The sequence below is a fragment of the Fulvivirga sediminis genome, from assembly GCF_016757215.1.
In the GTDB taxonomy this organism is placed as follows: domain Bacteria; phylum Bacteroidota; class Bacteroidia; order Cytophagales; family Cyclobacteriaceae; genus Fulvivirga; species Fulvivirga sediminis.
The window spans coordinates 288,357-382,785 of sequence record NZ_JAESIY010000007.1 but is presented as its reverse complement, the minus strand read 5'-3'; the positions used below and the strand labels follow the sequence as shown (position 1 = coordinate 382,785).

Genomic DNA, 94,429 nt, shown 5'->3' with positions numbered 1-94,429 from the left:
CGCTGATAGTTCTATTTTACTATATTTATAGAAAATTAGAGCTATCAGGCTCTACTCTACGTCGTCATGGCTTAAAAACAGAGGATATGGCATGGAATAAAGCAATTTTAACAACAACGGGGGATAAAAATCTGATTGATGATTTGATCCCTGACGTAATGTTTAAAAGCAAAGAAGGACTTCACTTTGATGAAGCAATATCTGGTATGATCGACCAAAACTTGACTGTTGGTTATCATGATAGCAAGATAATTATTAATGACGTACTTGGAAGATTCATCTATAAAGATCAGTTTCCTAAGGAAATTTCTTTAAAGAATAAGGAGTGTAAAATTTTCTGGATTTCCGAAGACTGTATCTATCGACAATACCAAAATGGACAATTGACAAAAGAGATAAGAGGAATTGAAGAAACAAAAAAAGAATTAGTAACACTTGACATTAAACCGATTGATCAATGGGGAGAGACAATGATACTTCAGCTAATGGACTATGAAGTCTTTGGAGTAAAACGAGAACAGCATGGTTTCATATTGTGGGATATTCCGTTTGACTTATACCAATTTGATTAAAATCACGAACGCCCAATAGAGTAAACAGCTCTGGCTCAAATTGAGCCAGAGTGCGCCTCTCACACCACCGTAAGTACCGGTCTCTATCCCTCCCTTCAGGCTGGCTCATCAATAAAAATGTCTACCAGACATTTTCGTAACGTTCAGCCCCAGTTCATTGAATCTCGGGNCCCTCCCTTCAGGCTGGCTCATCAATAAAAATGTCTACCAGACATTTTCGTAACGTTCAGCCCCAGTTCATTGAATCTCGGGTTGTAGTTTCCTTCTGTCTGCTTAAGAATAGGCTATACCGGCTCAAAGAACAGTATTCCTAATCGAATTAGGACACGATTCAATGTTTAGTCCTTCATTATCTGGAGAGACCTCCTTGTTTTCAAGGCTCGTTACCAATAACTACTATGACCTCTGCTGACTTCTTCCCTCATTCTCGATGGCGGAAGACCTCCCCAGGTAAGGGCATATTCCTTCTCCCAATATCCACCGGATCTACTGCATAGGTGCTGAGTGGATAACCACTTTTGGACGTCAGTATGATGTGCTACCTCATCCGACTCATGCAGCCTCAGTATCCAGTTTATTCACTGTTGTGTTTATTTTATAAAGGTGTTCATGATACGCTTCGCTTGATTCTGTTCTTTGGAAACGGGATTTGCAGTCTCGCTTCCTTCGGTACCTGCCTCACGACAAACCACCTTGCGACTTGCTAATGTTTCGGGACACGACTCCCGCGCATAAGGGACTTTCACCCTCTGGAATAATTTGGTGTCTTCGATACCTGATGCCCATGCTGGGCACAATCGAGTAGGATGCCCTAATCCTTTTACAGATTAGGGAGATCCTCTCACACCACCGTACTTACCGGTCTGGTATACGGCGGTTCGTTAGGCATACTGTAATCGCTCTTTACACCAATTAACAGCTTTGTCCTAATTTAAGATAAGGCTATAACTGCTCAAAGACAGTCATTCCTTATCGAATTTCAGACTACTTAACGTTCAGTCCTTCCCTATTTCTGTGAGACCTGTGCTTTTATCCTTTCGGTGGCACCTCTATACGTAATGCGGGTGATAGTGCTGATATGAAAGTAATTACATTTAATAAACTAAAAGCTAAACGGAAAGTGAAGTGCCTTGAAATCCCGCACTACGCATAGTCGAGACCGTTAGCGGTAATATAGGAAACTAATTCAAATTATGAATTTGAACACAAAAAACGTAGATGTGAACACATTCCAAATTTAAAAACTATTGAAATTTGTATAACAAAAATAAAAATGATACAAATAATGAAAATAGTTTTAACAGGCTCATTAGGCCATATTAGTAAACCTTTGGCATCTCAATTGGTTAAAGAAGGACATATTGTAACAGTAATTAGCAGTTCCGAAGAAAGAAAAAAAGAGATTGCAAAATTAGGAGCCGAACCTGCAATAGGAAAAGTTGAAGATAGAGATTTTTTAATTAAAGTGTTTGAAAATCAAGATGCAGCCTATTGCATGCTACCGCCTTTCGACTTTTTTGGCGATAAAAATCTTGACTATAAAAAAGAAGCCCTGAATATTGCCAGCAATTATGCTTTTGCAATTCAAAAATCAGGAATAAAAAAAGTAGTACACCTGAGCAGTGTAGGAGCAGAAAAATCAGCAGGAACTGGACTTTTGGTGTTCCATAACATTGTTGAAAGTGTTTTAAGAAATCTTCCTGATGATATTTCTATAACGCATATTCGTCCCGTATCTTTTTACTATAATCTATATGCCTTTTCAGATATGATAAAAGGGAATGGATTTTTAAAAGGGTTCATTGGTAAACTATTTTATTTACGTCATTACGGTATCAAAGGATTGCTTAAAGGTTATTCAGGAATAATCCTTTCTAATTACGGTGCAAAGGATAAGATTGCTTGGGTTTCAACAATTGATATTGCCCAAACAATTTCAGAAGAATTAATATCAAAAGATCAAGAAAGAAAAGTAAGATATGTGACAAGTGAAGAGCTGACTTGTCAAGAAGTAGCTTCCATTATTGGAAATAGAATTGGTAAACCCTATTTAAAATGGGTGCTAATCAGTAACAAACAAATGACAAGTGCAATAGAGCAGATTGGGGCTTCTAAAGAAATCGCAAAAGAATTAACAGAAATGAATATTACAATTCATAATGGAAGCTTATTTGAACATTACAATAAAAATAAGCCTAAACTAGGCGAAATAAAGATGACAGATTTTGCAAAAGAATTTGCTTTAAATTTTTAAAATGTATGAGACACATCTTTATAATGATATTGATTTTTATCATGACAAATAATTCTTTAGGACAAAATAGGGCGAATAAAATTACTGGAACTTGGTATAGCAATACTAAAAAAGGGAAAGTTTTAATCTACAAAACGGGCAGCCAATATTATGGTAAACTTATCGAGTTGGAAAAATTCAAAGATGCTGATGGAAATGAATTATTAGATACCAATAATCCTGATGAGACAAAACGTAAACGCCCGTTAATTGGAATTGTATTTTTAACCGATTTAAAATATGACGAAAGAAAAGACAGATGGAAAGGGCGACTATATGATTATGACGGTTCAAGCGGAAATACCTATGATTCTTATATCACTTTAAAAGATGATGATATTCTAAATATTCGCGGATTTTGGGGTTTATCTTGGTTTGGTTTAAACAAGGGATTAAAATTGACAAGGATTGAATAGTTAAGTGAAAACAGATCAAAATGAATCCATACAGAATTAAATCCATAAAAGATTACCATCATATTCTTGGAATTAATCCACCTGAACATCCTTTAATAAGTGTAGTTTCATTAGAAAAAATACAACCCTATACAAGTGAAGAAAAGGTGAATGTCATCTTTGATTTCTATATGATTTCGCTAAAAAAAGTAGCCAAAGGAAATGTGAAATATACTTACGGTCAACAGCAATATGATTTTGATGATGGTATTTTATTTTATTTGTCACCAGGCCAATTATTTAGCTTTCAAGCAGAGAAAGGTTTTAAAAGTAGTGGGTTCATGTTACTTATTCATCCGGATTTTCTTTGGGGAACACCCTTAGCAAAGAATATAAAAACATATGAATTTTTCAATTACGCGGTAAATGAAGCACTTTTTATTTCAGAAAAAGAGGAGAATATTTTAACCATCTTCATTAAAAATATAGAACAGGAATATCATTCAAATATTGATAAATTTAGCGAAGGAATTATCATATCCCAAATAGAATCATTACTCAATTATTCAGATAGGTTTTATCAAAGACAGTTTCTAACTCGAAAAATTACCAATTATCATATCCTAAATAAATTGGAAGAACTACTCGATGATTATTTCAATAATCCTAATTTGATAAGTAGCGGGATTCCGAGTGTTCAATACGTAGCAAATCAACTAAACATATCACCAAATTATTTAAGTGGTATACTTAAAACGCTTACGGGACAAAACACACAACAACACATCCATAATAAATTAATACTGATAGCGAAAGAAAAATTATCGACAACCGAACTAACCGTTAGTGAAATAGCTTTCGAATTAGGTTTTGAGTATTCACAGTCATTTAGTAAATTATTTAAATCAAAAACAAATCAATCGCCATTAGAATTTAGGCAATCTTTCAATTGACTTAATGATTTCATTAAGAATAATACTACCGCTAAATAACTAAGTCTTCGTGTGGCTCATCGAGCCCAACATGAAGACAGTGTTGAACGAACCGTGGCACTGTCTATAGGGATTAGTCATTATTGAGATATGATATTGGAGCCCTACTTATTGAGATTAAGGGCTGTGGCTTTGGATCAGAGGCTGTCTTTAAGCATGTAAAGCCTCTTGAGAAGTACCTATGAGTTAAAATTTCGTTTTTTAAAGTCCGTTTTATTGGATTTTAGGCATAGGATTTCCATTGCACCAGATTTGTGCATAAAAAAGTCGCTAACTAAATTCTGGTAGGCAGATGTTCTTAGGAGGTCCTCTGTTATCAAAGCGCATGATGGTAATGAGTTTACCTTTTTCACAATGAGGACAAACCCCTTTTTTGTAGGCTCCCCCACTGATCATTGCTTAAGCGCAGCGACCCTACCACCTACCATGAACAAGAGCATGTGCTCGGAATAATATACGTGGATGGCTTTAGCTATTAAGCAAAGGCAGTATTTCAAGCATATCATTGAATAAGGATAATGAAATAATTTGAGCGGGTGTACGACAAGTTGGCTGTTTATTTAAAATAAGTGCTCATGGCTGTATGGAGCTCCAAAAGATTTTCATATTTTGAAAGCTTATAGTTTCTGTGACTCATATAGTTGCACGCAGAGACTTACAATAATTAGAAATAGACTTACCAACCGCAAAACTACCCTACATGCGACAAATCATTATTGCAGCTTGTTTATGTTCATCCATTTGTTCATTCCTACAAGCGCAACCTGCACCAAACCTTCCTGAGATTGATCTGGAAGAGGCTGGATTTAATAGAGATTCTTTGGACAATCTCTATACGAGTATTGAAAACTTTGAAAACAAAGATTTCAGAGGTTTAGTGGTGATCAAAGATAATCAAATAGCGGTTGAGTGGTATTTTAATGCCTTTTGGCGTAATCACATTCATGATATCAGGTCTGCAGGTAAGAGTATTACCTCCTTGCTGTTAGGTGTGGCCATGAAAGATGGATTGGTTAAAAGCTTAGATCAGGATGTTTACTCATTTTTTCCAAAAGAGAAATATCCCGATATGCATGAGGATTATAAGAAAATCAAAATCAGCCATTTGCTGGATATGAGCTCAGGGTTGAATGCAGATACTGATAATGCAGATGCCCCTGGTAGTGCTGGTCAATGGATAGGAAGGGATGAATGGGTTCAATATATACTAAGTATTCCTACTATTGAAGAACCAGGTGTAGCCTGGGTTTATGCAGATATCAATGCAGCCATCATAGGAGCAATAATAGAGGAAAAAGCAGGAATGAGTCTGAGAGATTATGCCAAGGAAAAAGTTTTTGATCCTTTAGGTATTAAAGAATTTTATTGGTTCACCAACGCAGCTAATCAAACCGTAGCTGCTGGAAATTTATACCTGTCCACTTTGGATTTTGCTAAACTGGGTATGTTAGTAGTGAACGGTGGGCGATGTGGTGAAGAGCAAATAATTCAACAAGATTATCTAAAAAGGTTGTTAACTCACAAGGCTTTTGATTTGAAAGATTATTGGTTCTTGACTGATTATTATGGAATGCTTTGGTATAAGGCTGAAAGGGTGTATCATGGTAAAAAATACGAATATCTGTTCGCTTCAGGAAATGGAGGGAATCATCTGGTAGTAGTTCCAAAAGAAAGCATAGTAATAGCATTGACCTCTAGTGCTTATGGCCAAGGATATCCACATAGAAGGGCTTATACGATTCTCGGTAAGGTGCTGAGTGCACTGAAATAGTAGCAGGAGTGTCAGTGTGATAATTAGCCCAATGTAACCCCGGCTCTTTATGTAAAAAGCCACTGGTCGTAGGTTAAGCGTAGCGGTCCTGCGACCTACCATAAGCAAGAGCATTCGCTCGGAATAAAATAAGTTAATGGCTGATGCGAAAAGGCACAGGGAGTATTGCATGAATACAAGTTTGTGCTTAAAAAAAGTAATTTGAGCAGATGCTACGCCCTGTTGGGGTTATAGTTGTTAAAGTGATCAACTTTAGATCTTTGTTTTGAAATCTGAATATATAGTTATGTATTGAATACTTATTGTAATTTTAGATTTTATAATTTCAATAAGAATATTATCATTTATATGAGGCTGCACATAATAGTTGCTCTTGTTTTGGTGCTGTCTTCCTGTCTCAGGACTTTGTCTGATAAAGAGTTAATGGAAGGATATCAGAATCATTCGAGCTTGGGAGAGTGGGAGCAAGCATATAAGTACGTGAAGGAAGGCCTAAGACGTAATCCTAATGATTCTTCTTTATATTTTAGTCTGGCTCTATGTTTAAATCGAATAGACTCTGTAGGGAATTCTGAAGAGGTTTTGGAGGTTTTAGATGTATATTTAGAGCGTTATAAGGCTTCTATTTTAGGACGGTTGCTGAAGCATTCGGTTCTAATTAATAAAGGAGAGTTTGAAGAGGTAATAAAGGATGTTGAACTCTTGGAAAAATACTACGGAATATCCTCCTATACCCTTCAAATGAAAGCTAATGCTTACTTCTTGAATAGGGATTGGATTATGAAAAAGCAGCCTTTGATTATGAAGAAGCATCATTATACCCATCTCGAAAAGATAGATTTGAAGCATTGATTTATTATAAAATCTATTCAACTTATTTTTTAGGAAATAAAAAGTCAGCCTTCTGGCAAGCGGGCTTTTTAGAAAATTATGGTATCAAGAGGGATACAGTTTTAATGAAAGCCATTTCTGAAGAAAAACTTGATATCAAAGATTATGAAGGTGTACCTCTTTTTTCTATAGACATAGAAGAAATCAGAAAAGAAATTCAGATACAGTTACAATTAGAATATAGCATGGTTTACATCCCCGCTTATTCAAAAGAGTTATACTATGAGCCTCGGCATAAAGTCGATGATTTGGCAGGTTTGGATAAAAGTATCGAATTACTAAACTTAAGCTCCGCTAATATAACGGAACTTCCTGATGACATACTAGGGTTTACAAATCTGCGAGCACTTGATTTATCCAGAAATAAAATTACTGATTTTGATAAATTATTTAAGCTACTTAGTCACCTACCTAGTCTGGAATATTTAGAATTAGATTTATCAAATTTGAAGTATATTCCGCCTTCACTTTATAATTGATTTAGATGATCTTCCTAAAACAGAAAACGCTCTCATTTGAACAGGCGCATTATGATCCCGTGGCAATGATGGAGGTAAGTTTAATAAGAAGGAAACCGTTTTCTCCAGATTTGCAGATTCATGATGAAATTTTAGACTCTAAAAAAAGGTGGGTAGGAAAAGTAGATAAGAAAAGAGGGAGTTTTTCGGTTAAAGCAATTACAAATGGCAGCTGGGGAAGCCATGCATCAGTGGTTAAAGTGATTGGCATTGTGGAGCAGGAGGGAGCTAAACAAATAACCATCAGGCTGGTGTCCTCTTCCATGTTTATGCTCAGTTCACTTTTAGTTGCCCTTGTATTATATTTTTTTGTAGCGGAAATGACTAATGCTATCTATGGAGTAATGGTCGTATTATTATCCGTTGCTGTTAATGGGTTGCGTTTGTATAATGATCTTAAAAAGACGGAGCAACAGTTAGAAATGTTTATTAATGAATTAGAGTACACTCAACAATAGAGTGTACTTCTTATATGGAATTTAACTTTGGTTTTAAGCCTTTATCTATTCAACTAAAAGACCACTGAGATATTTCAGCTGTACTTCTGCTTGTTTAGCCGCAAACGCAGCATTCTGATATCTGATTTCAGCATTAATTAAGTTGATTTGTGATTCCCTCAGCTCTAGTGCATTAGAAAGACCTATGTTGTAGCGCTCTTGTGCTATGTCATTATTTTCTTTAGCTACGTCCAGGTTTTCCTCTTCCAATGATAGCAGGTCAAGGTTGTTCTGGTAGTTAATAAAAGTAGTCTTTACAGTGGTTTGAAAGTCTAAAAGCTGATTTTGATATTCCAGCTTAGAGTTTTCATGTTGAATTTTCGCATTTTGCGTTTTTCTCCACACATTAAGGCCATTAAAAAGAGTCCAGGAAGCGGTTATTCCATAATTTACATCGTTAGAGTTTCCGTTGAGAGCGAAGCCAGACGGTGTTTCGAAGCTGGAATGCGTATAACCGGCAAAAAGGTCTACCTGAGGATATAAATCTCCTTTGGCTAGCTTTTCATTATACAAGGCGATAGCTTGATTTCTCTTCAGCGTAAGTAACTGTCTGTTTTGACCCTCCAGGTTGTCTAGCAATAAAGGAAGTTGTAATGACCTGTCATTAGCAAGCTTGTAATTAAGCGTGAAATCGATGGTGTCATTATCTACCGCCATCAAACGAAGTAATTCAAATTTTCTTACAGCCAATAGCTCTCTTTGCTGTACTAATGATGATTTATCTGTATTTAAATCTACTTGAGCCTGTAAAAATTCGAGTTTTGAAGCTTTTCCCAGGTCATACTTATCGTGAGCGATCTGTAGTCTTTCTTCAGAGAGCCCCACGTTACTGGTAAACGACTGTAGCCTTTCTTTTTCTTGAGCAGCAGAATAATAAGCTGAGGTAATGTCATAAATTAACATTTCAATGCTAGCTAGCAAGCTTTCGTCACTCTGCCTATTGAGTTCTGCCAGCTGATCATAGCTGGTAAACATTTTAAGACCATCAAAAACCGTCCAGTTAAGAGTGGCTCCATAAGATTGTCTTCGGCTTTGTACATTATCACCAGAGTTGATATCACCGGTAACACGTTGTTGTTCAAACCATTGATTTCCGTAAGACCTTTGATAATCGGCTGTTACTGTTGGCAGAAAACCAGCATTACCCCAGGTGTAGTTATTGTCGGCGATTTCTGATTCATTACGCGCTATTTTAATGGAGTAATTATTATCCAGAGCGATTTTTATGGCGTCTTCCAGAGTAAGCAAATTATTCTGTGTGTCCTGTGCCTGTGTTAAAAATGATGTGCTAAACATCATTAGTATAACTATATACAACTGTTTCATACTCTCGCTAATCGTTTCTGCTTGCTGGTGATGTAAGTGTAAATCGCAGGGATTACAAATAGGGTGAGTAGGGTAGCGAAGACCATACCTCCAATAACTGCAATACCCATAGAAACCCTGCTTTCTGACCCTGCCCCTAAGGCTAGAGCTATAGGAAGTATACCAAGAATAGTAGATAAACTGGTCATGAGAATAGGCCTAAAGCGAGCCTTGGCGGCGCCTATGATGGACTCTTGCATAGACATATCCTGAGCCTTCCTTTGATTAGCAAATTCTACTATCAGAATACCATTTTTGGTTACCAACCCTATAAGCATAATGATACCAATTTGACTAAAAATATTAAGAGATTGATCAAATAACCATAATGAGCCTAATGCACCAGCTAGGGCAAGGGGTACGGTGAACATGATGATCAATGGGTCTCTAAAGCTCTCAAACTGAGCTGAAAGCACCAGGTAAATCAAAATAAGAGCGAAACCAAAAGCGAAATATAAGTTGCTGGCACTCTCTTGGTATTCTAAAGAGCTACCGGATAGAGATGTGCTGTAAGAGCTATCAAGAATTTCATCAGCTATTCGGTTCATCTCCTCAATACCTGCACCTAAGCTATAACCGGGAGCTAAACTGGCCGAGAAAGTAGCTGAAGCAAAGCGGTTGTATCTGTATAATTGTGGAGGAGTGCTCTGCTCTGTAAGTGTAACCAGGTTATCCATTTGTATAAGCTGCCCATCATCACTTTTCACATAAATAGATTTAAGATCCAAAGGATCGTTTCTATTGTCTCTTTCTACCTGACCTATGATTTGATACTGCTTACCATCTTTTACAAAATAGCCAAATCTCTGCCCACTGAGTGAGAGCTGTAAGGTTTGCGCTATGTTACGTACAGAAACGCCCATATCTCTGGCTTTGTCTCTATCTATAGTTACATTAAGCTCTGGTTTGTTAAACTTAAGATCTAAGTCAATAAAATCGAATACTTCACTTTGCTGAGCTCTTTCTTGAAATGCCGGGAGAACTTTCTTCAGTTGTTCTACGGTATTAGCCTGAACCACGTATTGTACGGGTAAGCCACCTCTGCTATCTCCGATGGTCTGAGGCTGAGAGATGAAAGCTCTTGCTCTGGTGTTTTTAGCTATTTCTGGTTTTAAAGCATTCACAATTTCTGTTTGGCTTCTTTTCCTTTCAGCGGCATCATTAAGGTTTACGATAAGAAAAGCACTGTTAACCGCAGAGCTTCCCCAGCCGGGGGAGGTGATAGAGATAATAGACTCTGATTCTGGCATCTCTTTCTGAGATAACTCTACCATCTGGTCTACATAAAAATCCATATACTCAAAAGTAGCTCCTTCAGGGCCCGTGGCCATAATTCTAAAGGTACCTCTGTCTTCCATGGGAGCCAACTCCTGCGGGAGCACCTTAATGCATAGGTAAATGCCAGCTGCAGAAGCCAGAATGATGATAAAAGCTATCCATCTGGCTTTCATAAAATACTCTAAAGCATTTCCATATTTATTATTTAACCACACGAAAAACGGCTCTGTTTTGTTATAAATCCAGTTATGCTTTTCTCTTTTCTTAAGCATTTTAGAAGAAAGCATAGGGGTGAGCGTAAGGGCTACAAAGCTGGAAATTACCACTGAGCCAGCCACTACCAGACCAAACTCTCTAAAGAGCCTCCCTGTGATTCCTTGTAGGAAAATGATAGGAAAAAATACGGCTGTAAGGGCCACTGTGGTAGCGATTACCGCGAAGAATATTTCATTTGTTCCTTCTTTACCGGCTTCCTGTGGTGTTTTTCCTTGTTCTATTTTGCTGTAAATATTCTCTAAAACTACAATAGCATCATCTACTACCAGCCCAATCGAAAGCACTATACCTAGCAGGGTAAGCACATTAATAGAAAAATCAAACAGGTACATCAAAAAGAAAGTACCAATAAGACTAATAGGCACCGTAACCACTGGAATGAAGGTGGTTCTCCAGTCTCTCAGAAACATGAAGATGATCAAAACCACTAGTATGAAGGCCATATAAATGGTTTCCTGTACTTCGTTAATAGACTCCTCAATGTATTCTGTATTATCAAAACGGACACCCACTTCAATATCTTCAGGTAGGTTACGCTTAATCTCTTCCAATCGTTTATAAAATGCTTCGGCAATACTCAGGTTATTGGTACCTGGTTGAGGCACTATGGCTGTCATTACCATAGGTATACCGTTATTCTTAAGGATGGTACGATCATTTTCTGGGTAGAATTCGGCTCGTCCTACATCTCTGAACCTGATTAGGCCAAACTCATCGTTTCTTATGATCAGGTCGTCGTATTGCTCAGGAAGGTTTAGTCTTCCTAAAGTTCTAATAGTCAGCTCAGTAGAGTTTCCTTCAATACGTCCGGAAGGGAGTTCCAGATTTTGAGCCTCCACGGCATTATATACGTCTAACGGAGTTATATCATAGGCTGCCAGCTTATCAGGGTCCATCCATAGTCGCATAGAATATTTTCGCTCTCCCCATACACGAACTTCACTTACTCCATCAATGGTTTGAAAGTTCTCTTTAAAGGTGTTCTGAGCAATCTCGGATATCTCCAGCAGATTTCTCTTTTTGCTGAAAATCCTCAGAGCAATAATAGGAGAGGAGTTGGCATCTGCCTTAGAAACAATGGGAGGGTCTGCGTCTTCTGGCAGGTTCCTGATGGCACGAGATACTTTGTCTCTCACATCATTAGCGGCAGCTTCCAGGTCAGTATCCAAACTAAACTCTACTCTTATAGAACTACGTCCTTCGGTGGAAGTAGAGCTTAGGGTCTTTATACCCTCTATACCGTTGATTGATTCTTCTAAAGGCTCTGTAATTTGAGTTTCTATCACATCAGAGTTAGCACCAGAATAGCTGGTGGAAACTGATATAATGGGCGGGTCTACACTAGGGTATTCTCTAACTCCTAAAAAATTGAAACCTACTAAGCCAAATAAAATAATAGTAATTGACATTACTATGGCTAAAACTGGTCTATCTACACTTATGCTGGCTAAACTCATGGTTGGCTGTTGATTTGAATATTAACCGGTAATCCTTGTTTTAGCTGTAAAGCGCCAGAGGTCAAAACCGTGTCTCCGGCTGATAGGCCTTCTGTAACCTGTACTTTATCGGCAGTTCTTATTCCTGTTTGCACGTTTCTAGCTTCAGCTACACCATTTTTATATATGAATACCTTCTTCCCGTTGAGCTCTGGAATAACGGCTTCCGTAGGAATCATTAATGCACTTTCGTAAGTAGATAAGGTAAGATTAATTTTAGCAAACTGACCAGGGAGGAGCTTGTTTTCATCATTTGAGCATAAAGCTCTTATTCTTAAACTTCTGGTCTTAGGGTCTATTCTTGGCTCTATAGCGTAAATTTCGCCATTAAAAGTTTCTTCATAAGAATCTGTGCTAAAGCTGATCTTGTCGCCTGCAGATACTTCAGAAATGTATTTGCCAGGCACAGAGAAATCTATTTTAATAGGATCAATGCTGTATAGATTAGAAATACGATCTCCTGGGTTGAGGGAGCTACCCACACTTATTTCTCTCAGGCCTATTATACCTGAAAAAGGGGCTCTTATATGATGCTTGTTTAGCTGGGCTTCTCTTACTTTTATGTCAGCCATGGTGGTGTTTAAAGTGGTCATGGCTGTTTCGTATTCTTCTTTACTAATGGCCTCTTTAGCTAAAAGCTTCTGCTGCCTATCGGTAATATCTTCATTAAGTTTTCTGGTGAATTTTAGCTTTTCTATTTCTGCTAAAATTTCATCATCATTAATGGTAAGTAAAAGTTGGCCTTTTTTTACCTTTTGGCCTTCTTTAAAATGAATACTCTCTACAATTCCGGAAACTTCGGCTTTCAGCTCAATAGATTCGTTGGCTAACAGAGAGCCTGTGGACCTGAGGGTATTATTGAGCGCTCCTTTTTGGAGTACCAAAGCTGAAACAGGCAGCTTTTTATTAGTCTTGTCTGACTGATTTTCAGTAGCGGGGGCTTCATTTTCATTATTGCTAAAAAATCTTGGGTAAAAAATAAAACCCAATGCAGCTAAAATAATGACAGCGATAAGTATTTTTTTGACGGTAGCGTTCATACAACTATAAACTATTTATTTTACAAATAAAGTAGGAAAGCCAAAGAATACCTTTACCGCTTGTAAAAATTATAGGATTTAAAATGTATGGTTAAGTGATCTTTTGAAAGTCCTTTTGCATTATGACCTTCTTCGTGAGAATATTGAGATTCCTACTCTTCATTTCGTTATCTTAGGTATGATGTACCACTAAGGGACTTGAGGATAGCCTGCTTTTGAACCCTATTCCACCGAACGACGGTACAGCAAGATTCCGATGTGGCTAAAAAACAACTGGTTATTACGAATGCAACTAAGCGTAATGAAGCAATCTTGAGCTTTCTTCCACTGTCCGGGGTAGCTTGCTTTTCATAGTTCTGAGATTACTTCGTCATATCTTCCTCATAATTACGAGGTAGGGTAGATGTTGCTCCCGCCGAGTCAGCCTCAGCTTGTCGAAGGGTAGACGGTCAGAATTAATTCATTATAACATGCTTACGTTGGGAAAGGGAAACAGGTTGTTCGGAAGGTTTAATTTATTAATACTCCCTGTTTCAGTTAATTTATAGTAATACCAACAATAAAAAGAAGATGATACGCATGATAAAACCGGGGCCAAAACCTAAAAAGGAAGATGGTACACCTGATAGAAGGAGAAGGGTAAATCCGGAAACTAAGCCTAAACATCCGGATTTGAAGCCTCATAAACATGAACCTGGAGATTGAGATTATTATGAAAACTATAGTTTGGATAATTTCACTTGTAGGTGCCTCTGCAGGAGGTTTGTTCTTGTATTCTGGTCTTGAAAGTGCAAAAAGTGGCGCCTCAGAAAGCTAGTGTAGCTGCAATTGCTGTGTACATTACTATCATACCATATTGTTTTGCCCGATCTATTTCAGCCCTTAATACTCAAGAAAATAGAGATGCGGAAATTCTTCATGAATTGAAGAATATAAGCGCCAGGATTTCTCCTTTAACTGATGAAGAGAAGGCGAGGGTATTTGATGGGGTGAAGTAGTTTGGAGCATTATTAAAATAGATCTTAATTTTACATTTTAATCTCCTGCTATGTTAAAAGATGTTCTTACTCATAATCTAGATGTTATTTTTTGCGGTACGGCTAAAGGTACAGCCTCATTTAAGAAAGGGTTTTATTATGCAGGCCCCGGTAACAAATTTTACGATATACTATACCAGGCAGGATTTACTAACCGCAAGTTAGAACCTAAGGACTGTTTTCAGATTAATCAATACAAGATAGGTTTAACCGATTTGGTGCATACCCAATATGGAAATGACAATGAGGTTTCTGATGATAGTTATGAGGTGGATAATTTCATTGATAAAATTTTAGCCTATCAACCTAAATATGTGGCCTTTAATAGTAAGAAAGGAGCCTCATTTGTTCTTGGCTATGGAGGATTTACTAAGCATGTGAAGTATGGTTTGCAAGAGAAAACTATAGGGGAGTCCAAAATGTTCGTGCTGCCTTCAACATCTGGCAGTGCCAGAAGGTACTGGGATGAAGAGTATTGGTTTCAATTGAAGCAACTTATTATAGATAAGTGAAATGGCCATTTTTTGGAGATGTCATTAGTGTTACTTCAATAAATTATACCCTCCGGAAACCAAATCGCCTCGTTAGGAAACAAAAGTTCGTAATCTTCTCATTCGTAGGTTAATTGATTAAAAATAAACATCAATAAAGCCTATGGAATTCCCAACATTAACCCCGAAATGGAAAAGTAACGGTAAGCCTCAGACTGCTACAGGCAGTCGACAACATTCTTTACATGAAGGGGAGGAGATCTTTAAACTTATCTCATCTAAAATAGAGTCAGCTAGCAAAAGTATGTATGTGGCGGCCTCTTGGTTTACTGATCTTGATTTGTTTGATGCTCTGGAAAGAAGAGCTCAGCAAAACCCGCAATTAGTGATCAAAATAGTGTTAGATAACAATCAGAGTAATTATTATCTCCCCTTTAAAAAGCTGGTTGATATTGGTGCCGTTGTAAGAATGAAAAAGGTTAAATCATCTTACGGCAGTATGCATAGTAAATATTGCATAATAGATGAGGCCAGCCTTATTTCAGGCTCATATAACTGGAGTAAAAATGCCAGAAATAATAACGAAGAGAATATTATTTATACGGAAGATCCTCAGTTAGTTGCTCAGTACTCAGATAAGTTTAATCAGCTTTTGGAGAGTTCAGAAGATTTTGATCCGGATAACATCAATAAGGTTGAAGATGATCATCCGGAAACCTCATCTGAAACTAATGATATAGATAAAAATATTCAGGATTATGAGGCCTTATTAGACAAGCTTATTTATGCACAAGTACATAGTTATGATGATTTGGAGCTTAGAGCCATGGGTAAAGAGCGTTGCCTTAACTGTTCTGGTTTTGCAGGTAATGTGCCTCAGGAGTTAGATAATGTTTATACTCATTTTCTGCGGGATATAAAGGTCTCTAATGAGAAAAAGGAGCTTATTAAGTCCAGTTTGTTTGAGCAGTTAGAAAGGTCTAAGGGTACGCTTGATCTCAAATCTCAAAATGAAATAGCGCTACTGGAAAAAGAAACTCGCTTGGCAAATGAGCAAATAGATAGAGAGATGACTGTTACTAAAAGTGAACTGGTAATAGTGGAAACAGAAATAGAAAACTTAACTCAGGGAGGTAAGTCTAAATTTACTGATGAAATAGAGGCTTATAATGGGAAAATAGATGAGCTGAAGCGCAATAGTTTTAGACCTAAAATTGCTTGGTATTCTTTTATTCCTAACGTACTATTTCTCATTCTTGTAGTGGCCTATTGTATTATATTCTATTCTTCAGCGGCTTATATTCTTATTTTTTCTCAGGAGGATGCCCGTGCCGAAAGGTTAACCGGAGGCACAATAACAGATCCTGAAATATTTGATGGAGATGCCATAGTAAAGTCACTGGAAAGAGGTTGGGTGAGCGCCGCCTTTATATTGTTAGTTCCTGTTTTTATTATGGGGCTAATCTTTGTGCTCAATAAGATCGAAAATAAATGGGGACGTTATTCTTTGTTAGTACTCATGATGATTTTTGTAGATGGTTTTACTGCATATAAAGTAGCCGAATCCATTTATAATATTGAGTACTTGAAGGGAGATCGTTCTGAGCCATGGGAAATGGGGATGGTTTGGGTGAATAGCAATTTTTATTTGGTATTTGTTTTCGGACTGTTAGCATTACTCACTTTTGAATTTCTGCTAGGTCACTTTATAAAGGTTTTAGATGATAGGAATAAGGATATTCAATATCTAAAAAGCATGAAGGAAATTGAAGCCTCAAATAACAAAATAGTAGAGTTAAAAGAGCAGCTGGCGCAGGTAAATAGTGAGATTAATGATAGAAAGGCCGTTATCACTAATTACAAAGAAGACCTCTTGCAGCATGATAAGGCCAAGCAAAGCAAAGAGGCTGAGAAGGAACGGTTACAGCATAATATTACTGAGCAATGCAACTATCAGAAGTCTGTTTTTGAGAACGTTACTCATATAAGCATCACACGCATTGAAAATGAGAACTTTACTTTTTCTACCGTTTATATGCTGGAGAGGATAGCCATCTTTATGGGGGGCTGGACAGATGCACTTTTTGATCAGTTTTCAGTACACATAGCTGAAAGAAAATCCATAGAAGCCGATGCTCAGGTGATGCAATGGAGAACTCAAAATCTTAAGTCAGCCAATAATCAGTAAAATAATGAGAAAGCTATTTATTATAAGCATAGTACCGTTTCTTATTCAGTGCTCAGCAGCATCTATTGACACAGAGAAGGAAAAACCAATAATGCTATATGGTAATAATGTAGTGGTATTATCTGATTTGAGTAACCGGGTGATGAAGCCGAAAAGCGTGGCTGATACCACTATTATTTTTAATGTACTGAATGATTTAAAGCCATTGATTAAACGTTCTATGGAGCGAAATACCAGTGATTGTTTTAAATTTTATTCTGTTAATCAATATAGTATTGACAGGATAAAGAACCCTTCAATTGATTTTAAGTTCGATCTGGATATGTCAGGGTTTGAAAACCGGGAGAAAGACCGATCTGATTATCTGTTTGAAAGAACAGAAGGTAGAACTTATAGGAAAGATCTCGATAAAGTAAAATTATCTATTCAGGCAGTTTATGAATATAACCAGGGCAGTAAGTTGCTGCCTGCTGATCTCTGGTATTATCTGGATAAGGAGTTTGACAATACTGTAATTGATACTACTCATTTGGAGAAAATGGATCGGGCTCATATTTATGTGAAAAAGAAGCTTAATAAAATCATTTTGCTTACTGATGGCTACATAGAAGCCGGTAGATATGGCAATGATAAGACCATGGTAGATAAACAAAATCCTAACCGCACTAAATTTCTTAGCTCTAGTTTAATAGCAAGGTTCAGGCGGGAGTTTAACCGATCTGATTATCCTAGCATGGAGCAATTTTTTGAGGAATCAGGTTACGGACTTATTCCATTAGATAATGAGCTGCTCAGTGAAGTGGAATTATTGGTGCTTGAAATGGATGATAGAAGCATAGTTAATGGAGTAACCACAGTCTCACCTACAGATAGGGAAGTTATAATGCTTTTCTGGAAAAAGTGGCTTACTGAGTCTGGAGTAAAGCCAGAAAACCTGCATATGTATTCTACTTTCAAAGATCAGAAGGAGATGAAACAGGTAGTAGATGACTTTTTAGGAATTTAATACTGGAGAACTGTGGGCTTCGGAAACGGAAACAGGGTGCAGGGAAATAAAGGTTGAATACAACGATTATAATGAGGTTTTAGGTTAAATCAAAATTATCATACTATGGATATTTCATTGACTTCTTTTATAGACTTTGTGTTGAAGTCTGGTAGTCCTAAAATGACTTGTGCAAAACAAATAAAAAATCAAATTGCCGAAGTTTATGATCCAATTAAGGATTATTATAAACGTTTTAGAGATGCAATTCAAGAACTTCACAAACATAGAAGGCCGAAAAACGACATATCAGAAATAATTGGAGAGTTGCCATCCTCTAAATTGGAAAATTATAAGAAGATGGAAGCTGGGTATAAAAAATTCATGGGGAATAAAAAGATATCTTGGTTTCCCCCAGAGAGAGAAAATTGGTTCCACGGGAATCTTAATATACCTATTAACCCTGAAGTCGGTTTAGAGTGGAACGGAGAAAAATATTTAGTTAAGTTATACTTAAAATCTGCTAAACCTTCCTAGGATAAGATATCCTGTATTTTGGCATTGATGAGAATTACTATTCCTGAATCAGATTATTCTTTAGCTGTGTTAGATGTTAGAAATAGTAAGCTTTTTCTTTATGAAGAGAATATGTTACAACTACTGCCATTAGTGGAGGGAGAGGCAGAGTCTTTAGAGTTTATACTGGGCAAGATATAATTAAATATTAAGGTATCTAATTTTTTGCATTATTTATAAAATATTATATAATTAGATGTATGGCAAATTGTTATCAATGTGGCAACAGTGGAGCCAATTACAGAAGAACCGTTAATACAGGATATTCTGTGGGTGGGTGGTATGGAAGACGATCGGGAGGTGCCTCTTCAAGGGCATACTATGGCTTAAGAACAGTGTGTGAAGAATGTGCCGCACATGAAGATCTAAAATCATTAAAGCGAAGAGTACGGTTATATTTTATAATAGCCTTTATTCAATTGTTTTTCTTACTGAGATAAAATGAAAAATTACTATGACATTCTGGGATTAGATACTTCCGCTAGTCAGGAAGAAATAAAAAATGCCTATCGAAAGTTGTCATTAAAATTTCATCCTGATAAAAATTATAACGACTCCTTTTATGCCAGTATGTTCAAACAAGTGCATGAGGCTTATACTACTTTAGGAGATCTTACCAAGAGGGCCATTTATGATGAAAACCTCAAGCAGCAATCCGCAAAGAGGTTAAACTTTTCAAAGAATGCACCAGATTCACCCAAATATCCGGTGCCAAAGGGTAAACGAAAAAAAAGGGACGTTTGGAAGCCCGTACGCAGATGGAGATATATAAAAAGGGGATTTCTCTGTGCTAATATTTTGATGGCGTTTCTGTTATTTATTTCTTCTGACATTATCTCCAATAATCATCGTCAGGGCGTAGTAATAGCCAGAAAGGGAGTAAATGTAAGAGAAAGTCCAGCGTCTAATGCCCAGATATTAGTAACAATACCTAATAATAAAAAGGTGTTTATTATTGATGATCAAGGCCCTGAAGACTTTGTGTTAGGCCAACAAGGTCACTGGAAAAGGATTAAATATAAGAGTTATAAAGGGTGGGTATGGGGCGAGCTTATAGAAACTGATGAAAGAGAAAAGGAAACAGCTTCACCTTAAGTGTAATCTTAAGGTGAAGTACAGCTAAATTTTATTCTTGATTATTGGATATCATATAATCTGTTTTTTCCTGTGTTTTCCAGCGAGATACACCTCCATGATGAGAGCAGGCACCACGGCCTGTAGCACTGCTGGAGCTTCCATCTCTGCAAACTGCTCCTACTCGATAAGTATATAGATTTTTATGACAAGTGCCTTCGTTAATGTATTCGCGGGAAACATAGACAGTGCTACCTCGAAACTCAATTTTCACCCAATCTGTTGTGAGGCTATCAGCCACAAGGGTAACGTTATCACAATAAGAGAGCTCCCCAATAATTTCTGATTGCAAACCTTCATCACTTCTTAAATTGAGTGTTTTAGTGTTTACATAGTAACTTTGGGCAGACAATGATTCGGCAAGAATCATAAAAATAGACAAGGCAAATAATTTAATGGTTGTTTTCATTGATTAAATTAGGTTATAGTTTGAAATAGGATTAGTTCAATTGCACTTACAGCCAGTACCCACTATCCATTGACAGCATGGTCCGCCACATTCGCTCTTGGTTTTTCCTGAGCAGCCACAGTTAGCAGTATCAGGGCAGCTGGTAGAGCCACCTTCTGAGCGTAGATGTTCGCATGCCTTACGGTCATTATCTGCATCAAGGTTTTTGAGACATTCAGGGTTAGCATCAAATGCGGCTTGTGCTTGTTCTTGGGTGGTGTAATTGTCACAATTGCTATAAGGGCAAATGGGACTTGTTTCTGTGCTGCAGCTGCCTAATATGGCAAGCAGGGTTATTAAGTGAAGTGCGATTACTTTTTTCATTCTTTTTTTATGACAAGTAATAAGAATGATGTCTTAATCTATAATCACATTTCCCTTTGGCCAGATTGGGTTTCCCAATGAGGCCTATTGGTTTTCGGCCATCACTAATTGAGTTTCTTTTACAATAGCCACTATCTCTATACTCACATTTATGCCATGGTTAAAGTCTGGGTTATTTATGGCTAGATACATGGTAGTATTAATGAATTCTTTCACCTCTACTGTTCCTGATTTATAATTGACTCTTGAGCCAACGGGATAGCATGAAGAAGGCGGGTTTACCACATTCCAACACTATAGCAGAAATCTTTAAGTAAATTTCATGTGTTGAAATATGGAAAACCCTTATGATTGTAGAACTTAATTACAGCTTAATACTGTCCTGAAGATTGGGTGTTGATCCCACAATAATCAGATTCGGGTGGTTGATTAATCATGTTTAGGGCGAAAGATAGGCCTTGTGCATAATTTAAGTATTTAGTGATTTCGAGAAGTAAATTGAAGTTTTCCAGCCTCTGCTTAATTTTATCTTTATCTCTTGTAGCACTGAAAGTATAGTACCACTTTACTTCGTTCTCTGGTATAGTAAAGGGTATAAAAACTTTTGATTTCCCATTTTTGAAAGCGGCATTTGATTCACTGTTGATTTAGAAAGCCTGTGGTGATTGCCCCGTAACAGCATTATAGTATTCTTTTGAGACTACTTTAGTATTGAGCTGAACACTTTTCTTAGAGCTCTGTACACGCGTCACTTTCATTTTCCTATTTCTTTTAAATGAGTGACTGGTTGCGAAGCTTATTCCGTATATCCCTTTTTTATTAATATTGATTTTTTGATTGAGGTCCTGAAAATCATCTTTTGAAAACAGTATGTTATCATACGGATATGAAAAGACTTTGGTGGAGTTAGAGCCGTTTTTATTGGCTACTAGAATTAATGTAGTACTATCCTGACTGAAGCCTAGGTGATAATTCAGTACCAGAGCTAGAAGTAATATTCGAAATCTCATCATCTTATTTTTAAGTTAAAAGGAGAAGAAAAATTCTCTTTAGTATTTGTGGCAATCAGGACAACAGGTTTTACAACCATCAACCTTGGAGTATTCTTTTAAGGCTTTTTCAATGGCCGATTGACAATTGGAAAAGCGCCCTAAAAATGTTTTGTGAGATTTAGGTAAGTACTTGCAACTTTCTGTGTGCACTTCATAATCATTGTGAGGATTGGTGTCTGTGTGTTTATTTACCCAATAATTTTTCATAGTATTTCAATTTATGATTGCTTATTCAGGTAAATAGGATGAAATATTGAATACTGACTAATTTTATTTCCCAATCACTTATTGTACTTTCCGAACAAGTAAAAATGAACATACATTGAGTTATGATTGCACAGAATTACTTGTTGGAAAATACGTTTTTGCAACTAATACTTAAAATTGTGATGCTTAAGTTAAGGATTATAGCGCCTTAATGAGTTTGGCTCTTGTATGTTCTATCTGATTAACAATATGCCTGATTCCTTCTTGATTAATGCCTGAAGTGAAAAATATGATTTTAGTACTGGCAGAGCTCACTGTTATGCTATGCTTTCTTGAATTAAGGTAAATAACAAGAGTTAGCAGCGCTACAAAAAATAATGGAATGCTTGCATCGGCATATTGCCCCATGGCGGCAATTCCTCCTGCACCACCACATAAAATAGCTATCAGTAAGTAGACAGGTTTGCTTTCGTATCCCACTTCAATTCCGCTGATTTGATCAAGCATGAGAGAAGTGATTTTTTTTCTATATTGATATCGGATTCTGTGCGTAGTCAGAATCAGATTACTAGATTCTGATCTGGTTACTATATTTTCAAAATTCCATAATTCCATCGTTCAAGTTCAGTTGAGTTAATACACATTTTACAAATAGTTCTCTTGCTTTTGGGGAGGGTATGGACTTGCAGCAATCCTGAATAGCTCGGATTATTTTTTCCCTTCTAATAGTGGAGTCTACCGCTTGTATTTTACTAATCAGGTAGTTTACTTCCCAGGGAGTAGAGCATGAAAAATACATATAGTCCTTTTCTTTCTTTTGATTATAGTCGAGCCAATCCATCAGAATATCATCCATATTCATTCTTAATGTTTATTGTAAACCTAAGGCTTGGATCTATTGCGCAGAATTTATTTTTCCCAACGAGGATGATTAGTTTCCCAATGCGTCGTTTTTAATCTACACCGGAGAAAACCCATTGTCCGTTTTCCTTCTTAAATACATAGGTTTCATGTCGCTCCATACCAGACAAGCTGGTCTGTCTTTTCTTTATCCAATTAGTATACTTTGAGTAGGAGAGGTGCACTGAAAGGTATCTGATGTGATGATCATAGTCTACATTAACGGTATAAGTATGCTCATCTCTTTGATAGTGGCTCACTATGGTGTATTCTATTGGAGTTTTATTAATAAATCTGTATTCCAGGTCTATGGCAGGAAGTTTCAAATTATTGTTAATTATAAACATATCTGCAGTGGAGAAACCATATTTATCATAGGGAGCCAAGGCTTCTAAATTTAGCTCTAAGGCAGGCTCTACATATTTTTTGTAATTGAAATTATGGTATCCGGTAGTAAAGTAATATTCATTACGATACTGTGCTTTTAAACTCATGTAGTATTCGTAGTAATAAGTGATGTCAGATATCTGAGCCGTTTTTCCTTTTTTGGTATTTATAGTAGTTTGGTGGTCATTATTGATTTTTGCTTCCTGTAATTTAATCCGTTTTTCAATGGTTGATGCTATTACATCTTCAGGTGGCAGGTCAATATTGAGGTGATAATAAATAAACGAGGCTAATGTCATGAGTACTAAGGGAATGCTGATAGTAAGACTTCTTTGCTGAATGTTTTTCTGAGCAATACTAAACGTACTGGGAGAAGTGCCTTTGGCGTCATTAATGGTTTTAACTATTATTCTCACTACATGATCTACCCCTTCGCTGCTGGGTATGCCGTAATTATTAGCTAGGGTAGCATCAAATTCTTTGACTTCATCTTCAGATACACCATGCCAAATGGGAAGCAGTTTCCTCACTTGGTTTTCCTTTGACCAGAGGACATTATATTCTCTTCTTGGCCAAGATTTGGAGAAATAATTATGACTTAGTATGAGTACCGCATGCCGGGATTTGCTCAGTCCATCTTTTATAGTTTCATTAACACCATGGCCCATAGACAGTTGATGCCCTGCATACCAAACACGAATGCCTGATTCTTTAAGTTTATGCACCAATTCGGTGACAATACTTATTTTGTCTTCGATGGCATAAGAAATGAAGACGTCATATTCATATGTATCTGTTGTCATAGCCTATTATTTGATAGGCGTAGTTAGCTTATAGGCTCTTTTTGATCAATTTTTATTTCCGTGTGGCCCTGTTTGGTTTCCGAACCATTTATTTAACTACATTAATACGGTTAATTACCATTTCTCTGTATTGGCTGCTCATTTGTACGCTGTGTTGTGTACCCAAATTGATCATGTTGCCATTTATGCCTGTTATTTGATTAATATTTATGACATAACTGCGCGAAACTTTGACAAAATCATCGCTTTCAAATTGATCGAAAACGGTTTTTAAGCTGTTGGAAAGGATATATTTTTTGTTCTCAGTAATGATATAACTATATGCTCGGTTAGCTTCTAAGTATAAGATGTCATTATAGTTGATCATAACTGCCGATTGATTATCAGTGCGAACGAGAATACGATCAGTAAGTCTGGATTGACTATTTGAATTTTTATGGGTGGCATTATAAAATGCCAATTCTAAAGTGCGCAGCAGATCCCCCTCTTTAAAAGGTTTAGAGAGGTAACTAACGGGTCTGGTGGTTTTTGCTCTATCTACAGTTTCCTGATCAGTATGGTCTGAGAGGTAAATTACAGGGATTTGATATTTATTTTGAATGATATCAGCGGTTTCAATACCATCTAGATCACCTGCTAAATGAATATCCATTAAAATTAAATCAGGTTCTTCATTTTGTAGTACAAGTAGTGCTTGCTCTCCAGAATCTACAGTGTCGAGCACTATAAACTGATGATCTTCCAGCTTCATTTTTAAATCTTCAGCTATCAAAAGTTCATCTTCAACGATAAGTATTTTTATTCTTTCCATAAGGGGGTAAATTGAGGGTTAAAGTAAAAGATGTTTTGTTATTAGTTTCCCAGCAGATGCTGGCTTTTAGTTGTCTGCCTAAGGTCCTGATGATGTTTAAGCCCATTGAGTTTTTGGAGATACTTTCTGATTGAAAACCAGGACCGTTATCTGATATATTTAAAGTGAGTAGCGCATTTTCTTCACTTATTACAACTTCAAGGTATGGTTTACTTGAAACGGGGAAGGCATATTTTAATGAATTGCTCACTAACTCATTCACAATTAGACCCAGAGGAATGACCTTGTCTACATCTAGGTTGAGGGGTTCTATGCTTGTTTTAATAGTAGCATTGTCATTATTGTACCCATAGCTTGCCGCTAATTCATCAACTAAATCAGTAATATATTCATTTATATTCACTAACCTACTGCCTGTTTTTCTATACAGTTTTTGATGAATAATGGCCATAGCATTTACTCTGTTTTCTCCACTTTTTACGGCTTCAAGAGCATTTTCATCTCTAATGGCTCTTGATTGTAAACTAAATATACTAGATAAAAGCTGAAGATTATTCTTTACTCTATGGTGAAGTTCTTGCATAAGGGTTTCTACTGCGTGTTTGGCTGCTTTTTCCTTATTCCACCTTGTATAAATTAGTAAACCTATTATCAATAGAAGGAATGCAATTAACACCAAAGTGAAAATCCAGATTTGACGTATTTCAAGTTGGGCTTCTTGTACCTTTTGCTTTTCTTCCAGTAATGCTATCTCCCTAATTTTCTTTTCCGTTTCATATTTGATTTGCATCTCTATCAGAGACTCAATCTTTTCCTGATTGAGTAAACTATCTTTTACCGCCATTAAGCTTTTAGATATTGAAAGGGCCTCTGACTGAAGGTTCATAGCTTCATAAGCTAATATGAGGTTTTCTAAATTATCTTTTAACTCTTCTAGAAGTTTAAGATTCTTTAATTCTTCATTGGCTTGTAGTAAATACTTAAGGCCTATTTTGGGCATGTTGTTAAGCACATATAGCCGCCCCAGATTATTCAATGTAATAGAGGTGCCAGTTTTATCATTCGCTTCTTTTCTCCAGTGCAATGCCTGAGTAAGGTAGTGATGCGCCGAATCATAATTGTCAATTTCCAGATATAGTGATCCTAAATTATTCATAGCTACTCCCAAACCGAGATAATCATTAGTATGTCTCTTTATTTCCAATGATTTTTTGTAATAAACTAAGGTGCTGTCATATAGCCCTATTTTTTTAAATAGAATGCCTAAATTATTATAGGTCGCTGATATTTGACGAGGTATATTTAATGATTTCCGTAGCTTCAAGGCCAGATGGTGATAATTTAATGCCTTATCATAGTCACCTTGTTTTGAATATATGGAAGCTATGGTATTATAACATGATGCTAAATTTCTTAAGTCATTAGTCTGTTCAAAAAAAAGGGTTGCTTCTAGTAGATTTTCTAAAGCTCTATCATATACGCCTAATTCATTATAAACTTTACCCAAATTGGCACTCATGAGGGCCAGGTTAATAGTATCTTTTATCTGTAGGTATATTTCTTTGGCTTTTTGATAATAAAACATACTGCTGTCAATTTGAGAGGAGTAATGAGCAGTACCCAAATTGGAGTAAATGAAGGCCTTTTGATCAGGAATATCTTTTAGTTCTGAGTGAACAGCTAAGTACAGATATACTTTGGCACTATCATATTTTCTTAGAAGGTTATAGTTGTAAGCTATCTGGTTATACCAGTAGCTTTTAACTACAGGAGATGATTGCACAGAGTCCTTATATTGCAATAATAAGCTATGGTTATTGCTTTGTGCAAAAAGTGTATTGCTCACTAAAAGCAAGAAGAAAAGCCAACGTATCATCACCAGAAATCTATAATAAATATCTTATTAATAAAAGAAAAAGCCACCCAATATCAATGGGTGGCTTTCTAAATCTACACTATTAATAGGGAATCGATTGGCGTCACATTATTACTTGAAGGCGGCGGTGGCGGTGGTACAACAATAGGATCATCTTCTTCTTCATCACCTCCTCCTCTTAAAGGATTAACGCTTTCTTCATTACAAGCAAATATCAACGAACTGAACAGCAGGGCTGTGAGGGAAAAATATCTAAACTTTTTCATTTTTTTTAAATTCAATTTTGAGTAATGGGCTGCGGTGGACGGAAAGGACACAGTGATTCCGTACTCAAGACTAGGCCTAGTCAGAGGATTGAATTCAATGACGATTTCCGTTGAATGCAGCCGTTTAAACTGTGGGAGGTGGCCCTGCAAACTGAGAACTGTGAGGATAGTATTCCCACGTTCAATCCTGCTACAGCCTCAGTAGCAGGGCCGGTGAAGCAGCTTCGCGAAAACTGCCTCGGTGTGATTAATCAATCATTACAATACAAAGATGAGAAAATGAAAAGGGGTATTTTACTTTTGCTTTACATGTGATTATGTGTGGAATACTTTTATATATGTGCGTTTTTTGTTTATTTGAATGATGCCTAAAAAATTCACCGTAAAGCATTTAAATATGCTTTTGTCTGATTTATCAGCCAAGTATAATGTTCAGGTAGATCGCTACGGACTTGGTGTTATCGCCGATAATACTCAACTGACGCAGACATATTTGTACGAGCGTATTTATCAAAAATGTAAAAAGGCGGATGAGGATGTACTACTGAATTTAAAGCCTGGTTACATTGATTCGCTAGCAGAAAACTTGGGATTCAATAACTTTGATCATTTCGTATCCAGTAAATCTCCAGACATTCATGAGTCTTTACTGGCTATGGAAGGTAAATATTATTCTTATTTAAGAATGAATAATAAGCAGCAGGGGTATATTCTCCAGTCGCCAGTGGAAATAAGTCATCATATTATAGAAAAAAAAATGATCTTTTTACTAAAGGGGCCTAAAAGACAATATACAGGAGAGTTATCCTTTGCAGAAGGAGCTATGACAGCACTAATTCGTGGAGATGGAGGTAAAATGTTTTTTCACATTTATAAATTAGGCAAGACTACGGCTCCTGATGTTATTCAAGGTACTTTTGCCGGTACGTCTATGGGAAATGATCCTATTGCGGGTAGATGTGTACTCGTAAAACAGTCAGGAGATAACGAGTTGATCAATGAAAAGTTTAGCATCACCGATCTCAATAACTCTTCTGAGGAGAATTATAAAGCTCTCGCTAGATATTTTAAGGATTTTGAAGACAATAATGTAAGTATAAACCATCCTACTAGTTATAGCATTGAGGACTTGCATTAGTTGATCAGTAGCTGACTGAAGTATTCAAATAACTGGTTATTTCGAACGCATCTAAGCGTAATGAAGCAGTCTCGAACTTGCTTCTTCTACGTGGGACAATCTTGTTTCCACAACCCCGAAATTACTTAGTCATATATTCCTGCTATAACCAGATTTGGGAGGACGTCATTTCAGCCGAGTCAGCCTGAGCTCGTCGAAGGGTAGACGGTCAGGGCTGATCCATTATCTGGTAAAATATATCTGCTTTTAAATACTTTTTCACCTCACGACGGTACAGCAAGATTCCGATGTGGCTAAAAACAACTGGTTAATGCGAATGCAACTAAGTGTAGTTAAGCAATCTCGGACTTGCTTCTCCTTCCAACCTAGCTTGCTTTCCATAGCTTCTAGATTACTTAACCTATACCTACCTTACATTATACTTAATATTATAATCTACGCCTGTGAAACCGACATTTGCTTTTCTTTGACAAAGATTTCCCATTCTGCAAACTCTTCTTCTTTCATCACCCTTGGCATTTTTACTTGTCCGCCTTTTTTCTTTTTGGACTCTGACCATGCGTGAAAAATTTCAGGAGCGATTACTTCTACTTGCACCCCTGTCAGGGCTTTACTTCGGGCTACACCATAGTTTTTGTTTCTATTCTTTAGTTCTTCATCTATAGCCTGGGCCAAGCTTTCTGTGTCTTGTTTATGATCGGATCCTAAATACCATTTATGAATATAATCTCCATTCTCTCTTATTGCTGCTACCGTAAATTCCTGGATGGTCATGTTATATTTGTCTTCAATAGCACTAATAGCAGTATTCATTTTATCTACAGACAATTGCGATCCAACCACATTAAGGAAGTGTTTGGTGCGTCCTGTTATTACTATTTCCTGTTTGCTTTTATCTGTAAATTTAATCGTGTCTCCTATCAGGTATCTCCAAGTGCCGGCTACGGTAGATATTACCAGTGCATAGTCTTTATCTTCTTCGGCTTCATCTAGTGTTACTATGGGCGCATCAGTTTTTACCTCTCCGGTCTCATCCAGGTATTGAGGCTCGAAGGGTACAAATTCGAAATAAATTCCATTTCCTGTTACCAGACGCATATCCATGCTGTGGGACTGTGGCCTGGTTTGTAAGGCTATGAAACCTTCTGATGCCAGATAAGTGTCTATATAAATCATAGGTTTACCCATGAGCAGATCAAAGTTCTTTCGGTAAGGTTCAAAAGCTACACCTCCAGAGGTATATGCAGCCAGGTTAGGCCATATTTCGTGGATGTTATTTAGATTATTGTGCTCTATTACTTTTTTAAGCATCAGCTCTATCCATGAGGGTATTCCAGATATGGCCCCAATATCCCAATTACTAGCATTTTCGGCAATTTTTTGTACTCTTTCATCCCAATCTTCAATCTTAGATATCTGATCCCCAGGTTTGTAATAGCCTTTGAACCAAAAAGGAATGTTACTGGCACTGATGCCGCTGATTTCACCTTCTTCAAATTCACCGTTTTTCGTGAGATCGGTGCTGCTGCCCAGCATCATAATTTCCTTTTCATAAAATTCTGCAGGCATATCAAAATGAGGCATGCTGGTAATCTGTAAAATGGCCGCTTTTCTGATCGATTCCAGCATTTCATCAGTTACGGGTATGCGCTTACTATGGCTGCCAGTAGTTCCAGAGCTGAGGGCCAGGTAGTTGGGCTTTCCAGGCCAGGTAATGTTTTCCTCACCCTCCTGTATTTTATGCCACCATTCGCTCTGTATCTTATTATAATTATGAAGAGGAACACGCTCAGCAAAAGCTTTTTCCATATTGTTACTGGCCAAAATCTCTTCAAAATGATAATGCTTACCGAAGGCAGTATCTTTGGCTGTTTCTAACAATTTTTTAAGTGTTTGGTGCTGTGCCTCAGCATCAGGATAGTCATTAGTGAACTTATCTCTTATGTCAATTGCTGTTTTTATCAGATTTCCTAGTACGGCCATAGGTGTATATAAATGTAATTTTATAAAAAAGCATAGCTAAAATGATGCCTTTGTGTCTATACGCTTATGGGCAAAAATGAAGATGCCTTTAGGAGGGCGATGGTATAATAATTCCCCAAAATGTGGTTATTTTGCAACTTTTAATAATAGGAAGGTAAATATGAAGATAGCGGTAATTGGTGGTGGGGCAGCAGGCTTTTTTGCGGCCATTTCTTGTAAGCAGCATCATGCTGAAGCAGATGTTACTATTTATGAAAAGACTACCAAGTTGCTTTCTAAAGTGAAGGTTTCAGGAGGCGGCAGATGTAATGTTACTCATGCTTGTAATAATCATGTGGCGCTATCAAAATATTATCCCAGAGGGGAGAAGTTTTTAAAAAAGGCCTTTAGCCAGTTTGCGGTAGATGATACTATTAATTGGTTTGAAAGCCGAGGCGTGAGCTTAAAAACAGAGGCCGACAATCGCATGTTTCCTGTTACGGATGATTCACAGACTATTGTTGATTGCTTGCTTTCAGAAGCCAGAAGGCTAGGGGTGAAGATAAATTTGAAATGTGGAGTAAATGATGTTGAAAGAACAGGAGCTTCCTTTCAGTTACACACAGAAAGCGCTACCCAGGAAGTAGACAAAGTGATTGTAACCATAGGTGGAGCAACTAAGCCATCTATGCTTTCATGGATAGAGAAACTGGGGCACAGTATAGAGACACCTGTTCCGTCATTATTTACCTTTAATATGCCAGCAGACCCTATCCGAGAGCTGATGGGGCTTGCTGTAGAGCGGGCTACAGTGAAAGTGCAGGCAACCAAGCTCAAATCTGAAGGGCCTTTGCTTATTACACATTGGGGTATGAGTGGCCCGGCAGTGCTTAAGCTTTCAGCTTTTGGAGCCAGATTGTTGGCTGATCTTAATTATGATTTTAAGATTCAAGTCAATTGGGTGAATGAAACTGACGTAAATGTGAGAGAAATGCTAGCCGGTTTTCAACAGGCTCATACTAAAAAGAAAATGCTCAATGGGCATCCTTTTGTGCTTCCTGCAAGACTTTGGGAGTTTCTGATCAATAAAATAGGTCTTAGAATTGATATTCTTTGGGGAGAATTAGGGAACAAGGGCATCAATAAGTTAGTGAATGTGTTGATTAATGACATTTTTGAGGTGAAAGGTAAAACCACCTTCAAAGAGGAGTTTGTAACCTGTGGTGGGGTTAGCTTGACGGATATAGATGTGAAAACCATGCAAAGTCGTGTAGTTGAAGGGCTTTATTTTGCAGGTGAGGTTATGGGTATTGACGGAGTAACCGGAGGCTTTAATTTTCAGGCAGCATGGACTACCGGCTTTATTGCGGGCAAGCTTGGCTAAAAGTGCGCCATAGATCTTATCTTTGAGGTCATAGATAAGTACTATCTGATCTTATTGCCTATAGATGGTGCTTGTTATAGTTTTACAGAAAAAATATATATAATGATAGCAATAGTTTCTCCAGCTAAAACTTTAGATTTCGAAACCCCTTATTCTACCAAAAAGACTTTACCAAGATTTCAAAAAGAAGCGCTCGAGCTTATTGATGTGCTTAAGCAAAAGTCAGAACAGGATATTGAGAAGTTGATGAGCATTAGTGAAAAACTAGCTACTTTAAATGTTGAGCGGTATCACAACTTTACTCAGAAAAAGGATCCAAAACATGCCAAGCCAGCAATGCTTGCTTTTCAGGGAGATGTTTATCAAGGATTAGAAGCGGCTTCTTTTAATGAGAATGAAATAGATTTTGCTCAGGATCATTTCCGAATTTTATCGGGCCTTTATGGTCTTTTACGTCCTTTGGATTTGATACAGCCTTATCGATTAGAAATGGGGACCAGTTTGAAAGTAGGAGAGGCGAATAACCTATATGAGTTTTGGGGTGATACCATATCAAAAACTTTAAATAAAGACCTTAAAGATCAGGGGGATGATATTCTTATCAACCTGGCTTCTCAAGAGTATTTTAAGTCAGTGAATTTAAAGGCTTTTAATGGGAAAGTAATTGATGTTGAATTTAAAGATTTTAAAAACGATAAGTATAAAATTATTTCTTTCTATGCTAAAAAAGCCCGTGGAATGATGGCCAAATACATGATTAAAAATTCCATTGCTACTGTAGAAGAACTCAAAGGTTTTGATTACGATGGCTATTGGTATGATGAAAAAGATTCTACAGAAAATCTATTAGCTTTTAAGCGGAAATAATTCTACATATACTGATTGTTATTATAGCGATGTACACGATATAATAATATAGCTAGAGCGGATATAAGAAAGATATATGTCCAGTTGCCCATTTCATAACCCACATGTAATATTCCCCATAATAAGGTGAGAATAAGTGGGAAGGGTATAAATAACTTGAGCATATATCTTTCTTTTTAGGTTTTGGTTATTGGGGTTTTTTAAATTCTAAAGATTAAACGTTATCGTTATCTCCTTCAAAAAAGTCTTCTACATCCTGAGCGGCTTTTTCTACACCTGCTTTAGCTTCATTAAATCCTTTTTGAATGTCTGCTTTGGTGTTCTCCCAGTTTTCTTCAGAAGTGTTTTCTACTTCTTCTAATTCCTCGTTAAGCTCTTTTCTTTTATCTTTTAGGTTAGCTATAAGTTCATCATATTGTTTTTCTGCATCATCGCTTAATTCATCAGCTTGTTCTTTTTTCTTAGCTGTAAAACGGTCAATTTTTGCATCTATTTTTTCCAATTCACTTTTTATGTTTGCCTTTAGCTCATCTCTTTCTCTTTTAAAATCTTCTACAGTGATTTGATCATCGTTGTCCGCTTCAGTAGTTTTCTGAGCATCACACGCCACCATAGCGGTTGATAAAATAGCTGCGAATAGTAAATTAAATAGTTTCATGGTTATTCATATTTGGTTTTAGTTCTTGTTTACCTTAGAAAAAGGTGTGCCATCTTAAAAAAGCTATAATTTGAATATTATAAGGTTTTATAGAAATTATGGTGTGGTATTTTATACACGGTAGTTGATATTTATCCACCAGTAACTACACTATTTTTTCTGCTGGGCTTCTAAAAATCTCCCAAATTGATTAATTTATGTTAATGCCGATTGGCATATTATTTTCTCTATTCACACATATAAGAAAATCAATATCTCTATGGAAAAAGGTAAAATCATGTTAGGCGTTTTATTAGGTGCAGGGGTAGGTGTACTCGCCGGTATTCTCTTCGCACCCAGAAAGGGAAAAGATACATTAAAACTTATTGAAGATTCTATTGATAAGAACCTAGATGAGTTTTTTAACCATTCAGAAAAGGTTAAAGAGAAAACAGAAAAAAAGCTTGATGAGGTAGTTCACTAATTGCCTTTTTCAAAAATTCACAAAGGCCCGTTTTAAACAAACGAGGCCTTTTTTAATTATATAGCAAACTCACTGATATGAAATCACTTAAATGGTCTACAGCTCTTTTGTTTTTAGCCTTTTTACTACCGGGCTGTGAAGTAATAGGAGGAATATTCAAAGCCGGTTTTTGGACAGGTATTATTGTTGTTTTTTTAATTGTCGCAATAATAATATGGCTTGTTGTTAAGTTTCGTCGCTAAAAATAGAGTCAATCCACTTTCTGGTGGCTAATGCCAGCATTTCTATAGACTCGTCTACATTAATATTACTTTTCTTTAAGTAAGCGAATGAGTGGTCTGCGCCGTCAAAATATTTGACAGTAGATAATGATAACGGCTTTGTGACCTCATTTAAAAGTTCAGGAGTAGCCAGCTTATCTCTTGTTCCTTGTAGAAAGAACATAGGAGACTTCACTTCTTTCAGGTGATCAGCACGATCAGTAGACGGTTTACCCGGCGCGTGAAGAGGGAAACCATAAAAAACAAGACCTTTGATATAGTCTGGCTGCCATTCTGATAATAACTGAGAAGTCATTCTCCCTCCGAAAGATTTTCCAGCTGCAAATAGAGGGGTGTTGGGAAAATCCTGATGTACAGCTTTGATGATCTCTTCAATGGTTTTAGTTGCTTTTTTAGGTCGATCAGGCATTTTTTTTCCGGCTTCCATATAGGGAAACTGGTATCGCAGCGTGGAGATTCCTTGTTCTTGTAGCTTCACCGCCAAGAGTTTCATGAAAGGATGATACATTCCGGCACCAGCGCCATGGCCTATCACCATTTGAGCTATAGCATCTTTAGCATATAGCCATTGTCCACTTACAGAACCTATATCATCTGATATATAAAATGTGGTAGTAGTTTTAGTCATATTGAATGTTATCTGCTTCAAAGGTAGCATAACTGATAGAATAAAAGCAGCTTTTTAGACTAAGCTAAAATGGTAATGAAACCAATCATTTAATACCACTAAATAATTATTTAAAATTTTAGATAAAATGAGCTGCCTTCCGGAGTACTCATTGCTTCAATATTACCTTTATGAGCCCTCATTATTTGCCGGGAAAGGCTCAGGCCTATGCCGGACCCCTCTTTTTTAGTGGTAAAAAAAGGAATGAAAATATTGTCTAGCTCTTCTTGAGGAATTCCTGGTCCATTATCGTTGATCTGTATGGTGGCTTGTCCTTTATGCAGGTAGGTCATTATATGTATTTCAGCATTGTCCGTCTGTGCTAGTGCCTCTTTGGCGTTTTTGATAATATTAATTAATACCTGTTCTATTAAGTCTGGGTCTATCATTAACGATATACTATCCCCTGATAATGAAAAATGAATGTTACTCTCTTCTAATTCTTGCTTAAAAAGAGGGAGTATAGCATTGAAAAGTTCTTGAGAATTAATTGGTTGAAGTAATGGTGTGGGAATTTTGGCTAACTCTCCATAAGCATTAATGAAATTTACCAGCCCTTTACTTCTTTTATCAACGGTTTTTATACCTAAGTGTAAATCATTAAGATCTTCTTTGTCTAATGATGTGAGGTCTGCTAAGTTGCCATGTTCATCGGTAATGAGTTGAACTATTACAGAGGTGAGGGTGGAGATGGGAATAGCAGAGTTTTTTATTTCATGAGTAAGTACTCTTATAAGTCTCTGCCATGATTCTACTTCTTTTTCATCCAATTCGGCTTTTATATTTTGCAGAGAGATGAGTTTATAAGGAATTCCTTCTAATCTAATTTGTTTGGCGCTAACTGATAGGTTAAGATATTCATGGTCTATTGATAGTTTAATAAGCTCCTTTTGACCACTTTCCAAATTCTTTATTAATGTACTTAGATCTGCATTTACGATTTTTAGAGCATCGATAGTTTGTAGGAATGGCTTTTTTAATAGTTCTTTAGCTGCTTTATTTATCAGATTAATGGTATTCGTATCTTCTCTGTAGCTCAGCATGGGCACTGTAGCATGCTCTATGGTGGTTTGCAGCAGGTGATAGTTAGATTCCTTTTCTTTCCTAACATTTTGAAACGACTCCGTAATCACGTGAAAAGCATGGTGTAGATCTAAGTCTCGCTTATTGGTAAGCAGACGACTATAATTGCCACTAAAATCATTTTGCTTAATGCTTATCAAAAAACTGGTGAGATCGGTCTTTAGTTTTTCGAGATAAGTGATTAAGCGATAAAGAATAATACCACCAAACAAGAATAGCCAAAAACTGACTAACCAGAAATAAGTCTGGCTAAGAATGTAAACTCCTGATGTGATTAGTATTATAATTAATACAAGATGCGTGATGATTTTTGATCTGAATGAAAGTCTGAACTGCATAACTCTTAAATATAATACAATCTGCCTATATCTCAGGATATATAAAATTACTTAGGTAATATTTGCTAATTCTGATGAATGATTTTATATTGTATTTACAATAAATATTATACATATATTATGTTTTATGTTAAATAATAAACTAATAATATGTTTAAATAATATTAATATAATTATAGATGGCTTTAATTTTACAAATTTATGAATCATACACGGGAAATGCTCCATATAGGTAGTGTTAACCTGCTTTTGATTGATAAATGGCTTTGCGATGGAAAAATAGCTTTGGAGGAAGTAGGGGAGATCATGCCTTTTGTCTTTCACTTGGATAACATGGACCTATCTATCAAGTACTTGAATCCTGAGGGATGTCAGCAGCTTCACATAAGCCTTTCTGAGGCGCGAAGTTTAAAAGAAGCTTTTGTAACTAAATTTTATCATGCATCTTCCCATTATATAGCGCAAGACCTTAGTGAATTTTATAATAGAAATGATTATTTCCATAGCTATCATGGTATTATAAAAATGCTTTCTCCAGATACCTCCGAGTATAAAAACGCACTACTAACAGCAAAAAGGTCGCGCTTGCACAATGGTTTTTTTGTAACCACCGAGTTTATTGACAGATTGTCTTTTTCTTCTAAGAAGCTTGAGAGAATAATGGGAGAAGAGCTCTTTGTAAAGCAGCGGTATGCCTCCTTTGCCAGCCTTACTGAGCGGGAAAGAGAAATTTTGACTCTTCTCGCACTGGGTCATAATAATCCTGAAATAGCTGATTACTTATTTATAAGTAGAAAAACGGTAGAGCAACATAGAAAACACATAAATAGAAAGCTCAATATCAATTCTTTTGTAGTTCTAATGAAATATGCTCAGGCGTTTGATTTAGTTTGATCATTTATTGAATATACCTCTCCGCTATCTCTATCTAATTATTAGTGTCTTTTTTTCTCTAGCAGTGCTATATAGCCTTTTATGTCTCACATGTCTTAGGTCTGTGTTTTAGGTTTTTAATTGTCTCCTAAATTCAACACAATGCTCCAAATTGTGGAAATATAAAGAGTTACATGATGAACAAGAACTAGCTTTAAATTAATTATAAACGGGATTTGAAATCATGGTCAGGTTTTTGATGATAATGAGTCAAGATTAAAAATAATAATCAAATGGAAATAAATGATCTATACAAGCAACATGCTACTGAGTTGAGCAATTTTGTGAAGAGAAATGTTTTTGTGAAATCTTTAAGACCAACAGAAGAAAACTCCACTAGTCCGTCTGGTACTCCGGGAGGAAATGTACTGCATAGCGATTATGACCATAATCCTTTGAGTTATGAATATGTGTATAAGTGATAAGTAAGTAACTATAATCTGTACTTATTCATTTTGCGATATAAAGTACTGCGGCCAAGACCTAAAGTTTTGGCCGCTTTTGTTAAGTTACCACCGCTCTTTTCTAAAGCTTGCTTAATAGTCTGCTTTTCTACGTCTTCTACGTTCAGAGATGCTTCATTTACATTAAAGGTTACGGTTTTCTTCGTTAGAAAATCATCTTCTGTAAGTGTACCATCTGCCGACATAATAACCGCTCTTTCCACAGCATGCTGCAATTCTCTTACATTTCCGGGCCATGGGTATTGACTAAGTTTGCTCATTACCTCATCATTTACCGATAAGGACTTTTTGTCATATTTTGACCCATATTTTTTTATGAAATGGTTAATCAGTAGAGAGATATCTCCTCTTCGTTCGCGCAGTGGGGGCAAAGAGATTTCAATGGTATTAATTCTATAAACCAAGTCTTCTCTAAATTGCTCCTGATCTACCATTTCGTTGATGTTTTTATTGGTGGCAGATATTAACCGAATATCAATGGCAGTAGATTGATTAGATCCAACGCGCGTAATTTGTCTGTTTTGTAGTACTGAAAGCAGTTTGGCCTGATGTGCTAAAGTTATATTTCCTATTTCATCTAAAAACAGGCTGCCTTGATCAGCAATTTCAAAGCGACCGGGCTTGTCTGTTTTAGCATCTGTAAATGCACCTTTCGTATGGCCGAAGAGCTCAGATTCAAACAGATTATCTGATATTGCGCCTAAATCAACTTTTATAAATGCCTCTGATTTTCTTTTAGATAACTGATGAATAGCTCTTGCCACTAGTTCTTTTCCAGTGCCATTTTCTCCTAAAATAAGCACGTTGGCGTCTGTCGCTGCCACTTTTTTAATGGCATCATACACTTTTTTCATAGCCTCGGAGCTGCCAATCATTTGTCCCATCTGATCACTCAAGTCCTGATGGAGTACAGTTTTGGTTTCAGTTAGGCGTTCTATTTTTTTCTCGGATAAGGCCAGTTGGTAAACAGTATTTACCGTAGCCAAGAGCTTCTCCTTTTCCCACGGTTTCACCAAAAAGTCAGTGGCACCTTCTTTCATACAGTCTACGGCTAGCTGTATATCTCCATAAGCCGTATTCATAATTACCAGAGTAGCTGGACTCAACTCCTTGATTTTCCGAAGCCAGAATAACCCTTCGTTACCGCTGGTAGCACCAACCTTAAAGTTCATATCAAGGATGATGATATCTACAGGCTCCTTTTTTAGTAGGCTTTCCAGACTTTTAGGGCTATTTTCAGTGATGATTTTTTGGTAATGAGCCCTTAAAATCATTTTAGCGGTTATGAGAACATCATCATCATCATCAAGAATTAGAATAGTGGCTTTCTTTTTCATTAAATTAATCGACAGCTTTAATTTCCTAAATCTAAAAACTGTATCATGTTGACACAAATAAACTGTATCATTATGATACGATTAAGATCGTTTCAAAACTTTTTATTTATATAATTAATTGATATTCAGTATTTAGTAATCGTGGCATGTGTGTGGCTATTATTGAAGGAAAAGGTTAAATAGATATGCTCAAAAATTACATAAAAGTAGCTTTTAGAAGTATTGTAAAACAAAGAACATTTTCTTTGATCAATATTATCGGGTTGGCTTTCGGTCTTACTTGTGCTATTCTTATCTCATTATGGGTCAGAGATGAGTTGGCCTATGATCAGTTTCATGAGAATCATGATAGATTATATTTAACGGTTTCAGAAATCAATATAGGTGGGGAAATTTCTTACTGGAATGCCACACCATTTGCGGTAGGGCCACTTTTGGCAGAGAAGATGAGTGATGTAGAAAAAACAAGCCGTATATCAAGTGAAGTGGTGAGACTGTTTACTCATGGAGAAAAGAAGGTGAAGCCCTCAGGCATATATGTAGATTCTACTTTTTTACATATGTTTTCTTTTCCATTGGTAGAAGGAGATGTTAATACTGCTTTGGATGATCCGTATAGTGTAGTGTTATCTAAGAAATACGCAGAATCTCTTTTTGGTGATATATCAGCGATTAACAAAGTAGTGGAAATGACTGAGAGGGATAGCATTATTCAATACAAGGTTACGGGTGTATTGGAGGACTTGCCAAAACAGAGCTCGCTTGAATTCGATTTTCTCTTGCCTTTTGAGCCTCAAAGTAGCTTTTCGGACAGTGATTGGTATAATTATAATGAAACCTTATTAGTAATGCTCAGGAAGGGTGCTGATAGATATAAGGTAGATCAGCAAATACGTGATTTTATGAAGGAGTATACTAAAGAAGAAGACGGTGATGACTACACCCGGTTGCATTTATACTCTTTGAATGATTATCATCTAAAATCTGATATGAGTGCCGGTGTAGAAAAGGCTACTGGTAAAATAGAATATGTACGCATGTTCACTATTGTTGCATTGGTGATAGTGCTAATAGCAGTGATGAATTTCATGAATCTATCCACTGCTAAATCTGGATTAAGAGCTAAAGAGGTAGGAATTAGAAAGACTTCTGGAGCTAAAAGGAGTATGCTCATATTTCAATTTCTGAGTGAATCTGTTATTATAACACTGATCAGCGCAGTATTGGCTGTGACTCTGGCAGATGTATGTTTACCATTATTTAACCAGCTGGTAGATAAGCAGCTGACCATTCCTTATACTGATCCACTTTTTCTTTTGGTGATATTAGGCCTGAGCCTGCTGGTAGGCATATTGGCGGGGAGTTACCCTGCATTTTATATTTCAGGTTTTCAACCTGTCACTATCTTAAAGGGAGCCAATCATAAATCAAAATCATTTGGTGGGATTAGGCGTATGTTGGTAGTACTGCAGTTTGCCTTATCAATAGCTTTAATCAGTGGCACTATAATTATTTATGAGCAGATTCAGTTTGTAATGAACAAGGATCTGGGTATAGCCAGAGATAACCTGGTGCAACAGCCGCTGTATAAAGCCACCTTCCACAGAGAAAGTTACCTGAACGAAGTTCGTGCACTGCCAGGTGTGGCCTCAGTGGCAGCAGCAGATCAAAACCCATTGAATATCACCTCTACTTCATGGGGTGTAAGCTGGCCTGGAAGGCAAGATGAAGAAGCTCAGTTTCATGTAGTGCAGACAGATGAAGACTTTTTAAAAACCTTTAATCTAGACTTAGTGGTTGGCAGTAACTTTACAGCCGCTCCTAATGATGATAAGATCCAGTATATAGTTAATGAGGCCGCTATTAGAGCGATGGGCCTCACAGATCCTATCGGTGAAGAAATAACTGTTTGGGAAGCTAAAGCGCCTATTGTAGGTGTGGTAAAGGACTTTCATCATCAGAGTTTATTTCAAAAAATAGAGCCAGTAATTTTAAGATTGAAAAGAGATGCTACCTACAGAGCGTACATTAGGCTTACCGGAGAGCATACTTCAGAAACCTTAGGTGAGATAAAAGGCATTTTTGAAAAATATGATCAGTCATATCCTTTTACCTATTCCTTTTTAGATTCAGATCTTTCACAAAATTATGATCAGGTAACTACAGCAGGAAAACTCGCTAATATTTTTGCCATTGTAGCCATATTTATCTCATGCCTAGGCTTGTTTGGGCTCACGGCTTACATGACCGAGCAGCGCACGAAAGAAACAGGCGTGAGAAAAGTATTTGGAGCCTCCGTTTTAAGCCTTACCAGTATGTTTTCAAAAGACTTCCTTAAGCTGGTATTCATATCGTTTATCATAGCTATTCCTTCGGCCTATTATTTTATCAATCGCTGGCTGGAAGAGTTTGCCTATAGGATTGATCTCAACGCCATACCATTTCTAATAGCTGGTATTATAGCGGTATTGATAGCCTTATTTACAGTAAGTTATAATACCATAAAAGCAGCCGTAGCTAATCCTATTAACTCATTAAGACAAGAGTAATAATGATTAGGAATTATTTGAAAATCGGCATTAGAAATTTGATTAAGGGCAAGGCCTTTTCAATAATCAATATTCTGGGTTTAGCTATTGGCATGGCCGCATTCCTGTTGATTATACAGTATGTGAGGTTTGAGAAAAGTTATGAAGACTTTAATGCTAACGTAGATAACATTTACCGGGTAACCCTGGATATGTACGATGGTAATGAATACATAGTAACTGATTGTGAGACTTATGGGCCATTAGGTCCTCTATTAAAGGATAAATATCCTGAAGTAAAGGAATATGTCCGCATGTTTTATACTGATGTGGTAGAGGTAAAATCTGGCAGTGAAAGCTTTTATGAAAGTCAGGTCTATTTCGCTGATCCTTCAGTGTTAGATGTGTTTTCTTATCACATATTAAAAGGTAATAAAGAGGAAGTTCTCAATAAGCCATTTCAAGTGGTGCTCACACATTCTACAGCATTGAAATATTTTGATACTGATGATGTCTTAGGCAAATCAATGAATATAGATGGTGATGAGTATCAGGTTACAGGAGTTATGGCGGATGTTCCTCCTAATACACATATCAAGTTTGATTTGCTTTTATCTCATCAGTCTATACCTAAATTATATGATTGGTATGAAAAATATGCCTGGCAGGGTAATAATGAATATACTTACTTACTCATGCAGCCCGGAACTGATCTGGTTGCTTTCAATAAAAAGTTAGAAGAACTGTCTGAAACACTAGAAGATGTTGAAGAAGAAGTATTTAAAGCAGGGCTCATTAGTGATATTCATTTGTATTCTGATAAAACATATGAGCCTGAGCCTACAGGAGGAGCACAAACGGTTTCTTTCTTATTACTCATAGCCATTTTTATAATTGCTATTGCCTGGGTCAACTACATAAACCTATCTACTTCCAGAGCTATTAGTAGAGCCAGGGAAGTAGGAGTGAGGAAGGTGCTGGGATCAGCTAAAGGCCAATTGGTATTTCAGTTTTTATTTGAGTCGATTCTGGTAAACCTCATCGCTATCATTATAGCCTTTACGCTTATGCAGATAAGCTTACCTTATTTCAGAGATATTTCAGGCCAACCTATAGCACTTAATGTAATAACCGATTATCAGTTTTGGATATTGTTATTTGCCATTTTCATTGTGGGCAGTTTATTGTCAGGCATATATCCTGCCATGGTACTATCAAGTTTTAAGCCTGTGGTGGTTTTAAAGGGTAAACTGAAGAACTCAAACCATGGTCAGTGGTTGCGTAAGGCATTGGTTGTTTTTCAGTTTTCTTGTACCATTTTTCTGATTATTGGCACGGCAGTAGTGTATTTGCAGCTAGACCACCTAAGGACCAGAGATTTGGGGATGAAACTGGAACATACATTGAGTTTGAGAGGTCCGCAAATCAGTGAAAATGATTCTATTCTCGATGTAAAGCTTCAAGGATTCAAAAACCAAATACTTAATTATCCGGATATTCAAAACGTGGCATTTTCAGAGTCAGTGCCAGGCCTTAGTTTACATGAACTGAGCAGCACAACTGGAATAAAAAGATTGGGAGATAATTCAGACGCAGGTAATGGCTTAGTCTATTATGTGATAGCAGCTAACGCTGATTTTGTACCTACACTAAGCATGGAGGTAATAAGTGGGCATAATTTTGATAACACTACTGCCCAGGGCAGTCAAATACTGATTAATGAAAGAGCGGCGGAAGTGTTAGGCTTTGAATCTCCAGAAGCCGCTATTGGTGAAGAGATTACCTATTATTATGATCGACAGCCCTCTACAGTCATTGGTGTTATAAAGAACTTTTATCAGAGATCTCCGAAAGATAGCCATCTGCCTATGTTGTTTCCATACAGACCTGTGGAAGACTATATTTCCATTAAAATTGGAGGTAAAGACACTAAAAGCACCATGAGTACTATAGAGAAAGAATGGAATACCTTGTTCCCTGAAAGTACTTTTGATTACTTTTTTCTAGATAAAACTTATGATCAGCAATTTAAGGCTGATGCCAATTTTGGAGCAGTAATAACTGTGTTTGCAGTTCTGGCTATATTCATTGCTTGCCTTGGTTTGTTTGGACTTTCTTCCTTTAACATAGCTCAGCGCAATAAGGAAATGGGCATCAGAAAGATATTAGGTGCCTCTTTGGGTGAAATAGTGACTTTGTTGTCTAAGGGTATAGCCATTTCTATTTTAATAGCTAATGTTTTGGCTATTCCTCTGGCTTATTTCTCTTTAAAAGAATGGTTAGCGAGTTATATTAATCATATAGAATTATCATGGTGGTTATTCGTATTTCCATTGTTCGTTGTAGGGCTTTTGGCTATGGTTACTATAGGTTTCAATACCATAAAGACAGCCATAGCTAATCCGGTAGACTCTTTGAGGCAAGAGTAATGACTATGTTAAAGTTAACTCGAGTTAATTTTAACATAATTATTTGATTATCAATTTATTAAATTCTATAATTTAAAATAGAATATAGTGTTTACTAACTTTCTGATACTGGCCTGGAGGAATATTAAGAAGCAAAAATGGTTTGCCGTTATCAATATTTTAGGTCTGGCTACAGGGCTAAGTGCCACCTTTCTGATTTTACTATTTATGGCGGATGAATGGCAAGCGAATAACTGGTTTAAGCACGCCGAAAATCACTACATGCTAGAGTCTGAATGGTCAGCAGGAGTTAGCAGACCCGAGTTCACCACGCTGGCTCCATTGGGTAAAGAACTGAAAGAGCAATACCCACAATTGGTGGCTAATTATTTCACCATAGACGCAGTCAGTTGTAATGTATCTGATGGCGAAAAGAAGAACTTCAGACTTAATTTACAAATTGCTGATGGTAATATGCTTACCATGTTCGGTATTCCACTGGTAACAGGAAATCCTCAAACGGCTATGGATGATCCCGATGGACTGGTACTACAACACGATGTGGCTCTCAAGTTCTTTGGCTCTACCGACATATTAGGAAAAACACTTATTCTGGAAACGCAAAATGAAAATAATAACTCTAGAGGATTTAAGGAATATAGGATATCTGGAGTCATTGACCAAATACCTGAAAATTCTTTAACTGACAATTTGGGCGACAGGGTAGATATATATGTTAACAGCGCTAATGCAATATATTTTAGATCCGAGGATGTATTTCAATCATGGGGTAATTACATACTGCAGACCCGTTTGGAGCTTCAGCCAGGAGTGTATCCGAAAGATTTGGAAGTGCCACTGCATGAATTGATTAGTGCTAATGCGCCTGATTTCCTAGTAAAAGACCTGACTGCAAAATTAACTCCTTTGAAATCTTATAATTTGATTCAAAATGAAGAGGCTAAGCAGCGTCTGCTTTTAGTTTTGGGCTTGGTGGCTTTGTTCATTCTTTTGATGGCCATGATCAATTTTGTAAATATATCCATTGGTATTGCTAATAGAAGAATGAAAGAAATAGGGGTAAGGAAGGCTATTGGTAGTAATAGAAAAGAGCTGATCTGGCAATTTCTGTTAGAGTCCACGCTGCTTTCTGTTTTGGCCTTTGCTCTGGCTATGAGCTTAATTCAGCTTGTTATTCCATATTATGCTCAGCTGCTTCAGAAGACTGGTTTTTCTAATATTAGCTTCTGGCCTCTAACATTGATAATGGGTTCCATAGCCATAATTACAGGTATACTATCCGGACTTTACCCGGCTCTGATCTTATCTAAGCTACATGTAGTGAAAGCTTTAAAGGGAAAAGTAATAGTTCGTCATAATGCATTCGATATTAAAAAGGTATTACTAGTAGCTCAGTTCAGCCTGGCTCTGTTTTTTATTCTATCTACGCTCACCATAAGCTCTCAGATGGATTATCTTTTGAATAAAGATTTAGGATATGATAATAGTAATGTACTCGTGGTTTCTTCAGTTCCCAGATGGTATGGCCCTTCAGGAGTATCCAAAATGCTAAGTATGAAGCACGAGTTTAACGAAATACCAGGTGTGCAACAAGTGAGTCTGTCTTATGAGATACCGGATGGCCGATTTGGCATGGAACAATCAGTGAAACCTTCCTCGGCTAACGAAGATAGTTACGAGCTGTTCGGTCAAATTATTTGTGACTCTGAGTATCAGGATGTATATGAGTTTGAAATGGCGGAGGGTCGTTTTTTTAATGATTCAGACAAGGCATTGAATAAGGTAGTGATTAATGAAACAGCAGCAAAATCATTATTTGGCGATAAACCCGCTGTGGGAGAAATGATAGATGAAAGAGTCATGAAGCAGAGAGAAATCATTGGAGTAGTAAAGGACTTTCATTTCAGTTCATTACACGAAAATATGAGAGGCCTGTATTTTACTCCTGTAGATTCTGCTGAGATTTTTCGTTTTTTAAGTTTTAAGTTGAATGGAAACACAAAAGACGTCACGGCGGCTATTGAGGCTAAATGGAGACAAGTATTTCCCCTGGTGCCGTTTGAAAGCTTCTTTCTGGAAGACAAGCTAACAGAGCTATACGCTGATGATACACAATTTAAAAAGGCTTTTAGTACGGCGTCTATTTTTGCCATATTGATTGTATTGGTGGGGGTATTTGGTGTTACTATGCAAAATTTCGCCTATAGAATTAAAGAAATAGGTATAAGAAAGGTGCTGGGAGCCAGTGCTTTAAATATTTGGAAGTTGTTAGGGAAAGAGCTACTGAGTGTATATAGCATAGCGGCATTCATGGGAGTAATGGCTGCTTATATGATGATGAATCAGTGGCTGAAAGGTTTCGCTTATAAAATTGCTCAGCCTTACATACTATACACATTCGGCATAATTGGCTTTTTATTAATTATTATGTTTACCGTTTCCATAGAGCTCATCAAGGTGATAAGAATTAACCCGGTGGATAGTCTGAAAAGTGAATAGTTATGCTTGAGACTTATCTTAAAATAGCTTGGCGACAAATCATTAAAAATAAGTGGTTTTCATTTGTTTCATTTTTTGGCTTGAGCCTGAGCCTTTTGGCTTATTTTCTAATCAACCAATATGTGTCTTATCATTATAGTTTTGACAACTTTCATCGAGATAAGGAAAGAGTCTACAGAGTAGGTCAAATTTGGGAGAAGGATGGCGTTGTTGAGTCTGATGGAGCGATGAACTGGCCTGCGGCTGGCCCTGCACTAAAAGCGAGTATTCCTGAAATAGAGGAACAGGTACGGGTTAATGCCTATTATGGTAGAAGTATACTTCAGGTTGGGGAACTGCAGCTTCATCACGATAAGACATTTTTCACAGAAGCTTCTTTTTTAGAGATCTTTGATTATCCGCTGGTAGAAGGTAATAAATCCTCTATTTTTCATGACTTATATGATGTAGTAATTAGCAAATCAACCGCGCTTAAACTGTTTGGGGATAAAGATGCTCTTCATCAAATGATTACCCTCAAGGGAGACAGGACTGAGCTCAACTTGGAGGTAAAGGCGGTTATAGATATACCTAAAAATTCACATTTTCAACCTGACATTCTGCTCAATTATGAGCTTCTGGGAAAGGGTAGAGCGAGGGATTGGCAGTGGTCTATTGATTATCTATATATTAAGCTGAGGAAGCTGTCATCGATTCATAGTGTGATGGATAAATACCCTCAGGTGATAAAGCCACATGAGCACTTTTGGAAGGATGAAGGCTATGATGTCCGTTTTAACTTTGATAGGATTGATCATATTCATACTGGTATTGCCAGAGATTATTTGCTTTCCCCTGTTGTCAATAGTAATGAACTAACTTTCTTATTCATTCTTTCTTGGATCATTTTAGGGGTGTCCTGGTTGAATTATATACATCAATCTATCAACCGAATGGCAGAAAGGTCACGAGAAGTAGGCATCAGGAAGGTGCTAGGCTCGGGCAGGTGGTCTTTTTATTTTCAATTTTTAACAGAAGGGTTCATTTACAATTTTTTAGCGTTTTCATTTGCTTTTACGTTGTTTCAGGCTTCAGAAGTTCATATTTATAACTGGTTGGGAGTAATCATTCCACATATGCCGAATGGTAGAATGATAGTTAATGTTGCTCTGGTGCTGTTACTTGGTACTTTGGTTATAGGTATAATTCCAGCTTTAACATTCAATTCAAGCAATTTAATGGATACTTTGAAAGGTGGAGTGAATCGTTCTTACAAAAAATTCACCTTCAGAAATGTTATGATTGTCGGACAGTTCGCCGCAGCCATATGCTTGGTCATTCTCACGTGGATTGTTTACAGCCAGATCCAATACTTAAAACACCAAAAGCCGGGTTTTGATATTTCAAAAGTATTGGTGATAGAAAAGCCGGTAATTACTGATTCAACTTTTTTCAATAGGGTTGATCGTTTTAAGCAAGACCTTGGGCGACGAGCAGATATAAGGAAAGTAACCTTTTCTTCGGACGTGCCGGGAGCCCGATTAAAAGATAACATCACCAACATTCATAAACCTGAGGCCAGTACTTCGGAAGTTAATAGCAATTTTCTGCTCTGGGTAGATGATGATTTTCTTTCTACCTATAACCTGGAGCTGGTAGCAGGGCGCAATTTCACAAAGGAAGAAGTTAGGATTGGCAATTGTTTGATAGTCAATGAAAAAGCGCTTAAAACTTTAGGATTTAAGAATGCTGAAGAGGCGGTAGGCGCTCCAATGACTTGGGATGGAGAAAGTAGTGCTAATATTCACATTATAGGTGTGGTAAAGGATTATAGGCATGAATCGCCTCAAAACAAAATTCTGCCCACCATTCTTGTAGGATTGAATATTTATTCAGGCTATTTTTCTGTACATCTTAGGTCCTCTGAACATACTTCCATAATCAAAAAAATTAAAGACACTTACCAAAGTACTTTTGGAGAGCCAGCGGATTACTTCTTTTTAGATGATCATTACAATCTGCAGTATCAGTCTGATGAACAATTAGAATCCATTATTTCTTGTTTTGGAATCATAGCTATTTGTCTTAGTTGTATCGGACTTTTGGCGCTGTCTTCTTACCACCTGAATTTAAGACTCAAAGAGATCAGCATAAGAAAATTGTTTGGTGCTTCCTTGCCGGAGCTGTTTCGCTTACTTACTTGGAATTTCATAAGATTGATCCTAATAGCGGGAGTCATAGCTGCACTGCTGTCTTATTATTTGGGGAACTACTGGCTGCAACGCTTCCCTGTAAAAATTGCATTAGGAGTATGGTTATTCATCATACCTGTGATTTTTCTTTCGCTGATTGGTCTTATGGCCATTTCTTATCAAACTATAAAAGTATCTCTAATCAACCCTATTCATAACCTAAAAGAAGAGTAATGCTGCAAAATTTCATCAAAATCGCGTTAAGAAACATTAGAAAGAACCGTGCTTTTTCTTTGATCCACATCATTGGTCTTACAGTAGGGTTGGCCTCTACTTTATTATTGCTGATGTATGTGAAGTATGAATATAGTTTTGATAAATGGAATAAGCAGTCTGATAGCATTTATAGACTTACCCATACCAGGTCAGTCAATGGAGAAGAATCTTATCAGCGAGCTTCGGTGTTTCCGGAATTAGGTATGGAGCTGCAGCAGGCTCTTCCTGAAATTACAAATTCATGCAGACTATTCAATATCTCCTCAGAATATGATCTGGTTTTCTTATTTAATAATGGAAAAGACAGTTTTTCCGAAAGCTCAATTTTTCTTGCTGACAGTTCATTTATGGATATTTTTGATCTTGAACCAATAGCTGGAGATCTACATTCTGCCTTAAGTCAGCCTAATAAATTGGTCATATCTGAATCCTTAGCCAAAAAGGTGTTTAATACCTCTAATGTGGTAGGAAAACAATTAGAATGGCAGGGAATGTCTGAATCTAGCTATGAAATCACAGCAGTTTTCAAAGATATTCCTGCTAATAGTCATCTGCATTTTGAAATGCTTGCCAGTTGGTTTAATGTTTATTCAGACAGAAGTCTCAGGACTTGGGATCAATTTTATACTTACGTTCTAACAAATAGAAATATAGACCCAGAAAGGTTAAGAGCTAAAGTTAACGAATACTCTAAGTCTTATTTGGAGGAATATAATTCCAGTAGAAATCTTGGTTCAGAAATAGGTTTACAGCCATTAACAGCTATTCATCTTAACTCAAACCTAAGAGGAGAAATCGAAGCTAATAGCGATAGGAAGGTAGTAAATGCCCTATTAATCATAGCTGTAGCAATACTCATTATAGCCATATTCAATTATATAAACCTCTCAACTTCCAGTTCTTTAGAACGCTCTCGAGAGGTAGGCATTCGAAAAGTAATCGGTTCCAGTCGGTTGCAGCTTCGGTTCCAGTTTTTATTAGAGTCGTTTTGCATGGTGGTGCTGGCTCATGTCATAGCGATAACGGTCGTTCAGCTGAGCACACCTATTTTTAATCGTTGGATGGAAAGTGATATAAACATCGCTTGGTGGAGCAATATTGAGTTTTATGCGTTGCTGAGCTTAAGCATTATCACTATCACACTCTTCGCTGGCCTTTATCCATCTTTAGTTCTTAGCCAATTTGCTCCGTCCAGATTATTGAATGAGGGAGGTAGTAAGAACAAAAAATATTCATTCCGATCTGTTCTGATGACTTTCCAGTTTGCTATAGCGATGCTTTTATGTGCCATGTCACTTTTGGTCTACTCGCAAATCAATTACATCGTAGATCTCAGCAAAGATTTTAATCAAAATGTATTAGTAGTAAAGTCCTATGAAACGCTGCAGGAAAACATGGACACTACTTATCTGGGTAAATTTCACCTTCTCGGTAAAGAGCTATCTGATTATCCAAGTATAGAAGCAGCTACAGTTAGCTCCACTATTCCAGGTCAGGATTACAGTTGGGTGGGGCAGGTGGATATTGGCAATGAAACACGTATAAGCGCAGCCCGCATCATGGTGGATGAAAATTTCGCTAAAGTCTATGGCATAAAGCTCTTGGCAGGCAGGTTCTATGAATCTGAAGATGAATTACACCCTCTAAATCAGCTGGTTATCAATAGGAAAATGGCTACAGATATGGGCTATCAGGACATAGAAAGAGCCATTGGAAGGAAGTTGAATTTATTTGGTATGGAGACCACTATAATAGGAGTCTTGGAAGACTTTCATACGGTTTCTCCGAGAAGTGAAATAGAAGCTTCTATGTATACACTAGTTCATGGACATAAGGCATTCTTGTCCGTAGCCTTTCAGCAAGGTAATTACAAAGAGGCAACTGAAGCTGCAAGAAAAGAGTGGAAAGAACTATTTCCTGATAAGCCTTTTGAATACTTCTTCATCGATGATCATATGATGAAGCAGTTTAAATCAGACCATCGTCTGTTACAAGCTTTGATGGGTTTTTCCATATTGGCCATATTCCTGGCTTGCCTAGGGCTGATGGGATTGGCTAATTACAATGCGAATCTTAGAAAGAAAGAGCTGAGTATAAGGAAAGTATTAGGTGCAACAGCTATTGATCTTGGTAAAGTTCTCACCCAGAAATATATACTCTTAATCGTTCTAAGCTCAGTACTAAGCTTTCCTGCCTTCTATTATGTATCTGATATCTGGCTTCAGCAATATGCCACCAAAATAGGGGTAGGGGGCTACTATTATCTAATGCCACTATTAACTCTTTTGGTCATTGCCATCATTACTGTACTTTCTCAAATATTGAAAAGTATAAGAGCCAACCCGATAGACCATTTGAAATCTGAATAGTTGAGATAAAATGCTTCTAGTTTGATTTAATCTACTCTAAATAATATGGAAAATAATCATAGTTGCAGATGTTTGAAGCTATGGTTGTACTCATAGGCCAGAGCGCTAGTTTAAAAGCAAAAGAATAATTTTGGTATCTTCAAGCTAACATGGTGGATCTGGCGTTCCTGCAAAATACTGGGCAGTTAATGTAGTATTACATTTTTATTATTTAACTCAGTGCCCCATGTTATAAATAATAAAGGCTATTGACTAGAGAAGATAGAGAATTTTTAATTAAAAAATATCATAAAGAATTTGATGGGATCAGGAAGTCAACTTTTATAAAAACACTCATTGTTGGACTTATTATTTTTTTCTCTATTCTTGGTGGCGTTATACTATCTTCCTGGATAATATTTGCCATAGGAACTGCCGTTACCATTGTTTTGTATTTAATACTCAATATAGCAGGATCTTCAAGCGAAATTGATAGTATCAATGATAAAGTGAAGAATGAATTAATTCATCCATATATATCCAATATACTAACAAATTGCAGTTACAATAGATTGGAGCATCATGACTTGGAAGAGATCGTGGAAACCAATTTTTTCAAGAATTGGCTTAAAAAATCTCATTTTGAAGGTAAGGGGCAATTCAATTATTCTGAAGAAAATTATAAATTAAAAATATCTGAACTGGATATTAAATCTCTTAGGCCCTCATTGCTGTTTACTGCCCATTTCAATTTTAATCTTTCAAAAACAGAAATTCTGATTACTCCTGAAGATTTAACCATCAGGCCAAGATTTCCTACAGAAGATGAGCAAGGAGATAATTATGCGCTATTTTTCAATCGAGCCCTAAGTCATACAATTGAGTTGCCTGGTAACCAAAAATTCAAAGTGTCAACCAATAGCTTACATGATTACGACCGTGCCTACTTGGAGCAAACTCAGGCTTTAGCGGTGGATGTTTCAAAACAATTGACTTATAAGTCAAAGGTATTTGTTTCTGTCAGGAGTAATAGGCTTAATATATTCATTTTGAATAGCGAAATTTTTAATATTGATATTGGGAAGTCTATAAGACAACAAAATTATGGTCAGAATTTTTATGGACTCACTCAAGTGATAAAGACTTATCTAGATAGTCTTGCTCAATAATAGGGAAGGGCACAGCTCTTAATTAACCTCTGGTAACTTATAAACTCAAAACAGCCTTACTATGAAAATTAATCTAATCGTTTTCAATATTTTTTTGATAATAATCGCTTTTATCGGATCATTTAATACAACTCATGCTCAAACCGAGGATAAATGGTCCGGAGAATACATGTTAAAATCTAATGAATCTATTCCTCTTGATACCATCAGAATTGAAAAGACTGCTGATTTGAAAAAGGATGAAGTTCCTAGTAAATATGAGTCGGACTTACAACGGTGGACCATTGCCTCAAAAAAGGATGCTTACGCGGACCAATTGATAGCAAGACGTTTTCTTTTTAATACTGAAAGTGAGGAAGATGAATATAAGCAATTTGGTTGGACAGATTTATACCTCAAGGGAAAAATGGAATGTCTAGATTTAGGTCACATGTTTATCTGCCAAACGGAACGCAAAGAGACAATAAGTATCGATGAAGAATCTTTTGTATCTGAAACAGGCTTTTTTGGCGTTAGGCTACACTATGGGCTGTTTTTGCTGGAAAGGTTGAAATGAGTAGAGCGGCCAATTCAATTATTGAAGGGGGCAATGCTTGAGTATGTAATTATGAAATACTCAAAGTTGTACCTTAAAAATTAATTTTTGTATATTCGTGTTAAGATTTTAAAAGGGAGGCATTCAACCTTTATTATATTGTGGCATAGTGAGAAGCCCAGAGTAAAGTTGCCAATTTTTATCCTATTTAATCAATCTAATTTTTTTGTGTAAGGTTGAAATAAATCTAGGCGGCTAGCCTTACATTTTTTTAAGAATTTATTTTTTTAACCCTGTTGTAGTAAAGTAGAGGCGCGCTATATCATAGACAGGAGCAGTGATTTTTTAGTATACCATGGATCAAAACAAAGCATACTCTCTTCTTAACCGTCAATTAACGGATATTTTAGCAAATGCAGAGCGAATTATTAAAGGAAGTGATTCAACTGAAGAAGTAGAAACTTTCGCTAGGTATTCTACAGAACTTAAGCGATTTGTGAATGAGAGAATTGAAAATAAGGATTTTGTACAAATGACCAATGATATCCCAACTATCGAATACAAAAGAATGCGTATTCAACTATGGCATTACTTTATTTGGCCCTCTTGGTTTCTCATCATATATAAGAATTATTATATCAAGCTCCGGACAATAGAGCAGATACAGCTGGCGCGAAGCAAATACGCTAGCCTTCAAGTATTAACAAAGAGTCAAATAAACTAATTCATCTATTGGGGCGGATACTTCTAAGGTATCATTAATTAGAAGTTGAAAAATAACCGTATTAGATGAAATTATAAGCAATAAAATGAAGAAGATAGTGGTCGTCATGCTCTGTTTAGCCACTATTTCCGTTTGTAGCTGGCTTTTTTTAGAAAGAGTTAATTTGCTTGATATTCCATCCAATAAAAATGACTTTTATGCGAATATCGAAAAGCAAAAAATAGATGAACGGATAGATATTCACTCTTGTGAAAAAAGTATCTTGAAAAGAGAAATAGATCTCATCCGTAGAAAGGAAAAGGAGCTGTCTCAAATAGCCTGGCAAACACAAGTTTGCACCCAGATAGTGATAGGTCTACAAGTAATTTTACTTCTGTTTATTTTTTTAAACAATTCTGATCGAAACTTGAGAAAAGAGAAAAAATAATAGCCTTCGATAAGTTGAAATCAACTTATAATAAAAGTTTATAATTTTCATTATTCATTTTTTTTATCCAATATTACTGGAGCTGTATGCCGTTATATAAATGGTTGTTTATGAGTTGATTTATATGTTATATACTAGCTATAAACTGGTTGGAAAAGGTTATACTTCACAATTACTAACAAAGTGGTAAATATCACACTCAGATTTTAGCTTTGCCTAATAATGAAGCTCAAGCTTCAAGATGAGCTTGCAGGGTAGGTAGAGGTGCAAAACCATTTTAAAAGGGACTTTTCAAGTAATTTTAATTGACCGCCGCATAAATAAGAATAGGGTAGAGCAAGAAATGTTGATTATGGAGATTATTTACATTTACGCCTAAATCATCTATTCCTGCATCATCTATGATCATCTTTTACAGAGCACTGCAATCAGTGTGCGATGGGAAGCTCCCAGTTGCTCGTTAAGTTCAATTTTCATAGAATAGAAGTCTGTATTTAAGTTTTTGAAACCGGCCTTTTCAAAAAGATGGTTAAATTCAGTTATAGAAAGGACGGCCGCATGAGACTAATCTCTGTTTCTTTCCATTTCATTGTATTTTTTTATCTTGCAATAGGATAATGAAACATCCACCATTATAACCTTCCCATTAGTTTTTCACACTCTTTTCATCATTTCGGTAAAACCCTCTCTAATTATTTGATAGAATAATGCTGAGCATATCTCGTTGTTATTTTTAATCAGATTACAAGACTAAACTCAATAAAAGAACCCCTTTCATCCACGACATCCCCAATAAAAGTAAAAAATAAATAGCTACTGAAATGGAAGTCAGTGCAAGTTTTATCCTTGATTGGTCAATTTAGGCTAGTCATCTTTGATAATAACAGGCTTAGGACAAAATATGCTTTTATCAGTTCATATGTCCGTCAGCAGGGGTATACAAGAGAACTGGGAAGGGAAAGTATTGATTTCAGTAATCTTTTTATTTTAAATAATGAATGGTAAACGGCTGTATCAGTTATTCATCGCTTAAAAATGCCAATAAACTTGCCTTAGTTGATACATAATGCCTCATGCAGTACCTTGGTATCAATTAAAGCCAACTATAGACAACAGAAAATCCCTTGAGGCCAGGTCTTCAAGGGATTTTTTTGTTTCTTGTACTTAAAATCATTGATTTATCTATTTAGTAATTATCCTTTTACACCTGTAAGTTATCAGGTGTTATTAAATTTCAGAATAAGAAGGCTACTTGTACCTTAGTATTAGTTAAAGCCAACTATAGACAACGAAATATCCTTTGGGGCCAGGCCTTAAAGGATATTTTGTTTTATAGGCCTCTATTTTTATTTCATACAAGTTCGATTTACCTAAACCCAATATGACCTATTTGAAATATTTGCTTTCTGCTTTCCTTGTAGCAACTAGAGACTGAAAGGGATTTTAATTCGCTTTCTGAAGATGGAAAAACGTTGGTGCCATTGTTTTGTTAATAGATTTAGGAGATCTAAATAATTGATAACTCTTATGATTTTTAAAAGCTTATTTGCGATCTTTAATTCATCATAAATGGATCTCGGATCAGTTATAAAAAATCATGCTGCGGACTATATTTCTAATCTCATTTGCTATATTATTTTGTTTAATAGAAGGTTGTAAACCTATGGAAAAAGAAAAAGAGCTGATTTCTTCATGGCCAGAACATGGTATTACCTATGAAATATTTGTACAATCTTTCTGTGACTCTAATGAGGATGGAAAAGGAGATATTAAGGGAATGGAGTCTAAGCTTCCATATTTACAAGGCTTTGGGGTAGAAGCGGTATGGTTAATGCCTATCATGCCTTCACCTTCATATCACAAATATGATGTTACAGATTATAAAAACATCCACCCAGACTATGGTACTTTAGATGACTTTAAACACTTTGTCGATTCTGCTCATGCACATAATATTAAAGTAGTAATTGATCTGATTATTAATCACACTTCATCGCAGCACCCTTGGTTTCAAGAAGCCATAAAGGGTGGTGATAATCCTTACAGAGATTATTTTGTTTGGGCTGATAAAGACTCAATAGCGGAGGAGATATCTAAAAAAGAAACGTCCTTTGACTCAGATAATATAACCCAATGGCATGCTGTAAATGAAGATACTACAGCTGAACACTACTATGGCTTTTTTACTGGCGAGATGCCAGACCTTAATTATGATAACCCTAAAGTAAGGGAAGAGGTGTATGAAATAGGCAGGTTTTGGCTTGAGGAGGTAGGAGTAGATGGTTTTAGGCTTGATGCGGCCAAACACATTTATCCGGACGACAGAGCGGAGGATAGTCATGCTTTTTGGGAAGAGTTTAAAGGTGAGATGCAGAAAGTGAAACCAGAGGTGTATCTTGTAGGAGAGGTTTGGGCTAATACGGAAACACAGGCGCCTTATGCCAAAGGCTTCTCTTCATTGTTTAATTTTGATCTGGCCTATAGTATTTTAAAATCAATTGAAGAAGGTGTTGACGGTGCAGCTTTTGTTGCTGGCAATGGTTTAGAGATGGATTTAGATAAATCATTGGTTGAAAGGTTTAAAGAAAACAATGAAGCCTTGCAAAAAGTGAATCCTGATTTTATTGTAGCCACTTTTTTAAGTAATCATGACCAAAACAGGGTAATGAGCGTGCTGGAAGATGATGAGCAAAAAGCAGCGGTAGCAGCTTCAATACTATTTACATTGCCAGGGGCTCCTTATTTGTATTATGGGGAAGAGATCGGTATGAAAGGAATGAAGCCTGACCCTAATATTAGAGAGGCTTTCTTGTGGGACAAAAAGGCTTCTGATAACTGTCGTACCTCATGGATAAAGGCTGAATATTCTACTGATAAAACGGTGAAACCATTATCTACACAAAAGGAAGACCCTCATTCTTTGTTTAATCACTATAAAGAAATGATTAGGTTAAGAAGAACTAATGAAGTACTTACCAAGGGAAATATAGAATATGTGCAGATGAACAATAAAAGCCTGATCTCATTCTTAAGAATTCTCGGTGATAATGAGCTTCTGGTAATTCATAATATTTCTTCTGAGGATCAGCAAATAGATCAAGAAATTTTGAAAGACAAGTCTTTGTATTTCTCTTCCGCTGAGTGGAAAAGTGGTGACCCTATTGCACCTTATACGACAATAATATTTAATTAGTAAAAAAGGCTTCCGAAATGTAAAATACATCAGAAGCCTTTTTAATATTAAAACTAATTGACTTTCTTAATTAATTGTTTTTCAGTGGCTTATATTAAGTTACTTCCAGCCTTTGCTTGTGGTGAGATTAGAGATGTGAGCGAGGTGATGATTACCATGCCAAGCATACATTCCAATAGCTACTTTAAGCATTACTTTATTATTATTTGCCGGGTGGATGAAGAATTTGTTAAGTTGATCATCCTTTAAACCACGCAGTAAATATACCCACTTTTTATGCAGGGCTTCTATGAAATTTAAAGTTAGGTCTACAGGGCCTTCTGTACTATCGAAGAGCTCAGCCCAGCCTTTTTCGTTATAAGCTTTTATAGTAGGCTCTTCTTCTGTTAAGGTCCATTTAAACCTGATGTAGCTGTTCAGATGGCTATCGCCAATATGGTGAGCCACTTGCCTGAGGGTCCATCCTCCAGGCCTGTAAGGAGTATCTAGTTGGGTGTCATTAAGCCCCTCTAACGCTAGCTTAAGCTTTTCTGGCAACTTTTCGATCTGGTCAATAGACTCAGAAATATCAGTGTTATTGTTTATGTCAGATGTGTTAAACTTACCAATTGGGTACTGTAATGATTCCATATCTATAATTTTAAATCTCTTCAATAAAAGGCTCTAAATTTTCTATAGTCACATGTTCCATAATCACTATTTTGAACCATTTAGGATCACTATGATTATCTGGCACAAGACCATACTTTTTGGCTATGTCATGTGAAAGATCATCTGTCTTTATCGTTACTATATTAGAGCCGTTCTCTCTATAGTAAGACACATTTCTGGTGTCCAACTCCTTACAAAGCCAATCAGTACGGTTTAAAAGTACCAATATTTTTTCTCTCCAACCATATGGCCCATAGGTCATAAGTATCATCCAAACGGCTATAGCGTTAGCACCACTGCGGCTTCCTATAAGAGTAAAGTCTTCACCTTCAACATATTTGGCTTCTTTGGTGTTGGCATATTTTAAAAGGCCTTTTCTTATTAAGAATATACCTGTTCCGTAAGGGGCCTGCAGCATTTTATGCGCATCTAATGTTACCGAAGATACCTCTTCATTAGCAAAGTTTAAAGAATTTTTTTCATTAGCAAAAGGATAGAAAAACCCTCCGTAAGCACCGTCAACATGAATTTTATAGATGCAATTATGCTTTTTTAATACAGACGCATAAGTGTCTATATCATCCACTGAGCCGAACATAGTCGTCATCATGTTAGCAATAACGATAAAGTATTTTCTGCCTTGGCTTTGCTGCTCTTTTATTACTGTAGCTATGTGCTCAGCTGAAGGCTTTCTTTTATCATCTACCTTTACATAAGCGATAGGTAATGCTAATACATTGGCGGCTTTACTCATAGAGTAATGAGCATCTTCAGAAGTAATAATGCAAATTTCCTCATTAGAGCATCCATACTCTTCCTTGAAATAATTTCTATACACCCAGAGTGCCTGCATGTTTGCTTCCGTTCCTCCAGAGGCCACATAACCGTCAAACTCGTCAGGTGCTCCCTTGAATATTTCTTCTGAACATATTCTGATCAGTTCTCTTTCTATTTTTTGAGTACCCTGAAAAAAGCTCTCTGATTTATCCAAAGTATGACATCCGATGTGATTAGGGTTATGGATAAGCGTAGACAAATAAGGAGCATTATTTAAAAAGGGTGCATCCTGATAAAACACTTTATTGTCTAAATGGGAGGCGGGAATTCCTAAAATGTTCGATTCATAATAATTAACATTTTCTCCTAGTGCACTAAATACCGTCTTTCTTATCTCCTCAGGAGATAATTTCTTCCAAATTTTCATAAATTTTAATTCAATGAATAAACAAGTATTGGTTTGAATCTCATGCGATTCATTGGTGAGAGGCAGACCCAAATATAGGAAAAATACCCTTGGAGAATTACCTCTTAAAATAAATTCTTGTTGTTTGAAAATTTATGCTAGATTTGTAATATTATTATTTGAATGCTCTTATCAAGAAAGGCTGAGGGAAATGGCCCGTCGAAGCCTTAGCAACCATCCTGAAATATAGGTAAAGGTGCTAAATCCATCTCCAGAAAAGGAGGAAGATAAGTTAGATTAGGCTTTACAACGGAATAAAAATATAAGCTCTTCTGACTTGTCGGAAGAGCTTTTTTTATGCCAAATGAATGATAAATAAAAAGATACCATACTTAAGACTGAGTGGGCTAGAGCCTTTAGTGATTACTCCTGAAACCAATTTTGTAAATATTGGAGAGAGAACTAACGTTACGGGTTCAAGGAAGTTTCTCAGGCTTATACAAGAGGAGAATTTTGAGGAGGCATTATCCATTGCGCGAGATCAGGTGGAGGGCGGAGCCCAGATACTGGATGTGAATATGGATGAAGGAATGCTCGATGGTGAGCAAGCTATGGTGAAATTTCTTAACCTGATAGCTTCTGAACCGGAGATTTCTAAAATTCCTATTATGGTTGACTCCTCTAAGTGGCCAATTATAGAGGCGGGGCTGAAGTGTATACAGGGAAAAGGTGTAGTTAACTCTATCAGTTTAAAGAATGGTGAAGAGGAATTCGCTCAGCAGGCGCGTAAAATAAAAATGTATGGTGCTGCCGTAGTGGTGATGGCTTTTGATGAAAAGGGACAGGCAGATAATTACGAAAGAAGGATATCCATATGTGAAAGATCATATCGGATATTAGTAGATAAAGTTAAATTTCCTCCACAGGATATCATTTTCGATCCTAATATATTTCCTGTTGCTACAGGGATGGATGAGCATAGAAAAAATGCCATTGACTTCTTTCAAGCTACTAAATGGATTAGAGAGAATCTGCCTGGTGCTAACGTGAGTGGGGGTGTAAGTAATGTCTCCTTCTCTTTCAGAGGTAATAATACGGTTCGGGAAGCCATGCATTCGGCTTTTCTATATCATGCTATTAAAAATGGTATGAACATGGGTATAGTGAACCCTACTATGCTTGAGGTCTATGATGAGATCCCTAAAGACTTATTAGAGCACGTTGAAGATGTATTGCTGGATAGGAGAGAAGATGCCACCGAAAGGTTGTTAGATTTTGCGGAGACTGTAAAAGGCACGGCTAAGCAGAGGGTAAAAGATGATGCCTGGAGAAAAGGCACGGTTGAAGAGCGTCTATCCCATGCTCTAGTTAAAGGTATAATTGATTATATAGATGAAGATACAGAGGAGGCAAGAGTTAAGCTTGGCCATCCGCTTTTGGTGATAGAAGGGCCCCTAATGGCTGGAATGAATGTAGTAGGGGATCTCTTTGGAGAGGGTAAAATGTTTTTGCCTCAGGTGGTGAAAAGTGCCAGGGTTATGAAGAAGGCTGTGGCTTATCTGGAGCCCTTTATGGAAGAGGAGAAGAGAAAGAATAAGTCTGTAGAAAATGCACCTAAGATTTTGCTTGCTACCGTAAAAGGAGATGTCCATGATATTGGTAAGAACATAGTAGGGGTAGTACTGGCCTGTAATAACTATCAGATAATAGATTTAGGGGTGATGGTGCCCACAGAAAAGATACTTGAAGAAGCTAAGAAGAATAATGTAGATGTTATAGGACTGAGTGGTTTAATTACCCCGTCTTTAGATGAAATGGTAGGGGTAGCTCAAGAAATGCAGAAGCAAAACCTTCAGGTTCCTCTAATTATTGGAGGTGCTACTACTAGTAGAATTCATACTGCGGTTAAAATAGATCCTGCTTACAGTGGAGCCGTGGTTCATGTGCTAGATGCTTCCCGAAGTGTGCCAGTGGTAGGTGAGCTTATAGGTAAAAATACGAGAGACGCTTTTCATACCAAAATCAAGAATGAATACAATGATCTCAGAGAAGGACACTCTACCAGAAAAACAGAGAAGAATTATATACCTCTACAGCAAGCCAGAGAGAATAAAGCAAAAATAATCTGGGAAGGATATACACCTCCCAAGCCTAATTTCTTAGGAGTGAAGGTTTTTAAAGAATATCCATTAGAAGAAGTAAGACAGTTTATTGATTGGACTCCGTTTTTCCAGACATGGATGCTTAAAGGAAAATTTCCTAAGATTTTTGAGGACAAAGTAATAGGTGAGGAAGCCAAAAAGTTATATGCTGATGCTAACATCATGTTAGATGAGATTATAGCTGAAAAACAATTGACAGCCAACGCTATTATAGGTCTTTTTCAGGCTAACGCTGATGGTGATGATGTTGATATTGTAACGCCAGATGGAAAAACGGAGCGTTTTCATTTCTTGAGACAGCAGGGTAAAAAAGGTCAAAGAATACCTAACTTATCATTGGCTGATTATATCGCACCTCAAGAAACAGGTATAGAAGATTATATGGGCATGTTTGCAGTAACGGCCGGAGTTGGTATAGAAAAGCTCATAGAGAAGCATAAAGCTAACCATGATGATTATAATGAAATTATGGTAAAGGCCCTGGCTGATAGACTAGCAGAGGCAATGGCTGAGCTGATGCATTATAAGGTAAGAACAGAACTCTGGGGATATACTCAAGAAGAATTGAATAATGAAGACTTTATTCGTGAAAAATATCAGGGCATAAGGCCTGCTCCAGGATATCCCGCATGCCCTGATCATACTGAGAAACCGATATTATTTGAGCTTTTGGATGTAGAAAAACATACCGGTATTTTCCTTACTGATTCTAATGCGATGTATCCGGCGTCATCGGTGAGTGGTTTTTATTTTTCACACCCTAACTCACGCTATTTTGGACTAGGAAAGGTGGAAAAAGATCAGGTGATTGATTATTCCAAAAGAAAAAACATGTCTGTAGAACTAATTGAAAAATGGCTTGGACCTAACCTGGCATATTAATAAATAGAATAATAATGCCGTATTATATGGCATAAAAATATATAAATCATGAAGATTACAGAGCACATCGCTAATGCTAAAAAGACACTGTTCTCATTTGAGATATTACCACCTCTAAAAGGTGAAAACATTGAAAATTTATATAAGCATATAGATCCTCTGATGGAGTTTAACCCTCCATTTATAGATGTTACTTATCATAGAGAAGAGTTTGTGTATAAGAAGCATGAAAATGGCCTGTTAGAAAAGAAGTCTATCCGAAAGAGACCCGGTACAGTGGGTATCTGTGCGGCTATCAAAAACAAATATAATGTAGATACTGTCCCTCATATTATTTGTGGCGGCTTTACTAAAGAAGAAACTGAAAATGCACTGATAGATCTTAATTTTCTAGGGATAGATAATGTTCTTTTATTACAAGGAGATGCCATTAAATCTGAGTCTATGTTTGTGGCTGAAAATGGAGGACACAAATACGCTTCCGAACTTATCGAGCAGGTGGTGAAAATGAACAACGGGCAGTATCAGGATGATGAGTTATTAAATGCTAATCACACTGATTTCTGTATAGGAGTAGCTGGTTACCCAGAGAAGCACTTTGCCGCTCCTAACCTGAAGGTGGATCTTAAATACCTCAAAATGAAGGTGGATATGGGAGCGGATTACATAGTTACTCAAATGTTTTTTGACAATAGTAAGTTCTGTGATTTTGTAAAACAGTGTAGAGAGGCAGGCATAAACGTTCCTATTATCCCTGGCTTAAAGCCTCTTACAACCAAGCGCCAGCTTAATATACTGCCCAGGATTTTCTATATAGACTTGCCAGAGGAGCTGGCAGATGCCGTAGATAAATGTAAAACTAATGAAGAGGTGAAGCAGGTAGGAATAGAATGGACTATTCAGCAATCTAAAGAATTAGTTGATTTTGGAGTGCCGGTTTTACACTATTACTCTATGGGTAAATCCAAATCTGTTTATGAAATAGCGAAAGAACTTTTTTAACATTTTGCCACTTTGTCAGTGTTGTAGACATAATGTCTTTAACTTGACGTTGGTATAACTCTTGTTGTTTAAACAGCAAACAATGGAGGATAATATGAAATATGATCATGATATTAACTGGGTGAGAAGGGTTTTGCAGAGTGCGGATATTATGAATACTTTCAATGGCGGAAGTGTATCTCCCCAAGTACAAATAAAGAAAACGAATCATTACAAGCAGATTAATTCCCGAGTTCCTGGTGTTAGCCCGGAGGAACTAAGGGTTGAGGTTATCAATGGACATCTTATCATATATCATAATGTAGTTTTTGATGCCAGCCAAGATGACTTTGTTGTGCCTCACGTAGTAGTTTCACATACTCTTGAGCCTCATATTGATAGAATGGGTATTAATGCTAACTATGAAAATGGAGTTTTGAAAGTGATTTTGCCTTATGATGATTTGCAGACTGATTTTCATCGAAATATAGATATTGATATCAGCATGTAAAACTTTATATATTGAAAAGCCCGGTAAGAATATATTCTTACCGGGCTTTTTTGTTTTTAATACTGTTGGTAAACGTTTGAAGCTAACCTTGGTTATTAATAGAACTCTTTACAACCTAGATGCGACAGTGTTAAGCAACTATAACGGTTATCTCTCAAATTTTTCTTTTTTAATCTACAAGCTCATCCAATTCTTCTTTGCTTAATTTAAAAACGCATATTCGAGCAAATCGTCCCGTCAAATAGGAATGGCCTAATACCACCAGGCCTTCATCTTCTGTTTCAGAAAAGGCTGATACTTCGTAAGTGTTGCCAAAACCCAGATATTTTGTACCCACCAGGACACCATTAGCCGCATCAAAAGCAAGCATCACTATTTGACCATTTTTAGTATTACTAGCAAAAAGGGCAATCTCTTTTCCTTTTATAGAAACGCTTTTTACCGTTACCGGGGCGTTGTTTACCAGCTCAGGAAAGGTGTTTCCCGGCAGATCATCCACAGAGTTTATGCTTAAAGACTGTAGTTCTGTTTTCGGTACAATGTAGTTGTCTCCAGAGTTATAACGACTAAGCGAAAAGGTGTTGTTTGCTAGCTGTTTTACTGAGCTTATGGCTGATTCTCTATGCACACCCTGCAAAACACCTTGTACGGCATTATCTTCTGCCAGGCTAGTAAAGACTAAGGATAGTGTATAATTATAAAATCCATTGAAATAGTAAGTTTGGTTGTTCATTTTTCCAATGGCGTATGGAGGTTTAGAACCCAATCTCTTAAAACCATCCAAGATAGTTCTTGCAGGTTCACCATCTTCAGTAGTGCCAGCTCCAATAGTGAATGAAGCTGATTTGGAGACTTTTCCATCTACTGTCATTTCGGAGCAAACAGTTAACAAATCGCTGTTATTATAGCTCAAAAGTAAGATATTACCGTCGGAAGTGATAGATGTAACTAATGGAGATGTCAAGCCCGTTTCAATTGGATCTGCGACTGTTCCTGTGTTATCCACCATAAAGATAAATGCCCTTAAATCAGCCTCTCGCATAGCTACGAAATAGAAATTACCACTAATCTCCATCAGCTCTCCTACAGGGTGTACAAATTCATTACTTAAATCCTGTTCTTGTTCAAATTTCCCCTTATCATTAACCTTCATTAACCTTACTCCTGCAAAGTAGCTGTCTTTCTTGGTGGCGGCGAGGATGAGGTATCCTCCATCAGTGGTTTGTTTGATGTCGATAGGAATATAGGAAGCTTCATAATCATTATGATCGTATATCTTCAAAAAAGAAGAGGCCGGATCAGCTTCATTATCTCCTATATCGCAACTGCCTATGGTCAGTGATATAAATAAGAGTAAAAGAAGATGTTGTATATTTTTCATCGGTATTATTAAAATCCTTAATAGACAATTAGTTAAATGAATCATAGTTTTTACTTATGAAACGAAGTGGGAATAGCAAGGCAAAGTTCATAGATACATTTCTCAATTCTATATTATCAAGCGCGTCTCCTATGCCTGTCAACTCATTTTTGGAGTAACGGTTTTTTACATTGGTAATGTTATTCATACCATAGCGGTAGGTGGCATCAAAAACCAGTCTTAGATTCCAAAAATCATAACTCACGCCAAGTCCACCAGCTATACCTACTGACGATTTAATGTAGATATCTTTAGCACCTATGGTGGTTTCCTGATTATCAAAGGGACCCTCGGCGCCAGAGGCATTATCTATGCCTGAAGTTGTAAGGTGTTTGTTGGCACCAACAAGAGTGCCATAATAAGCGCCTATTTGAATGAAAGGCCTTATGTTATCTCGTGTAAGATCATATTTAATAAATAGTGGAAATTCTATATAGTCTAATTGATTCTCCTGATCATATTGTATTAGTAGGCTATTGCCATTAGCCCCATTCCATTCATATAGATTAGAATAGGCATATCGCTGTCTTCTATAATTGGGTTGCAAGCTAAAAGAAAAGCCTTTGTGATACAATGTGATCTCTACACCTGCCTGGCCGCTTAGCTGATCCATTCCCATAGAGTTATACTCTTTTTCTGTTCTGGTGGATTTGTAGTTAATAGGGCTAAAAGCGCTGTAATAGGTGGTGGGACTTACTTCAGTTATATTAGCCCCAGCCCGAAAGCCTAACCACCATTGGGTTTTCATGAACTTGTCATTAGGTTGCGGCCTTTTGGTCTGATAGCCGGAGTACATACGGTTTTTCTTCTGTCCGTATGTAAAGCTGTGGCTGCACAGTAAGAACACGCTTACCAAGACTGCTAAAAAATACTTCATTATTGATTGTTTAGTAGAAGTTGTATTATAAAAAATAGTTTTATTGAACGATGATTTTCTTAGTTTCCTGCAGTAAACCAGCCTCTATCTTATAGAAATACATGCCTGGCTCTAAGTCAGCAAGGTTCACTTGAACTTGATGTTCACCCGGGCTTTTCTTTTCCTGAATTACTGTTTTTACTGTTTTTCCTTTGATGTCCATAATCTTAAGGTTTACCATGGCTTCACTATTGATGAAAAACGACATAGTGGTTTGCCCTTTTGTAGGGTTAGGGTAAGCATTACGTAAAGAAAAGCGCTCATTGAAAAAGCCCTCAGTACCAGTAATGGTTTCATCAATCAGGTTTAATGGTTTATAGAAGCCATCTCCATCTTCTTTAGGGCCATCGTAGAAATTAGTATCTGTGTTGCTCCCCATAACGATGCCGTCATTGAGGCCTCCCAGCTGATCCTTTGGTACTTTTAACCAATCATGAAGCAGGTTTGCATATATCTGTCGATAGTCATATTGCATATCTACATTAGAAGGGCTTCCCGTGAGGTCCATATTATGACCAGTAACGCCACCTTTTACATATTTTCCAAATAAAAACATCGGTCCACCTTTACCATGGTCAGTGCCATAACTTCCATTAGATTTTATTCTTCTACCAAATTCAGAAATGGTCATGGTTACAACCCTGTCTTCAATGCCTCTTGCTCTTAAGTCTGCCTGAAAGGCTTGCATGGCGGAGCTTATGTGGTACATCAGTGCCGCATGTAAGCCCATAGTAGCATCATGACTTTCCACCTGATCAGCATGAGTGTCAAAGCCTCCTATTTTTACCATGTAAACTTTAGTTTTAGCACCTCCTGATATAAGCCTACTCACTACTTGTAATTGACCAGAAAGGCCGTTTCTTTGGTAGCTTTTAGGAGCGCTAAAAGGATAGGTCTCCGGGTAAGGGACGCTAGTTGCGGGTGCGTTATTGTATACATTCAGCAATCGTTCGGCATATTGCTCTGTTTTATCTTCCAAACCTAGTATCCACTCCATTTCTTTATAGTATGGAGAATCTTTAAGGTAGGCAGGGGGGAGGCCTCTCGGATCGAGTTCTACGTCGTCAAACCCAACAAGTCCATTGAGTACTTCTACGAAGGCCTCAGGGTTATTAGGTAGTGAAACGGAGGTAGGTATGTTCCCTTTCTGGTGAAAAAGCAAAGATACGTCGCTGCCCAGTTCAATCGCTAGTGGGTCAAGCATGTTGGCATTAGGAAAGTCATCAGGGTACTTCTCAGGAGCGTATTGTTTAGATAGGTATCTGCCTACCCATCCTGAATCTTCATATCTGTCAAAACCAGCTCCCATTAGCCAGATGTCTCTTCCTCTGAAATGAGAGCCATTATTTTTGGGGTATGAAACTCCTTGAACAATATTGATTTTGCCAGTATCGTACATGCTTTTAACGCCTGTCATGTCAGGGTGAAGGCCTACCAGCTTAGATTCATCAGAAAAAGTAGAATCTAAAGGTATATATCTTCTGGCACTATTCTTAGCCGGTATAGCAATATTTGGCCTTAGGTTGTAATACAAGTCATATTGATTTACAGGTATTACGGAGTTCAAACCATCGTTACCACCATGAAGTTGTATAATTACCAGTACTCGATCATTATCATCAAGTTCAGCGGCCCTTAATATTCTGTTTTCTTTTGCCAGGATATGCATAGGGATACTGTTGATGGCAAAAGCCCCTCCGGCAGCTAGAGGTACACTCTTTAAAAAATTTCTTCTTTTCATATTCTGCGATTAGAATAGTTAAAACAATTGATATTCCGGAGACTGAAGCATACTATTAAATAACCTGTTAAGATAGATGGCGGCAGTATCATAATTGTTTGGGTTAGAATATAAGTCCTTCCAAACCAGGTTTTGAGTGTCGGCATCGGTATTATAGTCGCTATACTGAATAAAAGTTTGCAGGAAAAACCTAAGTCTCTCTTTGGTCATGCCCCTGCCAGGTAGATCGTTGTCAAAATCAAGCTCTTGAGCAACAGGCAATAAGTATGGGGCCAGGCTTAAAATGAGTTGCTTGGCATCTTCTCCTTCGGTAGAAAAATTATTCTGTACATAGTCTAGCAGGTTGATCAAGGGAGATTCACCATTATTCGAGGTAAAAAATTTGCTTATAAATTGGTATCTGTATGCTAAGTAATTGGTCGAAATCCAGTTTCTATTAAACACAGGGTATTGGTGGTAGGCACCATACCCAGCTACCTCATAAGGTTCATAGAAATTCATGCCTTGATTTGACAGCTTGGCAATAATTTGACTGTTAATAAATTCATAAAATAGCTCAAGCTCTGTTGTGTAATCAGGGATGGGGGTTTCAAAAAACAGGTGAGCACCGAGTACCAGATCTAAGGGTGATTTTATGATGCCGCCAAATTTATCATCGGTAACATCAGTAGAGGCCTCATAAAAATATTCACTTTTAAAAAGTGCTTCCAGCACAGGTTGAAGCTTATAATTATTGCTAACAAAAACCTGCGCCATATCTTGTATGATAGTGTTATTGATGTCTTCGGTAATATCATAATAAACAAAGAATCTATATATTTTGCGACAGATGTGTTTGGCTGTTTCTTCGTTTTCATAAATCATATCTATCATTCGGCCCACTTCATCAATCATGCTCTTAGGAGAGGGTTGTCCATTTTCTAGCAAGGAAGTGTCCTGATCTATGATCTGACCATTGTAATATTCGCTGAACTCTTTCTCGGAAGATCTAGTAGAATGACTACCAGGGTTTGCCTTGCCTTGAGGCAGACCAGTGTATTGATCTATGGTGCTAAATTCATTATCGAATTTGAAGCCTGTGAGTACCCGGGCAGCTGCTTGTACGTCTTTCTCTTTAAAGGTGAAGTAATCTCCCACTTCATCAGAGGTTTGTTCGTTTGCAATTACTTCCAGCCCTCTGCCTACGGTATAAAGTTCAAACATTTCACGTGCATAATTTTCATTAGGGGCCCCTTTAACATTGAGGTTTCCATCTAAAAATCGCAGGGTAGCATTGTCTAAACAAAACTTTTTGGTAAGCTCCTTAAAGTTTCTAGGAGCAGTTTCTGGTTGACTTATACCTGTATCTTCATCGATAATTTCCACCAGAACATCCTCTTTGTCCAAAGCGAACATTCTAAATAGTGTGTTTTGGAAATATAGAGCACGGCTGCTATTCACCTTTTCTTCCATGGTGGTGAAGTGGGTGTGAAGAAAAAAAGTGATTCTTTCACGAGCTGCATAAGCCATTTTTAGGTTGTCATCTGTAATACCTGTGCTCAACATCTGGCCTATATACCAAGCCTTGAAATAATCTCTTAGCGTTTTGTCGCTACTGTTAGCATCAGTATTTCCTGAAATTACCCATTCAGCATTAGTTTTTAAGTCTAAAGGTAATTCTGGATCCGGCAAATCTGAGTTAAACAAGATGTTAACAGCTTGCTGCGGAGTAAGAGTGGCGAAAAAGTCTACCTGCTTCTTGGTAGCACCAAAAGTAACTCTACGCAGTAAATGAGCGGCCCTGTGTTTACCCAGCGGACTTGTCAATTCATTTAACGGCATGATAAAAAAAGTAAGTTTTAAATTTCAAACTAAATATTAAAAATTGTAAATAGAAATTTTTATCAGATTAAATAACTAAAAAGATCGACCAATGACACTTTTGTCTTTCTAGTATGAGAATGATAAATTTGATTATAACACTCATGTCAAATTATGAAGATTATAGAATGCCCTCGTGATGCAATGCAGGGAATAAAGCACTTTATTCCCACTTCTGATAAAGTAAAATATCTCAATCAATTATTAAAGGTAGGTTTTGATACTCTGGATTTTGGAAGTTTTGTTTCTCCCAAAGCTATTCCTCAGATGAAAGATACGGCAGAGGTAGTGGAGCAATTAGATCTAAGTCAAACCAATACTAAATTGCTGGCCATTGTCGCCAATAAACGAGGAGCTGAAACTGCTCTAGGTTTTGATCAAATTGATTACTTGGGTTTTCCTCTTTCTATTTCAGAAACTTTTCAGAAAAGGAATACTAACAAAACTATTAAAGAGGCGATCACTGTTATAGGTGAAATTCAGGATCTAGTGATTAAGCGAAATAAAGAAACGGTGATATATATATCCATGGGTTTCGGTAATCCTTATGGAGATCCTTATAGCTTGGAAATGGTGGCTGACTTTGTAGATTTGATATATGCTATGGGCATCAACATTATTTCACTTTCTGATACTATTGGTATAGCTACTCCTGATGATATTGATTATTTATTTAAAAACCTTTTGGCACAGTATCCAGAGATAGAGTTTGGAGCCCATCTACATTCCAGGCCAGAGTCATCTAGAGATAAGATCAAAGCAGCTCAACAAGCTGGTTGCCGTCGTTTCGATGGAGCTATAAATGGATTTGGAGGGTGCCCAATGGCAGATGATGAGTTGGTAGGTAACATGGCGACGGAAACTATCATTTCCGAATTAAGGAAACAAAATCCCAATATGGGATTGAAAATTGATGAGTTCGATAAGTCCATGAGTTTAGCAGCACCCATATTTGGATTATAATAGGGTTTTTATATTTTTTTTTAAATCATGCATTGTTTTTGCAAAACCATTTGGAACCATGAAAACTAAAATTGAAATGAAATATTTACTGACATTACTGTTGGCTATAGGTTTTATACCCCTGGCAATGGCTCAAAGTGCGAAAGAATTTACAGAAAAGGGTAAATCTCTTTATGAGAAACGAGAGTACATGCAGGCGGTAATCAGCTTTAATTCTGCTATTGAAAAAGATCCTGACTATTATCAGGCATATTATATGAGAGGTAAGATCAAAGAGGCGTTTGGTGATTTACATGGCGCTATGAAAGATTATAATACTTGCCTGGAAAAATACGACAAGTTCGCAGATGCATATTATTCTAGAGGAAATATAAAATTTAAGTTACAAGATTATTACGGAGCAATCGCAGACTATACTTCAACCATAGAGTTTGATGGAGACAGGTTAGAGGCGTATTACAAAAGAGGGCAGGCAAAGCAACAATTAGAAGCATATCAGGATGCAATTAATGATTGCTCTAAGATCATTGAACTAAATTCAAGGAATGTTGATGCTTATTACTTAAGAGGCATACTTAGACTAGACTTTGGCCAGGTACAGCAAGGCTGTTTGGATTTAAGCAAAGCTGGTGAACTAGGTGATTTAAAGGCTTATGATGTAATTAAGGAAAAGTGTAACACTAAGATATATCAAGAAAATTAAAAATAATTAGTCGGGTTTTTCATGGTTAAGAGGCTCTGAGATTTTTCTCAGGGCTTTTTTCTTTGAAAAACCTTTATCATAATTTCGACCTTTTCATACCTAGCTAATTTAAACAATATAGCCCGTACCTTTCTTCTGCCAGTGGTACACCCATCATTTTAGCCATCTTAAAATCTTCACAGGCTTTATTATTATCTTCTACTATGGTTTCATTAACTCCTCTGTAGTAATAGCTTTTCGCTGCATTAGGATTCATACTGATAACCATGGAATAGCTTTCAATCGCTTCATGGTATAGATTAAGATGTTGCTCGCACCAAGCTTTGCCAAACCATCCTATTTCTGAGGAAGAACTGATGGTTATGAGTTTAGAAAATGCTCTATGTCCAGAGACATATTGCTTTAAATTGTAAGTGTAAATATTGCCTACTTCTTTGTATATGCTGTCTTTGTTGTATCCATTGTTTTCAGCGAGAGATAAGTCTTGAATGGCCTCTTCATATTGTCCCATTTTTTTAAGCGTTATAGCCCGTAAATAGAAAATCTGAGCCATCGTCTGTTCATCTGATGTGTATTCCAATGCTTCATTACAGTATCTCAAAGCCAACGGGTAGTGATTCCAATGATAAAGATATATTTCAGAGAGCTTGCTGCAGGCTTCTGAAGATTTGCTACCTAATGCCCAAATAGCATATTCAAAAGAGTCAATAGCATCATTAAATTGCTTTCGTTGAAAGTACTCCATACCTGCGGCATAGTTTTGTTCAGAAGACAAACGAGAGATGCCTAACAGAAATAGAAATAAGAATACGCTCAACCCCATTAAAATAAATATTGTGATTCTAGTCTGACTATTCTTTTTCTTTTGATTGTTATAAATAGAATGAGGAGGATAAGTAGAATGCTTATTGCTAGAGTAGCTATTTGTGAATATTTCAACAGGTATTAAAGTAAGGTCAAAGGCCTTCTTTTTATGGGGATCTGATAATATGGAATACGCTATATTTATTCTTTTAAACTTCTCTTCATTTGATTTATCATTCATATGCAAATCAGGATGATATTTCTTGGCCAATCTTCTGTAAGTGGCCTTGATCTCATCCTCAGTAGCGGAAGGTGTTAACCCCAGTATGCGATAATAATTTTCAGTATACACTTTTTGTTACTTGATATCTTTTACCTGGCAATGATTTAATAATGCCCTGGAATTCCAGGTTGAGTAATAATGATGACAAGCGATTGATGGAAATATTAGTTCTCCAGCTCAGGTTGTCTATTAATATGGCATTGCTCTCCTTATTCAATTCTGAAATGATTATTTGCTCCTCTTGCGTAAAGTCTTCAAGAGTAATATGACTTTCCTCTGTTAAAGCATCTTTTTCTTCCCAGTTCATAATATATTCAAGATCTGCCAAATTGGTAAGTAGGTGTGCTTTGTTTTGTTTAATAAGATTGTTGCAACCCTCTGAAAATGGATCTGTTACTTTTCCTGGTATAGCGAAGACATCTTTATTGTAACTATTGGCTATGTCTGCTGTGATTAATGCACCTCCCTTTTTAGCAGCTTCAATGATAATGGTAGCATCAGACATGCCAGCGATAATTCGATTGCGTGCCGGAAATTTATGAGGGTCAGGTTTAGTATCTAAAGCGTGCTCTGTAAGCAGACCACCCTCATCTTGCATTTTAAAGGCCGTTTCTTTATGTATGGCCGGATATATAATATTGATACCACTAGCCATTACGCCTATGGTAGGCACCTTGTACTTTAATGAAGATTTGTGCGCTTGGATATCAATTCCATAGGCCAAACCACTTACTACCAGAACCTGATGTTTTGCCAGTTCTTTTACTAAGTCATCAGTGACCTCTTTTCCATAAGAAGTAGCATTTCTTGTGCCTACTATTGATACTACCTTAGAAGTGTTAAGGTTAGCCTTGCCTTTGTAATAGAGTAGTGAGGGAGCGTCGTTAATTTGCCTTAACCTTTTAGGGTACTCCTGATCAGTATGAAGTAAAATTTGAACACCAGCAGCTTCAGAGCGCTTGAGCTCTTCTTCTGCACGTGAAAATGGTTGGTTATTGAGGATGGAGTCCGCTATTACTTTTCCTATGCCTGGAATTTTTAAAAGTTTAGCTTTAGGAAGTTTGAAAACCTGATGGGCTGAGCCTGCATAACTGACTAACTGTTTTATAGAATAACTCCCCAGGCCGGGAATGAAATTTAAAGCCAGCTGTGACAGACGTTCCTGATTCATGTTTTCATTTTATGGTATCTGTTGTTTTAATTCCATCAAAAATTCTTTCACTTTGGTTAAGGAGTCTATCATATCCATTTTGTCTTTTACAGCATCAGAGTCGCTTTTAAGAATGTCCTTTGCTCCCTGAAGAGTAAATCCTCTTTCCTTTACCAGATGATAAATTAGCCTTACATTTTCTATGTCTTCCTTGGTGAATTGCCTGTTGCCTTTTCTGTTCTTCTTAGGTTTGATGATATCAAATTCAGTTTCCCAAAATCGGATTAAAGATGTAGCTACATTAAACATTTGCGCTACTTCACCAATGGCATAGTATTTTTTTTCTATTATTTTTTCTTTGTAAGGCATAGATAGAATTAGTTTTTAATATACTTAATTAAACCACTATCGTCAATTTTTATTTGAGATTCTGGGAAATCTTCTGCGGTAAGCTCCTGTAATTTAAAGATGACACGATTTTGCTCATCAATTGAAGGTCCTCCTGGTGCTTTTTGAATAATAGGAGTGACCTGAGCTTTTAAAAATTTACCCTCAGAGTCTGTGAAAACTTTGACTATAGGAGCCAAACCATTATCGCCTCTTAAGTTAAACCTAGCATAAGTACAAAAATTACCTAAACTGTAAATAATAAAACGTTCATTATACACTTCTACAGCACGGGTTACATGTGGTCCGTGTCCAAAAATAACATCTGCCCCTGCATTGATCATTTCATGAGCAAAAAGGTAAACGTTACCTCTGTTTTCGCCGTAGAAATATTCATTTTTTCTGGTTACATGTTGGTATTTGCTTCCTTCGGCCCCACCATGAAAGCTCACAATGACAATATCGCTGATAGAATCCAGGTGAGCTACTATCTTTTGAGCGGCAGCTATATCATTTATACTCATGGTGCCTGTGTTAGGCGAGAAAGCGGCGAACCCATATTTCATTCCTTCAATCATGAAAGTAGAGTAGGGGCGCACAGTTTGGCCTGCATGGTGAATATTTAGCGAATCCAATATTCGCATAGTGTTTTTCCTTCCAGGTTCTCCAAAATCACCAGCATGATTGTTGGCCGTACTCATTACATCAAAGCCAGCAGTAACCAAGTTTTGAGCTAGATATTCCGGTGAGCGGAAGATATAACAAACTTTAGGGTCTTTACAGTATTTTGGATTTCCTCCTTCATTCAAAATTACTCCTTCCAGGTTTCCGAAAGTGACATCAGCATTCTTTAAAATAGGGTTTACTTCTTTAAGCAAGTCTTTCCCTTCATTGGGAGGGAGGTACCATGTTTCAGGGAAGTTAGTGCCCATCATAATGTCTCCTACACCTATAATGGAAACGGTATCTTTTAATAGCCTGTGAGCCTTTAGTTCTACAGAGTCTTGTACTTCTACTACTGCTACAGTATCAGCTTCAAGAATGGTGGTATCCTGGACGGCTATAGCAGTAGAGTCCATTACAGGGGCCTGTGTTTTTGTGGAGCCCGACTTTTGGGCTACTTTACAACCACTTAAAAAAAAGACAACTAAAAGAAACGATAGAACCGGGTGTAATTTTGCTTTCATATATGAAGCAAAATAAGCTTAATAAAATCAATATGAGAAGGGATTAAGCATCTAAAATCAAAAAAATAATTTACGTTGAAGTTTTTACAGAAGATAATGGAACATAACATGTTGTGTAAGAGAGCTTCAAGTTTTAGTTAACTAAAATCAGGTGGATTTAGGATTATAATATCCTTTCTTAAAAAGAAGGAAGTCAGGTGCTTCTGAGCACCTGACTATAGTAAATATTATAACGGAGACCATACTGAGTAGCTGTTAGGTGGGCACTGTATTTTTACCCACTTATCGGTTTGTGTAGTTGGTTGCCAGTTAGAATTTCCTGTATAGTCTTTGATAGAGGAGGTGCTCCAGTTAGTTTGCACCCATCGCTCCACCCACACGTTTGAATCATTAAGGTATACAATAAGTCCTGGGGAGCCGTTTCTTCTAGCAATATACTCATCATTATCAGCATATTGGATAGAAGTAGACCCTACAGCTTTGTTATTATGAATCCAGATAAGGTTAATGAGCTTGTCTTTATCTAGCCATTGTTCGAAGTCATTGTAAAAAACAGTGGGATAGCCTTCATGTGTCATAATGTAGGCATAGGCATGCATTTTATCCCCAATGATATCGGTGTCATGGTTGGTGACAAAAGTGACACTTTTGTATGCATCTCTTTTCCAAAGCATATCATCTTGTAGCTTAGTAAGATCATTACCATCAAAGGCCTCATCCATTTTATAATAACAGGCAAAGTCAAAGGCCGATGAGGTTCTGTTAGTAGCATTAACCCAATCTTGTAATAACTGAGCGTTTCCATCCCAGTATTCACCTACTGCAAAACCTCCTACATTATTCATCCATTCTTTAACCACCCAGCCGCCAAAGCCTTTAACGTAGTCAAATCTCCAGCCATCAAAGCCCAATGAATCTCTGTAATATTTACCCACACCATCGGCTCTGTTCCATAACCAGTCTTGGACGTAAGGAGCGGAATGGCTTAAGTCAGGGAAGCCTCCAAAGATGCCTTCATCATAAGTGGCATAGCTGTTAGGGTGGAAGTCACTGGCTGACCTATAGAACTTACCAGAAGCCGGATTAAAGTCGGTGTAGGTATTGGTGCCAGTATAAGGATTTGGTTCTAGTGCTCCGCCGCTGTTATGGTTTAAAACTATATCAGCATACACGTCTATATCGTAACTATGTGCTGTGTTAATGAGTGAAACTAGTTCTGCTTTATTGCCAAAGCGAGTCTCTACAGACCCATGTTGGTTGTAATCTCCAAAGTCAAAGTAGTCGGCAGGGTCGTAGCCCATGGAATATGCGCCGTTTTGAGCTTTGCTTACCGGAGGTAGCCATATGGCGGAAATTCCGGCAGCATCCCAGCTGGGGATTTTATCTTTGATGGAATCGTACCAGTTTCCACCGGCTGGAACATCCCAATAAAAGGCTTGCATTAGCACACCACCACCTGGCCCCGGTAAGCGAGCTTGAGAGTTATCAGTGGTGGTAATAGCATCATCTTTATTTGCAGAGGTTTGTTGTTCTGTAACGGGGTCGGAACAGCTGCTAAAGAGGATTGCTAATAGGAGCGATAGTCCTGATAATATTAATCGTACATTCTTCATGAGGGTAGTATTTTGTTTTCTTATGAATATGTAAATTATTCTGTTTAATCTGTCTGAGAAGTAAGTAAAGTAGTAATGAAAATAAAACAAACGATTGCGGTATCGTTTGTTTTATTTTCATTTTATGAAGCTAGGTAAGATTTACAAGTAGATAAAAATGATTAATCTAAAGGTATGGTCTCTTGTTTTGAGATTTCTATTAGTTTCTCATATTCCTCATTACCCAAATCTCTCTGAAAGAAATTGATAGGGTTAATGGGCTTGAAATTATAGAGTACTTCATAGTGTAGGTGAGCTCCGGAAGATCGGCCTGTATTACCTACATAACCAATAACCTGACCTCTTTTTACATTGTCTCCCTGATCTACAATGTATTTAGTCATGTGAGCATACCTAGTCTGATATCCATAACCATGATTAATGAATACGACGTTTCCGTAAGAACTAGATAAGTATGCTGAAGTAACTATTCCATCACCCGTAGCATAAATAGGTGTACCTACTGGTGCTGTAAAATCTAGCCCGTCATGACTTTTCCATCGCTTAAGTATAGGGTGAAAGCGTTTTCCAAAGCTAGTATGCAGTCGGGTGAGTTCTTTGTTGTTTATAGGCTGAATAGCAGGTCTTGAAGCCCACATTTTCTCTTTTTCGCTGAGTACATTAGAAACCTGATCATAAGATTTACTTTGTATATAAAGTTTCTTTTTTAGACGATCAAGCTTTTGATAGGTATTGATTACCATATCTTCCTGCTCTATATTCTCTTCTAGGATTTCTTTGTATTTATTATGGCCTCCCATACCACCTTCCCTTATTGTGGTGGGAATAGGGTCAGTGTCTAAAATAACTCTATAGATTTTATCATCTTTGAATTCCAATTCATCTGCCTGATGATAAGCTTCTGACAGCTTGTCGTTCATTACCTTCCACTCCATCTTCAGATCATGATTCTTTGATCTTAGTATAGACTCTTTGAGAGGGGTAAAGTTACTTCTGTAAACGTATATAATTCCGGCAGCCAAAATAACCGAAACTGTTATAAAACCTATAACATTAAGAAACATAGCTTTAGGAGTAACCTTGATAGGCTCATATTTGCATGTCTCTGTGTTATAGTAATATCTAATTTTTGCCATTACAAATGGTAAACGAGTTTAAAAAATATGCTTAGTCAAAAGATTGATTTTCTCTGGTAGCTAAATTTAGCAATTGCTGAAAATCATTGTCATCTAAACCTTGCATTAAAAAGTTAACAGGATCTATCTTTTTATTATCTTTAATTACTTCATAATGAACATGAGGCGCTACAGAACCGCCTGAGCTGCCTACATATCCAATAACATCACCTCTCTTCACTTGCTGTCCTTCACTCACATCTATCTTACTTAAGTGGGCATATTTCGTTTTATAGCCAAAACCATGGTCTATTTCTATATAGTTGCCAAATCCTGTTTGGAGAGCGCTTTTATCTTTTACAAGGCTAACTTCTCCATTACCGGTAGCATATACTGCCGTACCTCTTGGAGCAGCAAAATCTATACCACTGTGCATGACTCTGGCTTTATGAAAAGGGTTGATTCTTAGCCCAAAACCAGAAGCTAATCTGGTGTGATCTGGGTTGTTTATGGGTTGAATGGCTGGAAGTGAAGATAGACGTTCACTGTTTTCTTTAGCCAACTGCATTATTTCATCGAAAGACTGATTTTGAATGTGGGCCTTTCTTTTTAATTTATCGATCTGCTTAAAGGTGTTAAGAACCAACTTCCGGTCTTGTAATCCTTTCTCAATAATTCTTTTATATTCTTCGGCACCACCATGACCTGCTTCACGTACAGTAGCAGGTAAGGGCTCCGCCTCATAGATTTTTCTATATATTTTACTATCTCTCTCCTCTAAGGCACTTATTACATTATTAACCTCGCCCATTTCAGCTTCCAATTCCTCATAATATTTGCTGAGTTCTTTATTCTCTTTTTTTAGCTTAGCTTCGGTGGGTGATTCAAAATATGTATTATATACAAGTACAAAGACCAATGAAAGCACGAAGGCAACTGAAAGAAAACCGAGCATATTAAGAATTACGTCAGAGGTGGTGACCTTTGCTCTTTCGTAACGGCAGGTTTCTGTATCGTAGTAATATTTTATTCGGGCCATTATTATGTAAGCTAAAAACTACTATTTTTGTGCTCCGTGAATAGCTAGTGTTTTATAACGCGCAGCCTTAAGCTTTGGTTTAAATGCAATATATTAAATTTCTTTTGAAAAAGCTTTCGGCCGCAAAAATATCAAATTTTTCAATAATCAATGGATTCTAGGTCAATAAGGAAAAAGTTTCTCGAGTTTTTTAAGGAAAAAGGGCATCAAATAGTTCCCTCAGCTCCTATGGTAAATAAGAATGATCCTACATTAATGTTTACTAATGCGGGTATGAACCAGTTTAAGGATTACTTCCTTGGTAATAAAAAACCTGCCTACTTGAGGGCTACAGATACACAGAAATGTTTGAGGGTTTCAGGAAAGCATAATGACCTTGAAGAGGTTGGCTTGGATACTTACCATCATACCATGTTTGAAATGTTGGGCAACTGGTCTTTTGGCGATTATTTTAAAGAGGAAGCCATAGCCTGGTCATGGGAGCTGCTTACCGAAGTATACAAATTACCTAAAGAAAGGTTATATGTAACCGTGTTTGGTGGAGATGAAGGAGATCAATTAGATATAGATCATGATGCCTATGATTACTGGACAAAAATTATAGATAAAGATAGAATCCTCTACGGTTCTAAAAAGGATAATTTCTGGGAAATGGGAGATACAGGACCATGTGGCCCTTGTTCTGAAATTCATATTGATTTAAGGCCTCAAGAGGAAATAGATAATGAGCCAGGAAAAGACCTGGTTAATGAAGATCATCCTTTGGTGGTAGAAATCTGGAACCTGGTATTTATTGAGTTTAACAGACAGGCTTCTGGTGAGTTAGTATCATTACCTGCTAAGCATATAGACACAGGTATGGGGTTTGAAAGGCTTTGTATGGCTATACAAAATAAAACCTCGAACTATGATACCGATGTTTTTACTCCTCTAATAGAATTTCTTTGCAAAAAGGCAGGCATCACTTATGGTGAAAATAAAGCCAACGACATAGCGGTAAGAGTGATCTCAGATCATGTAAGAGCTATTTCTTTTGCTGTGGCCGATGGTCAGCTGCCGTCTAACACAGGAGCAGGTTATGTTATAAGAAGGATATTAAGGCGTGCCGTGAGATATGGCTACACCTTCCTAAAGCAAGATGCTCCTTTTATTTATGAATTGGTGGCTATTTTGGTAGAGCAGTTTCATGACGTATTTCCTGAGCTTAAAGCGCAAGAAGATTTTGTGGCTAAAGTAATAGAGCAGGAAGAAGCTTCTTTTTTAAGAACACTAGAGAATGGTCTTAAGAAGCTAGATGCAGTAACAGAACAAATGAAAACTGAAGGTTCTCAAGTAATAGAAGGAAAATTGGCCTTTGAATTATATGATACCTATGGATTTCCGCTTGACCTAACTTCTTTGATAGCCAGAGAAAATGGCTTTACTGTGGATGAAGAAGGTTTTTCTGCAGAAATGCAAGTGCAAAAATCCCGATCGAAAGCAGATGCTGCTAAAGAAACTGGAGACTGGAATGTGGTAAACACTGGAGAGGATGTAGAGTTTGTGGGTTATGATTACCTTGAGAGCAAATCTCGCATTCTGAGATACAGAACTATAAAGCAAAAAGGTAAAAGCATATATCAATTAGTACTAGATAAGACTCCATTCTATGCAGAGAGTGGTGGGCAGGTAGGAGATAGGGGGTATTTGGAAGCCAATGGTGAAAAGGTTCATGTTATTGACACCAAAAAAGAAAATGACCTTATCATCCATATTACAGATCGTTTGCCGGAAGATATGGAAGCTGAATTTGATGCCATAGTAAATGTCCAAAAAAGATCACTCACTATGAATAATCATTCGGCCACACACCTTTTACATGCTGCATTAAGACAGGTGCTGGGGAATCATGTAGAGCAAAGAGGGTCTCTAGTGAATGCTGATGTACTAAGGTTTGACTTTTCTCACTTCCAAAAAATGACTCCTGAGGAGATTAAGGAGGTAGAGAAGATCGTTAATAGAAAAATAAGACAGAATATTCCTTTGTTAGAAAGACGGAATGTGCCGATAGAAGAAGCTAAATCTATGGGTGCTATGGCTTTGTTCGGAGAGAAATATGGAGATTTTGTAAGGGTAATCACTTTTGATGAGAACTACTCAGTAGAGCTTTGTGGTGGTACGCATGTGAAATCCACCGGACAGATAGGATTATTGAAAATTGTTTCTGAGGGTTCTGTAGCCGCTGGTGTAAGAAGGATAGAGGCTATTACGGCTGATGCAGCTGAAGAGTATGTAAACAATCAGTTGGAGCTGATAGAAGAAGTAAAAGAGTTGCTTAAAAACCCCAAAGATGTAAAAGCTGCTGTAAATGCTTTGGTAGAGCAACGCAATAAGCTTGAGAAGGAAATAGAGGCTTTACACGCTGGAGAAACACAAAAGCTTAAGCAGGAGCTTATCGGTAAAGTGAAATCAGAAAATGGCATTCAAGTGCTTATCGAGAAAGTGTCACTTCCTGCAGGAGATGCGTTGAAAACACTTTCATTTGAGCTTAAAAATGAGGTTGAAAATCTGTTTATGGTTTTAGCTGCTGATATTGAAGGTAAGCCACAGATCTCAGTAGTAGTGGCAGATAACCTTATAAAAGAAAAAGGACTGAATGCCGGATCTATAGTTAGAGAACTGGCAAAAGAAATAAAAGGAGGAGGTGGTGGTCAACCATTCTTTGCTACCGCAGGAGGAAAAGATCTATCTGGAATAGATAATGTTTTGGAGAAAGCCAGAGAGATTATTTAATTTGGTATTATGATAGATACATCGGTAAGAGAAAAATATACCGCGGTTATTGGTCTTGAGGTTCACGCCCAGCTGCTGACTAAAACAAAAATATACAATACAGATGCTAATGCCTATGGGCATTCTCCTAATACTAATGTAAGTGTAATTACATTGGGACATCCTGGCACCTTACCTAAGCTGAATAAGAAGGTGGTGGAATATGCTATAAAAATGGGGTTAGCCTGTGGTTGTGATATTAGCCGTGAACAAATATTTGATAGGAAGAATTATTTCTATCCTGACTTACCGAAGGGCTATCAACTTACCCAAGATCGTACACCTATCTGTATGAATGGTCATGTTACTGTTTTTCCTAAAAATGGAGAGCCGAGAGACATTACTCTGAATAGAATTCATATAGAAGAGGATGCCGGTAAGTCTATTCACTTGGCAGGGGAAACAGATAGCCTGGTAGACTTTAACCGGGCTGGTGTACCACTTATTGAGATAGTTACTGAGCCAGCTATCAGGTCATCCGAAGAAGCCAATTCCTTTTTAACGGAAGTGAGAAAGCTAGTCCGTTATTTGGATATCTGCGATGGCAATATGGAAGAAGGATCTTTGCGCTGCGACGCGAATATATCTGTAATGCTTAAAGGATCTACTACGTTGGGTAAAAAGGTGGAAGTGAAAAATATGAACTCTATCCGCAATGTGCAGCGAGCCATTGATCATGAGATAGAGAGACAAATAGCTGAAATTGAAAAAGGAAATACTATCTTTTCTGAAACCAGAACTTTTGATGCGGCAACTGGCACTACTGCAGGTATGCGTACCAAGGAAGAACTTAATGATTATAGATATTTTCCTGATCCGGATTTGAGTCCTTTAATAGTTAGTGAAGAATGGCTAAAGGAAATAGAGGCAACTATGCCAAGTTTGCCTAATGACCTTTTGGCTAAGTACGTTAAAGAATTTAATCTACCTGAGTATGATGCTCAGGTGCTCACTGATACAAAAGAGATAGCAGCGTATTTTGAGGCTTTATGTGGGAAAACATCAAACTATAAAGCGGCATCTAACTGGGTCATGGGCCCGGTAAAATCTTATTTGAATGACTCTAATGAAAATATAGAAGACCTCTCGGTCACTCCCGAGAATCTGGCTGAGATAATACAACTGGTTGATGAGAGTAAAGTAAGCTTTTCTGCTGCCAGTCAGCGATTGTTTCCCGCTATGCTCAAAGGAGATGGTCAGTCTGCATTAGCAACAGCCGAATCTCTAGGACTAATACAAGATAGTGATAGTGACAGTATTGGCGAACTTATAGATGAGGTCTTGGCCGCATTTCCTGATAAAGTGGCTGCATACCGGAAAGGACAAAAGGGCCTTATAGGTATGTTCATGGGCGAGGTAATGAAAAAAAGCAATGGTAGTGCCGATCCTAAAATAACAAATGAACTTTTAAGAAATAAGCTTGCTTAAGCACCTAAAGAAAAACTCAATGAATAGAATTTCAATTATATTTTTCCTAACGATTTTTTGTGCCTGTTCCGGGTCTTCACAAACAGAAAGTGATGCTGCTGGCGTTACTATTACGGGGTCTGTAAGTCATCCTCAAAGTGGTAATATAATCTTGGAAAAATTTACTGATAACAGTAATCAACCCATAGACACGATACAGTTAGCTGAAGATAACAGCTTTACAGTAAGAGTAAATGTAGATACTCCAGGGTATTATCGTCTGAATTTTTACAATAAACAAATAGTGCCTTTAATACTTGATGATGAGGATATAGAGGTGAATGTAGATGGTAACAATGAAAGAGGCTTTAGAGAGGTGAAAGGCTCTAGTGATCATGACTTTATAGTAGAAGTGCAGAAGATGTTTCAAAATTTCCAGAATGGAGAAGAAGTTCAAAAGATAAATGAAGAGTTTTTAACCTCTCAGCGTGAAGGAGATGAGGCCAAAATGGAATCGTTAAAAGAGGCATATATGGACCTTGATGACGCATTTAGAAAAAAGATCATGAGCAAAATAGATACTTTAGGAGCTTCTCTAGGGGTTATTGAAGTTTTAAGAAGTGGAAACTTCTTAGATAGAGATAAGTACTTTGACTTTTATAGTAGCTACGCAGAATTATTGAAAAAGGATATGCCAAATAATCCTATTGCTAAAGATTTTGTGGAAAATGTAGAGAATATGAAAAATCTGGCTATCGGTAAAGTGGCGCCAGATATAGCACTACCTAACCCTGATGGAGAAGTAGTAAAGCTGTCATCTTTGAGAGGAAAATATGTGCTGGTTGATTTTTGGGCTAAGTGGTGTGGACCGTGTCGTAGGGAAAATCCTAATGTGGTTAGACTTTATGATAAATACAATAAGGAAGGTTTTGAAGTCTACGGTGTATCACTAGACAGAAGAAGGGAAGACTGGTTACAGGCGATCGAGCAGGATAATCTTCACTGGACTCAGGTGTCTGATTTAAAATACTGGAACTCAGAAGCCGCTAAACTTTATAATGTGAAAGCGATACCTTTTGCTTTGCTATTAGATCCTGATGGAGTTATCATTGGTAAAAACTTAAGAGGAAGAGAATTAGAAAATAAGCTTGAGGAGATATTTAACAAAGGCTAGAACTCGCAAGAAATATATGTACAGCAAAAGCTCCTGTCTATTATGACAGGAGCTTTTTTGTATTAAAGGGTATGTATTTTAAGTAACTGGCAACACAGATTCTTTTTAGCTACATGGGCGGTGTCAAAATTTCCTTAAAGTTCAACTCTATAGCGGCATCTTGAATGAAATAAAGAAAATATTCAACTGCTGAATACGCTTGGCGCCGTTCATTTTAGAAGGAAGGAATTTATGACCTCATTTTTTAAAAAGCTTTTTAACAACGGTTATTGTTGCTAGAACAATAACGCCTACTATAAGTCCTGTAAGAAATTCGAATAAGATTCCAGGAATAGCTATTCTTTCTGCAAGATGATGCATAAAAGACAGATTATGAACAAATATGCCTCCAGATACAAGCATAAGTGCGATGGTTCCTATTACAGATAGGCCTTTTATAACTTTTGGTAATGCAGAAACTAAGAGTTTACCAACCTTGTCTGAAAATGAATCGTCTTCTTCATTAAGTTTGATGAGTTTGAAACCAAATTCATCCATGCGAACAATTAGGGCCACAATACCATAAACGCCAATGGTAGCGATTAAAGCAATAAGAGTTACCACAGGAATTTGGATCTCTATGGGAGATTGAGAAACTTCACCTAAAGCTACAATTATAATTTCTACAGAAAGGATAAAATCAGTTATAATGGCCGATTTAACTTTCTCTTTTTCGTGTGCAAGAATTTCTTCTTCACTAAGATTTTTGGCTACCACAGATTCCTTTTTATGAGCATGAGGCACAAGGAATTCATATATTTTTTCAGCGCCTTCATATGCCAGGTAGAGACCTCCTATGACTAAGATGACTATTATGGCCATGGGTACGAATGCACTTAATAAAAATGCAACAGGCAGTATAATGACTTTATTTAACAATGATCCTTTAGTAATGGACCATAGCACAGGAAGCTCCCTGGAAGACATAAAACCGGAGGCTTTCTCGGCGTTTACGGCTAAATCATCACCTAAAATACCAGCGGTCTTTTTACCCGCCAATTTACCCATAGTTGCGACATCATCCATTAGAGAAGCGACATCGTCTAAAAGTGCAAAAAATCCTGAAGCCATATTATTTTTATATTAAAAAGGGCAAAGTAAATAATTTTTATTTAAAAATGTTTATAAGTAAGCAAAGGATAATTCTTAAAGATATTTCCTAAATACATTTGACTAAAACTCATTACATATACCATCATCTTGTTTATTCTGAGGTTATAGATGTTGTTAACTAATACCATCTTCAAGGGGCAAATATTGATACTGCATATTTTGGGTATAAATGGTACGCCCATGTTATTCATTTAGTTATATACTATATTTTATATTTAATAAAATATGTTTATTTTCAGTAAGGTCATTTTACAGAATTATGGATTTGCTAACTGAAGTTTTAAAAGAGAGGTACGTCACCGTTTTGTATGATGAAAGCTTACAATTAGGTAAAATAATTTGGACGGAGGATAAAAGTCTTACTATAGAGCAATACCAGAAGCCTTTTCAAGTGTTATTAGATTGGTCTCAAGGTAGTAAAATGGTAACTCTTTTTCTTTCTGATACACGCAATCAAGGAGTTGTATCTCCTGAAAATAGGAAATGGTTTGAATATGAAATGCTTCCTGCCGCTATTAAAGGAGGCCTCAAAAGGGCTGCTGTAATCTCCGGAGGTAATGTGTTTAAAAGATACTACCTTAACATTCTTTTGAGTGCAGTGAACAAGTTTAATCTACCTTTTAAAATATGCGGCGATGAAGCATCTGCAATGAAGTTTTTAACAGGTAAAGACTAAACTCAAATTTATTATTTAAACACAACGACCAAAGAGAATAAGTATCTTTTATTAATCTGAAACAAGGGTGTATATCGATCTTGGCATAAGCTGGATAAAGCTGCTTTGAACATCACCACGGTACTTAAATCGGTTGGAGCGATTAGTAATGTACTGATTATACCATTCAGCTGATTCACCGTTAATTTTGAGAGTATAGTAATCTTCAGTATAGTTAATGACCACCAGCACCGTTTCTTTCGTGGCAGGATGCTGATAAGCAGAGATCATTACTCCCTCAGCTGCTTCTATAGCGGTTGCCTGATCTGATCTGGTTAATCCTATTCTTTGCATTCCAGGTCTAACAAATCGGCTATAGTGTCCTAAAGCATAGAAGTTACCAGTTACCGCGTAGGAACCATCAGACCAATCTTCATTAGGTTCCAGAGCTATGAGGTAATAGCGAGTGTCCTTTTTCCAGTCTCCAGGCTCAAAGCTGTTCCAATAATGCCAGGCACTGGCATTGCCCACAACCAGATCATGGTGAATTATTTTAGCTAAAAATAATCCACAGTCCAGCGTAGATCGGCTTTCTTCACCTTCAAGGTAGCCGTTACCCAATAAGCTATATTCACTCTGCCAATAGTCTAAGTTATACGCCGACGAGCTTTTTTTTAATTTTTCCCTAACGGAAATAATTTGCTCATTACTACCATCAGTAAAATAGCTATGGCCTGCCACATATGTCGCCAAATGACTTAAATTACCCAGGTATAACTTACTTTTGTTATTCCAAAAAGTGTTGATTTGATCTGATGTGGGCCCATTTTCGTCTGTCAGGTAGGTAAGCATGGCTGCTTCAGGAATGACAATTTTAGTGGCTGATTTATTCTTTTTAAGAGCCTTGTTCACTTCAGTGATTACTTCAAACATTTCCTCGTTGCTGTAGGGGGTGCCTTCCTGTTTTGCATGGCCAAATTCTCCATGCCAGTCCCATTGAGGCTCATTAATGGGACTTAAATAATTAAAATGATAACCTTCATTATCAAAATGCTGCACTATCGTAGCTAAAAAATGACCAAAATCTTTGTAATGCTCTTTTTTAAGATTGGTTGTATGACCTTTCGTTTGCAAGAATCCAAGCTGGTTTTTATTAAAGAATACAGGAGGAGAGTTAACAAAAGCGATTAGATTAGGGACTTTGTAATCAGAGGCTTTCTTCAAAAAGTATTGATAGCCGGGCTGTTTGCTCCAGTCATATTGTCCATTTTCACCAAGAAAGGATTCTACTCGGTGGTTTGGTTCTATGATGCCACTACTGTCTCCTTGCTCAGCAGTACCAGCCCCAATGTTAAATCTCCATGCACTGAGGCCTAAACCCTTAGGACTACCATTTTCAGTTTTTTCGGTGCTGAACAAAAGTTCGGCTATATGTTCTTTCTTTTGATCGGGCCAATGAGCTCCAATAGGCTCTGCAAACCAACATCCAGAAGCCCCAAAGCTATGTATAGTTTGAAATGCTTGTTCAGGATGCAGTTCTATTTCAAGTTCTTTAGGAGGTGTTTGTGCTAAAAGTGAACCTGAGATCAATGAAACAGAAAAAAGGAAGCAAAAGAAATTTTGAATCATGGGAAGAAATGATCTTTTGATCTAGATGAATTATAGGTGGTAAAATTATCCTTCTGGGTAATATGATCAAAACTTCTTTTAAAATTTCATAGTTATGGTGTTATTAGCGATTTATCATGCTTGGTCCAAAGAAGTTTTGAAGTGTCGAAGCCGTGCTTTTCGGCCAAGTTTAAATATGCTTTTTTAATATCTTCAGGCATTTCAGTATTCCGAGAAAGTAGCCACATATAATCCCTGTTTTTCCCCACCACCAAAGCATTTTGATAATCAGGGTCTATGGCTATAACATTGTAACCAGAGTAGAAAGGCCCGAAAAATGAGACTTTAAGCTCTGCAATGCTATCATCTTTCACAAATTTTGCTTTACCTATGGCTTCATTGAATTCGTCTTTTTTAGCGTTATAGCCACGATTTATTACTTTAATAGTGCCGTCTGAATTTAAAGAATACTCTGCCGTTACATGGCTCAGACCCTTTTCGAACCTAAAGTCAAAGCGAGCGATTTCATACCATTTTCCAAGATACCTTTCTTTATTAAAAGACTTAACAGCCTCCACACCTTGAGGAATATTTTTCTTTGGCCATAATAAGAAAGTTGCTGCTCCAATGGCAATAACGGCACTGGCTGTATATATGATGTGTTTCTTTTTCATGTCATTCAATTTATACTGAAACAGATGATGCTCTGGTTTGTTGGTGTCGGCATCATTGATTTTTTATGAGTTTACGGATAACTATTACTCATTAATTGTAAATAATTACAGAAGTAAAAGTTGGCTTATGATGAAGCAAAGATATAACGGGCTATTGATAAAATGACTTATCTTTGTGAAATGAATGCAGAGATAGAGAAGATAGAAGAGGCAATATCGCCTTTAAGAAAGCAGCTCACTACTCATAAGATGTACGATAAATTATCATCGTTAGATGATATACGAAATTTTATGGGCCAGCATGTATATGCGGTATGGGATTTTATGTCGCTTTTAAAAGCCTTGCAACGGGATTTAACCTGCGTGAATGTACCCTGGCTTCCGGCAAGTGATCCTAGCATTGCCAGGTTTATTAATGAAATAGTGCTGGGAGAGGAGAGCGATCTTGGTGAAAATGGTGAGCCTATGAGTCACTATGAAATGTACTTGGAAGCTATGGAACAAATCAATGCCGATACTTCTGAGATAAGAAACTTTCTTAAGGTTATTATAGACAAAGGTATTGATGAGGCTATAGATAATATAGAAGAACTTGCTGTGCGTGATTTTGTTCGATTCACTTTTGATACTATTAATTCGGGAAAAGCTCATTTGATAGCTTCTGCTTTTACTTTTGGTAGAGAAGATCTTATACCTGATATGTTTATTGAAATAATAAAGAGATCAGAAAAGGAGAATCACGTGAGTTATAATAAACTTACATATTACCTTAATAGACACATAGAGCTGGATGGCGATGAGCATGGTCCCTTATCAATAAAGATGATTACAGCTCTATGCGGAAATGACCAAGTAAAATGGGAGGAGTGCTTACAAACGGCTGAAGTTGCTCTCAATAAGAGGATTAAGCTTTGGGATAGTATAGCAGACAAGATAGAAATGAAGGCGAGCTGAGATAGCTCCCTTTTTTATTCTTTTATCGTTCCTTGCCAATCTAGCGTTAGCTTCTGATCGTTGTCGATGCCTGTAGCCGTGACATCTGCAGTTATTTGCCAAGTTTTTTTGTGCAGTTTTTTGATTTTCACTGTACCTGATTCGATAGGGTTTAAGCCTCGGTTTAGGCACCTACAACCACTTATCTCAATAAATCCTTTATAGCTTTTCCAGTCATTAACCTCTAATTCTTCTGTTTCTGGCACCTTAAGTATTAAGGTTTTGTCCATTCCTGCATCTATTTTCTTATCTCCAGGGCCTACAAACTTCAGGCGAATGACATTATAATTTCCTGATGTTATCAAAGAACTATTTTGATCAGAAGTGCTGATGTCGCTATTGCGGTCAACTTGCAATGATATGTTTGGGTTAGATTGAAGTGCGGTTTTTTGTGCACAGCTGATATTGATAAGAATCAATATCAGCACTACACTACTAAGTGATTTAATCTTCATGAATTACAATTTTTTCAATGACGTCACCTTTTCTAATATCATCAATAACATCTAACCCTTCCACAACTTTGCCAAAGCAAGTATGCTTACCGTCGAGCTGATAGGTATTATCTCTGCTATGACATATAAAGAATTGGCTTCCACCTGTATTTCTACCTGCATGGGCCATAGAAAGTACGCCTTTGTCATGATACTGATTGCCACCGTCAGTCTCGCAGTTTATTCTATAACCAGGGTTGCCATAACCAGTGCCCTCAGGGCAGCCAGTTTGTATTACAAAGTTTGGTATTACTCTATGGAAAATAAGACCATCATAGAAACCTTTGCTAGAAAGGTCTATGAAATTCTTTACAGTGTTAGGAGCATCTTCTTCATAAAAATGCACTTTCATCGTTCCTTTTTCGGTAATTATTTCAGCCGTTTTCATCTCTGTTTTGTTAAGTTAGAATCCCATTTCAAAAATACCAATTTATCGGATACTTAACTGCAAATCAATATGCTCTCCTATCAACAAAAAATGAAATTAATTAATTGGTGGCCGCCAATGCTTGGTACAGGTATTAGTTTGAAGAAAGTATCCGACGATGGAAGAAGGTATGAAGTGGAGATGAAGATGAGGTGGTACAACAGAAATTTGGTAGGCATACACTACGGAGGTTCTCTGTATTCTATGTGCGACCCCTGGTATATGTTTATTTTAATAAATCAGCTCGGTAGTGATTATGTGGTAATGGACAAAGGAGCTAGTATAAGATATAAGAAGCCGGGAAAAGGAACACTAAGGTGTGTATTTCAGGTAAGTAAAGAAGAGGTACAGCACATGAAGGAGGAACTGGACGATGTGGGTAAAAAAGATTATACTTTTTTGTGTGAAGTCAAAAATAATGAAGGAGAGATTATCACGGAGGTAGAAAAGGTGGTATATGTGAGAAAGAAAAATTTTGTTTTTGATGAGCCTAAAAGATCAAAGTAGATATAAATCTTAAACTTAAGGTAATACTAATTATATCTAATTTCTGAAATGGAAATGCAAGTAAATGATAACTTAGAGCCAAACTCTGGATAGAATTAAAATTGAAATAGGTAATGAAATTTTTTTTAAAGGCTTTATTAATTGTTTTTATAATGGGCGGCTCTATTCCTACTTCTTCTTTTGCCCAAAAAAAGGAATACATAAAAGTGATGACCTCTAATATTAGAATGGCATCAAAAGGAGATGGAATTAACTACTGGGATAATCGCAGGGATTGGTACGCTGATTTTGTAAAATTTGAAGATGTAGACATATTCGGAGCTCAGGAAGTATTGTATTCGCAGCTTACTGATATTCAAGATCGTTTACCAGATTATGCTCACATAGGAGTAGGTAGAGAAGGGGAGAATGAGGGAGAATTTTCACCTATATTTTATAAAAAGGATAAGTACGAAGTGCTGAAATCCGAAACTTTTTGGCTTTCTCTTACCCCTAATGAGGTAGGCTCAAAGGGCTGGGATGCTGCCCTACCAAGAATAGTAACTTGGGCTAAGTTTAAAAGCAAAGAGACGGGAGAAGAGTTTTACTTCTTCAACACACATTTTGATCATGTAGGAGAGGAAGCCAGAAAGCAAAGCGCTGCTATGATTAAAGAAAAAGTAGGCGAAGTTGCGGGTAAGCTACCCGTATTTGTAACGGGCGATTTTAATGTGCCTCCTGCCAATGCTCCTTATCAAGAGCTGACGTCAGGTAAAAATAAGATGAAGGATACCTTTAATGAAGCGCCAAAAAAATATGGACCATCGTATACTTTTAATGGTTTTGAATTAGAGCCTGATACTGAAAGAGATAGAATTGATTATATTTTCTTTAATGGAAAGGTATCTATTTTATCATATCAGGTGATGGATGGCCAACGAGGAAAAAGATATATATCAGATCATTTTCCGATTATAGTAGAAGCAGAGCTAAAGTAATTATGGCTTAAATAGAAGATCAAAAGGAGCTGTTTTTCATTGAGAAACAGCTCCTTTTTAGTTTAAAAATCTAGTGTCAATTGCTGACCAATAGGCTCTTCTTTTAATTCATGATTGAGGTTAGAAACTGATAACCCCAACAGTCTTATTTTAACATCACCTGTATCAAAGGTTCCTAAGAGCTCTTCATAGAGAGACGTGATTTGATCTTCATTTTCAATCCACTTGGTGATGGTTTTACTTCTTGTAATCTGTTGAAAATCATGGAATTTCACTTTTAAAGTTAGAGTTTTACCTTTAGTGTCAGACTTTTCCATTCTGCCAATAAGAATCTCTGTGATTTTCTTAAGTTGTTCCTTTAATTCAGGCACTGAGGTAAGGTCATCTTCAAAGGTATTTTCAGCCCCTAATGATTTTCTTATTCTGTTAGGAGTTACTTCTCTCTCATCAATTCCTCTGGCTATTCGGTAATAATAGCGGCCAGCCTTGCCAAACCTGCTAACCAAATCTGCTTCCGTGTATTTTTTAAGATCAGCGCCATTCTGAATACCCATTCTTTTCATTTTGTCAGCTGTTACCTTACCAATACCGAAAAAACGAGCGATAGGAAGAGTTTCCACAAATTTTTCAGCGTCATCAGGTGTAATAAGAAAAAAGCCATTGGGCTTATTAACGTCTGAAGCTGTTTTAGCTAAAAATTTATTGATGGAAATGCCCGCTGAAGCAGTGAGTTGGGTCTCTTCTAAAATGCGTTTTCTTATCTCTTGGGCAATAAGCGTAGCCGATGGCATATCCTTCTTATTGGTGGTTACATCCAAATAGGCTTCGTCTAATGAAAGAGGTTCAACTAAATCTGTATAATCATAAAAGATGTTTCTTATCTGCTGCGATACTTCCTTGTAGGCTTCGAATCTTGGTTTAATGAATATGATATTAGGACATTTGACTGCAGCGAGTTTAGAAGGCATGGCAGACCTTACACCAAATTTCCGTGCCTCATAGCTGGCTGCTGCTACCACACCACGGCGTGAGCTACCACCTACAGCTACGGCTTTGCCTTTAAGCTCTGGGTTATCTCGCTGTTCTACAGAGGCATAGAAAGCATCCATGTCTATATGAATGATTTTTCGCATGGGTTCGTGTCACTTGGTATTATTTACCGCTTAAATAATTGACGTGTGATTTTAATCAATTCCTATAGATATTACACTACCCGCTTAAATAAGGTTTAAGCAAAATCATTCAATCAACCAAAAAAGGAGGAATTTTGAAAAGAAGAGATTTTATGCAACTGGCCGGTTTAGGTACAGGAGCCATAATGCTACCTACTTCCATGTGGGGCAAGGAGATCCCTGTAGAAGCACTGATGGACCCCGGCCTGGATGTCGCCAGCAAGAAAAAATTAGCAGATGTAGCTTTAAATACTGCTAAATCATTGGGAGCGACCTATGCAGACACCAGAATAGGCAGATATCTTAATCAATATGTATTTACCAGAGAAGACAAAGTACAAAATGTGGTTAACACAGAGTCTTTTGGTATGGGCATAAGAGTGATAGCTCAAGGTACCTGGGGTTTTGCTTCTACTAACGATGTTTCTCCAGAAGGAATTAAAAAGGCTACTGAGCAGGCTGTGGCTATAGCCAAGGCTAATTCTAAAATTCAAAAGGAACCTGTAGTACTTGCACCTGTAGATAGTTATGGAGAAGTAAGTTGGAAAACTCCTATTAGAAAGGATTTTAAAGATGTTCCTGTTTCTGAAAAAGTAGATTTGCTACTTAAAGCCAATTCAGCAGCCATGGAAAATGGAGCTAGTTTTGTTAATTCCGCCCTTTTTATGGTCAATGAGCAAAAGTATTTTGCCTCTACGGAAGGGTCTTACATAGATCAGGATGTTCATCGTATATGGCCTACGTTTGGCGTTACAGCCATAGATCAAAGCAAAGGTAAGTTTAAGTCTCGCCAAGCTCTAAGTGCTCCTATGGGTATGGGGTATGAATACATGGATGGCTTAGCTTCTGAAAAAATAGCGGGTCCTGGTGATCTTCAATTTTATAGATATAGTTATGACATTGTAGAAGATGCCATTGCTGCAGCCAAACAGGCTAAAGAAATGCTTACCGCTAAGTCTGTAGATCCTGGGAAGTATACTATGGTATTAGATCCTAATCACTTGGGATTGACCATCCACGAATCTGTGGGGCACCCACTGGAGTTGGATAGAGTATTAGGCTATGAGGCCAATTATGCAGGAACAAGCTTCGCTACATTAGACAAATGGAAGTCTAAGGACTTTGAGTATGGCAGTAAGCTAGTAAACATAGTGGCTGATAAAACACAACCTCATTCACTAGGTGCAGTAGGTTATGATGATGAAGGAGTGAAAACCAAAAAATGGGATTTGATAAGAAATGGTGTTTTAGTCAATTATGAAGCCATAAGAGATCAGGTGCACATGCTTGATCAAAAAGAGTCTCATGGATGCTGCTATGCTCAGAGCTGGAATGATGTGCAGTTTCAGAGAATGCCCAATGTGTCTTTAGAAGCCGGTAAAGAAAAATGCTCTGTTAATGATATGATTAAAGATGTAGAGAAGGGGATTTATATTGCAGGAAGAGGATCTTATTCAATTGATCAGCAGAGATATAACTTCCAGTTTGGCGGTACGGTATTCTACGAGATCAGAGATGGTAAAATAGGAGAGATGCTTAATGATGTAGCCTACCAATCTAACACCCAGGAGTTTTGGAATTCGTGCACCAAAATTTGTGATAAAGATGACTATCGCATGTTCGGGTCATTTTTCGATGGCAAAGGACAGCCATCACAGGTCAGTGCTGTTTCTCATGGTTGTTCTACCACACGGTTTGATAATGTGAACGTCATCAATACCGGTAGGAATATTTAATCATTTTTCAATCAAGACTTTAAATACAATGGCAATATTTTCAAAAGAAGAGGCTAAGAAGATCATGGAAAAGGCTCTGAGCTTCTCCACGGCTGATAGCTGCGAAATAAATATGGGAGGTAGCGAAAGTGGCAACATTCGTTATGCCAGAAATACGGTTTCTACTTCCGGTCATCAATCTAATCAAACGTTAGTGGTGCAGGCTAGTTTTGGTAAAAAAACAGGTACTGCTACCATAGATGAATTTACTGATGCGGCTTTAGAGCGAGTAGTAAAAAGAGCTGAAGAATTAGCTAAGCTATCTCCTGAAAATCCAGAATTTATGGAGCCTCTTGGCCCACAGCAATA

86 protein-coding genes and 1 riboswitch (1 of these 87 running past the window's edge) are annotated in these 94,429 nt (G+C 37.1%); of the genes, 49 read left to right on the top strand and 37 right to left on the bottom strand.

Features of this window, described 5'->3' with window-relative positions:
* The 8 genes from JL102_RS14750 to JL102_RS14715 form a co-directional block, all read left to right on the top strand.
* On the top strand, positions 1 to 572 hold a 572-nt coding region (locus JL102_RS14750), incomplete at its 5' end, for a hypothetical protein (protein WP_237390599.1).
* 1,285 nt (positions 573 to 1,857) lie between these two features.
* A complete protein-coding gene (locus JL102_RS14745; RefSeq protein ID WP_202245179.1) occupies positions 1,858 to 2,826 on the top strand; it encodes an NmrA family NAD(P)-binding protein in 969 nt (322 codons plus the stop codon).
* Positions 2,827 to 2,831: 5 nt separating this feature from the next.
* Entirely contained in the window at positions 2,832 to 3,281 is a 450-nt protein-coding gene (locus tag JL102_RS14740) for a DUF2147 domain-containing protein (protein ID WP_202245178.1), read from the top strand.
* A gap of 20 nt (positions 3,282 to 3,301) precedes the next feature.
* Positions 3,302 to 4,213 carry a helix-turn-helix domain-containing protein gene (locus JL102_RS14735; protein WP_202245177.1) on the top strand — a complete coding sequence of 304 codons (912 nt, stop codon included), beginning with the start codon at positions 3,302 to 3,304 and terminating at the stop codon, positions 4,211 to 4,213.
* Positions 4,214 to 4,952: 739 nt separating this feature from the next.
* Positions 4,953 to 6,023 carry a serine hydrolase domain-containing protein gene (locus JL102_RS14730; RefSeq protein WP_202245176.1) on the top strand — a complete coding sequence of 357 codons (1,071 nt, stop codon included), beginning with the start codon at positions 4,953 to 4,955 and terminating at the stop codon, positions 6,021 to 6,023.
* Between the two features lie 348 nt (positions 6,024 to 6,371).
* On the top strand, positions 6,372 to 6,875 hold the full coding sequence (locus JL102_RS14725; protein WP_202245175.1) for a tetratricopeptide repeat protein: 504 nt from the start codon (positions 6,372 to 6,374) through the stop codon (positions 6,873 to 6,875).
* Positions 6,797 to 7,393 (top strand): leucine-rich repeat domain-containing protein, encoded by a 597-nt coding sequence (locus JL102_RS14720; protein ID WP_202245174.1) that lies wholly within the window; start codon positions 6,797 to 6,799, stop codon positions 7,391 to 7,393. Before JL102_RS14725 ends, JL102_RS14720 begins: the two co-directional genes overlap by 79 nt.
* A 5-nt stretch (positions 7,394 to 7,398) precedes the next feature.
* Positions 7,399 to 7,890, top strand: a complete 492-nt coding sequence (locus JL102_RS14715; RefSeq protein ID WP_202245173.1) for a hypothetical protein — start codon at positions 7,399 to 7,401, stop codon at positions 7,888 to 7,890.
* A 45-nt stretch (positions 7,891 to 7,935) separates the two neighbouring features.
* Here the strand turns inward: JL102_RS14715 and JL102_RS14710 are convergent, their stop codons facing one another.
* Genes JL102_RS14710 through JL102_RS14700 form a run of 3 tightly spaced genes read right to left on the bottom strand, consistent with a single transcriptional unit; the run spans position 7,936 to position 13,384 of the window.
* The gene (locus JL102_RS14710) at positions 7,936 to 9,255 is read right to left on the bottom strand and encodes a TolC family protein (RefSeq protein ID WP_202245172.1); all 1,320 of its coding nucleotides are present in this window, start codon (positions 9,253 to 9,255) and stop codon (positions 7,936 to 7,938) included.
* A complete protein-coding gene (locus JL102_RS14705) occupies positions 9,252 to 12,305 on the bottom strand; it encodes an efflux RND transporter permease subunit (RefSeq protein WP_202245171.1) in 3,054 nt (1,017 codons plus the stop codon). The genes JL102_RS14710 and JL102_RS14705 overlap by 4 nt, the downstream gene beginning before the upstream one ends.
* Positions 12,302 to 13,384 carry an efflux RND transporter periplasmic adaptor subunit gene (locus JL102_RS14700; protein WP_202245170.1) on the bottom strand — a complete coding sequence of 361 codons (1,083 nt, stop codon included), beginning with the start codon at positions 13,382 to 13,384 and terminating at the stop codon, positions 12,302 to 12,304. The genes JL102_RS14705 and JL102_RS14700 overlap by 4 nt, the downstream gene beginning before the upstream one ends.
* A 579-nt stretch (positions 13,385 to 13,963) precedes the next feature.
* Here JL102_RS14700 and JL102_RS23840 point away from each other — a divergent pair.
* From JL102_RS23840 to JL102_RS14660, 9 genes are all read left to right on the top strand, one after another.
* Positions 13,964 to 14,089, top strand: coding sequence for a hypothetical protein (locus JL102_RS23840; RefSeq protein ID WP_262896867.1), 126 nt, complete (start codon positions 13,964 to 13,966; stop codon positions 14,087 to 14,089).
* 92 nt (positions 14,090 to 14,181) lie between these two features.
* Positions 14,182 to 14,382 carry a hypothetical protein gene (locus JL102_RS14695; protein ID WP_202245169.1) on the top strand — a complete coding sequence of 67 codons (201 nt, stop codon included), beginning with the start codon at positions 14,182 to 14,184 and terminating at the stop codon, positions 14,380 to 14,382.
* 50 nt (positions 14,383 to 14,432) lie between these two features.
* Positions 14,433 to 14,933, top strand: coding sequence for a mismatch-specific DNA-glycosylase (locus tag JL102_RS14690; RefSeq protein WP_202245168.1), 501 nt, complete (start codon positions 14,433 to 14,435; stop codon positions 14,931 to 14,933).
* Between the two features lie 142 nt (positions 14,934 to 15,075).
* Positions 15,076 to 17,100, top strand: a complete 2,025-nt coding sequence (locus JL102_RS14685) for a phospholipase D-like domain-containing protein (RefSeq protein WP_202245167.1) — start codon at positions 15,076 to 15,078, stop codon at positions 17,098 to 17,100.
* A gap of 4 nt (positions 17,101 to 17,104) precedes the next feature.
* Positions 17,105 to 18,106 (top strand): hypothetical protein, encoded by a 1,002-nt coding sequence (locus tag JL102_RS14680; protein ID WP_202245166.1) that lies wholly within the window; start codon positions 17,105 to 17,107, stop codon positions 18,104 to 18,106.
* A gap of 105 nt (positions 18,107 to 18,211) precedes the next feature.
* Positions 18,212 to 18,622 carry a hypothetical protein gene (locus JL102_RS14675; protein ID WP_202245165.1) on the top strand — a complete coding sequence of 137 codons (411 nt, stop codon included), beginning with the start codon at positions 18,212 to 18,214 and terminating at the stop codon, positions 18,620 to 18,622.
* A gap of 18 nt (positions 18,623 to 18,640) precedes the next feature.
* Entirely contained in the window at positions 18,641 to 18,802 is a 162-nt protein-coding gene (locus tag JL102_RS14670) for a hypothetical protein (RefSeq protein WP_202245164.1), read from the top strand.
* Between the two features lie 59 nt (positions 18,803 to 18,861).
* The gene (locus tag JL102_RS14665; protein WP_202245163.1) at positions 18,862 to 19,101 is read left to right on the top strand and encodes a hypothetical protein; all 240 of its coding nucleotides are present in this window, start codon (positions 18,862 to 18,864) and stop codon (positions 19,099 to 19,101) included.
* Position 19,102: 1 nt separating this feature from the next.
* The gene (locus JL102_RS14660; protein ID WP_202245162.1) at positions 19,103 to 19,756 is read left to right on the top strand and encodes a DnaJ domain-containing protein; all 654 of its coding nucleotides are present in this window, start codon (positions 19,103 to 19,105) and stop codon (positions 19,754 to 19,756) included.
* Between the two features lie 31 nt (positions 19,757 to 19,787).
* Here JL102_RS14660 and JL102_RS14655 read toward each other — a convergent pair whose 3' ends face one another.
* From JL102_RS14655 to JL102_RS14610, 10 genes are all read right to left on the bottom strand, one after another.
* Complete coding sequence (locus JL102_RS14655) at positions 19,788 to 20,204, bottom strand: SH3 domain-containing protein (RefSeq protein WP_202245161.1); 417 nt, start codon at positions 20,202 to 20,204, stop codon at positions 19,788 to 19,790.
* Between the two features lie 36 nt (positions 20,205 to 20,240).
* A complete protein-coding gene (locus JL102_RS14650; protein WP_202245160.1) occupies positions 20,241 to 20,567 on the bottom strand; it encodes a hypothetical protein in 327 nt (108 codons plus the stop codon).
* A gap of 84 nt (positions 20,568 to 20,651) precedes the next feature.
* Positions 20,652 to 20,852 carry a hypothetical protein gene (locus tag JL102_RS14645; RefSeq protein WP_202245159.1) on the bottom strand — a complete coding sequence of 67 codons (201 nt, stop codon included), beginning with the start codon at positions 20,850 to 20,852 and terminating at the stop codon, positions 20,652 to 20,654.
* Between the two features lie 362 nt (positions 20,853 to 21,214).
* Complete coding sequence (locus JL102_RS14640; protein WP_202245158.1) at positions 21,215 to 21,580, bottom strand: hypothetical protein; 366 nt, start codon at positions 21,578 to 21,580, stop codon at positions 21,215 to 21,217.
* 444 nt (positions 21,581 to 22,024) lie between these two features.
* Positions 22,025 to 22,441, bottom strand: a complete 417-nt coding sequence (locus tag JL102_RS14635; RefSeq protein WP_202245157.1) for a hypothetical protein — start codon at positions 22,439 to 22,441, stop codon at positions 22,025 to 22,027.
* On the bottom strand, positions 22,422 to 22,682 hold the full coding sequence (locus JL102_RS14630) for a hypothetical protein (RefSeq protein WP_202245156.1): 261 nt from the start codon (positions 22,680 to 22,682) through the stop codon (positions 22,422 to 22,424). Before JL102_RS14630 ends, JL102_RS14635 begins: the two co-directional genes overlap by 20 nt.
* Before the next feature lie 97 nt (positions 22,683 to 22,779).
* Positions 22,780 to 23,916: a toll/interleukin-1 receptor domain-containing protein gene (locus JL102_RS14625; RefSeq protein ID WP_202245155.1), complete on the bottom strand. Its 1,137-nt coding sequence runs from the start codon at positions 23,914 to 23,916 to the stop codon at positions 22,780 to 22,782.
* A gap of 88 nt (positions 23,917 to 24,004) precedes the next feature.
* On the bottom strand, positions 24,005 to 24,727 hold the full coding sequence (locus JL102_RS14620; protein WP_202245154.1) for a response regulator: 723 nt from the start codon (positions 24,725 to 24,727) through the stop codon (positions 24,005 to 24,007).
* Positions 24,699 to 26,603, bottom strand: a complete 1,905-nt coding sequence (locus tag JL102_RS14615) for a tetratricopeptide repeat protein (RefSeq protein ID WP_202245153.1) — start codon at positions 26,601 to 26,603, stop codon at positions 24,699 to 24,701. Before JL102_RS14615 ends, JL102_RS14620 begins: the two co-directional genes overlap by 29 nt.
* Positions 26,604 to 26,677: 74 nt before the next feature.
* Entirely contained in the window at positions 26,678 to 26,869 is a 192-nt protein-coding gene (locus JL102_RS14610) for a hypothetical protein (protein WP_202245152.1), read from the bottom strand.
* A 114-nt stretch (positions 26,870 to 26,983) separates the two neighbouring features.
* Between JL102_RS14610 and JL102_RS14605 the strand changes: the two genes are divergently transcribed.
* Positions 26,984 to 27,184, top strand: coding sequence for a hypothetical protein (locus JL102_RS14605; RefSeq protein WP_202245151.1), 201 nt, complete (start codon positions 26,984 to 26,986; stop codon positions 27,182 to 27,184).
* Positions 27,185 to 27,230: 46 nt separating this feature from the next.
* Positions 27,231 to 28,007, top strand: a complete 777-nt coding sequence (locus JL102_RS14600; RefSeq protein WP_202245150.1) for a hypothetical protein — start codon at positions 27,231 to 27,233, stop codon at positions 28,005 to 28,007.
* A gap of 435 nt (positions 28,008 to 28,442) precedes the next feature.
* Here JL102_RS14600 and JL102_RS14595 read toward each other — a convergent pair whose 3' ends face one another.
* Positions 28,443 to 29,990 carry a GH3 family domain-containing protein gene (locus JL102_RS14595; RefSeq protein ID WP_202245149.1) on the bottom strand — a complete coding sequence of 516 codons (1,548 nt, stop codon included), beginning with the start codon at positions 29,988 to 29,990 and terminating at the stop codon, positions 28,443 to 28,445.
* Between the two features lie 52 nt (positions 29,991 to 30,042).
* On the opposite strand from JL102_RS14595, the gene JL102_RS14590 reads away from it, so the two are divergent.
* Both JL102_RS14590 and yaaA read left to right on the top strand, forming a co-directional pair.
* The gene (locus JL102_RS14590; protein WP_317191643.1) at positions 30,043 to 31,353 is read left to right on the top strand and encodes a BaiN/RdsA family NAD(P)/FAD-dependent oxidoreductase; all 1,311 of its coding nucleotides are present in this window, start codon (positions 30,043 to 30,045) and stop codon (positions 31,351 to 31,353) included.
* Positions 31,354 to 31,455: 102 nt separating this feature from the next.
* Complete coding sequence (yaaA, locus tag JL102_RS14585; protein ID WP_202245148.1) at positions 31,456 to 32,220, top strand: peroxide stress protein YaaA; 765 nt, start codon at positions 31,456 to 31,458, stop codon at positions 32,218 to 32,220.
* A 214-nt stretch (positions 32,221 to 32,434) separates the two neighbouring features.
* On the opposite strand, the gene JL102_RS14580 is transcribed toward yaaA, so the two are convergent.
* Complete coding sequence (locus tag JL102_RS14580) at positions 32,435 to 32,878, bottom strand: sll1863 family stress response protein (RefSeq protein ID WP_202245147.1); 444 nt, start codon at positions 32,876 to 32,878, stop codon at positions 32,435 to 32,437.
* 259 nt (positions 32,879 to 33,137) lie between these two features.
* On the opposite strand from JL102_RS14580, the gene JL102_RS14575 reads away from it, so the two are divergent.
* Together JL102_RS14575 and JL102_RS14570 are read left to right on the top strand one after the other, a co-directional pair.
* Positions 33,138 to 33,341, top strand: coding sequence for a YtxH domain-containing protein (locus JL102_RS14575; RefSeq protein WP_202245146.1), 204 nt, complete (start codon positions 33,138 to 33,140; stop codon positions 33,339 to 33,341).
* A gap of 77 nt (positions 33,342 to 33,418) precedes the next feature.
* Entirely contained in the window at positions 33,419 to 33,583 is a 165-nt protein-coding gene (locus JL102_RS14570) for a hypothetical protein (RefSeq protein WP_202245145.1), read from the top strand.
* Here JL102_RS14570 and JL102_RS14565 read toward each other — a convergent pair.
* Together JL102_RS14565 and JL102_RS14560 are read right to left on the bottom strand one after the other, a co-directional pair.
* Entirely contained in the window at positions 33,567 to 34,271 is a 705-nt protein-coding gene (locus tag JL102_RS14565; RefSeq protein WP_202245144.1) for an alpha/beta hydrolase family protein, read from the bottom strand. The genes JL102_RS14570 and JL102_RS14565 overlap by 17 nt on opposite strands.
* Positions 34,272 to 34,360: 89 nt before the next feature.
* Entirely contained in the window at positions 34,361 to 35,710 is a 1,350-nt protein-coding gene (locus tag JL102_RS14560; RefSeq protein ID WP_202245143.1) for a sensor histidine kinase, read from the bottom strand.
* A 201-nt stretch (positions 35,711 to 35,911) separates the two neighbouring features.
* Here JL102_RS14560 and JL102_RS14555 point away from each other — a divergent pair, with 201 nt between their 5' ends.
* Positions 35,912 to 36,604 (top strand): response regulator transcription factor, encoded by a 693-nt coding sequence (locus tag JL102_RS14555; protein ID WP_202245142.1) that lies wholly within the window; start codon positions 35,912 to 35,914, stop codon positions 36,602 to 36,604.
* Between the two features lie 272 nt (positions 36,605 to 36,876).
* Positions 36,877 to 37,065, top strand: a complete 189-nt coding sequence (locus tag JL102_RS14550) for a hypothetical protein (RefSeq protein ID WP_202245141.1) — start codon at positions 36,877 to 36,879, stop codon at positions 37,063 to 37,065.
* Between the two features lie 11 nt (positions 37,066 to 37,076).
* On the opposite strand, the gene JL102_RS14545 is transcribed toward JL102_RS14550, so the two are convergent.
* Positions 37,077 to 38,444: a sigma-54-dependent transcriptional regulator gene (locus JL102_RS14545; RefSeq protein WP_202245140.1), complete on the bottom strand. Its 1,368-nt coding sequence runs from the start codon at positions 38,442 to 38,444 to the stop codon at positions 37,077 to 37,079.
* Between the two features lie 185 nt (positions 38,445 to 38,629).
* Between JL102_RS14545 and JL102_RS14540 the strand changes: the two genes are divergently transcribed.
* The 10 genes from JL102_RS14540 to JL102_RS14495 all read left to right on the top strand — a co-directional run bounded on the left by JL102_RS14540 (position 38,630) and on the right by JL102_RS14495 (position 56,743).
* A complete protein-coding gene (locus JL102_RS14540; protein WP_202245139.1) occupies positions 38,630 to 40,993 on the top strand; it encodes an ABC transporter permease in 2,364 nt (787 codons plus the stop codon).
* Positions 40,994 to 40,995: 2 nt separating this feature from the next.
* Positions 40,996 to 43,401, top strand: coding sequence for an ABC transporter permease (locus JL102_RS14535; RefSeq protein ID WP_202245138.1), 2,406 nt, complete (start codon positions 40,996 to 40,998; stop codon positions 43,399 to 43,401).
* An 87-nt stretch (positions 43,402 to 43,488) separates the two neighbouring features.
* Entirely contained in the window at positions 43,489 to 45,900 is a 2,412-nt protein-coding gene (locus tag JL102_RS14530; protein ID WP_202245137.1) for an ABC transporter permease, read from the top strand.
* A gap of 2 nt (positions 45,901 to 45,902) precedes the next feature.
* Positions 45,903 to 48,305: an ABC transporter permease gene (locus tag JL102_RS14525; RefSeq protein WP_202245136.1), complete on the top strand. Its 2,403-nt coding sequence runs from the start codon at positions 45,903 to 45,905 to the stop codon at positions 48,303 to 48,305.
* A complete protein-coding gene (locus JL102_RS14520; protein ID WP_202245135.1) occupies positions 48,305 to 50,716 on the top strand; it encodes an ABC transporter permease in 2,412 nt (803 codons plus the stop codon). The genes JL102_RS14525 and JL102_RS14520 overlap by 1 nt, the downstream gene beginning before the upstream one ends.
* A gap of 248 nt (positions 50,717 to 50,964) precedes the next feature.
* Positions 50,965 to 51,864: a hypothetical protein gene (locus JL102_RS14515; RefSeq protein WP_202245134.1), complete on the top strand. Its 900-nt coding sequence runs from the start codon at positions 50,965 to 50,967 to the stop codon at positions 51,862 to 51,864.
* A gap of 61 nt (positions 51,865 to 51,925) precedes the next feature.
* Positions 51,926 to 52,420: a hypothetical protein gene (locus JL102_RS14510; RefSeq protein WP_202245133.1), complete on the top strand. Its 495-nt coding sequence runs from the start codon at positions 51,926 to 51,928 to the stop codon at positions 52,418 to 52,420.
* Between the two features lie 334 nt (positions 52,421 to 52,754).
* On the top strand, positions 52,755 to 53,123 hold the full coding sequence (locus tag JL102_RS14505; RefSeq protein WP_202245132.1) for a hypothetical protein: 369 nt from the start codon (positions 52,755 to 52,757) through the stop codon (positions 53,121 to 53,123).
* 85 nt (positions 53,124 to 53,208) lie between these two features.
* On the top strand, positions 53,209 to 53,550 hold the full coding sequence (locus tag JL102_RS14500) for a hypothetical protein (RefSeq protein ID WP_202245131.1): 342 nt from the start codon (positions 53,209 to 53,211) through the stop codon (positions 53,548 to 53,550).
* Positions 53,551 to 55,213: 1,663 nt separating this feature from the next.
* The gene (locus JL102_RS14495; RefSeq protein ID WP_237390598.1) at positions 55,214 to 56,743 is read left to right on the top strand and encodes an alpha-amylase family glycosyl hydrolase; all 1,530 of its coding nucleotides are present in this window, start codon (positions 55,214 to 55,216) and stop codon (positions 56,741 to 56,743) included.
* A 99-nt stretch (positions 56,744 to 56,842) separates the two neighbouring features.
* Here the strand turns inward: JL102_RS14495 and JL102_RS14490 are convergent, their stop codons facing one another.
* Both JL102_RS14490 and JL102_RS14485 read right to left on the bottom strand, forming a co-directional pair.
* Complete coding sequence (locus JL102_RS14490; protein ID WP_202245129.1) at positions 56,843 to 57,373, bottom strand: YfiT family bacillithiol transferase; 531 nt, start codon at positions 57,371 to 57,373, stop codon at positions 56,843 to 56,845.
* 10 nt (positions 57,374 to 57,383) lie between these two features.
* The gene (locus JL102_RS14485) at positions 57,384 to 58,598 is read right to left on the bottom strand and encodes a pyridoxal phosphate-dependent decarboxylase family protein (protein WP_202245128.1); all 1,215 of its coding nucleotides are present in this window, start codon (positions 58,596 to 58,598) and stop codon (positions 57,384 to 57,386) included.
* 165 nt (positions 58,599 to 58,763) lie between these two features.
* A riboswitch (SAM riboswitch) is annotated at positions 58,764 to 58,871 on the top strand.
* A 74-nt stretch (positions 58,872 to 58,945) separates the two neighbouring features.
* Here JL102_RS14485 and metH point away from each other — a divergent pair.
* The 3 genes from metH to JL102_RS14470 all read left to right on the top strand — a co-directional run bounded on the left by metH (position 58,946) and on the right by JL102_RS14470 (position 63,113).
* Positions 58,946 to 61,621, top strand: coding sequence for a methionine synthase (gene metH, locus JL102_RS14480; RefSeq protein WP_202245127.1), 2,676 nt, complete (start codon positions 58,946 to 58,948; stop codon positions 61,619 to 61,621).
* A gap of 48 nt (positions 61,622 to 61,669) precedes the next feature.
* On the top strand, positions 61,670 to 62,623 hold the full coding sequence (metF, locus tag JL102_RS14475; protein ID WP_202245126.1) for a methylenetetrahydrofolate reductase [NAD(P)H]: 954 nt from the start codon (positions 61,670 to 61,672) through the stop codon (positions 62,621 to 62,623).
* Between the two features lie 82 nt (positions 62,624 to 62,705).
* On the top strand, positions 62,706 to 63,113 hold the full coding sequence (locus JL102_RS14470) for an Hsp20/alpha crystallin family protein (protein ID WP_202245125.1): 408 nt from the start codon (positions 62,706 to 62,708) through the stop codon (positions 63,111 to 63,113).
* 169 nt (positions 63,114 to 63,282) lie between these two features.
* Here the strand turns inward: JL102_RS14470 and JL102_RS14465 are convergent, their stop codons facing one another.
* From JL102_RS14465 to JL102_RS14450, 4 genes are read right to left on the bottom strand one after another with little or no spacing between them, the layout of a single operon-like run.
* Positions 63,283 to 64,494 carry a hypothetical protein gene (locus JL102_RS14465; RefSeq protein WP_202245124.1) on the bottom strand — a complete coding sequence of 404 codons (1,212 nt, stop codon included), beginning with the start codon at positions 64,492 to 64,494 and terminating at the stop codon, positions 63,283 to 63,285.
* 28 nt (positions 64,495 to 64,522) lie between these two features.
* Positions 64,523 to 65,410, bottom strand: a complete 888-nt coding sequence (locus JL102_RS14460; RefSeq protein WP_202245123.1) for a porin family protein — start codon at positions 65,408 to 65,410, stop codon at positions 64,523 to 64,525.
* A 40-nt stretch (positions 65,411 to 65,450) separates the two neighbouring features.
* Complete coding sequence (locus JL102_RS14455) at positions 65,451 to 67,190, bottom strand: DUF1501 domain-containing protein (RefSeq protein ID WP_202245122.1); 1,740 nt, start codon at positions 67,188 to 67,190, stop codon at positions 65,451 to 65,453.
* Positions 67,191 to 67,208: 18 nt separating this feature from the next.
* Positions 67,209 to 69,011 (bottom strand): DUF1800 family protein, encoded by a 1,803-nt coding sequence (locus JL102_RS14450; protein ID WP_202245121.1) that lies wholly within the window; start codon positions 69,009 to 69,011, stop codon positions 67,209 to 67,211.
* A 153-nt stretch (positions 69,012 to 69,164) separates the two neighbouring features.
* Here JL102_RS14450 and JL102_RS14445 point away from each other — a divergent pair, with 153 nt between their 5' ends.
* Positions 69,165 to 70,013 carry a hydroxymethylglutaryl-CoA lyase gene (locus tag JL102_RS14445; protein ID WP_202245120.1) on the top strand — a complete coding sequence of 283 codons (849 nt, stop codon included), beginning with the start codon at positions 69,165 to 69,167 and terminating at the stop codon, positions 70,011 to 70,013.
* Positions 70,014 to 70,071: 58 nt separating this feature from the next.
* Positions 70,072 to 70,716 (top strand): tetratricopeptide repeat protein, encoded by a 645-nt coding sequence (locus JL102_RS14440; protein ID WP_237390597.1) that lies wholly within the window; start codon positions 70,072 to 70,074, stop codon positions 70,714 to 70,716.
* Between the two features lie 103 nt (positions 70,717 to 70,819).
* Here JL102_RS14440 and JL102_RS14435 read toward each other — a convergent pair whose 3' ends face one another.
* From JL102_RS14435 to JL102_RS14405, 7 genes are all read right to left on the bottom strand, one after another.
* Positions 70,820 to 71,872, bottom strand: a complete 1,053-nt coding sequence (locus JL102_RS14435; protein WP_202245119.1) for a J domain-containing protein — start codon at positions 71,870 to 71,872, stop codon at positions 70,820 to 70,822.
* Positions 71,862 to 72,974, bottom strand: a complete 1,113-nt coding sequence (gene dprA, locus JL102_RS14430; RefSeq protein WP_202245118.1) for a DNA-processing protein DprA — start codon at positions 72,972 to 72,974, stop codon at positions 71,862 to 71,864. The genes JL102_RS14435 and dprA overlap by 11 nt, the downstream gene beginning before the upstream one ends.
* Before the next feature lie 9 nt (positions 72,975 to 72,983).
* On the bottom strand, positions 72,984 to 73,322 hold the full coding sequence (locus JL102_RS14425; protein WP_202245117.1) for a MerR family transcriptional regulator: 339 nt from the start codon (positions 73,320 to 73,322) through the stop codon (positions 72,984 to 72,986).
* A gap of 8 nt (positions 73,323 to 73,330) precedes the next feature.
* Complete coding sequence (locus tag JL102_RS14420; protein WP_237390596.1) at positions 73,331 to 74,527, bottom strand: CapA family protein; 1,197 nt, start codon at positions 74,525 to 74,527, stop codon at positions 73,331 to 73,333.
* A 227-nt stretch (positions 74,528 to 74,754) separates the two neighbouring features.
* Complete coding sequence (locus JL102_RS14415; RefSeq protein WP_202245116.1) at positions 74,755 to 76,140, bottom strand: alpha-amylase; 1,386 nt, start codon at positions 76,138 to 76,140, stop codon at positions 74,755 to 74,757.
* Between the two features lie 161 nt (positions 76,141 to 76,301).
* On the bottom strand, positions 76,302 to 77,276 hold the full coding sequence (locus JL102_RS14410) for a M23 family metallopeptidase (RefSeq protein ID WP_202245115.1): 975 nt from the start codon (positions 77,274 to 77,276) through the stop codon (positions 76,302 to 76,304).
* Between the two features lie 31 nt (positions 77,277 to 77,307).
* Positions 77,308 to 78,294 carry a M23 family metallopeptidase gene (locus tag JL102_RS14405; protein WP_202245114.1) on the bottom strand — a complete coding sequence of 329 codons (987 nt, stop codon included), beginning with the start codon at positions 78,292 to 78,294 and terminating at the stop codon, positions 77,308 to 77,310.
* A 150-nt stretch (positions 78,295 to 78,444) separates the two neighbouring features.
* Here JL102_RS14405 and alaS point away from each other — a divergent pair, with 150 nt between their 5' ends.
* Genes alaS through JL102_RS14390 form a run of 3 tightly spaced genes read left to right on the top strand, consistent with a single transcriptional unit; the run spans position 78,445 to position 83,686 of the window.
* Positions 78,445 to 81,066: an alanine--tRNA ligase gene (gene alaS, locus JL102_RS14400; protein WP_202245113.1), complete on the top strand. Its 2,622-nt coding sequence runs from the start codon at positions 78,445 to 78,447 to the stop codon at positions 81,064 to 81,066.
* A gap of 9 nt (positions 81,067 to 81,075) precedes the next feature.
* Positions 81,076 to 82,533 (top strand): Asp-tRNA(Asn)/Glu-tRNA(Gln) amidotransferase subunit GatB, encoded by a 1,458-nt coding sequence (gatB, locus tag JL102_RS14395; protein ID WP_202245112.1) that lies wholly within the window; start codon positions 81,076 to 81,078, stop codon positions 82,531 to 82,533.
* Positions 82,534 to 82,552: 19 nt separating this feature from the next.
* Complete coding sequence (locus JL102_RS14390) at positions 82,553 to 83,686, top strand: TlpA disulfide reductase family protein (RefSeq protein WP_202245111.1); 1,134 nt, start codon at positions 82,553 to 82,555, stop codon at positions 83,684 to 83,686.
* Positions 83,687 to 83,923: 237 nt separating this feature from the next.
* Here the strand turns inward: JL102_RS14390 and JL102_RS14385 are convergent, their stop codons facing one another.
* Positions 83,924 to 84,796: a DUF808 domain-containing protein gene (locus tag JL102_RS14385; protein WP_202245110.1), complete on the bottom strand. Its 873-nt coding sequence runs from the start codon at positions 84,794 to 84,796 to the stop codon at positions 83,924 to 83,926.
* Positions 84,797 to 85,097: 301 nt separating this feature from the next.
* Between JL102_RS14385 and JL102_RS14380 the strand changes: the two genes are divergently transcribed.
* The gene (locus tag JL102_RS14380; protein WP_202245109.1) at positions 85,098 to 85,514 is read left to right on the top strand and encodes a hypothetical protein; all 417 of its coding nucleotides are present in this window, start codon (positions 85,098 to 85,100) and stop codon (positions 85,512 to 85,514) included.
* A 51-nt stretch (positions 85,515 to 85,565) separates the two neighbouring features.
* Here JL102_RS14380 and JL102_RS14375 read toward each other — a convergent pair whose 3' ends face one another.
* Together JL102_RS14375 and JL102_RS14370 are read right to left on the bottom strand one after the other, a co-directional pair.
* On the bottom strand, positions 85,566 to 87,122 hold the full coding sequence (locus tag JL102_RS14375; protein WP_202245108.1) for a glycoside hydrolase: 1,557 nt from the start codon (positions 87,120 to 87,122) through the stop codon (positions 85,566 to 85,568).
* Between the two features lie 92 nt (positions 87,123 to 87,214).
* Positions 87,215 to 87,775, bottom strand: coding sequence for a lipocalin family protein (locus tag JL102_RS14370; protein ID WP_202245107.1), 561 nt, complete (start codon positions 87,773 to 87,775; stop codon positions 87,215 to 87,217).
* Positions 87,776 to 87,937: 162 nt separating this feature from the next.
* Between JL102_RS14370 and JL102_RS14365 the strand changes: the two genes are divergently transcribed.
* On the top strand, positions 87,938 to 88,729 hold the full coding sequence (locus tag JL102_RS14365) for a DUF3050 domain-containing protein (protein WP_237390595.1): 792 nt from the start codon (positions 87,938 to 87,940) through the stop codon (positions 88,727 to 88,729).
* Between the two features lie 14 nt (positions 88,730 to 88,743).
* Here the strand turns inward: JL102_RS14365 and JL102_RS14360 are convergent, their stop codons facing one another.
* Positions 88,744 to 89,223, bottom strand: a complete 480-nt coding sequence (locus tag JL102_RS14360; protein WP_202245106.1) for a hypothetical protein — start codon at positions 89,221 to 89,223, stop codon at positions 88,744 to 88,746.
* Positions 89,213 to 89,650, bottom strand: a complete 438-nt coding sequence (locus tag JL102_RS14355; protein ID WP_202245105.1) for a peptidylprolyl isomerase — start codon at positions 89,648 to 89,650, stop codon at positions 89,213 to 89,215. The genes JL102_RS14360 and JL102_RS14355 overlap by 11 nt, the downstream gene beginning before the upstream one ends.
* A gap of 90 nt (positions 89,651 to 89,740) precedes the next feature.
* Here JL102_RS14355 and JL102_RS14350 point away from each other — a divergent pair, with 90 nt between their 5' ends.
* Together JL102_RS14350 and JL102_RS14345 are read left to right on the top strand one after the other, a co-directional pair.
* Positions 89,741 to 90,196, top strand: a complete 456-nt coding sequence (locus JL102_RS14350; protein WP_202245104.1) for a DUF4442 domain-containing protein — start codon at positions 89,741 to 89,743, stop codon at positions 90,194 to 90,196.
* A gap of 113 nt (positions 90,197 to 90,309) precedes the next feature.
* A complete protein-coding gene (locus JL102_RS14345) occupies positions 90,310 to 91,173 on the top strand; it encodes an endonuclease/exonuclease/phosphatase family protein (protein WP_202245103.1) in 864 nt (287 codons plus the stop codon).
* A gap of 62 nt (positions 91,174 to 91,235) precedes the next feature.
* Here the strand turns inward: JL102_RS14345 and dinB are convergent, their stop codons facing one another.
* A complete protein-coding gene (gene dinB / locus JL102_RS14340) occupies positions 91,236 to 92,306 on the bottom strand; it encodes a DNA polymerase IV (protein ID WP_202245102.1) in 1,071 nt (356 codons plus the stop codon).
* Positions 92,307 to 92,440: 134 nt separating this feature from the next.
* Between dinB and JL102_RS14335 the strand changes: the two genes are divergently transcribed.
* Both JL102_RS14335 and JL102_RS14330 read left to right on the top strand, forming a co-directional pair.
* Positions 92,441 to 94,081 carry a TldD/PmbA family protein gene (locus tag JL102_RS14335; RefSeq protein WP_202245101.1) on the top strand — a complete coding sequence of 547 codons (1,641 nt, stop codon included), beginning with the start codon at positions 92,441 to 92,443 and terminating at the stop codon, positions 94,079 to 94,081.
* A gap of 28 nt (positions 94,082 to 94,109) precedes the next feature.
* On the top strand, positions 94,110 to 94,429 hold the 5' end (the start) of the coding sequence (locus JL102_RS14330; protein ID WP_202245100.1) for a TldD/PmbA family protein. It continues 997 nt past the right edge of the window; the window shows 320 of its 1,317 coding nt (coding positions 1–320); the start codon lies at positions 94,110 to 94,112; its stop codon lies beyond the right edge, outside the window.

Excerpts from the sequence above, each read along its gene's own strand:
- JL102_RS14745 (WP_202245179.1), top strand. The coding sequence starts at position 1,858 with ATGAAAATAGTTTTAACAGGCTCATTAGGCCATATTAGTAAACCTTTG.
- JL102_RS14740 (WP_202245178.1), top strand. The coding sequence starts at position 2,832 with ATGAGACACATCTTTATAATGATATTGATTTTTATCATGACAAATAAT.
- JL102_RS14735 (WP_202245177.1), top strand. The coding sequence starts at position 3,302 with ATGAATCCATACAGAATTAAATCCATAAAAGATTACCATCATATTCTT.
- JL102_RS14730 (WP_202245176.1), top strand. The coding sequence starts at position 4,953 with ATGCGACAAATCATTATTGCAGCTTGTTTATGTTCATCCATTTGTTCA.
- JL102_RS14725 (WP_202245175.1), top strand. The coding sequence starts at position 6,372 with ATGAGGCTGCACATAATAGTTGCTCTTGTTTTGGTGCTGTCTTCCTGT.
- JL102_RS14715 (WP_202245173.1), top strand. The coding sequence starts at position 7,399 with ATGATCTTCCTAAAACAGAAAACGCTCTCATTTGAACAGGCGCATTAT.
- JL102_RS14710 (WP_202245172.1), bottom strand. The coding sequence starts at position 9,255 with ATGAAACAGTTGTATATAGTTATACTAATGATGTTTAGCACATCATTT.
- JL102_RS14705 (WP_202245171.1), bottom strand. The coding sequence starts at position 12,305 with ATGAGTTTAGCCAGCATAAGTGTAGATAGACCAGTTTTAGCCATAGTA.
- JL102_RS14700 (WP_202245170.1), bottom strand. The coding sequence starts at position 13,384 with ATGAACGCTACCGTCAAAAAAATACTTATCGCTGTCATTATTTTAGCT.
- JL102_RS23840 (WP_262896867.1), top strand. The coding sequence starts at position 13,964 with ATGATAAAACCGGGGCCAAAACCTAAAAAGGAAGATGGTACACCTGAT.
- JL102_RS14690 (WP_202245168.1), top strand. The coding sequence starts at position 14,433 with ATGTTAAAAGATGTTCTTACTCATAATCTAGATGTTATTTTTTGCGGT.
- JL102_RS14685 (WP_202245167.1), top strand. The coding sequence starts at position 15,076 with ATGGAATTCCCAACATTAACCCCGAAATGGAAAAGTAACGGTAAGCCT.
- JL102_RS14680 (WP_202245166.1), top strand. The coding sequence starts at position 17,105 with ATGAGAAAGCTATTTATTATAAGCATAGTACCGTTTCTTATTCAGTGC.
- JL102_RS14675 (WP_202245165.1), top strand. The coding sequence starts at position 18,212 with ATGGATATTTCATTGACTTCTTTTATAGACTTTGTGTTGAAGTCTGGT.
- JL102_RS14665 (WP_202245163.1), top strand. The coding sequence starts at position 18,862 with ATGGCAAATTGTTATCAATGTGGCAACAGTGGAGCCAATTACAGAAGA.
- JL102_RS14660 (WP_202245162.1), top strand. The coding sequence starts at position 19,103 with ATGAAAAATTACTATGACATTCTGGGATTAGATACTTCCGCTAGTCAG.
- JL102_RS14655 (WP_202245161.1), bottom strand. The coding sequence starts at position 20,204 with ATGAAAACAACCATTAAATTATTTGCCTTGTCTATTTTTATGATTCTT.
- JL102_RS14650 (WP_202245160.1), bottom strand. The coding sequence starts at position 20,567 with ATGAAAAAAGTAATCGCACTTCACTTAATAACCCTGCTTGCCATATTA.
- JL102_RS14640 (WP_202245158.1), bottom strand. The coding sequence starts at position 21,580 with ATGATGAGATTTCGAATATTACTTCTAGCTCTGGTACTGAATTATCAC.
- JL102_RS14635 (WP_202245157.1), bottom strand. The coding sequence starts at position 22,441 with ATGGAATTATGGAATTTTGAAAATATAGTAACCAGATCAGAATCTAGT.
- JL102_RS14630 (WP_202245156.1), bottom strand. The coding sequence starts at position 22,682 with ATGGATGATATTCTGATGGATTGGCTCGACTATAATCAAAAGAAAGAA.
- JL102_RS14625 (WP_202245155.1), bottom strand. The coding sequence starts at position 23,916 with ATGACAACAGATACATATGAATATGACGTCTTCATTTCTTATGCCATC.
- JL102_RS14620 (WP_202245154.1), bottom strand. The coding sequence starts at position 24,727 with ATGGAAAGAATAAAAATACTTATCGTTGAAGATGAACTTTTGATAGCT.
- JL102_RS14615 (WP_202245153.1), bottom strand. The coding sequence starts at position 26,603 with ATGATACGTTGGCTTTTCTTCTTGCTTTTAGTGAGCAATACACTTTTT.
- JL102_RS14610 (WP_202245152.1), bottom strand. The coding sequence starts at position 26,869 with ATGAAAAAGTTTAGATATTTTTCCCTCACAGCCCTGCTGTTCAGTTCG.
- JL102_RS14605 (WP_202245151.1), top strand. The coding sequence starts at position 26,984 with ATGCAGCCGTTTAAACTGTGGGAGGTGGCCCTGCAAACTGAGAACTGT.
- JL102_RS14600 (WP_202245150.1), top strand. The coding sequence starts at position 27,231 with ATGATGCCTAAAAAATTCACCGTAAAGCATTTAAATATGCTTTTGTCT.
- JL102_RS14595 (WP_202245149.1), bottom strand. The coding sequence starts at position 29,990 with ATGGCCGTACTAGGAAATCTGATAAAAACAGCAATTGACATAAGAGAT.
- yaaA (WP_202245148.1), top strand. The coding sequence starts at position 31,456 with ATGATAGCAATAGTTTCTCCAGCTAAAACTTTAGATTTCGAAACCCCT.
- JL102_RS14580 (WP_202245147.1), bottom strand. The coding sequence starts at position 32,878 with ATGAAACTATTTAATTTACTATTCGCAGCTATTTTATCAACCGCTATG.
- JL102_RS14575 (WP_202245146.1), top strand. The coding sequence starts at position 33,138 with ATGGAAAAAGGTAAAATCATGTTAGGCGTTTTATTAGGTGCAGGGGTA.
- JL102_RS14570 (WP_202245145.1), top strand. The coding sequence starts at position 33,419 with ATGAAATCACTTAAATGGTCTACAGCTCTTTTGTTTTTAGCCTTTTTA.
- JL102_RS14560 (WP_202245143.1), bottom strand. The coding sequence starts at position 35,710 with ATGCAGTTCAGACTTTCATTCAGATCAAAAATCATCACGCATCTTGTA.
- JL102_RS14555 (WP_202245142.1), top strand. The coding sequence starts at position 35,912 with ATGAATCATACACGGGAAATGCTCCATATAGGTAGTGTTAACCTGCTT.
- JL102_RS14550 (WP_202245141.1), top strand. The coding sequence starts at position 36,877 with ATGGAAATAAATGATCTATACAAGCAACATGCTACTGAGTTGAGCAAT.
- JL102_RS14545 (WP_202245140.1), bottom strand. The coding sequence starts at position 38,444 with ATGAAAAAGAAAGCCACTATTCTAATTCTTGATGATGATGATGATGTT.
- JL102_RS14540 (WP_202245139.1), top strand. The coding sequence starts at position 38,630 with ATGCTCAAAAATTACATAAAAGTAGCTTTTAGAAGTATTGTAAAACAA.
- JL102_RS14535 (WP_202245138.1), top strand. The coding sequence starts at position 40,996 with ATGATTAGGAATTATTTGAAAATCGGCATTAGAAATTTGATTAAGGGC.
- JL102_RS14525 (WP_202245136.1), top strand. The coding sequence starts at position 45,903 with ATGCTTGAGACTTATCTTAAAATAGCTTGGCGACAAATCATTAAAAAT.
- JL102_RS14520 (WP_202245135.1), top strand. The coding sequence starts at position 48,305 with ATGCTGCAAAATTTCATCAAAATCGCGTTAAGAAACATTAGAAAGAAC.
- JL102_RS14510 (WP_202245133.1), top strand. The coding sequence starts at position 51,926 with ATGAAAATTAATCTAATCGTTTTCAATATTTTTTTGATAATAATCGCT.
- JL102_RS14505 (WP_202245132.1), top strand. The coding sequence starts at position 52,755 with ATGGATCAAAACAAAGCATACTCTCTTCTTAACCGTCAATTAACGGAT.
- JL102_RS14500 (WP_202245131.1), top strand. The coding sequence starts at position 53,209 with ATGAAGAAGATAGTGGTCGTCATGCTCTGTTTAGCCACTATTTCCGTT.
- JL102_RS14495 (WP_237390598.1), top strand. The coding sequence starts at position 55,214 with ATGGAAAAAGAAAAAGAGCTGATTTCTTCATGGCCAGAACATGGTATT.
- JL102_RS14490 (WP_202245129.1), bottom strand. The coding sequence starts at position 57,373 with ATGGAATCATTACAGTACCCAATTGGTAAGTTTAACACATCTGACATA.
- JL102_RS14485 (WP_202245128.1), bottom strand. The coding sequence starts at position 58,598 with ATGAAAATTTGGAAGAAATTATCTCCTGAGGAGATAAGAAAGACGGTA.
- metH (WP_202245127.1), top strand. The coding sequence starts at position 58,946 with ATGATAAATAAAAAGATACCATACTTAAGACTGAGTGGGCTAGAGCCT.
- metF (WP_202245126.1), top strand. The coding sequence starts at position 61,670 with ATGAAGATTACAGAGCACATCGCTAATGCTAAAAAGACACTGTTCTCA.
- JL102_RS14470 (WP_202245125.1), top strand. The coding sequence starts at position 62,706 with ATGGAGGATAATATGAAATATGATCATGATATTAACTGGGTGAGAAGG.
- JL102_RS14465 (WP_202245124.1), bottom strand. The coding sequence starts at position 64,494 with ATGAAAAATATACAACATCTTCTTTTACTCTTATTTATATCACTGACC.
- JL102_RS14460 (WP_202245123.1), bottom strand. The coding sequence starts at position 65,410 with ATGAAGTATTTTTTAGCAGTCTTGGTAAGCGTGTTCTTACTGTGCAGC.
- JL102_RS14455 (WP_202245122.1), bottom strand. The coding sequence starts at position 67,190 with ATGAAAAGAAGAAATTTTTTAAAGAGTGTACCTCTAGCTGCCGGAGGG.
- JL102_RS14450 (WP_202245121.1), bottom strand. The coding sequence starts at position 69,011 with ATGCCGTTAAATGAATTGACAAGTCCGCTGGGTAAACACAGGGCCGCT.
- JL102_RS14445 (WP_202245120.1), top strand. The coding sequence starts at position 69,165 with ATGAAGATTATAGAATGCCCTCGTGATGCAATGCAGGGAATAAAGCAC.
- JL102_RS14440 (WP_237390597.1), top strand. The coding sequence starts at position 70,072 with ATGAAAACTAAAATTGAAATGAAATATTTACTGACATTACTGTTGGCT.
- dprA (WP_202245118.1), bottom strand. The coding sequence starts at position 72,974 with ATGAATCAGGAACGTCTGTCACAGCTGGCTTTAAATTTCATTCCCGGC.
- JL102_RS14425 (WP_202245117.1), bottom strand. The coding sequence starts at position 73,322 with ATGCCTTACAAAGAAAAAATAATAGAAAAAAAATACTATGCCATTGGT.
- JL102_RS14420 (WP_237390596.1), bottom strand. The coding sequence starts at position 74,527 with ATGAAAGCAAAATTACACCCGGTTCTATCGTTTCTTTTAGTTGTCTTT.
- JL102_RS14415 (WP_202245116.1), bottom strand. The coding sequence starts at position 76,140 with ATGAAGAATGTACGATTAATATTATCAGGACTATCGCTCCTATTAGCA.
- JL102_RS14410 (WP_202245115.1), bottom strand. The coding sequence starts at position 77,276 with ATGGCAAAAATTAGATATTACTATAACACAGAGACATGCAAATATGAG.
- JL102_RS14405 (WP_202245114.1), bottom strand. The coding sequence starts at position 78,294 with ATGGCCCGAATAAAATATTACTACGATACAGAAACCTGCCGTTACGAA.
- alaS (WP_202245113.1), top strand. The coding sequence starts at position 78,445 with ATGGATTCTAGGTCAATAAGGAAAAAGTTTCTCGAGTTTTTTAAGGAA.
- gatB (WP_202245112.1), top strand. The coding sequence starts at position 81,076 with ATGATAGATACATCGGTAAGAGAAAAATATACCGCGGTTATTGGTCTT.
- JL102_RS14390 (WP_202245111.1), top strand. The coding sequence starts at position 82,553 with ATGAATAGAATTTCAATTATATTTTTCCTAACGATTTTTTGTGCCTGT.
- JL102_RS14385 (WP_202245110.1), bottom strand. The coding sequence starts at position 84,796 with ATGGCTTCAGGATTTTTTGCACTTTTAGACGATGTCGCTTCTCTAATG.
- JL102_RS14380 (WP_202245109.1), top strand. The coding sequence starts at position 85,098 with ATGGATTTGCTAACTGAAGTTTTAAAAGAGAGGTACGTCACCGTTTTG.
- JL102_RS14375 (WP_202245108.1), bottom strand. The coding sequence starts at position 87,122 with ATGATTCAAAATTTCTTTTGCTTCCTTTTTTCTGTTTCATTGATCTCA.
- JL102_RS14370 (WP_202245107.1), bottom strand. The coding sequence starts at position 87,775 with ATGAAAAAGAAACACATCATATATACAGCCAGTGCCGTTATTGCCATT.
- JL102_RS14365 (WP_237390595.1), top strand. The coding sequence starts at position 87,938 with ATGACTTATCTTTGTGAAATGAATGCAGAGATAGAGAAGATAGAAGAG.
- JL102_RS14360 (WP_202245106.1), bottom strand. The coding sequence starts at position 89,223 with ATGAAGATTAAATCACTTAGTAGTGTAGTGCTGATATTGATTCTTATC.
- JL102_RS14355 (WP_202245105.1), bottom strand. The coding sequence starts at position 89,650 with ATGAAAACGGCTGAAATAATTACCGAAAAAGGAACGATGAAAGTGCAT.
- JL102_RS14350 (WP_202245104.1), top strand. The coding sequence starts at position 89,741 with ATGAAATTAATTAATTGGTGGCCGCCAATGCTTGGTACAGGTATTAGT.
- JL102_RS14345 (WP_202245103.1), top strand. The coding sequence starts at position 90,310 with ATGAAATTTTTTTTAAAGGCTTTATTAATTGTTTTTATAATGGGCGGC.
- dinB (WP_202245102.1), bottom strand. The coding sequence starts at position 92,306 with ATGCGAAAAATCATTCATATAGACATGGATGCTTTCTATGCCTCTGTA.